Annotated in this window: 106 protein-coding genes, 1 other RNA gene, 7 pseudogenes and 1 other annotated feature (2 of these 115 running past the window's edge); of the genes and pseudogenes, 77 read left to right on the forward strand and 37 right to left on the reverse strand. The window is 54.8% G+C overall.

The genetic code is table 11. From position 1 onward, the window contains the following. The 7 genes from infC to ihfA all read left to right on the forward strand — a co-directional run. Nucleotides 1-37: the 3' end of a translation initiation factor IF-3 gene (infC, locus tag ACSEMK_RS17695; protein WP_004189469.1), read on the forward strand. Its footprint begins 506 nt before the window's first position; the window shows 37 of its 543 coding nt (coding positions 507-543); its start codon lies off the left edge, out of view; the stop codon is at nt 35-37. 90 nt (nt 38-127) lie between these two features. Beyond that, a complete protein-coding gene (rpmI, locus tag ACSEMK_RS17700; RefSeq protein ID WP_001124225.1) occupies nt 128-325 on the forward strand; it encodes a 50S ribosomal protein L35 in 198 nt (65 codons plus the stop codon). A 50-nt stretch (nt 326-375) separates the two neighbouring features. Beyond that, nucleotides 376-732: a 50S ribosomal protein L20 gene (gene rplT / locus ACSEMK_RS17705; RefSeq protein ID WP_004102963.1), complete on the forward strand. Its 357-nt coding sequence runs from the start codon at nt 376-378 to the stop codon at nt 730-732. 118 nt (nt 733-850) lie between these two features. Then, nucleotides 851-975, forward strand: a sequence feature (Phe leader region). Continuing rightward, nucleotides 856-900 carry a pheST operon leader peptide PheM gene (pheM, locus tag ACSEMK_RS17710; RefSeq protein WP_001386830.1) on the forward strand — a complete coding sequence of 15 codons (45 nt, stop codon included), beginning with the start codon at nt 856-858 and terminating at the stop codon, nt 898-900. It overlaps the preceding feature by 45 nt. A gap of 63 nt (nt 976-1,038) precedes the next feature. Then, nucleotides 1,039-2,022 (forward strand): phenylalanine--tRNA ligase subunit alpha, encoded by a 984-nt coding sequence (gene pheS / locus ACSEMK_RS17715; RefSeq protein ID WP_015367044.1) that lies wholly within the window; start codon nt 1,039-1,041, stop codon nt 2,020-2,022. Nucleotides 2,023-2,037: 15 nt separating this feature from the next. After that, the gene (pheT, locus tag ACSEMK_RS17720; RefSeq protein WP_430915271.1) at nt 2,038-4,425 is read left to right on the forward strand and encodes a phenylalanine--tRNA ligase subunit beta; all 2,388 of its coding nucleotides are present in this window, start codon (nt 2,038-2,040) and stop codon (nt 4,423-4,425) included. 4 nt (nt 4,426-4,429) lie between these two features. After that, nucleotides 4,430-4,729 carry an integration host factor subunit alpha gene (ihfA, locus tag ACSEMK_RS17725; protein WP_015367042.1) on the forward strand — a complete coding sequence of 100 codons (300 nt, stop codon included), beginning with the start codon at nt 4,430-4,432 and terminating at the stop codon, nt 4,727-4,729. 57 nt (nt 4,730-4,786) lie between these two features. On the opposite strand, the gene ACSEMK_RS17730 is transcribed toward ihfA, so the two are convergent. Genes ACSEMK_RS17730 through ACSEMK_RS17740 form a run of 3 tightly spaced genes read right to left on the reverse strand, consistent with a single transcriptional unit; the run spans nt 4,787 to nt 7,355 of the window. Beyond that, nucleotides 4,787-5,140, reverse strand: a complete 354-nt coding sequence (locus ACSEMK_RS17730) for a RidA family protein (protein ID WP_081044938.1) — start codon at nt 5,138-5,140, stop codon at nt 4,787-4,789. Next, on the reverse strand, nt 5,137-6,402 hold the full coding sequence (locus ACSEMK_RS17735) for a D-amino acid dehydrogenase (RefSeq protein WP_435336620.1): 1,266 nt from the start codon (nt 6,400-6,402) through the stop codon (nt 5,137-5,139). The genes ACSEMK_RS17730 and ACSEMK_RS17735 overlap by 4 nt, the downstream gene beginning before the upstream one ends. Nucleotides 6,403-6,440: 38 nt before the next feature. Next, nucleotides 6,441-7,355 carry a LysR family transcriptional regulator gene (locus tag ACSEMK_RS17740; protein ID WP_015705115.1) on the reverse strand — a complete coding sequence of 305 codons (915 nt, stop codon included), beginning with the start codon at nt 7,353-7,355 and terminating at the stop codon, nt 6,441-6,443. A gap of 277 nt (nt 7,356-7,632) precedes the next feature. Between ACSEMK_RS17740 and ACSEMK_RS17745 the strand changes: the two genes are divergently transcribed. Further along, complete coding sequence (locus ACSEMK_RS17745) at nt 7,633-9,066, forward strand: gluconate:proton symporter (protein ID WP_430915270.1); 1,434 nt, start codon at nt 7,633-7,635, stop codon at nt 9,064-9,066. Between the two features lie 127 nt (nt 9,067-9,193). Beyond that, nucleotides 9,194-10,180, forward strand: a complete 987-nt coding sequence (btuC, locus tag ACSEMK_RS17750; protein ID WP_430915269.1) for a vitamin B12 ABC transporter permease BtuC — start codon at nt 9,194-9,196, stop codon at nt 10,178-10,180. A 36-nt stretch (nt 10,181-10,216) separates the two neighbouring features. Here the strand turns inward: btuC and ACSEMK_RS17755 are convergent, their stop codons facing one another. Then, nucleotides 10,217-11,017, reverse strand: a complete 801-nt coding sequence (locus tag ACSEMK_RS17755) for a MetQ/NlpA family ABC transporter substrate-binding protein (RefSeq protein ID WP_087857930.1) — start codon at nt 11,015-11,017, stop codon at nt 10,217-10,219. Nucleotides 11,018-11,248: 231 nt separating this feature from the next. Here ACSEMK_RS17755 and ACSEMK_RS17760 point away from each other — a divergent pair, with 231 nt between their 5' ends. The 4 genes from ACSEMK_RS17760 (at nt 11,249) to selO (ending at nt 14,651) form a co-directional block, all read left to right on the forward strand. Further along, nucleotides 11,249-11,800 (forward strand): glutathione peroxidase, encoded by a 552-nt coding sequence (locus tag ACSEMK_RS17760; RefSeq protein ID WP_087857929.1) that lies wholly within the window; start codon nt 11,249-11,251, stop codon nt 11,798-11,800. Beyond that, nucleotides 11,800-12,549, forward strand: a complete 750-nt coding sequence (btuD, locus tag ACSEMK_RS17765) for a vitamin B12 ABC transporter ATP-binding protein BtuD (RefSeq protein ID WP_435336614.1) — start codon at nt 11,800-11,802, stop codon at nt 12,547-12,549. Before ACSEMK_RS17760 ends, btuD begins: the two co-directional genes overlap by 1 nt. Nucleotides 12,550-12,630: 81 nt before the next feature. Then, nucleotides 12,631-13,095: an NlpC/P60 family protein gene (locus tag ACSEMK_RS17770; RefSeq protein WP_045374354.1), complete on the forward strand. Its 465-nt coding sequence runs from the start codon at nt 12,631-12,633 to the stop codon at nt 13,093-13,095. A gap of 113 nt (nt 13,096-13,208) precedes the next feature. Then, nucleotides 13,209-14,651 carry a protein adenylyltransferase SelO gene (selO, locus tag ACSEMK_RS17775; protein WP_430915268.1) on the forward strand — a complete coding sequence of 481 codons (1,443 nt, stop codon included), beginning with the start codon at nt 13,209-13,211 and terminating at the stop codon, nt 14,649-14,651. A gap of 28 nt (nt 14,652-14,679) precedes the next feature. Here selO and hemP read toward each other — a convergent pair whose 3' ends face one another. The 3 genes from hemP to ppsR form a co-directional block, all read right to left on the reverse strand. Continuing rightward, a complete protein-coding gene (gene hemP / locus ACSEMK_RS17780; RefSeq protein ID WP_162750204.1) occupies nt 14,680-14,859 on the reverse strand; it encodes a hemin uptake protein HemP in 180 nt (59 codons plus the stop codon). A 169-nt stretch (nt 14,860-15,028) separates the two neighbouring features. Beyond that, entirely contained in the window at nt 15,029-16,075 is a 1,047-nt protein-coding gene (aroH, locus tag ACSEMK_RS17785) for a 3-deoxy-7-phosphoheptulonate synthase AroH (RefSeq protein ID WP_430915267.1), read from the reverse strand. Nucleotides 16,076-16,229: 154 nt separating this feature from the next. Further along, the gene (gene ppsR / locus ACSEMK_RS17790; RefSeq protein WP_087857925.1) at nt 16,230-17,063 is read right to left on the reverse strand and encodes a posphoenolpyruvate synthetase regulatory kinase/phosphorylase PpsR; all 834 of its coding nucleotides are present in this window, start codon (nt 17,061-17,063) and stop codon (nt 16,230-16,232) included. A gap of 330 nt (nt 17,064-17,393) precedes the next feature. Between ppsR and ppsA the strand changes: the two genes are divergently transcribed. The 11 genes and pseudogenes from ppsA to ACSEMK_RS17845 all read left to right on the forward strand — a co-directional run. After that, nucleotides 17,394-19,772 (forward strand): phosphoenolpyruvate synthase, encoded by a 2,379-nt coding sequence (gene ppsA / locus ACSEMK_RS17795; RefSeq protein ID WP_015367026.1) that lies wholly within the window; start codon nt 17,394-17,396, stop codon nt 19,770-19,772. A gap of 211 nt (nt 19,773-19,983) precedes the next feature. Next, nucleotides 19,984-20,328: a helix-turn-helix domain-containing protein gene (locus ACSEMK_RS17800; protein ID WP_430915266.1), complete on the forward strand. Its 345-nt coding sequence runs from the start codon at nt 19,984-19,986 to the stop codon at nt 20,326-20,328. A gap of 66 nt (nt 20,329-20,394) precedes the next feature. Beyond that, nucleotides 20,395-20,553: a hypothetical protein gene (locus ACSEMK_RS17805; protein WP_430915265.1), complete on the forward strand. Its 159-nt coding sequence runs from the start codon at nt 20,395-20,397 to the stop codon at nt 20,551-20,553. A gap of 464 nt (nt 20,554-21,017) precedes the next feature. Next, nucleotides 21,018-21,776 carry a hypothetical protein gene (locus ACSEMK_RS17810; RefSeq protein WP_430915264.1) on the forward strand — a complete coding sequence of 253 codons (759 nt, stop codon included), beginning with the start codon at nt 21,018-21,020 and terminating at the stop codon, nt 21,774-21,776. Nucleotides 21,777-21,823: 47 nt separating this feature from the next. Continuing rightward, nucleotides 21,824-22,018, forward strand: a complete 195-nt coding sequence (locus ACSEMK_RS17815; protein WP_213316741.1) for a hypothetical protein — start codon at nt 21,824-21,826, stop codon at nt 22,016-22,018. 19 nt (nt 22,019-22,037) lie between these two features. After that, the gene (locus ACSEMK_RS17820) at nt 22,038-22,796 is read left to right on the forward strand and encodes a hypothetical protein (RefSeq protein ID WP_430915263.1); all 759 of its coding nucleotides are present in this window, start codon (nt 22,038-22,040) and stop codon (nt 22,794-22,796) included. Nucleotides 22,797-22,875: 79 nt separating this feature from the next. Beyond that, nucleotides 22,876-23,289 carry a hypothetical protein gene (locus ACSEMK_RS17825; protein WP_430915262.1) on the forward strand — a complete coding sequence of 138 codons (414 nt, stop codon included), beginning with the start codon at nt 22,876-22,878 and terminating at the stop codon, nt 23,287-23,289. Then, the gene (locus ACSEMK_RS17830) at nt 23,273-23,668 is read left to right on the forward strand and encodes a hypothetical protein (RefSeq protein ID WP_430915261.1); all 396 of its coding nucleotides are present in this window, start codon (nt 23,273-23,275) and stop codon (nt 23,666-23,668) included. The genes ACSEMK_RS17825 and ACSEMK_RS17830 overlap by 17 nt, the downstream gene beginning before the upstream one ends. After that, nucleotides 23,668-23,877 carry a hypothetical protein gene (locus ACSEMK_RS17835; protein WP_430915260.1) on the forward strand — a complete coding sequence of 70 codons (210 nt, stop codon included), beginning with the start codon at nt 23,668-23,670 and terminating at the stop codon, nt 23,875-23,877. The genes ACSEMK_RS17830 and ACSEMK_RS17835 overlap by 1 nt, the downstream gene beginning before the upstream one ends. A 534-nt stretch (nt 23,878-24,411) precedes the next feature. Continuing rightward, nucleotides 24,412-24,794, forward strand: a pseudogene (locus ACSEMK_RS17840) (transposase); the annotation flags it as partial. Nucleotides 24,795-24,808: 14 nt separating this feature from the next. Next, nucleotides 24,809-24,910: pseudogene (locus ACSEMK_RS17845) on the forward strand (integrase); the annotation flags it as partial. A 29-nt stretch (nt 24,911-24,939) separates the two neighbouring features. On the opposite strand, the gene rprA reads toward ACSEMK_RS17845, so the two are convergent. Together rprA and ydiK are read right to left on the reverse strand one after the other, a co-directional pair. After that, nucleotides 24,940-25,047, reverse strand: an RNA gene (rprA, locus tag ACSEMK_RS17850) — antisense sRNA RprA. A 170-nt stretch (nt 25,048-25,217) separates the two neighbouring features. Next, complete coding sequence (gene ydiK / locus ACSEMK_RS17855) at nt 25,218-26,342, reverse strand: AI-2E family transporter YdiK (protein ID WP_430915259.1); 1,125 nt, start codon at nt 26,340-26,342, stop codon at nt 25,218-25,220. A gap of 218 nt (nt 26,343-26,560) precedes the next feature. On the opposite strand from ydiK, the gene ydiJ reads away from it, so the two are divergent. Together ydiJ and menI are read left to right on the forward strand one after the other, a co-directional pair. Beyond that, nucleotides 26,561-29,617: a D-2-hydroxyglutarate dehydrogenase YdiJ gene (gene ydiJ / locus ACSEMK_RS17860; protein ID WP_430915258.1), complete on the forward strand. Its 3,057-nt coding sequence runs from the start codon at nt 26,561-26,563 to the stop codon at nt 29,615-29,617. Beyond that, entirely contained in the window at nt 29,614-30,024 is a 411-nt protein-coding gene (gene menI / locus ACSEMK_RS17865; protein ID WP_430915257.1) for a 1,4-dihydroxy-2-naphthoyl-CoA hydrolase, read from the forward strand. Before ydiJ ends, menI begins: the two co-directional genes overlap by 4 nt. 37 nt (nt 30,025-30,061) lie before the next feature. Here menI and ACSEMK_RS17870 read toward each other — a convergent pair whose 3' ends face one another. Beyond that, nucleotides 30,062-30,250, reverse strand: a complete 189-nt coding sequence (locus ACSEMK_RS17870; protein ID WP_087857922.1) for a YegP family protein — start codon at nt 30,248-30,250, stop codon at nt 30,062-30,064. Nucleotides 30,251-30,417: 167 nt separating this feature from the next. Between ACSEMK_RS17870 and ACSEMK_RS17875 the strand changes: the two genes are divergently transcribed. Further along, the gene (locus ACSEMK_RS17875) at nt 30,418-30,666 is read left to right on the forward strand and encodes a GlsB/YeaQ/YmgE family stress response membrane protein (RefSeq protein WP_087857921.1); all 249 of its coding nucleotides are present in this window, start codon (nt 30,418-30,420) and stop codon (nt 30,664-30,666) included. Between the two features lie 487 nt (nt 30,667-31,153). On the opposite strand, the gene ACSEMK_RS17880 is transcribed toward ACSEMK_RS17875, so the two are convergent. Further along, nucleotides 31,154-31,768 (reverse strand): hypothetical protein, encoded by a 615-nt coding sequence (locus ACSEMK_RS17880; RefSeq protein WP_430915256.1) that lies wholly within the window; start codon nt 31,766-31,768, stop codon nt 31,154-31,156. 160 nt (nt 31,769-31,928) lie between these two features. Between ACSEMK_RS17880 and ACSEMK_RS17885 the strand changes: the two genes are divergently transcribed. Continuing rightward, nucleotides 31,929-32,735, forward strand: coding sequence for an MBL fold metallo-hydrolase (locus ACSEMK_RS17885; protein ID WP_430915255.1), 807 nt, complete (start codon nt 31,929-31,931; stop codon nt 32,733-32,735). 401 nt (nt 32,736-33,136) lie between these two features. Here ACSEMK_RS17885 and ACSEMK_RS17890 read toward each other — a convergent pair whose 3' ends face one another. Further along, a complete protein-coding gene (locus ACSEMK_RS17890; RefSeq protein ID WP_411325710.1) occupies nt 33,137-33,256 on the reverse strand; it encodes a small membrane protein in 120 nt (39 codons plus the stop codon). 554 nt (nt 33,257-33,810) lie between these two features. Between ACSEMK_RS17890 and sufA the strand changes: the two genes are divergently transcribed. The 7 genes from sufA to ldtE all read left to right on the forward strand — a co-directional run bounded on the left by sufA (nt 33,811) and on the right by ldtE (nt 40,419). Then, a complete protein-coding gene (gene sufA, locus ACSEMK_RS17895) occupies nt 33,811-34,188 on the forward strand; it encodes a Fe-S cluster assembly scaffold SufA (RefSeq protein WP_063443660.1) in 378 nt (125 codons plus the stop codon). 2 nt (nt 34,189-34,190) lie between these two features. Next, the gene (sufB, locus tag ACSEMK_RS17900; protein WP_113374145.1) at nt 34,191-35,678 is read left to right on the forward strand and encodes a Fe-S cluster assembly protein SufB; all 1,488 of its coding nucleotides are present in this window, start codon (nt 34,191-34,193) and stop codon (nt 35,676-35,678) included. A gap of 16 nt (nt 35,679-35,694) precedes the next feature. After that, nucleotides 35,695-36,441: a Fe-S cluster assembly ATPase SufC gene (gene sufC / locus ACSEMK_RS17905; RefSeq protein WP_430915254.1), complete on the forward strand. Its 747-nt coding sequence runs from the start codon at nt 35,695-35,697 to the stop codon at nt 36,439-36,441. Further along, on the forward strand, nt 36,416-37,687 hold the full coding sequence (gene sufD, locus ACSEMK_RS17910) for a Fe-S cluster assembly protein SufD (RefSeq protein WP_430915253.1): 1,272 nt from the start codon (nt 36,416-36,418) through the stop codon (nt 37,685-37,687). Before sufC ends, sufD begins: the two co-directional genes overlap by 26 nt. Continuing rightward, nucleotides 37,684-38,904, forward strand: a complete 1,221-nt coding sequence (gene sufS / locus ACSEMK_RS17915; RefSeq protein ID WP_113374143.1) for a cysteine desulfurase SufS — start codon at nt 37,684-37,686, stop codon at nt 38,902-38,904. Before sufD ends, sufS begins: the two co-directional genes overlap by 4 nt. Before the next feature lie 11 nt (nt 38,905-38,915). Continuing rightward, on the forward strand, nt 38,916-39,332 hold the full coding sequence (sufE, locus tag ACSEMK_RS17920) for a cysteine desulfuration protein SufE (protein WP_348854578.1): 417 nt from the start codon (nt 38,916-38,918) through the stop codon (nt 39,330-39,332). Between the two features lie 100 nt (nt 39,333-39,432). Next, nucleotides 39,433-40,419 carry a L,D-transpeptidase LdtE gene (gene ldtE, locus ACSEMK_RS17925; RefSeq protein ID WP_087857911.1) on the forward strand — a complete coding sequence of 329 codons (987 nt, stop codon included), beginning with the start codon at nt 39,433-39,435 and terminating at the stop codon, nt 40,417-40,419. A gap of 59 nt (nt 40,420-40,478) precedes the next feature. Here the strand turns inward: ldtE and ACSEMK_RS17930 are convergent, their stop codons facing one another. The 3 genes and pseudogenes from ACSEMK_RS17930 to ynhH form a co-directional block, all read right to left on the reverse strand. After that, nucleotides 40,479-40,715 carry a major outer membrane lipoprotein gene (locus ACSEMK_RS17930; RefSeq protein WP_002908860.1) on the reverse strand — a complete coding sequence of 79 codons (237 nt, stop codon included), beginning with the start codon at nt 40,713-40,715 and terminating at the stop codon, nt 40,479-40,481. A gap of 311 nt (nt 40,716-41,026) precedes the next feature. Continuing rightward, nucleotides 41,027-42,439: a pyruvate kinase PykF gene (gene pykF, locus ACSEMK_RS17935; RefSeq protein ID WP_047056319.1), complete on the reverse strand. Its 1,413-nt coding sequence runs from the start codon at nt 42,437-42,439 to the stop codon at nt 41,027-41,029. Between the two features lie 7 nt (nt 42,440-42,446). Beyond that, nucleotides 42,447-42,581, reverse strand: a pseudogene (ynhH, locus tag ACSEMK_RS17940) (protein YnhH); the annotation flags it as partial. On the opposite strand from ynhH, the gene ACSEMK_RS17945 reads away from it, so the two are divergent. Continuing rightward, nucleotides 42,577-42,708, forward strand: coding sequence for a hypothetical protein (locus ACSEMK_RS17945; RefSeq protein ID WP_161799851.1), 132 nt, complete (start codon nt 42,577-42,579; stop codon nt 42,706-42,708). The pseudogene ynhH and the gene ACSEMK_RS17945 overlap by 5 nt on opposite strands. A 235-nt stretch (nt 42,709-42,943) precedes the next feature. Then, nucleotides 42,944-43,156 (forward strand): fumarate hydratase FumD, encoded by a 213-nt coding sequence (gene fumD / locus ACSEMK_RS17950; protein WP_087857910.1) that lies wholly within the window; start codon nt 42,944-42,946, stop codon nt 43,154-43,156. Between the two features lie 26 nt (nt 43,157-43,182). Here the strand turns inward: fumD and ACSEMK_RS17955 are convergent, their stop codons facing one another. Then, the gene (locus ACSEMK_RS17955; RefSeq protein ID WP_087857909.1) at nt 43,183-43,821 is read right to left on the reverse strand and encodes a TetR family transcriptional regulator; all 639 of its coding nucleotides are present in this window, start codon (nt 43,819-43,821) and stop codon (nt 43,183-43,185) included. A gap of 127 nt (nt 43,822-43,948) precedes the next feature. Between ACSEMK_RS17955 and ACSEMK_RS17960 the strand changes: the two genes are divergently transcribed. The 4 genes from ACSEMK_RS17960 to ACSEMK_RS17975 all read left to right on the forward strand — a co-directional run bounded on the left by ACSEMK_RS17960 (nt 43,949) and on the right by ACSEMK_RS17975 (nt 48,846). Then, nucleotides 43,949-45,799: a bifunctional sugar phosphate isomerase/epimerase/4-hydroxyphenylpyruvate dioxygenase family protein gene (locus tag ACSEMK_RS17960; protein WP_430915252.1), complete on the forward strand. Its 1,851-nt coding sequence runs from the start codon at nt 43,949-43,951 to the stop codon at nt 45,797-45,799. A 76-nt stretch (nt 45,800-45,875) separates the two neighbouring features. Continuing rightward, nucleotides 45,876-47,198 (forward strand): MFS transporter, encoded by a 1,323-nt coding sequence (locus ACSEMK_RS17965; RefSeq protein WP_430915251.1) that lies wholly within the window; start codon nt 45,876-45,878, stop codon nt 47,196-47,198. A gap of 15 nt (nt 47,199-47,213) precedes the next feature. After that, on the forward strand, nt 47,214-48,050 hold the full coding sequence (locus ACSEMK_RS17970; RefSeq protein WP_411325705.1) for a shikimate dehydrogenase family protein: 837 nt from the start codon (nt 47,214-47,216) through the stop codon (nt 48,048-48,050). 58 nt (nt 48,051-48,108) lie between these two features. Then, nucleotides 48,109-48,846 carry a substrate-binding domain-containing protein gene (locus ACSEMK_RS17975; protein WP_430915250.1) on the forward strand — a complete coding sequence of 246 codons (738 nt, stop codon included), beginning with the start codon at nt 48,109-48,111 and terminating at the stop codon, nt 48,844-48,846. Here the strand turns inward: ACSEMK_RS17975 and ACSEMK_RS17980 are convergent. The 3 genes from ACSEMK_RS17980 to ACSEMK_RS17990 are packed head-to-tail and all read right to left on the reverse strand — an operon-like array spanning nt 48,833 to nt 51,634. Further along, nucleotides 48,833-49,582: an ABC transporter ATP-binding protein gene (locus ACSEMK_RS17980; protein WP_411325703.1), complete on the reverse strand. Its 750-nt coding sequence runs from the start codon at nt 49,580-49,582 to the stop codon at nt 48,833-48,835. The two genes, ACSEMK_RS17975 and ACSEMK_RS17980, sit on opposite strands and share 14 nt — an antisense overlap. Next, nucleotides 49,579-50,586: a FecCD family ABC transporter permease gene (locus ACSEMK_RS17985; protein WP_411325702.1), complete on the reverse strand. Its 1,008-nt coding sequence runs from the start codon at nt 50,584-50,586 to the stop codon at nt 49,579-49,581. The genes ACSEMK_RS17980 and ACSEMK_RS17985 overlap by 4 nt, the downstream gene beginning before the upstream one ends. Further along, a complete protein-coding gene (locus tag ACSEMK_RS17990) occupies nt 50,576-51,634 on the reverse strand; it encodes an ABC transporter substrate-binding protein (protein ID WP_113374135.1) in 1,059 nt (352 codons plus the stop codon). Before ACSEMK_RS17990 ends, ACSEMK_RS17985 begins: the two co-directional genes overlap by 11 nt. Before the next feature lie 136 nt (nt 51,635-51,770). On the opposite strand from ACSEMK_RS17990, the gene ACSEMK_RS17995 reads away from it, so the two are divergent. After that, nucleotides 51,771-52,490, forward strand: a complete 720-nt coding sequence (locus tag ACSEMK_RS17995) for a polyphenol oxidase family protein (RefSeq protein ID WP_113374134.1) — start codon at nt 51,771-51,773, stop codon at nt 52,488-52,490. 80 nt (nt 52,491-52,570) lie between these two features. Continuing rightward, nucleotides 52,571-53,974, forward strand: coding sequence for a CBM96 family carbohydrate-binding protein (locus ACSEMK_RS18000; RefSeq protein WP_430915249.1), 1,404 nt, complete (start codon nt 52,571-52,573; stop codon nt 53,972-53,974). 54 nt (nt 53,975-54,028) lie between these two features. Here ACSEMK_RS18000 and ACSEMK_RS18005 read toward each other — a convergent pair whose 3' ends face one another. Then, nucleotides 54,029-55,609, reverse strand: a complete 1,581-nt coding sequence (locus ACSEMK_RS18005) for a rhodanese homology domain-containing protein (RefSeq protein ID WP_430915248.1) — start codon at nt 55,607-55,609, stop codon at nt 54,029-54,031. After that, complete coding sequence (locus tag ACSEMK_RS18010; protein ID WP_113374131.1) at nt 55,602-56,207, reverse strand: cysteine dioxygenase; 606 nt, start codon at nt 56,205-56,207, stop codon at nt 55,602-55,604. The genes ACSEMK_RS18005 and ACSEMK_RS18010 overlap by 8 nt, the downstream gene beginning before the upstream one ends. Nucleotides 56,208-56,314: 107 nt before the next feature. On the opposite strand from ACSEMK_RS18010, the gene ACSEMK_RS18015 reads away from it, so the two are divergent. The 7 genes and pseudogenes from ACSEMK_RS18015 to ACSEMK_RS18045 all read left to right on the forward strand — a co-directional run bounded on the left by ACSEMK_RS18015 (nt 56,315) and on the right by ACSEMK_RS18045 (nt 63,347). Beyond that, nucleotides 56,315-57,208: a LysR family transcriptional regulator gene (locus ACSEMK_RS18015; protein ID WP_430915247.1), complete on the forward strand. Its 894-nt coding sequence runs from the start codon at nt 56,315-56,317 to the stop codon at nt 57,206-57,208. Nucleotides 57,209-57,353: 145 nt separating this feature from the next. Then, nucleotides 57,354-58,458: pseudogene (locus tag ACSEMK_RS18020) on the forward strand (LLM class flavin-dependent oxidoreductase). A 34-nt stretch (nt 58,459-58,492) separates the two neighbouring features. Continuing rightward, the gene (locus tag ACSEMK_RS18025; RefSeq protein ID WP_430915296.1) at nt 58,493-59,587 is read left to right on the forward strand and encodes an acyl-CoA dehydrogenase family protein; all 1,095 of its coding nucleotides are present in this window, start codon (nt 58,493-58,495) and stop codon (nt 59,585-59,587) included. Nucleotides 59,588-59,592: 5 nt separating this feature from the next. Beyond that, nucleotides 59,593-60,567 carry an ABC transporter substrate-binding protein gene (locus ACSEMK_RS18030; protein ID WP_213316767.1) on the forward strand — a complete coding sequence of 325 codons (975 nt, stop codon included), beginning with the start codon at nt 59,593-59,595 and terminating at the stop codon, nt 60,565-60,567. Beyond that, nucleotides 60,564-61,601 carry an ABC transporter substrate-binding protein gene (locus ACSEMK_RS18035; RefSeq protein ID WP_430915246.1) on the forward strand — a complete coding sequence of 346 codons (1,038 nt, stop codon included), beginning with the start codon at nt 60,564-60,566 and terminating at the stop codon, nt 61,599-61,601. Before ACSEMK_RS18030 ends, ACSEMK_RS18035 begins: the two co-directional genes overlap by 4 nt. Then, nucleotides 61,582-62,577 carry an ABC transporter permease gene (locus ACSEMK_RS18040; protein WP_087857892.1) on the forward strand — a complete coding sequence of 332 codons (996 nt, stop codon included), beginning with the start codon at nt 61,582-61,584 and terminating at the stop codon, nt 62,575-62,577. Before ACSEMK_RS18035 ends, ACSEMK_RS18040 begins: the two co-directional genes overlap by 20 nt. Then, nucleotides 62,571-63,347, forward strand: coding sequence for an ABC transporter ATP-binding protein (locus ACSEMK_RS18045; RefSeq protein ID WP_430915245.1), 777 nt, complete (start codon nt 62,571-62,573; stop codon nt 63,345-63,347). Before ACSEMK_RS18040 ends, ACSEMK_RS18045 begins: the two co-directional genes overlap by 7 nt. A gap of 95 nt (nt 63,348-63,442) precedes the next feature. On the opposite strand, the gene ACSEMK_RS18050 is transcribed toward ACSEMK_RS18045, so the two are convergent. Continuing rightward, the gene (locus ACSEMK_RS18050; protein ID WP_430915295.1) at nt 63,443-65,515 is read right to left on the reverse strand and encodes a TonB-dependent siderophore receptor; all 2,073 of its coding nucleotides are present in this window, start codon (nt 65,513-65,515) and stop codon (nt 63,443-63,445) included. A gap of 505 nt (nt 65,516-66,020) precedes the next feature. Between ACSEMK_RS18050 and ACSEMK_RS18055 the strand changes: the two genes are divergently transcribed. The 8 genes and pseudogenes from ACSEMK_RS18055 to ACSEMK_RS18090 all read left to right on the forward strand — a co-directional run bounded on the left by ACSEMK_RS18055 (nt 66,021) and on the right by ACSEMK_RS18090 (nt 73,173). Next, nucleotides 66,021-66,842, forward strand: a complete 822-nt coding sequence (locus ACSEMK_RS18055) for an ABC transporter ATP-binding protein (protein ID WP_430915244.1) — start codon at nt 66,021-66,023, stop codon at nt 66,840-66,842. After that, a complete protein-coding gene (locus ACSEMK_RS18060; RefSeq protein ID WP_435336615.1) occupies nt 66,839-67,864 on the forward strand; it encodes a FecCD family ABC transporter permease in 1,026 nt (341 codons plus the stop codon). Before ACSEMK_RS18055 ends, ACSEMK_RS18060 begins: the two co-directional genes overlap by 4 nt. Then, nucleotides 67,861-68,913, forward strand: coding sequence for a FecCD family ABC transporter permease (locus ACSEMK_RS18065; protein ID WP_430915243.1), 1,053 nt, complete (start codon nt 67,861-67,863; stop codon nt 68,911-68,913). The genes ACSEMK_RS18060 and ACSEMK_RS18065 overlap by 4 nt, the downstream gene beginning before the upstream one ends. Before the next feature lie 11 nt (nt 68,914-68,924). Further along, a pseudogene (locus tag ACSEMK_RS18070) lies at nt 68,925-69,877 on the forward strand (iron-siderophore ABC transporter substrate-binding protein). Next, nucleotides 69,846-70,773 (forward strand): annotated as a pseudogene (locus ACSEMK_RS18075) (MurR/RpiR family transcriptional regulator); the annotation flags it as partial. The pseudogenes ACSEMK_RS18070 and ACSEMK_RS18075, both read left to right, overlap by 32 nt. A gap of 95 nt (nt 70,774-70,868) precedes the next feature. Beyond that, nucleotides 70,869-71,636: a basic amino acid ABC transporter substrate-binding protein gene (locus tag ACSEMK_RS18080; protein WP_020079063.1), complete on the forward strand. Its 768-nt coding sequence runs from the start codon at nt 70,869-70,871 to the stop codon at nt 71,634-71,636. Between the two features lie 63 nt (nt 71,637-71,699). Continuing rightward, a complete protein-coding gene (locus tag ACSEMK_RS18085; RefSeq protein ID WP_020079062.1) occupies nt 71,700-72,464 on the forward strand; it encodes an amino acid ABC transporter permease in 765 nt (254 codons plus the stop codon). Then, on the forward strand, nt 72,451-73,173 hold the full coding sequence (locus ACSEMK_RS18090; RefSeq protein ID WP_015366982.1) for an amino acid ABC transporter ATP-binding protein: 723 nt from the start codon (nt 72,451-72,453) through the stop codon (nt 73,171-73,173). The genes ACSEMK_RS18085 and ACSEMK_RS18090 overlap by 14 nt, the downstream gene beginning before the upstream one ends. 53 nt (nt 73,174-73,226) lie before the next feature. Here ACSEMK_RS18090 and ACSEMK_RS18095 read toward each other — a convergent pair whose 3' ends face one another. Then, a complete protein-coding gene (locus ACSEMK_RS18095) occupies nt 73,227-74,426 on the reverse strand; it encodes an MFS transporter (protein WP_026612337.1) in 1,200 nt (399 codons plus the stop codon). A 257-nt stretch (nt 74,427-74,683) separates the two neighbouring features. Here ACSEMK_RS18095 and ACSEMK_RS18100 point away from each other — a divergent pair, with 257 nt between their 5' ends. Next, nucleotides 74,684-75,847: a M20 aminoacylase family protein gene (locus ACSEMK_RS18100; protein WP_430915242.1), complete on the forward strand. Its 1,164-nt coding sequence runs from the start codon at nt 74,684-74,686 to the stop codon at nt 75,845-75,847. A 78-nt stretch (nt 75,848-75,925) separates the two neighbouring features. Here ACSEMK_RS18100 and ACSEMK_RS18105 read toward each other — a convergent pair whose 3' ends face one another. The 3 genes from ACSEMK_RS18105 to ACSEMK_RS18115 all read right to left on the reverse strand — a co-directional run bounded on the left by ACSEMK_RS18105 (nt 75,926) and on the right by ACSEMK_RS18115 (nt 78,372). Beyond that, on the reverse strand, nt 75,926-76,672 hold the full coding sequence (locus ACSEMK_RS18105) for an SDR family NAD(P)-dependent oxidoreductase (protein ID WP_430915294.1): 747 nt from the start codon (nt 76,670-76,672) through the stop codon (nt 75,926-75,928). Nucleotides 76,673-76,742: 70 nt separating this feature from the next. Then, a complete protein-coding gene (locus ACSEMK_RS18110; protein WP_113374119.1) occupies nt 76,743-77,432 on the reverse strand; it encodes a helix-turn-helix transcriptional regulator in 690 nt (229 codons plus the stop codon). Nucleotides 77,433-77,472: 40 nt separating this feature from the next. Then, complete coding sequence (locus ACSEMK_RS18115; RefSeq protein ID WP_271031858.1) at nt 77,473-78,372, reverse strand: LysR family transcriptional regulator; 900 nt, start codon at nt 78,370-78,372, stop codon at nt 77,473-77,475. Between the two features lie 295 nt (nt 78,373-78,667). On the opposite strand from ACSEMK_RS18115, the gene ACSEMK_RS18120 reads away from it, so the two are divergent. From ACSEMK_RS18120 to ACSEMK_RS18135, 4 genes are all read left to right on the forward strand, one after another. Then, nucleotides 78,668-79,897 (forward strand): MFS transporter, encoded by a 1,230-nt coding sequence (locus tag ACSEMK_RS18120; RefSeq protein WP_430915241.1) that lies wholly within the window; start codon nt 78,668-78,670, stop codon nt 79,895-79,897. A 13-nt stretch (nt 79,898-79,910) separates the two neighbouring features. Further along, a complete protein-coding gene (locus ACSEMK_RS18125; protein WP_430915240.1) occupies nt 79,911-80,939 on the forward strand; it encodes an alpha/beta hydrolase in 1,029 nt (342 codons plus the stop codon). Nucleotides 80,940-81,410: 471 nt separating this feature from the next. Further along, nucleotides 81,411-82,055 (forward strand): leucine efflux protein LeuE, encoded by a 645-nt coding sequence (gene leuE / locus ACSEMK_RS18130; RefSeq protein ID WP_430915239.1) that lies wholly within the window; start codon nt 81,411-81,413, stop codon nt 82,053-82,055. A 225-nt stretch (nt 82,056-82,280) separates the two neighbouring features. Further along, nucleotides 82,281-82,997, forward strand: a complete 717-nt coding sequence (locus ACSEMK_RS18135) for an HNH endonuclease (protein WP_087857880.1) — start codon at nt 82,281-82,283, stop codon at nt 82,995-82,997. A 131-nt stretch (nt 82,998-83,128) separates the two neighbouring features. On the opposite strand, the gene ACSEMK_RS18140 is transcribed toward ACSEMK_RS18135, so the two are convergent. Further along, nucleotides 83,129-83,485, reverse strand: coding sequence for an ASCH domain-containing protein (locus tag ACSEMK_RS18140; protein WP_161798772.1), 357 nt, complete (start codon nt 83,483-83,485; stop codon nt 83,129-83,131). A gap of 339 nt (nt 83,486-83,824) precedes the next feature. Here ACSEMK_RS18140 and ACSEMK_RS18145 point away from each other — a divergent pair, with 339 nt between their 5' ends. The 3 genes from ACSEMK_RS18145 to ACSEMK_RS18155 all read left to right on the forward strand — a co-directional run bounded on the left by ACSEMK_RS18145 (nt 83,825) and on the right by ACSEMK_RS18155 (nt 86,101). Next, the gene (locus tag ACSEMK_RS18145; protein WP_015705173.1) at nt 83,825-84,373 is read left to right on the forward strand and encodes a GNAT family N-acetyltransferase; all 549 of its coding nucleotides are present in this window, start codon (nt 83,825-83,827) and stop codon (nt 84,371-84,373) included. 252 nt (nt 84,374-84,625) lie between these two features. Then, on the forward strand, nt 84,626-85,246 hold the full coding sequence (locus tag ACSEMK_RS18150) for a histidine phosphatase family protein (RefSeq protein ID WP_113375037.1): 621 nt from the start codon (nt 84,626-84,628) through the stop codon (nt 85,244-85,246). Nucleotides 85,247-85,516: 270 nt separating this feature from the next. After that, nucleotides 85,517-86,101 carry a helix-turn-helix domain-containing protein gene (locus tag ACSEMK_RS18155; protein WP_316424616.1) on the forward strand — a complete coding sequence of 195 codons (585 nt, stop codon included), beginning with the start codon at nt 85,517-85,519 and terminating at the stop codon, nt 86,099-86,101. Between the two features lie 19 nt (nt 86,102-86,120). Here ACSEMK_RS18155 and ACSEMK_RS18160 read toward each other — a convergent pair whose 3' ends face one another. Both ACSEMK_RS18160 and ACSEMK_RS18165 read right to left on the reverse strand, forming a co-directional pair. Next, nucleotides 86,121-86,564 (reverse strand): acetyltransferase, encoded by a 444-nt coding sequence (locus tag ACSEMK_RS18160; protein WP_430915238.1) that lies wholly within the window; start codon nt 86,562-86,564, stop codon nt 86,121-86,123. 369 nt (nt 86,565-86,933) lie between these two features. Then, nucleotides 86,934-88,535 (reverse strand): aldehyde dehydrogenase family protein, encoded by a 1,602-nt coding sequence (locus ACSEMK_RS18165; protein ID WP_430915237.1) that lies wholly within the window; start codon nt 88,533-88,535, stop codon nt 86,934-86,936. A 278-nt stretch (nt 88,536-88,813) separates the two neighbouring features. On the opposite strand from ACSEMK_RS18165, the gene ACSEMK_RS18170 reads away from it, so the two are divergent. Then, on the forward strand, nt 88,814-89,824 hold the full coding sequence (locus tag ACSEMK_RS18170) for an AraC family transcriptional regulator ligand-binding domain-containing protein (RefSeq protein WP_430915236.1): 1,011 nt from the start codon (nt 88,814-88,816) through the stop codon (nt 89,822-89,824). A 59-nt stretch (nt 89,825-89,883) separates the two neighbouring features. Here ACSEMK_RS18170 and fdhF read toward each other — a convergent pair whose 3' ends face one another. Then, on the reverse strand, nt 89,884-92,034 hold the full coding sequence (gene fdhF / locus ACSEMK_RS18175) for a formate dehydrogenase subunit alpha (RefSeq protein ID WP_430915235.1): 2,151 nt from the start codon (nt 92,032-92,034) through the stop codon (nt 89,884-89,886). 244 nt (nt 92,035-92,278) lie between these two features. Beyond that, the gene (locus tag ACSEMK_RS18180; protein WP_430915234.1) at nt 92,279-93,370 is read right to left on the reverse strand and encodes a malate/lactate/ureidoglycolate dehydrogenase; all 1,092 of its coding nucleotides are present in this window, start codon (nt 93,368-93,370) and stop codon (nt 92,279-92,281) included. A gap of 372 nt (nt 93,371-93,742) precedes the next feature. On the opposite strand from ACSEMK_RS18180, the gene ACSEMK_RS18185 reads away from it, so the two are divergent. After that, entirely contained in the window at nt 93,743-94,366 is a 624-nt protein-coding gene (locus ACSEMK_RS18185; RefSeq protein ID WP_213316786.1) for a DUF2272 domain-containing protein, read from the forward strand. A gap of 54 nt (nt 94,367-94,420) precedes the next feature. On the opposite strand, the gene ACSEMK_RS18190 is transcribed toward ACSEMK_RS18185, so the two are convergent. Both ACSEMK_RS18190 and ACSEMK_RS18195 read right to left on the reverse strand, forming a co-directional pair. Next, the gene (locus tag ACSEMK_RS18190) at nt 94,421-95,113 is read right to left on the reverse strand and encodes a hypothetical protein (RefSeq protein ID WP_213316787.1); all 693 of its coding nucleotides are present in this window, start codon (nt 95,111-95,113) and stop codon (nt 94,421-94,423) included. 2 nt (nt 95,114-95,115) lie between these two features. Continuing rightward, nucleotides 95,116-95,790: a hypothetical protein gene (locus ACSEMK_RS18195; RefSeq protein ID WP_348854598.1), complete on the reverse strand. Its 675-nt coding sequence runs from the start codon at nt 95,788-95,790 to the stop codon at nt 95,116-95,118. Nucleotides 95,791-96,312: 522 nt separating this feature from the next. On the opposite strand from ACSEMK_RS18195, the gene ACSEMK_RS18200 reads away from it, so the two are divergent. The 3 genes from ACSEMK_RS18200 (at nt 96,313) to ACSEMK_RS18210 (ending at nt 100,359) form a co-directional block, all read left to right on the forward strand. Further along, nucleotides 96,313-97,401, forward strand: a complete 1,089-nt coding sequence (locus tag ACSEMK_RS18200; RefSeq protein ID WP_047066592.1) for an ABC transporter substrate-binding protein — start codon at nt 96,313-96,315, stop codon at nt 97,399-97,401. 125 nt (nt 97,402-97,526) lie between these two features. Next, on the forward strand, nt 97,527-99,296 hold the full coding sequence (locus ACSEMK_RS18205) for an ABC transporter permease (protein ID WP_087857872.1): 1,770 nt from the start codon (nt 97,527-97,529) through the stop codon (nt 99,294-99,296). Continuing rightward, on the forward strand, nt 99,289-100,359 hold the full coding sequence (locus ACSEMK_RS18210; RefSeq protein WP_213793728.1) for an ABC transporter ATP-binding protein: 1,071 nt from the start codon (nt 99,289-99,291) through the stop codon (nt 100,357-100,359). The genes ACSEMK_RS18205 and ACSEMK_RS18210 overlap by 8 nt, the downstream gene beginning before the upstream one ends. Before the next feature lie 7 nt (nt 100,360-100,366). Here the strand turns inward: ACSEMK_RS18210 and ACSEMK_RS18215 are convergent, their stop codons facing one another. Further along, the gene (locus ACSEMK_RS18215; protein WP_430915233.1) at nt 100,367-100,738 is read right to left on the reverse strand and encodes a VOC family protein; all 372 of its coding nucleotides are present in this window, start codon (nt 100,736-100,738) and stop codon (nt 100,367-100,369) included. A gap of 510 nt (nt 100,739-101,248) precedes the next feature. Here ACSEMK_RS18215 and ACSEMK_RS18220 point away from each other — a divergent pair. The 5 genes and pseudogenes from ACSEMK_RS18220 (at nt 101,249) to ACSEMK_RS18240 (ending at nt 107,924) form a co-directional block, all read left to right on the forward strand. Then, nucleotides 101,249-101,998 carry a gluconate 2-dehydrogenase subunit 3 family protein gene (locus ACSEMK_RS18220; protein WP_183269031.1) on the forward strand — a complete coding sequence of 250 codons (750 nt, stop codon included), beginning with the start codon at nt 101,249-101,251 and terminating at the stop codon, nt 101,996-101,998. Nucleotides 101,999-102,000: 2 nt separating this feature from the next. Further along, complete coding sequence (locus tag ACSEMK_RS18225; RefSeq protein ID WP_015366945.1) at nt 102,001-103,785, forward strand: GMC family oxidoreductase; 1,785 nt, start codon at nt 102,001-102,003, stop codon at nt 103,783-103,785. Between the two features lie 10 nt (nt 103,786-103,795). Continuing rightward, nucleotides 103,796-105,139: a c-type cytochrome gene (locus tag ACSEMK_RS18230; RefSeq protein ID WP_161799854.1), complete on the forward strand. Its 1,344-nt coding sequence runs from the start codon at nt 103,796-103,798 to the stop codon at nt 105,137-105,139. Between the two features lie 79 nt (nt 105,140-105,218). After that, nucleotides 105,219-107,378, forward strand: a pseudogene (ccmI, locus tag ACSEMK_RS18235) (c-type cytochrome biogenesis protein CcmI); the annotation flags it as partial. Between the two features lie 27 nt (nt 107,379-107,405). Then, nucleotides 107,406-107,924: a tetratricopeptide repeat protein gene (locus ACSEMK_RS18240; RefSeq protein ID WP_435336621.1), complete on the forward strand. Its 519-nt coding sequence runs from the start codon at nt 107,406-107,408 to the stop codon at nt 107,922-107,924. 184 nt (nt 107,925-108,108) lie between these two features. Here the strand turns inward: ACSEMK_RS18240 and ACSEMK_RS18245 are convergent, their stop codons facing one another. From ACSEMK_RS18245 to budA, 3 genes are read right to left on the reverse strand one after another with little or no spacing between them, the layout of a single operon-like run. After that, entirely contained in the window at nt 108,109-108,879 is a 771-nt protein-coding gene (locus tag ACSEMK_RS18245) for a (S)-acetoin forming diacetyl reductase (RefSeq protein WP_087857867.1), read from the reverse strand. Nucleotides 108,880-108,901: 22 nt separating this feature from the next. Continuing rightward, on the reverse strand, nt 108,902-110,581 hold the full coding sequence (alsS, locus tag ACSEMK_RS18250; RefSeq protein WP_047046546.1) for an acetolactate synthase AlsS: 1,680 nt from the start codon (nt 110,579-110,581) through the stop codon (nt 108,902-108,904). A gap of 9 nt (nt 110,582-110,590) precedes the next feature. After that, nucleotides 110,591-111,370, reverse strand: coding sequence for an acetolactate decarboxylase (budA, locus tag ACSEMK_RS18255; RefSeq protein WP_435336616.1), 780 nt, complete (start codon nt 111,368-111,370; stop codon nt 110,591-110,593). 106 nt (nt 111,371-111,476) lie between these two features. Here budA and ACSEMK_RS18260 point away from each other — a divergent pair, with 106 nt between their 5' ends. Beyond that, a protein-coding gene (locus ACSEMK_RS18260; RefSeq protein ID WP_430915231.1) for a LysR family transcriptional regulator crosses the window boundary here: on the forward strand, nt 111,477-112,125 show its 5' portion. The gene runs 224 nt beyond the window's last position; only the first 649 of its 873 coding nucleotides appear in the window; it begins with the start codon at nt 111,477-111,479; the stop codon falls past the right edge of the window.

Here is a 112,125-nt window from a genome sequence, read left to right on the forward strand (position 1 = left end):
GATGATCATGGTGCTCGCTCCGAAGAAGAAACAGTAAGGCCATCAAGTAACATTCCGGTGGGCTTCGGCTCACTGGCTTGTTCGCCTTTGTTTCGTTTATTAACAATGCGAAGTGGAAGTTATTAAAATGCCAAAAATTAAGACCGTACGCGGTGCTGCAAAGCGCTTCAAAAAAACCGGTAAAGGTGGTTTTAAGCACAAGCACGCTAACCTGCGTCACATTCTGACCAAAAAAGCTACCAAGCGTAAACGTCACCTGCGTCCGAAAGCCATGGTTTCCAAAGGCGATCTGGGCCTGGTAATCGCGTGCCTGCCGTACGCATAAGTCGTTAACCCTTTTAACTTTTTAATTAGAATAGATACAGGAGAGCACATATGGCTCGCGTAAAACGTGGTGTAGTTGCCCGTGCACGTCACAAGAAAATTTTGAAACAAGCTAAAGGTTACTACGGTGCGCGTTCTCGCGTATACCGCGTTGCCTTCCAGGCTGTTATCAAAGCTGGTCAGTACGCTTATCGTGACCGTCGTCAGAAAAAGCGTCAGTTCCGCCAACTGTGGATTGCGCGTATCAACGCAGCAGCACGTCAGAACGGTATTTCTTACAGCAAATTCATCAACGGCCTGAAAAAAGCCTCTGTTGAAATCGACCGTAAGATCCTGGCTGACATCGCCGTATTCGACAAATTAGCGTTCACCGCTCTGGTCGAAAAAGCGAAAGCAGCTCTGGCATAAGCCAGTTGAAAGAGGGAGCTTGTCTCCCTCTTTTCGTTTCAACACTATCAATACATTGACTTTTATCCGTGCAGGCTTTTCAATACAGGTCTGACATTTCTTACCAGACAAGGTAATGCAAGCATGAATGCTGCTATTTTCCGCTTCTTTTTTTACTTTAGCACCTGAACTCAGGAGGCTAGCGCGTGAAAGAAGAAACGGAAAACAGCGCCAGAAAGCCTCCCCTGTGGAGGCTTTTTTCGTATATAGATTCGGGATATTTATTTCACTAAAACCGGTGTCTGCACCGACATAATGAGGAAAACCATGTCACATCTCGCAGAGCTGGTTGCCAGTGCCAAGGCAGCCATTAACGAGGCATCAGATGTTGCCGCGCTGGACAACGTCCGCGTTGAATATCTGGGTAAAAAAGGGCATCTGACCCTGCAAATGACCACCCTGCGTGAGTTGCCGCCGGAAGAGCGTCCGGCAGCGGGTGCGGTCATTAACGAAGCGAAAGAGCAGGTGCAGCAGGCGCTGAACGCGCGTAAGGCTGAACTGGAAGGCGCCGCGCTCAATGCCCGTCTGGCCGCAGAGACCATCGACGTCTCGCTGCCGGGTCGCCGCATCGAAAACGGCGGTTTACATCCGGTTACCCGCACCATCGATCGTATCGAAAACTTCTTCGGCGAACTCGGCTTCACCGTGGCGACAGGCCCGGAAATCGAAGATGATTATCATAACTTCGATGCGCTGAACATTCCGGGTCACCATCCGGCGCGCGCTGACCACGATACCTTCTGGTTCGATGCGACCCGTCTGCTGCGTACTCAGACCTCTGGCGTGCAGATCCGCACCATGGAAAACCAGCAGCCGCCAATTCGTATTATCGCGCCGGGCCGCGTCTATCGTAACGATTACGATCAGACCCACACCCCGATGTTCCATCAGATGGAAGGTCTGATTGTCGATAAGAACATCAGCTTCACCAATCTGAAGGGTACCCTGCACGATTTCCTGAATAACTTCTTCGAAGAAGATCTGCAGGTACGATTCCGTCCGTCCTACTTCCCGTTCACCGAACCGTCTGCAGAAGTTGACGTTATGGGTAAAAACGGTAAATGGCTGGAAGTACTGGGCTGCGGCATGGTGCACCCGAACGTTCTGCGTAACGTCGGCATCGATCCGGAAGTTTACTCCGGCTTCGCCTTCGGCATGGGCATGGAGCGTCTGACCATGCTGCGTTATGGCGTGACCGATTTGCGCGCATTTTTCGAAAACGATCTGCGTTTCCTCAAACAGTTTAAATAAGGGCAGGACAGAACAATGAAATTCAGTGAACTGTGGTTACGCGAATGGGTTAACCCGGCGATCGACAGCGAAGCGCTGTCCGATCAGATTACCATGGCGGGTCTGGAAGTTGACGGCGTTGAGCCGGTTGCCGGTAGCTTCAACGGCGTGGTCGTCGGTGAAGTGGTCGAGTGCGGCCAGCATCCGAATGCTGACAAACTGCGCGTTACTAAAGTCAATGTCGGCGGCGAGCGTCTGCTGGACATCGTCTGCGGCGCGCCAAACTGCCGTCAGGGGCTGAAGGTGGCCGTCGCGACTATTGGCGCCGTACTGCCGGGCGATTTTAAAATTAAAGCGGCGAAACTGCGCGGCGAACCGTCGGAAGGGATGCTGTGCTCTTTCTCCGAGCTGGGTATTTCCGACGACCATAGCGGTATCATCGAACTGCCGGCCGATGCGCCGATCGGTACCGATATTCGCGAATACCTCAAGCTTGACGATAACACCATTGAAATCAGCGTTACGCCAAACCGCGCCGACTGCCTGGGTATCATCGGCGTGGCGCGCGATGTCGCTGTGCTGAACAAAGCGCCGCTGAACGCGCCGGAAATCACTCCGGTTGCCGCCACCATCGATGACGTGCTGCCGATTCAGGTTGACGCGCCGCAGGCGTGCCCGCGCTATCTGGGCCGCGTGGTGAAAGGCATCAACGTCAAAGCGCCAACCCCGCTGTGGATGAAAGAGAAACTGCGTCGCTGCGGTATCCGCTCCATCGATGCGGTGGTTGACGTGACCAACTACGTGCTGCTTGAGCTGGGCCAGCCGATGCACGCCTTTGACCGCGACCGTATTGACGGCGGTATCGTGGTGCGGATGGCGAAAGAGGGCGAAACGCTGGTGCTGCTGGACGGCTCTGAAGCTAAGCTCGACAGCGATACGCTGGTCATTGCTGACCATAATAAAGCGCTGGCGATGGGCGGTATCTTCGGCGGCGAACATTCCGGCGTTAACGACGAAACCCAGAACGTGCTGCTGGAATGCGCGTTCTTCAGCCCGCTGTCTATCACCGGCCGCGCGCGCCGTCATGGCCTGCACACCGATGCATCCCACCGCTACGAGCGCGGCGTCGATCCGGCCCTGCAGTATAAAGCGCTGGAGCGTGCGACCTGTCTGCTGATCGACCTGTGCGGCGGTGAAGCCGGTCCGATTATCGATGTGACCAACGAAGAGACGCTGCCAAAACGCGCCACCATCACCCTGCGCCGCAGCAAGCTGGATCGCCTGATTGGCCATCATATTGATGACGCGCAGGTGAGCGATATTCTGCAGCGCCTGGGTTGCGAAGTGACCGTTGGTCAGGACGAGTGGCAGGCCGTTGCGCCAAGCTGGCGTTTCGATATGGAGATCGAAGAAGACCTGGTTGAAGAAGTGGCCCGTGTCTACGGCTACAACAACATTCCTGACGAGCCGGTACAGGCGGGTCTGATCATGGGTACTCACCGTGAAGCGGACCTGTCGCTGAAGCGCGTGAAAACGCTGCTGAACGACAAAGGTTATCAGGAAGTCATTACCTACAGCTTTGTTGACCCGAAAGTACAGCAGCTAATCCATGCCGGTGAAGAAGCGCTGATTCTGCCAAGCCCGATCTCCAGTGAAATGTCGGCGATGCGCCTGTCGCTGTGGACCGGTCTGTTGGGCACCGTCGTCTACAACCAGAACCGCCAACAGAGCCGCGTACGCATCTTTGAGAGCGGTCTGCGCTTCGTGCCGGATACGCAGGCGCCGCTGGGCATTCGTCAGGATGTGATGCTGGCCGGGGTGATTAGCGGTAACCGCTACGAAGAGCACTGGAACCTGGCAAAAGAAACCGTCGATTTCTATGATTTGAAAGGCGATCTGGAATCCGTTCTTGACCTGACCGGTAAATTAGCCGATATCGAATTCCGCGCAGAAGCGGCTACCGCACTGCATCCGGGACAATCCGCGGCGATTTATCTGAAAGGTGAACGCATTGGTTTCATTGGGGTTGTTCATCCGGAACTGGAACGTAAACTGGATCTCAACGGCCGCACTCTGGTGTTTGAAATTGAGTGGAACAAGCTTGCAGACCGCGTGGTGCCTCAGGCGCGCGAAATTTCCCGCTTCCCGGCGAACCGTCGCGATATCGCGGTACTGGTCGCGGAAAACGTCCCTGCAGCCGATGTTTTGGCCGAATGTAAGAAAGTTGGCGTAAATCAGGTAGTTGGCGTAAACTTATTTGACGTGTACCGTGGTAAGGGTGTGGCGGAAGGCTTTAAGAGCCTTGCGATTAGCCTGATCCTTCAGGATACCAGCCGTACACTCGAAGAAGAGGAGATTGCCGCTACCGTTGCCAAATGTGTAGAGGCATTAAGAGAGCGATTCCAGGCATCATTGAGGGATTGAACCTATGGCGCTTACAAAAGCTGAAATGTCAGAATATCTGTTTGATAAGCTTGGGCTTAGCAAGCGGGATGCCAAAGAACTGGTAGAGTTGTTTTTCGAAGAGATCCGTCGTGCTCTGGAAAACGGAGAACAGGTAAAACTCTCCGGGTTTGGCAACTTCGATTTGCGTGATAAGAACCAACGCCCGGGACGTAACCCGAAAACGGGGGAAGATATTCCCATTACAGCCCGGCGTGTGGTGACCTTCAGACCCGGACAGAAGTTAAAAAGCCGTGTCGAAAACGCTTCACCCAGAGAGAAATAATCTGGACTGACTAATTAAAAAGGCCGCTATGCGGCCTTTTTTCTTACCTAATTTATCTTACGCTTTTACGGCGGTGACCATGATCTCCACCAGAATATCTGGCCGCGCCATCTCGGCCTGAACGGCTGCCCGCGCCGGGCTATGACCTTCCGGCATCCACGCTACCCAGACCTCATTGAACGCGGCAAAATCGCGTGAGATATCTTTAAGCCAGATCTGTGCGGAAAGGATGTGCTGCTTGTCGCTACCGGCGGTAGCCAGCAGGGCGTCGATCTTCTCCAGAACTTCACGGGTTTGCAGCGCAATATCATCAGTACTGCTTTTCGGCGTTTGTCCGGAGAGAAACACCAGGTTGCCGTACTCGACGCTGGCGGAAAGTCGGGGTTGCGGATTATTACGAATAATTGTCATGCGGATTGTTTCCATGTCAGACCATCTAAAGAAATTGCCGGCGCTTCGCCATCGAGGAGCGCTCCCAGTACCACGGCGCTGCCGGCCGCGAGGGTAAAACCGAGGCTGCCCTGGCCGAGATTCATCCACAGATTCTGGTATCCGGCACGCCCCAGCATCGGTGGGCCCGCGGGCGTCGACGGGCGCATACCGGTCCAGGCTTCAGCCTCATCCAGTCCCTGCAGTTCGGGAAAGCTGCTAGCGACGATTTTCTTCAGCGCCTGAACGCGGCTATCACGTAGTTCATCGCCGTCGTAACCGATATCCACCATCGCCGCGATGCGTAACCGATCGCCCAGGCGGGCGTAAACGATTTTGTGTCCGTAGTCGGTCACGCTGATATCCGGCGCGATCCCGGATTGGTTAGGGTAGGGAAGGGTCAGGCTGTATCCCTTCAGCGCGCACAGCGGCACGCGCACGCCCAGATGACCCAGCAGCGGGCCGCTGCCGTTGCCGGCGGCGACGACATAATCATCGCCGGTTATCGTACCGCGGCTGGTCTCAAGTGAACTGATGCGCCCGTCGCGCTTATTGAGCCGCAGCACCTCGCAGTGGGTGAGCAGGCTGAAATTGCTGCTGGCATTGAGTTTGTCGAGCAGCGCGAGACAGAATTTATGGCAGTCTGCCGTTTCATCTCCTGGCGAATAAATCCCGCCCTGTAGCGAATGGCTGATGTGTTCCAGCGCCGGTTCAAGCTGCAGGCAGGCTTCGGCGCTCAGCGCATGCTGGTATTGGGGGTTAATCCCTTTTGCCGCTTTATGAAAATCATATTCCCGGCGATGGATGATGAGTTTGCCGCTACGCCGCCAGTGAAAATCAGCAAGATTATCTTCATCAAGCCACGACTGCATGACCTGACGGCTGAGCAGTGATAAACGTAAAATATGATCGCCGTTAATTTTGTTGCTTTGGCTATTGCAGGCGCGCAGAAACTGCAACAGCCAGCGCCACTGCTGGAAAGACATTTGCAGGCGCATATTCAGCGGTGAATCGGCTTTGCCCATCCATTTAATTCCCTGCAGGGGAACGCCGCGGTCGGCAAGCGGCGCCACGTAGCGGTAGCTTAATTGCCCGCCGTTGGCGAAACTGGTGGCGCTGCCCGGCTCGGCGTTGCGCTCCAGTAGCTGCACCTGGTGTCCGCTCTTAATTAATACCCAGGCGGTGGCCAGCCCCACCACGCCGCCGCCGATAATCACAATGCGTTTTTTCATAACCTGATATATCCACCGCTGATAAATATCTTGCGGTTATGTCAAAGCATTTACCCCAGCGGCGCAATTGACTTTTTATGGTCAGGGTATAACTGCAGGTTAATTTCTTTGAGCTGTTGGCGCAGCTGTTTACACAGAAAATCGACAAATTTCTGCGTGATTGGGCTGAGTGAAACATCGGCGCGACGCAGCAGGCAAAGGTTGATTTTCATCGGCGGCGTAATCGGGTGAATCATCTCCGGCGACAAATTATGCCGCGCCGAGAAGATATCGGTGATACTGCAGCCGATGCCGCGCTTCACGAACTCGGTGGCCATGTAGTAGGTCTGCACATTAAGCCGGGTAGTGGAAAAATCACGGCGGGTGGCGATGGCGGCAGAGAGCGAATGCGGCCCCGGCGAGATCCAGCGCTGCTGATCGATCTCTTTGATGTCCACCGCGCCTTGTCGGTAGTCGCGGTCGATATAGACCAGCGGCACTTCGGCAATCAGGGTGGTGATGATCTCCCCCTGCTGGACCGGCTGCAGCGTCAGCGCTAAATCTATTTCGCGCAGATCCAATTTCTTGACCAACGTCTCAGTATGCTCGGTGGTTAAGGTCATCACCAGATTACTGTTTTGCTGATAAAAATCGGTCACCAGCTCCGGCACCAGGCTTAATCCGAGGCTTGGTAAACAGCCTAAGGTGATTTTGGCGCGCGGATCGCGGGCCAGATTATCCGCCAGCAGGCGCAGGTTATCGAGATCCTGATAAATGCTCTGCGCTTTTTCAAAAAGTGTGAGCGCTTCGCTACTTGGCAGCAGCTTGCCCCGTACCCGCTGAAACAGCTTAAAACCGAGCTTAAGCTCGGCGTTTTTTAACGCTTTACTGGCGGCTGGCTGGGAGATATTCAGCGATTCCGCCGCACGTGAAAGAGAGCCGCAAGTCATCACGGCGTAGAAGATTTCCAGATGGCGCAGTTTCATGAACAGTTAACTCAGGGTTATAGCTTGCCGATAAAAAGTCATTTTCTACTAACACTAAATTAACATAAATTTAATCGCCAATCAGCGCTCCGGTTACATATTGTGCTGCTGGTACCGTCTTCAGACGGACTTTTACGTTCTCAGAACCATTCCCTTTGTTCCCTACAAACCCTCAGGCCATCGAGCCAATAATGATAACGAGGGGGGATATTTTCTGAGCAGGCCCGAATACGCCAACCTGCAAGTGCGGTCGGTTTTAATGGCTTTAAGGAGTTATATGAGTGACTCAACGCTCGCTGGCAATACCCTCGCCAGACGAAATATCACAAGAAAAAACGTTATTATTGGCCTGTTATTGGTGATTTTTGTGTTGACCGCGTGGTGGTGCCATGGCCGGCCGAGTAATGAACTCGGCCTGTTGGGTTTTACGCCATTAGTGGCGTTAGCGGTGCTGTCGCTGGTCGGCGTCGACATTGTTCTGGCGGTGATTTCTTCGATTATTATCGCCATGATTATGACCTCCACCGGATTGCCGGAAATGGGCACCATGCTGGCGAAATCCACCGGTTCATTTATCGCCACCGTCGGGCTGATTATTATGCTCGGCGCCGGGGTGGGCGAAGTCGCCACCCGTACCGGCGCCGCGGTTGAGTTAGTGAAATTTGTCGTTCACCGCATCGGCCTGTCCAGCCAGACCCGAGTGAAGTTTGGCATTGTGGTGTCCTCGATTTTAATCTGCGGCTCGCTGGGGACGATGGCCGGTGGTAACGCGATTATTGTCGCGGTAATCATCCCGGTAGCGGCAGCGGTACGCCTGACTCCGCCAACGGTAGCCGCGCTGATGATGACCGCCGGCTCCGTGGGTTTGTTTACCGGGCCGTTTACCCCTAGCACCGTGACTATCCTGAGCCTTGGTGGATTAAGCTATCCGGATTATCTGCTGTACGTGGGGCTGCCGATGAGCGCGGTGACGTTGCTGGCCGGCTGGGTGATGGCGGGACGGATCCAGAAGATGACCGAAGGCAAACTACGCTATGAAGTCGATCTCACGGAGAAGCCAACAGAAGCACTGAGCGCCGCGCAGCTGCGTCGGCGTAAGCTCAGCGCGCTGGCCTTCGCGGCAACGATTATTGTGATGGCGGTAATTGGCGTGGTGATTAAAGCCGGATTCAGCTTTGCGATTATCGTGATGCTGCTGGTGGCCCTGATTACCGGGCTGGTGGGCGGCCTGCGCCCGACGCAGATCCTGCAGGCGCTGTACCACGGTTGTGGCCGTCTGGTGTGGATGTTTATCCTCTACTGGCTGTATAACCCGATCCTGGAGCTGATGGATGGTCTTCATGCCTACCAAGGGCTGCTCGACTATACCCAGCCGCTGCTGGAAGGCATTTCGCCTGCCTGGTTGTGCTTTTGCATCTTCGCTTTCAATATTATTGGCCACGTACCGGGGGCGGCGGTGGCGCAGATGACCTTCACCCACAAAATATTCGGCCCGATGCTGATGGCCGCTGGCGTACCGCCGCAGGGAACGACTGCGGTGCTGCTGGCCTCTTCGCAGGTCGACTGGTTTGGCCCATTCCCCTCTTCGGATATGTTTGGTCAGATGGGGCTGGCGCAATCTACCCATCTGAAATATATGCTTTATAACGGCTGGGCGATTGTGGTGGCGAATATCATTCTCTTCGCGCTACTGTTCCAGATACTGGTGTAACTTCCGTTTTCACGCAGGCGTCCTGGCGAGCACTGACGTCTGCGTGAAGATTGCTCTGCGTTTTTCCTTTTCTCCCCGCCATCGCCACCGTAAAATCAATCACCTCGCTCACTTGTCTCCGGGACTTATGCAGACCTTCGCCGATATTCAACAGCGCCATAACCGTCGTTGGCTAACCGCCTTAACGCTGATCCTACTTGTCACATTGACAATTAGCCTGTGCGCCGGTGACCAATGGATCGCGCCGCAGGAGTGGTTTAGCGCTAAAGGCGAGCTGTTTATCTGGCAAATCCGTCTGCCGCGCACGCTGGCGGTGCTGTTAGTGGGGGCGGCGCTGGCGCTTTCCGGGGCGATCATGCAGGCGCTATTTGAAAACCCGTTGGCGGAACCGGGTCTGCTTGGTGTTTCTAACGGCGCGGGCGTTGGGCTGATTGCCGCCGTGCTGTTAGGTCACGACGTGTTACCCATGTGGGCGCTGGGGCTGTGCGCCATCGCCGGCGCGCTGCTGATTACCTTTATTCTGCTCCGTTTCGCCCGACGTCACCTGTCCACCAGCCGTCTGCTGCTGGCAGGGGTGGCGCTCGGCATTATTTGTAGCGCGTTGATGACCTGGGCGGTCTATTTCTCAACGTCTTTTGATCTGCGCCAGCTGATGTACTGGATGATGGGCGGTTTTGGCGGCGTCGACTGGCAGCAGCTGTGGCTGATGCTGGCGCTGCTACCGGTGCTGCTGTGGGTATGCTGGCAGTCGCAGCCGCTGAACTTACTGGCGTTGGGCGAAATCTCGGCGCGTCAGCTCGGCCTGCCGCTGTGGCTATGGCGAAAACTACTGGTGGTGGCCACCGGCTGGCTGGTCGGCGTCAGCGTGGCGCTGGCGGGAGCGATTGGCTTTATTGGTCTGGTGATCCCGCATATTTTACGTCTGTGCGGCCTGAGCGATCATCGGGTGCTGCTTCCCGCCTGCCTGTTAGCTGGCGCCAGCGCGCTGCTCGGCGCCGATATCATTGCCCGTCTGGCGTTATCGGCAGCGGAATTACCGATCGGCGTGGTGACGGCGACGCTGGGGGCGCCGGTATTCATCTGGTTGCTGCTGCGTTCGGGGCGGCGGGGGTAGGGAGACGCCGTCGTAATGGACGGCGTCGGGTGACGATTACCAGCCTTTGATGGCATCGCCTTTATAGACTTCCTGCGCTTTATCGGCGACTTCCTTGGTCTGGAAGGCCTCTTTCAGCTCCTGGATTTTCTTGCTGTCTTTATTGTCTTCGCGAGAGACAATCGCATTGACATAAGGTGAATCCGGGCCTTCCATAAACAGGCCATCGCGGGCGGCAGATAAACCGACCTGCGCCGAGAAATTTGTGTTGATGATGGCAAGCGTTACGTTCGGATCGTCGAGCGTACGGGTCAGCTGCGGAGTATCGACTTCAACAATCTTCAGGTGTTTTGGGTTATCAATGATATCCAGCGTAGTGGGCAGATAGCCTACGCCATCTTTCAACTTGATTAATCCTTGCGCCTGTAACAGCAGCAGGCTGCGGCCAAGCGTGGTGGTTTCGTTAGAGATAGAGACGGTCGCGCCGTCAGGCAGTTCGCTGATATTTTTGATTTTGCGCGAATAGGCGGCAATCGGGAAGACGAATGTTTTACCGACGATGGCGAATTTATAGCCGCGCTCTTTCGACTGCGCTTCGAGATAGGGCAGCGTCTGGAAGGCGTTGGCGTCGACATCTTTATTATTTAACGCTTCATTCGGCAGGACGTAATCATTGAAAGAGATAACCTCAACGTCGAGGTTATATTTGTCTTTTGCTACCTGCTCCACGACTTTCCAGATAGCTTCATCCGGGCCGGTATTGATCGCGACTTTAACCTTATCGTTATCGTCCGGAGAGCAGGCGGATAACAGCGCCACCGATGTGGCGATTAACACCGAGCTTAATAACTTCTTCATCTCTAAAAACTCTCATAAATTAACAAGTAACGAAACACTATTACATACTTTTCACACTGTACACTGATTTGTCCGCTGCGGATATTGAGAGGAATTCATGTTGCCGTCGACAAGCGCAGCGCTGTCACATCAAGCGACATTTGCCCGCGAATCAAAGTAGAATCAAGCGCGTTGAATCCGCTACAGTAGATAGGGATCTCCTTAACCTGCATTATTGACTGAGGGAAGGCTATGCAACACGACATTCTTAATACCGAAGTGACGACCATCGATGGCGAAAAAACCACCCTGGCGGCGTATGCCGGAAAGGTGCTGCTGATCGTCAACGTGGCCTCAAAATGCGGCCTCACGCCGCAGTATGAGCAACTGGAAGCGCTGCAAGAAGAGTTTGCCCCGCAGGGATTTAGCGTCCTTGGCTTCCCTTGTAATCAGTTTCTCGGCCAGGAGCCGGGCAGCGAAGAAGAGATTAAAACGTTCTGCAGCGTGACCTACGGCGTCACTTTCCCACTGTTCAGTAAAATTGACGTTAACGGCGAACATCGCGCGCCGCTGTATCAAAAACTGATTGCCGCCGCCCCGAAAGCCGTTGCGCCGGAAGGGAGCGGTTTTTATGAGCGGATGGCCAGTAAAGGCCGAGCGCCGCTGTACGTTGACGACATCCTGTGGAACTTTGAAAAATTCCTCGTGGGCCGCGATGGCCAGGTCATTCAGCGTTTCTCTCCGGACATGACGCCGGACGACCCGCAGCTACTGGCTGCGCTAAAAGGAGCATTAGCGCAATAATGCCGTTTTTGATGCAGCTACAGGATGTAGCGGAAGCGGGGCGGCTGTCGCCGTTTACCGCTGACGTTCGGCCCGGAGAGATAGTCCATCTGGTGGGGCCGAACGGCGCGGGCAAAAGTACCCTGCTGGCGCGGATGGCCGGGCTGACCACCGGACCCGGCCTGATTACGCTTAACCAGCGGGCGCTGGATAAGTGGCCCGCGGCGGAGCTTGCCCGCCATCGCGCCTATCTGAGCCAGCAGCAGCTCCCGCCCTTCGCAATGCCGGTGTGGCACTATCTGTCGTTACATATGCAGGATAGCGCCCCGCAGGGGTTGCTCAACGAGATCGCCGGGCAACTGGGGTTAAGCGATAAGCTGGGGCGCCAGGTCAACCAGATCTCCGGCGGCGAGTGGCAGCGGGTGCGTCTGGCGGCGGTGATCCTGCAGATTCACCGCCGCGCGAATCCAGCCGGCCAGCTGTTATTATTGGATGAACCGATGAACAGCCTTGATGTCGCGCAACAGGCGGCGCTGGATAGCGTGTTGGCGTCGCTATGCGGGCTGGGGATCGCTATCGTGATGAGCAGCCACGATCTCAACCATACGTTGCGACATGCGCAGAGGGTGTGGCTCATTTGTGGTGGGCAGATGATTGCCAGCGGGGAAACGTATGAGGTGCTGAGTGAGGAAAATTTGACCGCCGCTTATCATATCGCTTTCCAGCGTGTGGAAGTCGCGGGTCATCTTATGCTCGTGGCGTCACAGTAGCAGGTAAGGATCTTGCCTGTACGCCGCTAAACAGGCTAAATTATTGCAATAACAGGACAGGGAACAGAGGAATCGTCTGAGATGCGTTTGTGGTTCATTTTTATTGCGGCGATGGTGCTGGCTGGCTGTAGCAGCCACCGGGCGCCGCCGCCAAATCCGCGGCTGGCTGATTCCATTACCGTGGTGGCGAATCTGAATGAGCAATTGCGCAACTGGCGTGGTGCGCCGTACCGTTATGGCGGCATGACGCCGCGCGGCGTTGACTGTTCGGGCTTTGTGGTACGCACGTTCCGCGACAAATTCGCCATGCAGTTGCCGCGGGAAACTCGCGAGCAGGCGGAAATCGGCACCCGCATTGATAAAAGCGATCTGTTGCCCGGCGACCTGGTATTCTTCAAAACCGGATCCGGCGAAAGCGGCCTGCACGTCGGTATCTATGATACCGACAATCAATTTATTCACGCCTCTACCAGCCAGGGCGTTACCCGCTCGTCGCTGGACAACGTCTACTGGAACAAAAAATTCTGGCAGGCGAGGCGCATTTAACCCGCATTCGGTGAGAAAGGGGAGCGATGGCTCCCTTTTTTAATTGTCATAACCCTGCAGTTCGCCCGTGTTAATACCCTGCTGAAGGCACTACACTGGCGGCAGGAGGAACCATGACCCTGTCTTTTACTACTCACTGGCGCGATCGGCTGCCGGGTTTTTACACTTCTCTGGCGCCCACGCCGTTGGAGAACGCGCGTCTCATCTGGCGCAACACCGCTCTCGCGCAAACGTTGGGCGTCCCGGAAACGTTATTCGAACCCGAGCGCAGAGCGGGCGTCTGGGGTGGCGAAGCGTTGCTGCCGGGGATGTCGCCGCTGGCGCAGGTCTATAGTGGCCATCAATTTGGCGCCTGGGCCGGTCAGCTTGGCGATGGGCGCGGCATTTTGCTTGGCGAGCAGCAGTTGCCGGATGGTCAACGTTTTGACTGGCATCTTAAAGGCGCTGGTCTGACGCCCTATTCGAGAATGGGCGATGGCCGGGCGGTACTGCGTTCAACTATCCGCGAAAGCCTTGCCAGCGAAGCAATGCATGCGCTTGGGATCCCAACCACCCGCGCGCTGGCGATGGTGACCAGCGACACGCCAGTTTACCGCGAACGCGAAGAACGCGGCACCATGCTGATGCGCATCGCCGAAAGTCACGTACGCTTTGGCCATTTCGAACATTTTTACTATCGTCGCGAAGCGGGAAAAGTGCAGCAGCTGGCCGATTATGTGATTGAACACCACTGGCCGCAGCTGCAGCAGGAGGCGGATAAGTATATTCTCTGGTTCCGTGACGTTGTCACGCGTACCGCGGAAATGATCGCCAGCTGGCAGACCGTTGGCTTTGCCCACGGGGTGATGAATACCGACAATATGTCGATTCTTGGCCTGACCATGGATTATGGTCCGTATGGCTTCCTCGATGATTTCCAGCCCGGTTTTATCTGTAACCACTCTGATTACCAGGGGCGCTACAGCTTTGATAACCAACCGGCTGTAGGGTTGTGGAACCTGCAGCGTCTGGCCCAGTCGCTCTCGCCGTTTATCAGCGCCGACGCGCTGAACGCGGCGCTGGATGACTATCAGCATGCCTTGTTGACCGCCTACGGCCGCCGCATGCGCGACAAACTCGGCTTCTATACTCAGCAAACCGGTGATAACACTCTGCTTGATGGACTGTTCAGCCTGATGGAGCGTGAAGGGAGTGACTACACTCGTACCTTCCGGATGCTGAGCCAAAGCGAGCAGCATAGCGCGGCATCGCCGCTGCGCGATGAGTTTATCGACCGCGCGGCGTTTGATAGCTGGTTTGTCGACTACCGGGCGCGGCTGCGCGATGAACAGATCGACGATAGCGAACGCCAGCAGCGGATGCAGGGCGTCAACCCGGCGGTGGTGCTACGCAACTGGCTGGCGCAGCGGGCAATAGAAAAAGCCGAAGATGGCGACATGCGCGAGCTGGAACGTCTGCATGAGACCCTCGCGCAGCCGTTTGCCGATCGAACAGATGATTATGGCAGCCGCCCGCCTGACTGGGGTAAACATCTGGAAGTCAGCTGCTCCAGCTAACCGTAAAGCCTTGCCATCGCGCGAGGTTTTATTTGGTCAAAATTAGCTTACCGGCGTGGGTCTGGCGCAGCAGATAGCGCTGGCCGTCATGTTCGATCACCACGCGGCCTTCCGCGCCCAACAGCGTCCGGCTGCTGATTTGGCGATCGCTGGCAATAGGATAGGGAGCATTGTCTTTCGTTTTCTCAGCTGTGGCAGTGTTATCCATACGCGTCATAGCACCAAAGTAAAAATAAAAGCAACAATGATAATCATTATCAGTAATGTTAATTTTCACGGCAAGCCTTTTTTGTCGTGGCTTACCATTTCAGGTAGCTATTGCGCAGAGGATGAACGGCGAGCGATGAATACCCGCCGCGAGCGCGGCGGGGGAAGGGTTACAGCCGTGTAGCGGTGGCAGCAGCCAGTTCGGCGAGCATTTTTTCGCTATCTTCCCAGCTCAGGCACGGGTCGGTAATCGACTGGCCCCAGGTCAGCGGCTGACCGGGAATCACTTTTTGCGTCCCTTCGGCGAGGAAGCTCTCCGCCATAACCCCGGCAATGGCGGTAGAACCATCGCGGATCTGCTGGCAGATATTGGCGCACACTTCCAGTTGCCGGCGATGCTGCTTCTGACAGTTGCCGTGGCTGAAGTCGACGACCAGTTGCTCAGGGAGATCGAATTCCCGTAGCGCTTCACCGGCGGCGGCGATATCCGCTGCATGATAATTTGGCCGTTTACCGCCGCGCATAATGATATGGCCGTACGGGTTACCGCTGGTCTGGTAGATGGTCATCTGGCCCTGTTTATCCGGCGACAGGAACATATGGCTGGCGCGCGAAGCGCGTATCGCGTCGACCGCGATACGGGTGTTGCCGTCGGTACCGTTTTTAAAACCAACCGGGCAGGAGAGCGCCGAGGCCATCTCGCGGTGGATTTGACTTTCGGTGGTGCGCGCGCCGATGGCGCCCCAGCTAATCAGATCGGCAATAAACTGCCCGGTCACCATATCCAGGAATTCGGTGGCGGTGGGGATACCCAGCTCGTTGACCTGCAGCAGCAGACGACGCGCCAGTTCGATACCGTGGTTGACCCGGTAGCTGCCGTTGAGGTCAGGGTCGGAAATGAGTCCTTTCCAGCCCACGACGGTGCGCGGTTTTTCGAAATAGGTGCGCATGACAATTTCCAGCTGCGGCTGGTAACGTTCGCGCATGCCCTGCAGGCGGCGCGCATATTCCAGCGCCGCTTCGGGGTCGTGAATGGAGCAGGGGCCGATAATCACCAGCAGGCGGCGGTCTTCGCCGTTGAGGATTTTTTCAATCCGCCGGCGGGAGGCGGAGACGTGGGCGGCAACCTCGGCCGTCACGGGATGGCGCTGCGCCAGTTCCGCGGGCGTTACCAGGCTTTCAATGCGCGCGGTACGCAATTCGTCTGTTTTATTCATTGGGGTCTCAAAAATCTGTTTCTTCCGCGGCGAAAATGCCGGGAAGTGATGCGCATCACGATAAACCAATCCCTGCTTATTGCAAGAGCAGGGCATGATCCTGTATAGGCCACGAGCGATAGCATAAACAAATTTTCAATAATGTACTAGTGTGTTAGTACATTCTGCGATTAAGCCCCATGATATCCATGATTTTGGTAGCAATTTCCTCTACCGAATAGTTGGTACTGTTAAGGCAGGGGATCTTGTTTTTGCGATACAGCGCTTCGACTTCGGTTACTTCCATACGGCACTGGCGCAGCGAGGCGTAACGGCTGTTTTCCCGGCGCTCTTCGCGGATAGCCGCCAGTCGCTCCGGGTTAATCGTCAGGCCGAACATCTTGTGCTGCAGCGGCTTTAACGAGGCCGGGAGAACCAGATTGTCCATATCGTCGGCGATAAAGGGGTAGTTAGCGGCGCGAATGCCATACTGCATTGCCAGATACAGGCTGGTCGGCGTTTTGCCGCAGCGCGATACGCCGAGCAGGATCACCTGCGCCTGATCGAGATTACGCAGCGAAATGCCGTCGTCATGGGCGAGCGTGTAATCGATGGCGGCGATACGCGCATCGTATTTAATCAGGTTACCGGGGTTCAGGCCGTGGGTGCGGTGAGCCACCGGCGTGGGATCCAGATGTAACTCTTGCTGCAGCGGGGCCACCAGCGCCTGCACGATATCCTGACAAAAACCCTCGCTTTGCAAAATAATGTCGCGAATTTCGGGGATAACGATGGAATAGAAGACCAGCGGGCGGATGCCGGTTTGTTGATAAATGGCATCGATTTGTTCTTTTACCGCCCGGGCGCGGCTGACGTTTTCAACAAACGGCAACGTCACGCTACTGATGGCCACCGGGAATTGCGACATTACCGCATGGCCTAAAACTTCCGCCGTAATAGCGGTACCGTCAGAAATATAAAATACGTGGCGATCTACAGCACTGTCCATTTTGACCATCCGGTATAATTATCTAAAAGCAGAGTAAATTTAAGCACAGAGTTTTAACCTTTGTCTCACTTAAAAAAATGAAACGCTATTTTTGTTTTTAATGAAATGGCAGGTTCAGTTTCGGGTTTTGCACACTATTTGTATCAGATATCAATAGAATCCATTTTAATCATATAGTTAGGGAATTCCGGAAAACAATCCTAAAAACAGAAAATTAATTTGCTTGAACGATTCACCGTTTTTTTCAGCGGCATAAATATGTCAGGATGAATACCGTAGTCGATCGTGTGTTTTCTATAATTTGTATTAAATCACAAAAGGATTGTCTCGATGTCCAACAATGGCTCGTCACCGCTGGTGCTTTGGTATAACCAACTCGGCATGAATGATGTAGACAGAGTTGGGGGCAAAAATGCCTCCCTTGGTGAAATGATTACTAACCTGTCCGGTATGGGTGTCTCCGTACCAAACGGGTTCGCCACCACCGCTGATGCTTTCGATCAGTTCCTGGACCAAAGCGGCGTTAACCAGCGCATTTATGCACTGCTGGATGAAACCGACATTGACGACGTTTCCGCATTAGCGAAAGCGGGCGCGCAGATCCGTCAATGGATCATCGACACCCCCTTCCAGAGCGAACTGGAAAACGCGATTCGCGAAGCTTATGACCTGCTGTCCGCCGATGACGCCGAGGCCTCGTTCGCCGTTCGCTCTTCGGCGACGGCGGAAGATATGCCGGATGCTTCCTTCGCCGGCCAGCAAGAGACATTCCTCAACGTGCAGGGCTTTGACGCCGTGCTCGTTGCCGTGAAGCACGTCTTTGCTTCACTGTTTAACGATCGCGCGATCTCCTATCGCGTGCATCAGGGTTACGATCACCGCGGCGTGGCGCTATCCGCCGGGGTGCAGAGGATGGTGCGCTCCGATCTGGCCTCCTCCGGCGTGATGTTCTCAATCGATACCGAGTCCGGTTTCGACCAGGTGGTGTTTATCACCTCGGCGTGGGGGCTTGGAGAGATGGTGGTGCAGGGCGCGGTGAACCCCGACGAATTTTACGTCCATAAACCGACCCTGGCGGCTAATCGCCCGGCTATCGTGCGCCGTACCATGGGGTCGAAAAAAATCCGCATGGTTTACGCGCCGACTCAGGAACACGGCAAGCAGGTGCGCATCGAAGATGTGCCGCAGGCGCAGCGCGATGTTTTCTCGTTAACCAACGAGGAAGTGGAAGAGCTGGCGAAGCAGGCGGTGCAGATCGAGAAGCACTATGGTCGCCCGATGGATATCGAGTGGGCGAAAGATGGCCATACCGGTAAGCTGTTTATCGTCCAGGCGCGTCCGGAAACCGTCCGTTCGCGCGGTCAGGTGATGGAGCGTTATACCCTCCATGCCCAGGGGCAGATCATCGCCGAAGGGCGAGCCATCGGCCACCGTATCGGCGCCGGTCCGGTTAAAGTTATTCACGATATCAGTGAGATGAACCGCATTGAGCCCGGCGACGTGCTGGTCACCGACATGACCGACCCGGATTGGGAACCGATCATGAAGAAAGCCTCGGCGATCGTCACCAACCGCGGCGGACGTACCTGCCACGCGGCGATTATCGCCCGCGAGCTGGGGATCCCGGCTGTGGTCGGCTGCGGCGATGCAACCGATCGCATCCAGGAAAACCAGAACGTCACCGTCTCCTGCGCCGAAGGCGACACCGGCTACGTCTACGCAGAGCTACTGGACTTCAGCGTGAAGAGCTCCAGCGTCGGCGAGATGCCGAACCTGCCGCTGAAGGTGATGATGAACGTCGGCAACCCGGATCGCGCCTTTGACTTCGCCTGCCTGCCGAATGAAGGCGTGGGGCTGGCGCGGCTGGAATTTATCATTAACCGCATGATTGGCGTTCACCCGCGCGCGCTGCTGGAATTTGACGACCAGGAGCCGGGCCTGCAGAACGAAATCCGCGAGCTGATGAAAGGCTACGACTCACCGAGAGAGTTCTACGTTGGTCGCCTGACCGAAGGGATCGCTACCCTTGGCGCCGCCTTCTACCCGAAACGGGTGATCGTGCGTTTGTCCGACTTTAAATCTAACGAATACGCCAACCTGGTGGGCGGCGAACGTTACGAGCCGGAAGAAGAGAACCCGATGCTTGGCTTCCGCGGCGCCGGACGTTACGTTTCAGAAAGCTTCCGCGATTGCTTCGCGCTGGAGTGTGAAGCGATGAAACGCGTGCGTAACGACATGGGCCTGACCAACGTGGAGGTGATGGTGCCGTTCGTACGTACCGTCGCGCAGGCGAAAGCGGTGGTTGAAGAGCTGGAACGTCAAGGGCTCAAGCGCGGCGAGAACGGGCTGAAGATCATCATGATGTGCGAAATCCCGTCGAACGCGCTGCTGGCGGAGCAGTTCCTCGAGTACTTCGATGGCTTCTCGATTGGCTCGAACGACATGACGCAGCTGGCGCTGGGTCTCGATCGCGACTCCGGCGTTGTGTCTGAGCTGTTTGATGAACGCAACGACGCGGTGAAAGCGCTGCTGTCGATGGCCATCCGCGCGGCGAAAAAACAGGGCAAATACGTGGGCATCTGCGGCCAGGGGCCGTCCGACCACGAAGACTTTGCCGCCTGGCTGATGGAAGAGGGGATCGATAGCCTGTCCCTGAACCCGGATACCGTGGTGCAAACCTGGTTAGGTCTGGCTGAACTGAATAAATAAGTTCAACGCGGATAGCCCAATCCCTGGCAGAAATGCCGGGGATTTTTTTTGCCTTCAGCAACGTTTCGCTATTTGATTTTGACGTAAAAAAAAGCCCATCGTGGGAGATGGGTAAATTCTATGGTGATACATTTTCGGGTGTAGCACACACGCCTTAAAGCCACGTGGCACAAGGGATTTAGAATAATCCCAGATTTCATGAAGCTTTGCGATGAGTACACAAGTAACACACACATCATACACTTCAAAAGCTGGCTACAATCAAATGATCACACAATATGAACTAATTAGTAAGGTTGCTAAACATGGCAATAAGGCTTTTAATCTATCAGCGGCTAATCAACTTCTGTTGTTAACGCTTCTGTCTTACTACAGCTATCAAACAAAACAATGCTACCCATCAAACAAAAGCGTAAGTGATGGGTATGGGATAAGTGTTGATAACCTTTGCAAGAATAAGAAGGTGCTGCAAAACGCTGGGCTACTCACAACGTATAACAAAAATATGGGGGGGTTAATAAGCATGGCGGTTACATTCTCAATATTGATTTTATAGAGAGCAGGCTTGCGGAGGTAATAAACGAAGAGGCTGTGAGAGGCTGTAGAGGCTAGTGATAGTGAATTGCATGAAGAGGAAACGCCTTTTGTAAGTGAAGAGCAGGTGCATGAATCGCCATTTGATTTAGAGATAGAGATTGTGCTTGATGTGGCAATTGAAGCCATTGTTATCACACCTGAATTTGTAGAAGAAGATGAAAAGCTGTTTGCTACGACACAATGAAAGAGGCTTAATATTTCATCCTTGAAAGCGATAAGGAACAATTTTTTAAGGCGCATACATCATTAAGGAATGATGGTTATTTTGTTCTAAATGGAATTACATATACATTCAAAACTCACCGTCTCTAATGGGTATTCCTTGCACGTGTTAAGCATCTATCGCGCTTAAAGGCTGTGTTAATAAATATAGTATGCTTGATTAATGGAATAGATATTCTCTTGTTAAATACATGAAATAAATGCCACTTCATTCTTCAGGGTTTCCTTGATTAGCACTAATTTATTATTCCGTGTTATCCCGTCTAATATCCGTCTCTATTATGTAGCGCCACTACACTTATATTTAAGCATTACAGTCTATTTGATGTATTTGTGCTGATGATATTTAAAGGTAATTGCAGCTATTAAACATTGCTGGGATACTTCGAACCCCCAATAACGGGGCGTGAATAGAAGGGTGATAGAATGACTATTGAGCAAGTTGTGCAGGTATTAAAAAACGCTGGTGTTAATCTGGCTACTATTGGCAGTGAAACAGACCGTGAAGCACGTATTGAAGAAGTTAAGAAGGCTGAATCTGTACGTGTTCAGTATGGGTACACGAAAGGGCAGATATATGAAGCTGTAAAAAGTGTTAGTAATGATTCCACTATTTCTAATGTGACATATAACAAGCTTCTCAATACTAAGACGACAGCAAGCAATCTTACAGGCTCTACTGTAATGTCTCCTGTGGGTGTGCAGCATTCACACAATATTAGCCACGGAGATTATCTTCTCTTCACTGTGCTTAAAGATATGTGCTCTCCTGCTGATTTAGAGGAAGCAATGAAACAGGTTGATAAAAAGCTTGAAGAGGAATTTATGAAAACAATGAAAGCACAGCAAGAAGCTTACATTGCTTCACAACGCCCTCAAATCCTGAAGCCTGTAGAATCTAATGAAGACGCATTATTTAGAATTAAAGAATACGTTTCCAGTGATGAATATAAGGGTAATGGCATTCTTCCAGATGGTGATGAATTAACACTGAAAAGGCTTGTGGATGAGCACACGGCTGGCGCAAAAGAGTTTTGGGATAGTTTCCAGCTAGATAAGCAAAAAGCAATAGTAGCGTCTGACCCATTTGCAGCTAATGAACATTCACCAGAAGCACAGGAAGAAGAATCTGCTGAAGTTGAACAGAAAGCATCACAGAGTAAGAAGGTCTGTAGCCCTGAATGACTAGAAGACGCTCACAGGGCTTTACAGGCTGTTTAGAGGATGTGGCTATGAAGAAGGTTTTACAGTGGGTTCACTTTCAGGTGAACGGGGTTACAGGTTTTGTAGAAATTGAATCTGCTGGCTCTATGTGGGTGCATTTTGGTGGCTCACGTATGGCCTATAGCATGATGCAAGACAAGCTGAAGAATATTGTTCATAGCGTAATGGTTCAGCATTCAATTATTTCTAGCTGGCGTAATTAATTTATTTTTGAGGGTAAAAATGAAAGCTTTTCTTAAAGTGCTTGCGGTGCTTTTTGCTGCTGCTGTGGCTGCTATCGCCTGCGCTCTGATTACTCCTTATGATTCTCAAACGCCAATCGCTGATTTGTTAATGGGGCTTTCTGCTGTGTGGTGTGTTGGTGGTAGCATGTATCAACTTACTAAGAAGGTAAAAGATTTTGACGAATTCCCTTATGCAGCGGTTGATTCTTTTAAAGCAAAATTGAAAGTGTTTTCATTTATTGGCTTGTTTACTCCTGTTATCGGATATTCAATTTATTGCACCTTTGGCTTTTGGGTAAGCCTTGTATTAGCTTTGGTTGTCTACTGCGTGTCAACAATGGTTGTTCAAAAAAGCTGGATTAAAGGGATGGAAGCAGCAATAGAAAAGGAAGAAGAAGAGTATAAATTAAAGAACTTCCCTGAAACTGTATTCTTTGAGGGTGTGGATAGAATTGAATTTACAATTGTAGAAGGTGAAGGCTTATATTCAGGTGTAATTAACACTGGTGAGTACACTGATAAATTCAGTAAATACAATGAACGCCTTTCTTTTGAGGTTGATTACAGTAATAACCATTTAACATTAAAACCTTCCAGCGTTTATTACACTCCTTCAAGTGAATTTAAGGCTGCATCTCTAACTGCTAATTTTGAGGATGCAAAGGGCAAGCTTTTTAGATTTGTATTCGAGAATGGAAGGTTTAGCCTTTCTCATGCTGGTGTAAGTTGCATTGTTAATGAAGTAGAGGCTTATTAAAATGTGGTTTTTAATCGGTGTTATAAGTGCGGTAATCATTGTATGTGCTATCTGTGTTCATTCTTCACTGGATAAAAGAATGATTAAACTTGCACAGATTAATGCAGATGCTCTTGATAGGGTGATTCAGGGCGTTAATACGTCTAATCATAGGGCTGAACGCTTACGTGATGAAATGAACGAATTCAAAGAATTCATTACAGAGAAATTAGAAGGGCGTGATGATGTTCGCCGTATTGACAAAGAAATATTAGCTCACATAAAACTTATTGGACGCGCTCAATACAATATCTTTGAAGACACAAAAAACACATGGAACACTCTTCATACTCATTTATCAAATCTGGATTTTTATTTAGAAGGATACGAATATGAATGGGCTAAACAAGACCCGGAAAACTATTATAAAATTTTCCGAAAACAATCACGTGATAGTGCTAAGTATTTTCTAAATGGTGATAAGGGGTTTTATGAGAATGAAGATAGAAAATAGAGAAAAATTATTCATGAGAAACTTTATCGTTGCTTTAGCCTTTCTTTCTCCTGTGGCTGCTATGGCTAATCAGTGGGATTTAGTGTGTAGTGGTGTAAGCTTATCACTCACTGAATCAGCACGTCTTAATGTTGTCGTTAAGAATGATACTCAATATGCTTATTCAGGTGGCGTTAATGAAAATGATGGTGCTCAAGTGTCTGTATTTAATAAATACATGCCAGATGTGAAAGTGAATGATAACAATGTTATTCCTGTAGATGCAAATCAGAGAGTTATAATTGAACAATGGGGTGTTGATGGTAATACAGGCTTTCATCTAGTTGATGAACGTGGTGTGCATAATTGCTCTGTTAGCAGTTTCAAGGTTGGTGAATAATGAAAATATTTCTTTCTGTCTTAGCTGCATTAATCGTGTTTTCTGCACTGTGTGGAATTGGTTATGCAGTTTATGAAAATAATGCTGAGTATCAGGCTGTGCATACATGCCAAATTCAAATGTCAGTAATGAATAATTATGATTTAAAAGATAACGACGTTTATAAATACACTGAGATGATGTGTAAAAGCAGGTTGCATATTAATTGAGATTACTTTTGTTAATGGGGCGCATTTAGCGCCCTTTTTTATTGTCCGTACACAGGGTTAGTCACTAAAAAATATGTTTTTAAGGAATGTGGTTCTATAAAAAAGTATCTTTGTATTGTTAAATTTAACTGTATAAGGAATTAAAAATGAAGAGGGTTATTCAATATTACGACACTTACAAAGAAGACATACCTTGCACTGTGGATGGCATGAGGCTTGTTAGTGCAACACCAATTAACCACAAGCAAAAACAATATGAGTGTGTTTATCGCTCTATGTCTACATACGAACTTGCAGAATCAATTGCACAGAGACGTAATAAATAGGCGCTAGAGAGAATTAAACCTCTGACTATTGGCTATACTGGCAAAGTTATTAAAGGGAAGGCGTCATATTTCACAACTAACTCTCTATTAAAGTGGGGTTGTAAGTATCCCGGCAAAACGGCCCATTCACTTTTAGAGATCTTCCGACATACTGATTATGTCCCCTGAGGAGATCGCCATGCGTAAAGCCCGATTCTCCGAACACTAGATCATTGCCGTTCTGAAGTCCGTCGAAACCCGACGTACCGTCAAGGATGTGTGCCGTGCGGCCGGTATCTCTGAAGCCTCGTACTACAACTGGAAAGCAAAATATGGCGGTATGGAAGCCTCTGCTATCAAAAAGATGAAAGATCTGGAGGATGAAAACCGACGCCTCAAACAGATGTTTGCTGAGCTCAGCCTTGAGTGCCGGGCATTTAAAGATGTCATTGAAAAAAAGCTTTAAAACCAGCGATAAAGCGTGAACTCGTCAGCTATCTGACAGCGCAATTTGCCATGAGTTTACGCCAGGCCTGCAGGACGTTATCGCTGAGCAGGACAGTCTATTTTTATCAGCCCGATACCCGGCGTGATGAACCGGTGATCCATGCGGCTGGCTGATGGAATATAACAACGAGCGGCCTCATGAATCCCTGAACAACCTGACGCTGGAAGATTACCGGCTGATGGCTGAAAAAACGGAACTCTCAAAAAGTGCGTGGAACTAAAACAGGTGTTGCTTACAGTTGGTTTTAAGGCAAAAAAAAGCCCATCGTGGGAGATGGGCAAAGACTACACACAGCAATTCGTTGTTTCACTCAGGGGATTTCCATGCTTATAAATCAATATCTTGATCTATAACCGTGGGCTAATAGTAGGCATCAGGGCTGTTGACGTCGATCGGATTCTTCTCAATAGTTAAATCAGTGTGAAGAATATGAGAGGTAAATAGCGAGCTGGAACATGAATATGCCGGAAGTGGCGGGGGATTGATAAATTTAGCTTAAGTTTAAGGCGGGTTTCCCCGCCTTTCTGTTACTTTTCGCTTTTGTTATGGCTGGCATTAAGTTCGGCGAGCTCCGCCAGAACCAGATCCGGGTCCAGCGGCGGCGCTGGAACTTCCTGCACCCAGGCGTCGTAAAGGCGCCAGGAGACGGCCAGCAGCACCGGACCGATAAACAGGCCAATCATGCCGAAGGCGATCAGGCCGCCGATAACGCCGGAGAGGATCAGAATCATCGGCAGGTCGGCGCCCATGCGAATCAGCACCGGGCGAATCACGTTATCCATCGTACCCACCACGCAGCTCCATACCAGCAGCACCGTGCCCCAGGTCGTATCGCCGGTCCAGTACAGCCAGATAATCGACGGCACCAGCACGATAAGCGGCCCCAGCTGTACCAGACAGGTGAAAATCATCACCACGGTCAACAGCGCGGCGTAAGGTACGCCGCTTATCGCCAGCCCGATACCGCCAAGAACCGCCTGCGCCAGCGCGGTGACAACCACGCCCAGCGCCACGGCGCGTACCGCCTGTCCGGCTAGGACCACCGCAGCATCGCCACGCTTTGAGGCCAGACGGGTCGCGAAGTAGCGGAAACCATAGGCGACCCGCTCGCCGCGCCAGTAAAGCAGGGCGCTGAACAATAGCATCAGTCCGCAGTAAACCAGCAGTTTACCAATATGCGCAGCCTGGCCGACAAACCAGGTGGTGGTGGCGCCGATATAAGGGCGGACCTTGGCCATAATCGCCGCGCCGCCCATCTCCAGCAGGCTATGCCAGGCGGAATAGAGTTTATCGCCGATCAGCGGAATCGAGTTCAGCCAGGCGAAATCCGGCAGCGTTACCTGGCCGGTACTGACGATTTTAATCAGCGGGGCGCTATTATCGACCAGGCTATTCACCAGTAAGGCAATGGGAATGACGAATAGTAAAAACAGCAGTAGCGTCATCACCAGCACCGCCAGCGCGCGTTTGCCGAACAGCAGCTTTTGCAAACGAAGCAGCACCGGCCAGGTGGCGATGACCACGGTACCGGCCCAGGCGAAGGAGAGAATAAATGGTTGCACAATCCACAGGCAGGAAATAATTATCAGGGACAAAAACAGCACCGACAGCAGAATTTGCGGTATGTCCCGGGGCTGATGTTGGTTAATCATAGAGAAAATTTACCTTTCCAGTCGCGTCTCAATGCTGACGCAGCGTAATTCCATGTACAGATAATAATATCAATAATTTCGCGCGCCTGATTTTGCCCGTAAATCTCGTGGGCGGATATGAAAAAAATGTGATAAAAAGTTGAGTGCGCCACGCAAACGTTTAATTTGCGCATTATTACATCATCTAAACACAACATATTCAGGCAGGGTCAAGCGTCATGATCCCACAGATTTCTCAAGCGCCGGGCGTCGTTCAACTGGTGCTGAATTTTTTGCAGGTACTGGAGCAACAAGGTTTCACCGGCGATACCGCCACCAGCTATGCCGACCGGCTCACTATGGCGACCGATAACAGTGTCTATCAGCTGTTGCCGGACGCCATTCTGTTTCCCCGTTCCACCGCAGACGTCGCTTTACTGGCGCGACTGGCGGCGGAACCGCGCTTTAAATCGCTGATTTTTACCCCTCGCGGCGGTGGTACCGGCACCAATGGTCAAGCGCTGAATGCGGGGATCATCGTCGATATGTCGCGCTATATGAACCGTATTATCGAAATCAATCCTGAAGAGGGTTGGGTACGGGTCGAAGCCGGGGTAATCAAAGACCAGCTTAACCAGTTTCTTAAGCCCTACGGCTATTTCTTCGCCCCAGAGCTGTCGACCAGTAACCGCGCGACGCTCGGCGGAATGATCAATACCGATGCCTCCGGACAGGGGTCATTGGTTTACGGTAAAACCTCCGATCATGTGCTCGGGGTGCGATCGGTACTCATGGGCGGCGATATCCTTGATACTTTACCTATTCCCGCCGCGCTGGCGGAAACGCTGGGGCGCGAGCAGTCAGCGATTGGCCGCATCTACCGTACCGTCTATCAGCGCTGCAAAGCGCAGCGTCAGCTGATCCTCGATAAATTCCCGAAACTGAACCGCTTCCTGACCGGCTACGATTTGCGTCATGTGTTCAATGATGAGATGAGCGAGTTCGACCTGACGCGCATTCTGACCGGCTCCGAAGGCACGCTGGCATTTATCACCGAAGCGCGGCTCGATATTACGCGTCTGCCGAAGGTGCGCCGCTTGGTTAACGTCAAGTATGACTCCTTTGATTCGGCGCTACGTAACGCGCCTTTCATGGTTGAAGCGAAGGCGCTGTCGGTGGAGACCGTCGACTCGAAGGTGCTTAATCTGGCGCGAGAAGATATCGTCTGGCACTCGGTAAGCGAATTGATCGCCGATGTGCCGGATAAAGAGATGCTGGGACTCAATATCGTTGAGTTTGCCGGTGATGATGCTGAATTAATAGACGGTCAGGTTTCCACCCTGTGTCAGCGTCTTGATGAGCTCATGTCGCAGGGCGCCGCAGGAGTGATTGGCTGGCAGGTCTGTCATGAACTGGATGGCGTCGAGCGCATCTATGCCATGCGTAAAAAGGCGGTTGGTCTGCTGGGCAACGCCAAAGGCGCCGCTAAACCGATTCCTTTCGCTGAAGATACCTGCGTGCCGCCTGAGCATCTGGCGGATTACATCACCGAGTTTCGCGCTTTACTCGACGGACATGGCCTGAGCTACGGCATGTTTGGACACGTCGATGCCGGCGTGCTGCACGTTCGTCCGGCGTTGGACATGTGCGACCCGCAGCAGGAGGTGCTGATGAAGCAGATCTCCGATGAGGTGGTTGCGTTGACGGCCAAATATGGCGGCCTGCTGTGGGGCGAACACGGTAAAGGGTTCCGCGCCGAGTACAGTCCGGCCTTTTTTGGCGAGGAGTTATATAGCGAACTGCGTAAAGTGAAAGCGGCATTTGATCCGGATAACCGATTGAATCCGGGGAAAATTTGCCCACCGGAAGGCGTCGATGCGCCGATGATGAAAGTCGATGCGGTGAAACGCGGCACCTATGATCGCCAAATTCCCATCGCCGTGCGTAGCGCCTGGCGCGGCGCGATGGAGTGTAATGGTAACGGTCTGTGCTTTAACTTCGATGTAAAAAGCCCGATGTGTCCGTCAATGAAGGTCAGCAATCAGCGCATCCATTCGCCGAAAGGCCGCGCGACGCTGGTGCGTGAATGGTTACGCCTGCTGGCCGACCGTGGTATCGATCCGAACAAACTGGAGCAAGAGCTTCCGGAAAAAGGCGTGAGCCTGCGCGCCCTGATCGAGCGTACCCGCAACAGCTGGCATGCGCGTAAAGGCGAATATGATTTCTCGCATGAAGTGAAAGAGGCGATGTCCGGCTGCCTGGCCTGTAAGGCCTGTTCAACCCAGTGTCCGATTAAGATCGACGTGCCGGAATTCCGTTCTCGCTTCCTGCAGCTGTATCACAGCCGCTACCTACGACCGGTACGTGATCATCTGGTGGCGACGGTCGAGTCCTACGCGCCGCTGATGGCCCAGGCGCCGAAAACATTCAACTTCTTTATCAATCAGCCGTGGATGCGCAAGCTGTCGGAAAAACATATCGGCATGGTCGATCTGCCGCTGCTCTCCGTACCGTCGCTCAAGCAGCAGCTGGCAGGCCACCGCTCCGCCAATACCACGCTTGAGGATCTGGAAGCGATGAGCGTCGACCAGCGTGCGAAGAGGGTGCTGGTGGTACAGGATCCGTTTACCAGCTACTACGAAGCGCAGGTGGTAGCTGACTTTGTCCGCCTGATTGAAAAAGTCGGCTATCAGCCGGTGCTGTTGCCGTTCTCACCGAACGGTAAAGCGCAGCATATCAAAGGGTTCCTGACGCGCTTTGCGCGTACCGCGCAGAAAACCGCTGATTTTCTCAACCGCGTAGCGCGGCTGGATATACCGATGGTTGGCGTCGACCCGGCGCTGGTGCTTTGCTATCGCGATGAATATAACCAGACGCTGGGCGAGAAACGCGGCGATTTTCGCGTGATGGTGGTGCATGAATGGCTGACCCAGGCGATAGCGCCATCGGCCGGCCAGGACAACAGCGGCGAACCCTGGTATCTGTTTGGCCACTGTACGGAAGTGACGGCGCTACCGGCCGCGCCTAAACAGTGGGCAGAGATCTTTGCCCGTTGCGGGGCGAAAATGGAGTACATCAGTACGGGTTGCTGCGGCATGGCGGGTACCTACGGGCACGAAGTGAAAAACCATGCCAACTCGCTGGCGATTTACGCGCTTTCCTGGCAGCAGGCGATGGCGCGTTTACCGCGTCATCGCTGTCTGGCCACCGGCTATTCCTGCCGAAGCCAGGTGAAGCGTATCGAAGGTAGCGGGGTTCGCCACCCGCTGCAGGCACTGCTGGAGATTGTGGGATGATTTGGAAACGTCAGGCTTCGCTACCGCAGCTTAACGCGATGGGCGAGGGGAACATGGTGGGTCTGCTGGATATTCAGTTTGTAGCCATCAACGATAACGCCATTGAAGCAACAATGCCGGTTGATCACCGTACGCATCAGCCATTTGGCCTGCTCCACGGCGGCGCATCGGTGGTTCTTGCGGAAACGCTGGGTTCGGTTGCGGGCTATTTGTGTACCGAAGGGGAACAGAAAGTGGTCGGCCTGGAAGTGAATGCCAACCATATTCGTTCAGTGCGCAGTGGGCGGGTGCGTGGGGTTTGTACCGCGCTGCATGTAGGGTCGCGCCATCAGGTGTGGCAAATTGATATCACCGATGAGCAGGGGCGCCTGTGCTGCTCATCACGGCTGACCACCGCGGTGGTGTAACAGTATTTCAGGGGATGCATTAGCATCCCCTGATTGTTTATTGCGTGTCGTCCTTGATGACATCGCTGGCGCCGTTTTTCTGCACCGAGGCGATACCCTTTTTCGCCGCATCTTTCGATGAGTACATCTCACTGGTGGCGATGGTCTCGTGGTTATCGGCCTTCAGCAGAAAATACCACGGCTGCGAGACGTTCTTATCAGACTTTTTCAGTACGTAATATCCCATTTCTCACTCCTTCGGCGTTGACGAGCACTGAATAATCTGTAGACCATGGCTAACGCTACGGCAAGCAATCATCCAATAAATATATATTTGTTAAATCATTCGTTGTAATTATGCTACTATTTTAATTACGAATTACATTCACGGTAACAAAGAGGACGGAGTTAACCATGGGTATCATTTCCTGGATCATTTTTGGTTTGATCGCTGGTATTTTGGCTAAGTGGATTATGCCGGGCAAAGACGGCGGTGGATTTATTGTCACCGTGATCCTCGGTATTATCGGTGCGGTAGTTGGTGGCTGGATCAGTACCTTATTCGGCTTTGGCAAAGTTGACGGTTTTAACTTCGGTAGCTTTGTCGTGGCGGTAATTGGCGCACTTGTTGTGCTGTTTATCTACCGTAAAGTGAGGAGTTAATACGCCACGCGTACATTGACTCTGAGAAAGTAAGCCGCCGTGAACCACGGCGGTTTTTTTATGCCTGCGACACAAAAAAAGCCCGCAGGATACCCGCGGGCGAACCCATTTTGGCAAATTTTTTCGGCTGCCTCCTGACAAAGGGCGTATACACCGTTTTGCCGGATGGTAAGGCGCAGCCTGACCGCTTCCCGGCTGGAGAAGCAGTGAGGTAATTTTATGTCCAATTCAGGGGGAAAATAAGCTGACAAAAACAGTAGGGGCCGCGCTTATTCCAGCAACACGCTCATCACCAATAGCACAACCATGCACATCGACATAATACTGATATCAATCATCCTGTACGACACTCGCTCACGAAAACGATAGCCCGGCCTTGCACCGGTAAGTATTCACAAAGGAGAGGGATTGTACATGAGTAAACGCTGTATTAACCAACCCTGCTTTTAAGAATTAACCGATCACATCACAAAACGTGAACGTTCTATTACTCGTCAGCAGCACCGATTGGCACTTTGGCGAAAATCTGTAGTCGGGCTTCGGATGCGTAAAATGGAATCAGCAGAAAAGCGAAACCTGCGCCACCGGTTGCATACTGCACTGCCAGGTCGGCGCTGTGGGTGATAAATATTTGATGTCCACCCCAGCTACAGCCCACGCTCATATCCGGCGTACAGTTTTTCCATTTACTCAGTAACTCGCCACTTTTCGTCAGGTATAAGTACTTCGTGTCCGAACCCGATGGCGGCGTCGCGGATTCGGCTAACAAGATGAACGTTTGAGTGCTTACTACTTTCCCTTGCCCGTCTAACGATGAGGCTTGTAGCGTTGCGGTGGGGTAATTGAAGCGTAATTCAATGCTTGCGGCATTTTTGTCACTGACGTAAAAAACCTGCGTTAAATTATCCGCCCCCCAATATTTTCCACCGCTGGATTGCAGCGGTTTTATCTTAAATCGGTATACGTTCCGCTTGCGTATATCCTGGCGCTGGGAGTATTCGGCATTGTATTGCGCGCTTTGCGGCGCGTTAACCGAGCAGCCGGTAAGTAACCCTATTAATAGTAATGCTGAAAATTTGCGCATTCTTTTCCCGTCCATCATTCATATACTGCTGACGGTCGATTATGCCCGTTATGACAAACGATAAAAAATACAGAACGCTACCAAACCCGGTAGGTCGTTGCATCTCGCACTATCTGACATATGCTTAAAATAAGCATGTGCCATGCTTGTTATCAGATGCTGGGATAGAGGGGAAGATATGACGATTACGCTGTGCAAAGCTTGTGGTACCTCCTATGAATTTAGCGGAGGCCCTGCGCAACATTGCCCGATATGTGAAGACGAGCGTCAATTTGTTCCTGTGGGCGGGCAGCAGTGGATTGCGTTAAATAAGCTCACCGCATCGCATAACAATAAATGGCAGCAGCATAACAGTGGGCTTTTTAGCATTCGCACCATCCCCAGTTTTGCCATTAATCAGCGCGCATTTCTGTTGCGTACGCCGCAGGGCAATATTCTGTGGGACTGTATCGCCAATCTCGATGAGGCGACCAAAACGCTGGTTTCCGCGCTAGGTGGGCTGAAGGCTATCGCCATTTCGCATCCGCATTATTACAGCTGTATGCAGGATTGGGCGGCGGAATTCAAGGCGCCAATCTATCTGCATGGGGATGACCGGCAGTGGATCATGCGTGATAGCCCGTGGATCAGCTTATGGGAGGGAGAAACTCTACAACTGACCGCTGGCGTCAGCTTGATTCGTCTGGGCGGGCACTTCGCCGGCGGCAGTGTGCTTCACTGGGCACAGGATGACGGTCTGTTATTATCCGGCGATATAGTCCAGGTGGCGCCCGGAGCTAACGCCGTTTCTTTCATGTGGAGCTACCCCAATATGCTGCCGCTGCCGGCTGCTACCGTGAGTGATATCATTCGACGTCTCGACGAGCTGAAGTTTAGCCAAATCTACGGCGCGTTTGAAGGACGGGAGATTCTGGTTAATGCACAAGAAATCGTACGTCAATCGGGGAAAAAGTATGTGGCATGTTTGGCCAGACATAGCGTCTAGTCATGCCGGGCTAAATACTGAATTGAAAGTATTCTTGAACCCGTAATATGCCAGGCGAAAGATTATGAAGAATTGGTCATGCATATTTCTGGTTTTGAGCGACACATATTATTTCGTGTCAATGTTACTGGTTTTTTTACCACGAAAATGATAATGGATAGTCTGCTTTTGGCATTGCTTGTAGCGGTTTTTTACAATGGGGTTTATATCATTGTTTTCTTCGCCAGCGAGTCACTTACCGTGGTGCAATAAATAATCTATGGAAAGTCATTAAAGGTATGGCGAAGAGCGTCAGCGTGAGGGGAGGCTTCTTGTTGTGTCTGTATGCCCCTGCGATGGGGCATGATTGAAAATTATGATAGAAAGTCTTTTGATAGAAGTTGGTAATAATATTTTGGTTATTAATATTTCTTTTTGAATGTGTTTTTTTGTTTTTTTCGATCCTTGATATAGGAAATGAAAACAGCAATGGCAAGTAGAAAAAGAATTATCACAATAATAACGAAAAATAAATTTTCCATTTGAGATATCCTCAGGAATGAAGATCGGTAATTTTATTGTTATGAGGAAGAATCTACATCTACACCAGGAAAAATCCTAGTGAAAAACACACTTCAGATAACAAAAAGTATAACTGAATGATGGTTGTTAATTGAGGTGGCATATAATTCCGAAATCCAGCGGCAGAAGCGCTATTTTCTATAGCTAATTACTATTATTTTTCACTTTGATGACATCCTGATGGCGCAAGCGATGCTAATCCTGGCGCTGGCAAGGAAGCTGCCTGTTGCTACCACATAGACGGGTCATTTGCCTATCTAATAAATAGGTATTTTCGATACATCTTTTTTCATTGCCGCTTTGCCTAAGTCTTTTCCCTAATAATTTATTATTTATCACTGTGTTAGATGAAGAAAATGCTGCCTGATAACCCCTCTGCCAGGGTCTATGCTTATAGAAAAGCCCAGGAATGGGCGAAATGGACGAATACCCCTGCTATGGCAGGGTTGAAGTGATAATCATTATCACTAACATGAGGGTATGGCCCGATAGCGGCAATCGATGAGGTAGAGCGATGGAACTACAAACAAACACCTTTAATCCCGACGATTTCAACTGGCAGGGGCTCACGATGACCCCCGCTGCGGCGGCCCATATCCGCGAACTGATGCATAAACAGCCGGATAAGCAGGGGCTGCGTCTGGGAATCAAAACCAGCGGTTGCGCCGGTTTTGGCTACGTGCTGGAAATGATTGCCGAACCGGCGGACGACGACCTGCTGTTTGAGCGCGACGGCGCGAAGCTGTTTGCGCCGCTGCAGGCGATGCCGTTCATTGACGGTACCGAACTGGATTATGTTCGCGAAGGTTTAAATGAAATATTCAAATTTCATAACCCGAAAGCGCAGCACGAATGCGGCTGCGGCGAAAGCTTCGGGGTGCAGGCGGAGTAACTATGTCTCGAAATACTGAAGCAACTGACGATGTCAAAAGCTGGACCGGCGGCCCGCTCAACTATAAAGAAGGCTTTTTTACCCAGCTACAAACCGATGAGCTGGCCAAAGGCATCAACGAAGAGGTGGTGCGCGCGATCTCCGCTCGTCGTAATGAACCGGAGTGGATGCTCGAATTTCGTCTCAACGCCTTTAGGGCGTGGCAGGAGATGGAAGAACCGCACTGGCTGAAAGCGCATTACGATAAGCTCAATTATCAGGATTATAGCTACTACTCGGCGCCATCCTGCGGCAACTGCGACGATACCTGTGCCTCCGAACCCGGCGCGGTGCAGCAAACCGGGGCGAACACTTTCCTGACAAATGAAGTCGAGGAAGCCTTTAACCTGCTCGGCGTACCGGTACGCGAAGGCAAAGAAGTCGCGGTGGACGCTATTTTCGACTCGGTATCGGTGGCGACCACCTATCGCGAGAAGCTGGCGGAGCAGGGGATCATCTTCTGCTCCTTTGGCGAAGCGATTCACGATCATCCGGAACTGGTGAAAAAGTACCTCGGCACCGTAGTGCCGGGCAACGACAACTTTTTCGCCGCGCTGAACGCCGCGGTCGCTTCCGATGGCACCTTTATTTACGTGCCGAAAGGCGTGCGCTGTCCGATGGAGCTGTCGACCTATTTCCGCATCAACGCCGAGAAGACCGGCCAGTTTGAACGTACGATTCTGGTCGCCGACGAGGGTAGCTACGTGAGCTATATCGAAGGCTGCTCGGCGCCGGTACGCGACAGCTATCAGCTGCATGCGGCGGTGGTTGAAGTCATCATTCATAAAGATGCGGAAGTGAAGTACTCCACCGTGCAGAACTGGTTCCCCGGCGACAACAATACCGGCGGCATCCTTAACTTCGTCACCAAACGCGCGCTGTGCGAAGGCGAAAACAGCAAGATGTCGTGGACCCAATCGGAAACCGGCTCAGCCATTACCTGGAAATACCCGAGCTGTATTCTGCGCGGCGATAACTCGATCGGCGAATTCTTCTCGGTGGCGCTGACAAGCGGCCATCAGCAGGCGGATACCGGGACCAAAATGATTCATATCGGCAAGAACACCCGTTCGACCATTATCTCGAAAGGGATCTCCGCCGGCCACAGCCAGAATAGCTATCGCGGGCTGGTCAAAATTATGCCGACCGCGACGAACGCCCGGAACTTCACCCAGTGCGATTCGATGCTGATCGGCCCGGACTGCGGGGCGCATACCTTCCCGTACGTCGAATGCCGCAATAACAGCGCCCAGCTGGAACACGAAGCCACCACCTCGCGGATTGGTGAAGACCAGCTGTTCTACTGCCTGCAGCGGGGTATTAGCGAAGATGATGCGATCTCGATGATCGTCAATGGATTCTGTAAGGACGTGTTCTCAGAATTGCCGCTGGAGTTCGCCGTCGAAGCGCAAAAATTGCTGGCTATTAGCCTTGAACATAGCGTCGGCTGATAATTAAGGAAAAAAGATGTTAAGTATTAAAGATTTGCAAGTCGCCGTTGAAGACAAAGAGATCCTGCGCGGGCTGAACCTTGAGGTACGCCCCGGTGAAGTCCACGCGATCATGGGCCCTAACGGCTCAGGGAAAAGTACGCTCTCGGCGACGCTCGCCGGACGGGAGGATTACGAAGTAACCGGCGGCAGCGTCGAGTTTAAGGGAAAAGACCTGCTCGAACTCGCCCCGGAGGATCGCGCCGGGGAGGGCATTTTTATGGCTTTCCAGTATCCGGTGGAAATCCCCGGCGTCAGTAATCAGTTTTTCCTGCAAACTGCGCTCAACGCCGTACGCGGCTATCGCGGCCTGGAGGCGCTGGATCGTTTCGATTTCCAGGATTTAATGGAAGAGAAGATCAAACTGCTGAAGATGCCGGAAGATCTGCTGACCCGTTCGGTGAACGTTGGTTTCTCCGGCGGCGAGAAAAAACGCAACGATATTCTGCAAATGGCGGTGCTTGAGCCTGAGCTGTGTATTCTGGATGAATCGGATTCCGGACTGGATATTGATGCCCTGAAGATTGTTTCGGATGGGGTTAACTCGCTGCGTGACGGTAAACGCGCCTTTATTATCGTCACCCACTATCAGCGTATCCTTGATTACATCAAACCGGATTATGTCCACGTGCTGTATCAGGGGCGAATCGTCAAGTCGGGCGATTTCACTCTGGTTAAACAACTGGAGGAGCAGGGCTATGGCTGGCTTAGCGAACAGCAGTAACGCGCTGCAGCAGTGGCATCATCTGTTTGAAGCTCACGGCGAAGAACGCACGCCGCAGGCCAATCAGCATCTGCAACAGCTGTTGCGTCTGGGGTTGCCGACGCGCAAACATGAAAACTGGAAATACACCCCGCTGGAGACGCTGCTAAGCGGCACATTTGTTGCGAGTCCGGCGACGCTCAACGTGGCGCAGCGCGACGCGCTGGCGCTCAACCTCGATGCCTGGCGGATGGTGTTTATCGACGGCCGCTTCAGCCCGGCGCTCAGCGACGATCTCACCGCTAGCGGTTTTGACGTTAGCGTTGATAACCAGCGCCAGCATTTGCCGGATGCGGTACAGCCGGAAGTGTTTCTTCATCTCACGGAAAGCCTGGCGCAGACGGTGACCCGCATCGGCGTAAAGCGCATTCAGCGTCCGGAGAAACCGCTGTTGCTGATGCATATTACCAGCGGACTGGCAGGCGACGAGCTTAATACCGCTCACTATCGCCATCATCTGGCGTTGGAGAGCGGGGCGCAGGCGACCATCATCGAACACTATATTAGCCTTGACGAGCAGCGGCATTTCACCGGCGGACGCCTGACGATGTCTGTCGCCGACAACGCCCATCTGCAGCATATCAAGCTGGCGTTTGAAAATGGGCAAAGCTACCACTTTGCCCATAACGATCTGCTGCTTGGCCGCGATGCTTCGGCTTTCAGCAGCAGCTTCCTGCTGGGCGGCGCGGTGTTACGACACCATACCAGCACCCGTCTGGCTGGTGAAAACAGCAATCTGCGCATTAACTCGCTGGCGATGCCGGTGAAAAATGAGGTCTGCGACAGCCGTACCTGGCTCGATCATCGCGTTGGCTACTGCAACAGCCGTCAACTCCACAAAACCATCGTCAGCGATAAGGGGCGGGCGGTGTTTAATGGCCTGATTAACGTCGCTAAACACGCGCTGAAAACCGATGGTCAGATGACCAATAACAATCTGTTGTTGGGAAGGCTGGCGGAAGTCGATACCAAACCGCAGCTGGAAATTTACGCCGACGACGTCAAATGCAGCCACGGCGCCACCGTCGGACGTATTGATGACGAACAGCTGTTCTATCTGCGCTCGCGTGGTATCGATCAACAGGCGGCGCAGCAGATGATCCTTTACGCCTTCGCCGCCGAGCTTACTGAAGCCATTAGCGATGATGCGCTGAAACAACAGGTGCTGGCGCGTATTGGCAAGCGCCTGCCGGGAGGAGATGCATGACATTTTCAGTGGAACGCCTGCGCGCCGATTTCCCGGTGCTGAGCCGTGAGGTTAATGGTCAGCCGCTGGTCTATCTCGATAGCGCCGCCAGCGCGCAGAAACCGGAAGCGGTGATTAACGCCGAAGCCGAGTTTTACCGCCACGGTTACGCTGCCGTCCATCGTGGTATCCACACGCTGAGCGCCGAAGCGACGGCGCGGATGGAGCAGGTACGCCAGCAGGCGGCCGTTTTCCTTAATGCCCGTTCGCCGGAAGAGCTGGTGTTCGTACGGGGTACCACCGAAGGCATCAATCTGGTAGCCAATAGCTGGGGCGGGGCTAACGTCGGGGCCGGCGATAATATTATCGTCAGCGAAATGGAACACCACGCCAATATCGTGCCGTGGCAGATGCTCTGCGCCCGCGTCGGCGCCGAGCTACGAGTGATCCCGCTCAACCAGGACGGAACTCTACAGCTCGATGTTATCCCCGGCCTGTTTGACGACCGCACCCGGCTGCTGGCGATAACCCAGGTGTCGAACGTGCTGGGGACGGAAAACCCGCTATCGGCGCTGATCCCGCTGGCGCATCAGCATGGCGCGAAGGTGCTGGTGGATGGCGCGCAGGCGGTGATGCATCACCCGGTGGATGTGCAGGCGCTGGATTGTGATTTTTACGTCTTCTCGGCGCATAAGCTGTACGGGCCGACCGGTATTGGCGTGCTATATGCCAAAGAAGCGTTGCTGCAGGAGATGCCGCCGTGGGAAGGGGGCGGGTCGATGATTGCTACCGTCAGCCTGAAGGAGGGCACCACCTGGGCGAAGGCGCCGTGGCGCTTTGAAGCCGGTACGCCGAATACCGGGGGAATTATCGGCCTCGGCGCCGCGCTGGACTATGTTAGCCAGATTGGGCTTGAGCAGATTGGCGAATATGAGCAGACATTAATGCGTTATGCCCTGCAGGAGCTGAAAAAGGTGCCGGATTTGACGCTTTACGGCCCGCAACATCGGTTGGGCGTCATCGCTTTTAATCTCGGGAAACATCATGCCTACGATGTCGGCAGTTTTCTTGATAACTACGGCATAGCGGTGCGCACCGGTCACCACTGCGCGATGCCGCTGATGGCGTTTTATCAGGTGCCGGCGATGTGCCGGGCGTCGCTGGCGATGTACAATACGATGGAAGAGGTGGATCGGCTTGTGGCCGGGCTGCAGCGGATCCACAAATTACTGGGTTAAAGGACGCGAATATGGCGGCATTACCAGACAAAGACAAATTGCTGCGCAACTTTTCTCGCTGCGCTAACTGGGAAGAGAAGTATCTCTACATCATTGAACTCGGCCAGCGCCTGGCGCCGCTCAACGCGGAAGAACACATCGTGCAGAACATTATTCAGGGCTGCCAAAGCCAGGTGTGGATTGTGATGGAGCAGGAGCCATCCGGCGTGATTACCCTACGCGGCGATAGCGATGCGGCGATCGTCAAAGGGCTGATTGCGGTGGTATTTATCCTTTACGACCGCATGACCGCGCAGGATATTAGCGAATTCGATGTGCGCCCGTGGTTTGAAAAAATGGCGTTGACCCAGCATCTTACCCCCTCCCGCTCGCAGGGCCTTGAAGCGATGATCCGCGCAATTCGCGCGAAAGCCGCAAATCTTAGCTAGAATAAATAGGTAGATTTCATTCTGTTACGTGCGACGAAGGCGAACGCTTTCGTCGCCGCGCAGATCCTGGCGTTTTATCAGCGAAAGAAGGAATCTCAGTATGAAACGCGCGTCTCTCATCACGATGACCCTTCTCGCAGCTCTGAGCGCGCAGCACGGCGCCTGGGCTGTCGATTATCCACTTCCCCCTGCCAACAGCCGTTTGATTGGCCAAAACCAATACTGGACGGTACAGGAAGGGGATCGCAACCTGCAGGCTATCGCCCGCCACTTCGACACGGCGGCGATGCTGATTCTTGAAGCCAACGATACGATTGCGCCGGTGCAGCCGAAGCCGGGCACACGGGTCTTAATCCCATCGCAGATGCTGCTGCCGGATGTCCCGCGTGAAGGCATTGTCGTCAACCTGGCCGAGCTCCGGCTGTACTATTTCCCGCCGGGGCAAAATCAGGTGCAGGTTTATCCGCTCGGCATTGGCCAGTTAGGGCTGGAAACGCCGGAGATGACCACCCGCGTCGGGCAGAAAATCCCTAACCCGACCTGGACGCCGACTGCCGGTATTCGCGCGCGCTCGCTGGAGAAGGGTATTAAGCTGCCGCCGGTGATCCCCGCCGGGCCCAATAACCCATTAGGCCGCTACGCGCTGCGACTGGCCTACGGTAACGGCGAGTATCTGATCCACGGTACCAACGCGCCTGATAGCGTCGGGCTACGGGTGAGTTCCGGCTGTATGCGAATGAACGCTGACGACATTAAGGCGCTGTTCAGCCAGGTCCGCGCGGGCACGCCGGTACGGATTATCAATCAGCCGGTGAAGTTTGCGGTAGAACCCGATGGTAAACGCTATGTAGAGGTCCACAGGCCGCTTTCGCAAACTGAAGGGGAAAATACCCGGACAATCTCTTACACGCTTCCTGCCGCGTTTCAGGCCTTTTCTGACGATAAAGCGGTGGATGACCTGCAGCTGAAAAAAGCGCTGTCGCGAAGAGCGGGATATCCGGTGGTGGTTTCTGAAGGGGCGGGCAGCGCGACGACCGAGCTGTCAGCGCAGAATAGCCAGCAGAATGACACTAAACTGACGCAGTAGGGTAAAACAACAGGCAAAAAAATGGCGCACAATGTGCGCCATTTTTATTACCAGAACTCTTACTTACGGTAAGAGTGAGCCTGGTTGTCCAGACGCTGGTTAGCGCGAGCTGCGTCGTCTTTAGCAGCCTGAACGTCAGAACGCATTGCGTTCACGTCGTTGCTCAGCTGGTCAACTTTAGCGTTCAGAGTCTGAACGTCAGAAGACAGCTGATCGATTTTAGCATTGCTGGAGCAACCAGCCAGCAGAGTAGAACCCAGGATTACCGCGCCCAGTACCAGTTTAGTACGATTCATTATTAATACCCTCTAGATTGAGTTAATCTCCATGTAGCGTTACAAGTATTACACAAACTTTTTTGGGATGAGAATATTTTTTTTATCCGAATGCACTTATTTTTGATCGTTCGCTCAAAGAAGCATCGAATTCGTCGATTTGGTTTAAAAAGCGCTGTGAAAACAGAAGGCTTCCATCGGATTCATCTTAGATAATCTCTTATTAAATAGTAAAATCCGATTTGCATTTTTATTAAGAACAGCTAGGGAATGAATAAAAAAAAGCGCCCCAGAGGAGCGCTTTAAAAAAAGATAAAATAACCTGTAAATTATTACAGCACGTGCACGGAGGCTGTGTTGGTGGTGCCGCTTGGAACCAGCGCGCCAGAAACCATCACAACCACGTCGCCTTTACGCGCCAGGCCGCTCTGCAGCGCCAGCTCTTTACCCAGGTGGTAGAAATCATCAGTAGAGGCGATCTCTTTCACCAGCTGCGGTACCACGCCTTTGCTCAGGACTAACTGACGAGCGGTGGTTTCGTTGGTGGTCAACGCAAGGATAGTGGCGTCCGGGAAGTATTTACGCACGGCGCGTGCGGATTTACCGCCCTGGGTGGCGACGACAATCAGCGGCGCTTCCAGTTTCTCAGCGGTTTCAACTGCGCCGCGGCAAACCGCTTCGGTAATGCGCAGTTTGCGGTTGTCGTTGTTGTAATCCAGGCGGCTGGTCATCACGCGGTCGGTACGCTCGCAGATGGTCGCCATAATGGTAACGGCTTCCAGCGGGTATTTACCTTTCGCGGATTCGCCGGACAGCATTACGGCGTCGGTGCCGTCGAGGATGGCGTTAGCGACGTCGCCTGCTTCAGCGCGGGTCGGACGCGGGTTTTTGATCATGGAATCCAGCATCTGGGTCGCGGTAATAACGACTTTGCGCGCGCGGATACATTTTTCGATGATCATCTTCTGCGCGAAGATAACTTCTTCTACCGGGATTTCAACGCCCATATCGCCACGAGCAACCATGATGCCGTCAGACGCTTCGAGGATTTCGTCGAAGTTGTTCAGGCCTTCCTGGTTTTCGATTTTGGAGATGATCTGGATGTTTTCGCCGCCGTGCGCCTTCAGGTGCTCGCGGATTTCAACCACGTCAGAACGTTTACGGATAAAGGAAGCGGCTACGAAATCAACGCCTTGTTCACAACCGAAGATCAGGTCCTGCTTGTCTTTTTCAGCCAGCGCCGGCAGAGCGATAGAAACGCCCGGCAGGTTAACGCCTTTGTTCTCGCCGAGGTCGCCGTTGTTCAGCACTTTACAGATAACTTTGTTACCTTCGATCGCGGTCACTTCCATACCGATCAGACCATCGTCGACCAGCACGGTGTTGCCGACGCTCAGGTCGGTGGTGAAGCCTTCGTAGGTCACCGCAACGATTTCATTGTTGCCGATTACGGATTTATCAGTGGTGAAGGTAAAGGTCTGACCCGCTTTCAGGGAGACGTCGTTGCCGCCTTCCAGCTTGATGGTGCGGATTTCCGGCCCTTTGGTGTCCAGCAGGATTGCGGCTTTCTTACCGGTTTTGTTCATCACATTGCGCAGGTTCTGGATGCGCTGACCGTGTTCCGCATAGTCGCCGTGAGAGAAGTTCAGACGCATGACGTTCATGCCCGCGTCCAGCATTTTGGTCAACATCTCTTCGGATTCGGTTTTCGGACCGATGGTGCAAACAATTTTGGTCTTTTTCATGACAGTCTTAGTCTTTAAGTTGTGAAGGATATGGAAATCTCGCTCCGAGGGCGCACTGCCGCGGAGTCAAACCTGTGTTACGAAAGTTGCAATGCCACGCTCTAAGGATAGGTGACAACAAAAGAGCGTGCAGAAGAATGTGTGCTGGCGGTTCAGCCCATGAAAAGTGGCAATGTTTTGTACGTTTTTTTGTGCAGTCCAATGCGCTGAAACCATTCAAGAAAGAATCGAGGCGCATTATACGCTGCCGAAACGAAAAAGGAAAATAAAAACGGCGTTTCATTTTTAGTGTGATTAATGTAACAAAATTCACACGATTCGCTCGCGAAGCTGCAACACACTTTTGCCGCAGCGGATCAGATTAAACGGTGTTTTATCATATTTACAAACCTATTAAAGGCAGTAAAACGCTTCATTGAGTGGAAAAAAATAGCGCAGTTTGCTTTATTATAAAATCGTATCAATAATGAATTGATTGATAATGATAATTTACGAGTCTTGATAATGGGAAATAAAGCGAAAGACGACGAGCTCTATCAGGAAATGTGCCGCGTAGTGGGTAAGGTGGTATTGGAAATGCGCGATCTTGGCCAACAGCCAAAACATATTGTTATCGCCGGTGTCGTACGCACCGCGCTGGCAAATAACAAAATTGAACGTTCAGCGCTGACCCGCGAGGCGATGGAAAGGGTGATTCACGCGTTATCGGGGCACTAAACGTCGCGCCCCAACATAAGCCGCGCTTAAGAGATTACGAACCTAATCACCGCTTTTACCGCGATTTCGCAGTGGTGCGAGACCATCTCTTCGTCGTCGATTTCTGGCAGTGGATCGTCGAGATACAGGCTGCTGAAAGTATAAAAATTCGATACCTGATAGAAGCTAAAACTACTGATCAGCCTATGCACGTCGCGCGCTTGCAGACCAGCCTGGAAAATCCCCTGTTGCTGGCCGCGTTGCAGAATATCTTCGATAATCGACAGCGCGGTACGGTTAAGCGGCTTCAGCTCTTCTGAACCTTTCAACCACTTGCCGCGCTGCATGTTTTCCATGCAGATAACCCGCATGTAGTCGGCGTGAGTGGCGTGATAGCGCACGCTCCATTTCACCAATTGCACCAGCGCCTCAACCGGCGGCAGGTGCTCCAACCCCAGCTGTTGCTCCGTTTCACGGATCCGTGCATAGACATGTTGCAGTACCGCCTGGTACAGCTGCTCTTTGCTCTTGAAGTAGTAGACCACCATGCGTTTGGTGGTTTGCGCCTCGATGGCGATCTGCTCCATACGCGCGCCGGGAAGGCCATATTCGGCAAACACGGTAATGGCGGCGGCGAAGATGCGCTCCTTCAGGGATTGTGCTTCATCATGAGCAATGAGGGACATAACGACTCCTTTTTCTGTGGAGACAAAAAATACACATATTGATCACAATTCAGCAACCAAATCTGGCGCCTGTGAACCAAATGATACATAGTCAGTGCTCATGTCGATTGATGACCCGAGGACTCTTATGTTGCGTTCCATCGCTACCGTTTCGATATCCGGTACTTTAACCGAAAAGCTGCATGCTATTGCCGCGGCCGGTTATCAGGGCGTTGAAATCTTTGAAAACGATCTGCTCTATTATACGGGCACGCCGCGCGATATTCGCAACCTTGCCGCTGAATTAGGGCTAAAAATCACGCTTTTTCAGCCCTTTCGAGATTTCGAGGGCGCCAGCCGCGCGCAGTTTGCCGCTAACCTGCAGCGGGCTAAGCGGAAATTCGCTCTGATGCATGAATTAGGCTGCAATACCATGCTGCTCTGTAGCAATGTCCAGCCGGACTGTTCTGGCGATATCGAACTACAGGTCGCCGACCTGCGCATGCTGGCCGATCTTGCCGAGCAGGAAGGGATCGTCATTGGCTACGAAGCGCTGGCGTGGGGAACCCACGTTAACCGCTGGCGTCAGGCATGGGAACGGGTGCAGCGGGTGAACAGCCCGGCGATGGGCATCGTCCTTGATAGCTTCCATATTCTGTCGCTCGGGGATGATCTACAAGGACTTGCCGAGGTGCCGGTTGAGAAAATCACCTTCCTGCAGCTGGCTGACGCGCCGTTGATGAAGATGGATGTTCTCGAATGGAGCCGTCATTTCCGCTGCTTCCCGGGCCAGGGGCAACTGCCGCTGGTGGATTTCGCCCGTGAACTGACCCTCTGCGGCTATCGCGGACCCTGGTCGCTGGAGATATTCAATGACGGCTTTCGCGCCTCACCCAACGGCGCCACGGCAAAAGATGGCTACCGGTCGTTGCTGTGGCTCGAGGAGCAGACCCATCGGCAGCTTGCGGATTGCGATGCGGCGTTATTTTCACCACCTGCGCTACCGCGCTATGACGGTCTGGAATTTATTGAGTTCGCCGCCAGTCCGGCGGAGTCTATCGCGCTTGGCCAGCGCCTGACGCAGTTGGGTTTTAAGCTCCAGGGCAAGCATCGGTCTAAGCAGGTTGCGCTCTGGCGCAATGGTGAAGCGCGGGTGATTGTTAACGCGCAGTCGCACAGCTGGGCCGACCATTTTCATCAGCGCCACGGCATCTCGTTGTGCGCAATGGCGCTGCGGGTAAACCGCAGCGCGCCGGTTGTGGAGCGCGCCCGCGCCTACGGTTATGCCACCTGGCAGGGGGATGCCGGGCCTAATGAGAGTTCGATCCCGGCGGTTTGCGCCCCGGATGGCAGCCTGATATACCTGGTTGAAACCGGTGACGACATCTACGCCCGCGATTTTCATTTACAGGCAGCAGCGCCGCGCGACGATTACAGCGGTATTGACCATCTGGCGTTAGGCATGGAGGCCGACAGCCGCGACAACTGGATTATCTTTTTCCGTACGGTTTTCGGCTTCAGTCTCGAACATGAACAGACGCTGCCCGATCCATACGGCCTGGTACGCAGCCTGGCGGTTCATAGTCCGCAGGGCGATATCCGTCTGGCGCTGAATATTTCACAAAGTCGAGCCACGCAGATTGCGCGGTCGGTCGCCTGTTATCAGGGCGCCGGGCTACAGCACGCCGCTTTCGCCTGTCGCGATTTACCCGCAACGCTCGAAAGTCTGCCGCAGGCCGCGCTGAACGCGCTGCCTATCCCGGCGAATTACTATGAGGATCTGCTGGCGCGCTTTGGCGAAGAGCCGCAGGTAGAGGCATTGCAGCGCCTGCAAATTCTCTACGACCGTGATGCCCGCGGCGGCGAATTCCTCCATCTTTATACTCGTCCATTCGTGGCGGGGCGCTTCTTCTTCGAATTGACCGAACGGCGCGACGGTTACGCCCAGTACGGCGCGGTAAATGCCGCCGTCCGCCTTTCGGCCATGCAGTACAGTTAAACGTAGCAAATGGTTCACAACACAACATCGCAAACACAATAACAACATTCATCTGTACTCAAGACAGGAAACGACTATGAATTCTTATAGCCATAACCAGGCGACGGCGGTGGATACCGCGACCACCGCGCCACGCTCCCGGCGGCGTATCGGGATCCTGGCGCTGCTGGCCGTCGGCACGATGATTAACTATCTCGACCGCACGGTGCTCGGTATCGCCGCGCCGAGACTGACCGCCGAGCTCGGCATTGATGCCGCCATCATGGGAATTGTCTTTTCGGCCTTTGCCTGGACCTATGCGCTGGCGCAAATTCCCGGCGGTATTTTCCTCGATCGCTTCGGCAATAAGGTGACCTATTTTCTCTCCCTGGCGCTGTGGTCGCTGTTCACTTTATTTCACGGTATGGCAATTGGCTTGAAAACGCTGTTGCTGTGTCGTTTTGGGCTTGGCGTCAGTGAAGCGCCCTGTTTTCCGGTCAACAGCAGGGTAGTGAGTACCTGGTTTCCACAGCAGGAGCGCGCGAAGGCCACGGCGGTCTACACCGTCGGCGAATATCTCGGGCTGGCCTGTTTCTCGCCGCTGCTGTTCTGGATTATGGGCAGCTTCGGCTGGCGCGCGCTGTTTATCAGCGTCGGGGTTGTTGGCATCCTGTTCGCGCTGGTCTGGTGGCGTTGCTACCGCGAACCCCATCAGGATAGCCGCCTGAGCGACAGTGAACGCGAACATATTCTTCGCGGCGGCGGACTGGCTACCGCGCAGCAGCAGCAAAACGCTTTTAGCTGGCCGCTGGTGCGCCAGCTGGTGGCAAAACGACAGGTGATTGGCGCCAGCGTCGGTCAGTTTGCCGGTAACACCGTGCTGGTCTTCTTCCTGACCTGGTTTCCAACGTATCTGGCGACCGAACGCCACATGGCGTGGTTGAAAGTGGGCTTCTTCGCCATCCTGCCGTTTCTCGCCGCAGCGGGAGGCGTGTTGTTTGGCGGCTGGCTCTCCGACAAGCTGCTGAAAGCCACCGGTTCGGCCAATCTGGCGCGTAAGCTGCCTATCGTCGTCGGGCTGATGATGGCCAGTAGCATTATTTCCGCCAACTGGCTGCCGAGCGACCTGGCGGTGATCCTGATGATGTCATTTGCCTTCTTCGGCCAGGGAATGGTTGGCCTCGGCTGGACGCTAATCTCCGATATCGCGCCGCAGGGGCTTGGCGGGATAACCGCCGGCATCTTTAATTTCTGTACCAATCTGGCGGGGATCCTCACGCCGCTGATTATCGGTTTTATCGTTGCCGCTTCCGGTAGTTTCTTCTACGCGCTGGTCTATATCGGCGGCGCGGCGCTGCTTGGCGTAGTGGCCTATCTGTTTATTCTTGGCGATGTCAAACGCATCGAACTTTCGCAGTAACGACAGGAGTAGGGCATGATCATTAGTGGTCATACGCGGCTGATAGCGCATCTTGGTTATCCGACCGCCAGTTTTAAAGCGCCGATGATTTATAACCCATGGCTGTCCCATTGTGAGGCGGACGTCAAAGTGGTGCCGATGGGGGTGAAACCAGCGGATTACGCGGCGCTGGTGCCAGCGCTGTTTTCCATGACGAATATCGTCGGCGCGCTGGTCACCATGCCGCATAAAATGGCTACCTGCGGGCTGGTAGACCAGCTGAGCCCGACGGCGGCAATCGCTGGTGCCTGTAATGCCATCCGTCGCGAAGTCGATGGCAGCCTGCGCGGCGATATGTTCGATGGCGAAGGTTTTGTTCTGGGGATTAAGCGCAAGGGCTTTCAACCACAAGGGGCGAGAGCGCTGGTGATCGGCTGCGGCGGCGTCGGCTCGGCGATTGCCGCGTCGCTGGCGGCCGCAGGGGTCAGTACCTTGACGCTGTTCGACACCTGTGAAGCCGCCGCCGAGGCGCTGGCGGAGCGGCTGCATCAGCACTATCCACGTCTGGAGCTCGTCCTGATGCAGCGCGATCCCATCGCGCAGGATCTGGTGGTCAACGCCACGCCGCTGGGTATGAAAGCGGATGATCCGCTACCGCTGGACGTTTCGCGCCTGTCGCCGCGCACCTGGGTTGGCGAGGTGGTGATGAGCGTTGAATACACTCCGCTACTGCGGGCGGCGCAGACGTTGGGGTGCCCGATTCAGCGCGGTACCGATATGCTATTCGAGATGATCCCGGCCTATCTCGAGTTCTTCCTGCTCCCGGTGGCGACGCCGGAACAACTGCGCGAACGGGCCGAAATTCGCTACTGAATCAGCAAAAAAGGCGTTACCCTAGCGTTATGTTTTTGTCTTTATAGCGATTCGTGTAATGACCACTTCATTGACGCTGCTGGCGGCGGGGAGCCTGAAAAGCGCTTTCCTCCCGCTGCTGGCGCGATTTCAGCAGCTTAGCGGCATTCTGGTCGAGGCGCAGTTCGGCCCGGCCGGTCTGCTGCGCGAACGCATTGAAGGCGGTGAACGCTGCTCGCTGTTCGCCAGTGCGAATACCGAACACCCTCAGGCGCTGCTGCAGGCCGGGCTTGCGAAAAATTGCTGTTCGTTTGCCGCCAACCGGCTGATGCTGACCGCGCGCCGCACGCCTGACACCGATCGCGCTGACTGGCTGGCGTTGCTTCGCGACGGGCGACTGCGGCTGGCGACCTCCACGCCGGGCTGCGATCCCTCCGGTGATTACACATGGCAGCTTTTCGCTCGCCTTGAGGCCAGCTTTCCGGGGCTCGGACGGGCGTTGATGGCCCGGGCGCAGCAGCTGGTCGGCGGCCGGGCGTCGCTGACTGTGCCGTCGGGCATTACCGCTGGGGCGTGGCTGATTGGCGAAGACTTTGCCGATCTGTTTATCGGTTACGCCCACTATGCGGTTCAGATGACGGAGAGCGCGCAGTTTCGCACGTTACTCATTCCCGAGCCGTGGAATATACGCTGCGAATATCAACTGGCGGAAATTGAGGAAAGCGCCGCCGCGCGGCAGCTACGGCGCTTTATCACCGCGGAAGAAGGGCAGAACTTTCTGCGCGCGGCAGGTTTTTTGGCCGTTAACGATGGATAGTAAACTGCGGCGCCAGTAACGGCACCGCGCTACCGGGATGATGGATTTTGTGGACCGGCAGGCCGTAGGCGCGGCGCAGGTTTGTCTCGCTGAGCACTGCGAATGACTCTCCCGCCAGCCATTCGCCGCCGGGCAACAGCAGCAGGGTATGGCTGGCGACCTGCAGGGCGTGAGTCGGATCATGGGTGGTGAACATCACCGTGCGTTTCTGCCGATGAGCAAGGTCGCTAATCAGCTGTAACACAATCTGTTGATTGGCCAGATCCAGCGCTGAGCAAGGTTCATCTAACAGGATGTTCTGGCTGGCGCTGACCAGCGCGCGGGCTATGAGCGCCAACTGCTGCTGACCGCCGGACAGGGCGCGAAAAAGCTGATTGGCCAGCGCGGCGATCCCCAACTGCGCCAGCGCCTGTTGAACCTCCCGTTCATCTTCCGGCCCCGGCTGCGCTAACAGATCGACGTGGCGGGCGCGCCCCATCAGCACCACATCGCGCACTTGCCAGCCAAACGCCGGACGAAATGACTGCGGCACGATGGCGACGCCGCCTTCCACGCTAAATTTCCCGCCGAGCGGCGGCAGAACGCCGGTCAGGGTATCCAGTAGCGTGCTTTTACCACGACCGTTGGCGCCCAGAATTGCCCAGATTTGCCCGTGACGGCACTGCATTGATAGTGGGGCGAAGAGCGGCTGACGATGACCATAGCGCAGGGCGTCCAGTGATAAGGAAATGTTCATTGGGCCACTCCGCGGCGTTGAGACTGAATCAGTAAAAGGGTAAACAGCGGCGCGCCGAGCAGGGCGGTAATAATGCCAATTGGAATCTCCGCCTGGGTTAAGGTGCGCGCCAGGTCGTCCACCACCACCATAAACGCGCCGCCGAGCCAGAATGCCGTTGGCAGCAGGCGGCGGTGATCGGCGCCGACCAGCAGTCGCGCCAGATGCGGAATCACCAGCCCGACCCAGGCGATGCTGCCGCTAACCGCGACCTGGGCGGCGACCAGCACCGCGCAGCAAACCAACACTCCGCGGCGCAATTTGGCCACCGAAACGCCAAGACCGTGCGCATCTTTATCCTCCAGCGCCAGTAGGTTGATACGCCAGCGCAGCTTTAGCAGGATAACGGCGGCGACGGCGACCGGCAGCGCCATGGACAGCACTTTGTGCCAGTTGGCGGTGGCAAAGCTGCCGAGCAGCCAGAAAACGATATTCGGCAGGGTTTCTTCCGTATCGGCAAGGTACTGCATCAGGCTGACCAGCGCGGCAAAGAAACCGCTGAGAATAATGCCGGAAAGGATCAGCGCCAGCGTGTTTTCACGCCCTTGTAGCCTGGCAATCAGATAAACCAACATCAGCGCGGCGAGGCCGAAGAAGAAGGTGCAACCCATCATCGATATGATGTCAAAACCTAGCAGGATCGCCAGCGTGCCGCCGAAGGCGGAGCCGGAGGTCACACCGATGATATGCGGGTCGACCAGCGGGTTGTGGAATACGCCCTGTAAAGTCGCGCCGCATAGCCCCAGCGAGCCGCCGGCCAGCAGCGCCATCGCTACCCTGGGAAGTCTGACTGACCAGACTATCTGCCCGGCGACGGCGCTGGCGGACGCGCTATGCGTAAGCTCATGAAAGACCTCATTCAGGCTGAGGGGGTACTGCCCCAGGCATAGCGAAGCGATAGCGATAAATAACGTTGCCGCCGCCAGCCCGCCGTGCAGCAGGGTCCAGTGAAGGTTACTGCGCATTCGGCGTCCATTTCACGCGGTAGAAGCGTTGATAGTAATCCTGCGCTTTGGCATCGACATCGACGTTCCGGTAGCGGGAAGGATAGAGCTTTTTCGCCATCCACAGTTCGCCTATCGCCAATGCCTCTGGCATTGGATAGCCCCAGGCCTTGGCGTATTCCGGCATCAGCCATACGCGGTGGTTTTTCACCGCGTCTATCGTCTGCCATTGCGGGTCGTTTTCAATCTGTTTGACCACCTGCGGATAGCGGTCCTGGACGAAGATCACCTCGGGGTTCCACTGCAGAACCTGTTCCAGCGAGACCTGACGCGCCCCCTTAACCGTCGCGGCCGCAACGTTCAGCGCCCCGGCATGCTTCATCATCAGACCGGTATATTTGCCGGAGCCGTAGGTGTTGAGATCCGGGTTGGCCATGTACACGCGCACCCGCTGATTCTCAGGGATACCGGCGACCGGGGCGTTAGCTTCTGCCCGTGCCGCGAAGGTGTAATCAATCAGCGCTTCGGCCTGGCTTTGGCGTTCGACGACTTCGCCAATCAGGCGGATCCCTTGTTTGAGCCCGTTGTTATAGGCCTGCTCTTCATTGGCCATCGTCGGATTCATTTTGCTTTTCTCTCCCGCCGCGTCCTGGCGCAGAGAGATGGCGATAACCGGAATACCGGCATTTTGGATCTGCTGGATCATCGCCTGCGGCGCGTAATTGGCGACGAACACCACCTGCGGATGCAGCGCCAGCAGGCTTTCGATATTGACCTGCGTTAAATCACCCGGCGTCGGCAGATTTTCAATAGCGGGCATAAAGCGGACAAACTGCGGCCCGAGCTGTTTTTTCCAGCTGCTTAACACGCCAACGATATCGTCGCCGGCATTCAACTGGACCAGGAGATTAAGCGTCTGGTGCTGCAGGACGACCGCGCGGGTGATGTGATCCGGAAGCGTAACCTGGCGGCCCAGCTGATCGGTAACGGTGCGGTCGGCAAAGGCCTGGCTGGTGAACAGGCTGGCGCTACACAGCGCCAGGCCTAAAAGTAAACGGTGTGGTGACATGGATTAACCCGGTTGGAGAAGAATAATCGATATATACTAAATTATATAGCGATGCCAAAAACAAAGCATCAACATCTTGCGTAGCGAGCGGCCTTGGCCTACGGTAAATCCACCACCAATCCATTCATGCGACGTTATGTCTTATCCATCCCGCTTGTTAAGTGATATTCCCGGTATTCGTTACGCTTTTCTTGATGTGCACGAAACCGCCGCCTTTCCGTACAGCGAAATGGCGCCGGTTAAGCTGGTGCACGGCAATGTTGTTCATCACTATCAGGAGCCGCAGGCAGAGCGGCCGCATGCCGATGCGGTGTTTACGGCGCTGCGTGGGCAAAAGGTCGGCGTCGTCACCGCCGACTGTTTACCGCTGTTAATGGCTTCGCGGGATGGGCGCTATGTTTGCAGCGTGCATGCCGGCTGGCGCGGAGCGGCGAGCGGCATTATTGAAAACAGCCTGGCGCTGTTTCACCAGCATCAGGTGGCGACAGAAGAGATTGTGGTGGTCTGCGGGCCGCATATTCACGCCTGCTGCTATGAGGTTTCGGCCGATTTTTATCGAACGCTGTTGACCATGCCGGCGGGCAAGCTGGCAAAACGGTACAGCGACGAGCTCTTTCATCAGCGCCTCGCCCCACCAGGAACCGGGCAAGCGCAGGCGACCGGTAGCGATAATCTGTGGTTCGATCTCCGCGCGCTGGCGCAACGGGTGCTGCAACAGGCCGGGGTGGCGGCGGAAAATACCGAATGGCTGGGAAGCTGTACCTACTGTACGCCGCAGGCGCTCGGCTCCTACCGTCGGCGTACCCATTTTCCGGCGGCGAAAACCTTCCAGTATTCATGGATTATGCGTGAATGAGATAAAATGATGTTTGCTGATGTGTAACATCGGCGCACGCTTGCTATCTCTACGGTCCTTCAAACAAGGAGGATCGTAAAATGAAAGCTAACTCAGTTGTACTGGCCCTGACGCCGCTGCTGGCCGCCAGCGCTTTTTCCGCCCATGCAGGACCGCAAGCCCAGGCGGTATGCGGCTACAGTCACACCCTTGGCGACGACGCGATTATGATGTTCGGCATGCCCAACCAGGCGATGTGGCATGATTTCTTCGGCAATAGCCACACCGACGCGGTCTCAACCTATCAAACCCTGCGCGCACAGCCGGAAACCACCTGTGATAACAAGGCCGACAGTTCTGCATACTGGGCGCCGTCAATGAAGTTGCCGGATGGACAAATTGTCACTCCGGCTTATCAGAAAACCTATTATCAGGCGACCAAAGTCGAACAGTATCCGCTGCATCCTTTCCCGTCGGGGTTAGAGCTGCTGGCTGGCGACCACCACGGCTCCGCGCCGAGCTCGCGGATAACCTTCCTGTGCGCCAACGGTAAAGGCTATAGCAACAAAGCCGGTGAGGTTTGCGGCCTGCGTAAAGCGGGCGATGCCGTACAGTTTAATATCGGTATTCAGTTCCCCAACTGCTGGGATGGCGTCAACCTCAAACCGAGCCACGGTCACAGCAATGCCGCCTATGATGTCAACGGCGCCTGCCCGGCCGACTATCCGGTAAAAATCCCGACGGTTAATATGAATATCGCCTACGTGCTGCCGCAGATTAAATCACTGGACACGGCGAAAATTGAGCTGTCGATGGACCCGGTTATGAAGGGCGATAAACGTGAAGAGAAGTGGGGCAGCATCTATACTGCCCATGCGGATTTCATGAACGGCTGGACGGTCGAGGGCGCGCACTTCATGACCGAACACTGTATGAATGACGGTATGGATTGTGGGACCAACGTGCCTTATAGCTTCTCGCTGGCGGAAGAAAACGCGGTGGTCGAGAGCGCGCAGCCGAATGTTAACTTCGGGGCGCCTGAAGCGCTGCAGATTTCCGATAACTGGAAGAACGGCGGCCGTACCAGCAACCCGGAAACCCTGACCCTGGTGAAGTTTAAAATCCCGGCGCTGCCGAAAGATCAGGATGCGTCGCTGTTTAAGTATCGTCTGCGTCTGTACGGCGGCAAGGTTGAAACCAACGGCGCGGATCAGATTTTCTTCTATCCGGCCAGCAATAGCTGGAGTGCGTCAAGCGTGACCTGGAAGCATCGCCCGACCTGCAGCTACAATTCAGATGCTCAACTGTATCTCAATTCATCTCGTGAGTATCGGATGGTGGATATCGATAAAGCGGTGCGTAAGGCGCTGGCGGAAGGGAAAACCGAAATCTCCTGGTACATCGGCGGCGACCGTCAGGGCAACCACTATCAGTTTGACGCCGCAGCGGCGCAGAAGCAGCCGATCCTGATGCTGGTTGGTTTTAAAACCACCCCGGAAATTTAATTCGCAATAAAGGTAAGCTATTCCCGGTGGCCGTGTCGCCACCGGTTTTTTGACTTACAACACCTTAAAGCCGTGGGTACCATCGCGGGCTAACTGTTCCACCAGACCAAACTCCCAGTCGAGATAAGCCTGCATCGCCTCAGCGGAGTTATCGGTTCCTTCATAAGGCCGTCGATAGCGATCGCTGCGCGCTGTTGCCAGATGCGTCTCGCCCTGTTCCAGCGCCAGCCCGGCATCAATCCACGCCAGCGTCCCGCCGCTTAACAGTTGCACCGGCTTACCGGTCAATGCCGCGACTTCAGGCACGGCGTAGCGGGCCAGCAGGCTGCTGCCACAGGTGACAACGTAACGTTTTGCGGGAGGGATGAGCTCAAGCGCCTGGCGCAGCTGTGAACGCACCAGCCACCAGGCGCCGGGGATATGCCGTGCGACATAGTTCGCGCTGGTGGTGAAATCCAGTACCACGGTGCCGGGTTCGCGCAATTGTTCCGCTAACTGCGCTGGGGTTATCTCCTCAGCCTGCGGCGCCGGCGGTACGCTGACGGGCGGAACGCCGCGTTCGCTCAATTGCTCAACGCGGACATCGCGTAAAACCGCCACTTCCCAGCCCATCTGCGCCAGCCAGGACGCCGCGATCGGCGCGCGGATCTCATCATCGGCGACCAGCACAATCCGCGCTCCGCGTACGCTGGCGTAATGATCGGTTTCCTGCACCAGCTGGCCGCCAGGGGCATTCACGCTGTGCGGCAGATGGCCTGCGGCATACTCCTCGGGGCTGCGAACATCAAAGAGATAGGTGGTGCGGCTCGGCTGCTGTTGCCAGCGGGCTAAAGTCGGGGCATCAATGAAGGCCACGCCAGCGCGCTCGGCCAACTGCGTCACCGCAGCCACGCGTTGCGCTGAGGCGCGGAAATCGGCGTCGTAGCGCCGCTGTTGGCCGTGCTCGAGTTCCAGTCCGGCTAAGGTCCAGCCGATGGTACCGTTGCGCAGTGCGTATACCGGATTGGCTAAGCCGGCATTGCGCAGCGATTGGGTACCGACAATGCTGCGGGTACGGCCGGCGCAGTTAACGATCACTGTCGTTTGCGCCGACGGCAGCAGGCCTTCAATGCGTAACGCCAGCTCCCCGCCGGGCACGCTGATGCTGCCGGGAATATTCATCGTTTGATATTCATCGAAACGACGCGCGTCGACCACCACGACCGGCTGTGGCCCCTCGATCAGCGCCTTCACTTCCTCAGCGCTCAACGACGGCGTCTGGCGTTCGCTCTCTACCAGCTCGCCGAACGCTTTGCTCGGTGAGTTAACGTCCTGAAAGAGCTCGCCGCCGCTACGCTGCCAGCCCGTCAGTCCGCCTGCCAGTAGCGCGACATCCTGATAGCCCCAGCGTTGCAGCCGTTCAAGGGCCTGCTCCGCGAGACCTTCGCCGTTATCGTAGAGGGTAATCGGCGTCGTCAGGCGCGGCACGCGGCGAAAAATCTCCAGCTCCAGCTTGCTGAGCGGCAAATTAGCGGCAAACAGCGGATGGTTAGTGGCAAATGCGGCCTCTTCGCGAACATCGATGAGCGCCACTTCCGCGCCATCGATTAGCGCCTGGCGCACCTCGGCTGGCTGGCGGTAATTGTAGTCAGGCATATTCATTATCCTTTGAGAGATCCCAGATATTGGGCAAGTGGCGGTTGGAGTAACCGGAGACGAAAGGTTTGGCGATCCCATCCGCGGTATAAACAGCACGCCGGACGCCGCCGATGTTAGCGCCGTAGACGTGAATACTGATTGAGACGTGGTCCGCTAGCGCATTACTCACCCGATGAATATCGCCATCGCGGGAAGAGACTTTTTCCACCTTGCCGGGTGAAAGCCGTTCAGCAGGACCAGTGGCGATCGGTAAACCGCGTTCGTCGAGTCGGTAGCGCTGGTTCTCCTCCGCGCCGCGCAACATACCGATGGCTCCCCAGACCCGATGGTCGTGGATCGGCGTCGATTGCCCCGGCCCCCAGACGAAGCTGACAATCGAAAAACGTTGGCCGGAATCGGCATGCAGCAAATACTGCTGATAGTGGTGGGGATGCGGTAGGGTGTACTCTTCCGGTAACCAGTCATCTTTTTGCACAAGCGAAGCCAGGCGCACGGCGACGGCGTCGAGCAGGGGGGCCTCATCGGTAAACTGGCGATGCAGGGCATCAAGGTCTTGAATGAACTGGCGTAATTTTTCCACTCGCGGTGCGGTCATGGTGGTTTCCTGTTGTCGGGACTGGTCATTACGCTAGCAAAGGCGTTAATATAATTAAAATGCAATTTCCGCATATATTAATATGCAAAAATCACATTAAGGATTGTATGCGTATCGACGACATTGATGCTCTGCTGGCTACCGTGCAGTTTTCCTCCCTAAACCAGGCTGCGGAATATCTTGGCATTACCCAATCGGCCATTACCCGTCGGCTTCAGCGCCTTGAGCAAACCCTCAATGTGACGCTGCTGGAGCGCCAGACCAGGCCCCTGACGCTCACCGCCGCCGGGCACCGGGTGTATGAACAATGTCTGAGCATCAAGCGGGAAACTAAAAAGCTGTACGGTCTGCTTGACCCGGAGGCGGAGCCGCAGGGCGTTCTGCGTCTTGGCGTGCCGCAGAGCGTGGCGGAAATCGCCCTCCAGCCGGCGCTGAGCGCGCTACGCCAGCAGTTCCCGGCTCTGGAGCCGCAGGTGACCTGCGGCTGGAGCGGGCTGTTGCAAAAACGGCTGGAGAGCGTCGAACTGGATGGTGTTCTGGCGATGGGACCGCAACAGCAGCGCTTTGTTGATGGTTACAGCGGGAGGCTGCTGTGTCCGCTGGATATCGTGGTCATCGCGGCGAAAAGCTGGCGACTGCACGCCGGAGCGCTGCGCGACTGTGCGCAGCGAGGCTGGATACTGAATCCCGACGGCTGTGGTCTGCGGGCCGGGCTAATCCGCGAACTACAATCGCAGGGGCTGCGGCTGGCGCTGAACGTCGAGACCGCCGGCGCCCAGTTGCAAATCAGCCTGGTGGCGCAGGGGCTGGGGCTTGGCCTGGTGCCTCGCGCCGCGCTGGCGGCCAGCCCGTGGCGCGACGAAGTAGCCACGCTTACGCTCGCGGATTTTCAGCCGCAAGTGCATCTGTGGCTGGTACATGCGCAGAATCTGGCTAACCTCAGCCAGCCGCTGACTTTTTTCGCCGGAAAAGTGGTCCAGCAACTTAACGCATCTTTCTGATACGTATATGTTATTTTAAGAAATGCTTATCTTGCATATTAAGTTATGATAAAAATGCATTTTGTTCATTAAGTGCCTGTGTATAGGGTAATGAAAACGCGCCGCCGCCGCGGCCCATTCATTACCTTGCTACCAGGAGTTCTGTATGAGCATTCAGTTTCTCGGCATGATCGGCCACCGCCTGTCGTCAGAAACCATCGCCCCGGTAGGGCCGATTTTTGACCGTGATTATATTGTGCGCTTCGCGCAAACACATGAAGCCGCGGGGTTTGACCGTCTGCTGGTGGGGCATTGGTCCGATCAACCCGATGGCTTTTTGGTGACCGCGCTGGCGGGGTTGTCGACGCAAAAGATAGCTTTCCTGCTGGCGCATCGCCCCGGTTTTGTCTCGCCAACTCTCGCCGCGCGTAAATTCGCCACTCTTGAACATCTGCTTGGCGGCCGGCTGGCGGTACATATTATCAGCGGCGGCAATGATGCCGAGCAGCGCCGTGACGGCGATTATCTCGACCACGACCAGCGCTATGCGCGCACCGACGCCTTCCTCGATACCATCCGCAAAGTCTGGACCGCCGAACAGCCAGTGGACATCGATAATGATTTTTATCAGGCGCAACAGGCCTGGTCAGCCATTCGCCCGCTGCAGAAACCGCATATTCCCCTCTATTTCGGTGGCTCGTCGGAGGCGGCAATTACGGTTGCCGGTAAACACGCTAACGTCTTCGCGCTATGGGGGGAGTCGCTGGCGCAGACTGCGGAAACTATCCAGCGGGTACGTGCCGAAGCGGCAAAACATCAGCGCGAGATCGGTTTCAGCGTGTCGTTCCGGCCGATAATCGCCGATAGCGAAGCGGAAGCCTGGGAGAAGGCCGAGCATATTCTGCATGTCGCCACCGAGCGGGCGGCGCAGAGTGAAGGGGGCTTTAAAGCCAAGCCCGATAGCGTTGGCGCGCAGCGTCTGCGGGCTACGGCGGCGCAGGGCAAGGTGGTGGATAAACGCCTGTGGACCGGCATCGCGCAGCTGGTGGGCGGTGGCCACAACTCCACCGCGCTGGTCGGCACGCCGGAACAGGTTGCCGATGCGCTGCTCGACTACTACGACCTCGGCGTACGTAACTTCCTGATCCGCGGATTCGACCCCCTGAACGATGCGCAGGAGTATGGCAAAGCGCTACTGCCGATTACCCGCGAAAAAGCCGCGCTGCGCGCCGTGGCGGAGCGTGCATCGTGAGGCAACACCCTATTGCTGATTGGCCGCGGCAGCTTGCCGAGATCCGCCAACTGATGGCGGAGGAGGCTGCCAGCCTTGATGCCAGCGGCGATTTTCCCCATCGCAATATTGACGTTCTGCGTCGACGCGGGTTTTTAAGCCTTGCCGTACCGTCGCAGTATGGTGGTGCAGGCGCCAGTTTAGCCGAACTGCAACAGGCTATCGCCGCCATCGCCTGGGGCGAACCGGCGACCGCGCTGATTGTCTGCATGCAGTACCTACATCATCTGCGGCTGGCGGAAAATACGCATTGGGCTGAGCCGCTACGCCAGCGCGTGTTTGATGATGCGCTCACAAACGGCGGGTTGATCAATAGCCTGCGCGTCGAGCCGGATCTGGGCTCTCCGGCGCGCGGCGGCCTGCCGCAAACGATAGCCAGCCGTAACGGCCGGGGCTGGCTGATTAACGGTCACAAAATTTATACCACCGGTATCGAAGGGTTGAGCTGGCTGGCGCTGTGGGCGCGCAGCGACGACAACCCGCCGCTGGTCGGTAGCTGGCTGGTCCCTGCCGACAGCGAGGGCATCAGCGTAGTGAAAAGCTGGGATCACGTAGGCATGCGGGCCACCGGCAGTCACGAGGTGGTGCTGAAAAACGTGCAGGTATCCGCCGGGCACGCGGTAGACGTTTGGCCTGCCGACGAGCCGCCCGCGCCGGACGCCGAACAATTTCGTCTGTTTGCTAACCGTCATACGGCGTTGCTGGCGACGATTTACGACAGCGTGGCCCGCGCGGCGCGCGACTGGCTTGTCGCGTGGCTTGGTGCGCGGGTTCCCGGCAATCTTGGACAACCGCTTTCCAGTCTGCCGCGGGTACAGGAAAAAGTGGGGCAGATAGAGGGGCTACTGCTGGTTAACCGCGCTCTGCTGGAGAATGCCGCGGAGCTGGGCTTTTCCGCTATTGAGGCCAATCTGGCGAAAGTCACTATCACCGATAACGCCATTCTGGCGGTCAATCTGGCGCTTGAACTCACCGGCAATCATGGTTTAAGCCGGCAAAATCCTCTGGAACGCCACTATCGCAACGTCCTGTGCGGGCGGGTACATACGCCGCAGAACGACAGCGCGTGGCAGGCGGCGGGTAAACACGCTTTTCAACAACAAGGATAATTAAGATGCGCATACCTCATTTTACCCGCATAGCCGGGGCGCTAATGCTATTGACGCTGAGCGGCTATGTTGCGGCTCAGGAAAGAATCACGCTGCGAATTGCCGATCAAAAAGGCGGCATGCGGTCGCAACTGGAGGCTGCTAACGCCTTGCAAAACCTCGCTTACGATATTAAATGGGCGGAGTTTCCTGCCGCCGCGCCGCTGGCTGAAGCACTCAACGCCGGCGCGGTTGACGTGGGGATTATCGGCGATGCGCCGCTGCTGTTCGCGCTGGCGAACGGCGCGCCGGTAAAAGCTATTGCCGTCGATAAGAGCAACCCGGCGGGGACCGCCGTGCTGGTGCCGCCCGGCAGCGCGTTAAAAAGCGCGGCGGATCTGAAAGGTAAACGCATTGCCACCGGTAAAGGATCAATTGGCCATTTTGTGGCGCTGAAAGCGCTGGAGCAGGCGGGGGTCTCGCCGAAGGATGTCCAGTGGGTATTCCTTGGCCCGGTGGATGCGAAAGTCGCGCTGCTTAACGGTTCGGTAGATGCCTGGGCGACCTGGGAGCCCTATACCACGCAACTGGTGAAAACCGCCGAAGGGCAGATTCTGGTGAGCGGTAAAGGGCTGTTGCCGGGTAATACCTTCCTGGCCGCCACCGATAATGCGCTGAAGGATCCACAAAAGCGCGCGGCGCTTCAGGATTATCTCACCCGACTGGCCGGCGCCGAGCGTTGGGCATACGCCAATCTCGATAGCTATGGCAAAACGCTGGGGGAGATCATTCGCTTCCCGGCGGAGATCGCCCGCGCGCAGTTTGCCAACCGCCAGTCGCAGTGGCAGCGGCTGGACGCGCCGACGGTCGCCCAGCAGCAGTCGACGGCGGACTTTTATCTTGCCAACGGCCTCATTCGCGCAAAGCTCGATGTAACGCCGACATTTGATAACGGCTTTAACGTGCCGGTCGCGCCGGTTCATGCGGAGGCGGCGCCATGATGACCACACGTTTTACCCGTCGTCGTTTCTTACAATTTACCGGCGGTCTGGCGCTGGCCGGGGCGTCTGTGCCGCTATGGGCTCACGATATGGCGGAGATGGCGAGCGGCGATGAACATCCGGCGCTGCGTCTGGCGCAGCCTTACAAAATCAAGCTGGCGATCAACAAAAGCGCGGTGTGCCTGGCGCCGGTCGCCGTCGCGGAGCAACAGAAGATTTTTAGTAAATATAATCTCGACGTTGAGTTTGTTAACTTTGGTAACTCGACGGATGTCCTGCTGGAAGCGATTGCCACCGGCAAGGCCGACGCCGGGGTAGGCATGGCGTTACGCTGGCTGAAGGCGCTGGAGCAGGGGTTTGACGTCAAACTTACTGCCGGAACGCACGGCGGCTGCCTGAATTTGTTGACGGCCAAAAACTCGCCTTTTAGCGGTCTGGAGAGCCTGAAAGGGCAAACCATTGGCGTCACCGATATGGCCGGGCCGGATAAAAACTTCTTCGCCATCTTGCTGAAACGCCACGGTATCGACCCGATTAGCGATGTGCAGTGGAAAGTCTATCCGGCCGACCTGCTCAGCGTGGCGCTGGATAAACGCGAAATCGCCGCCATTAGCGGCAGCGAACCCTTTAGCTATCGCCTGCTGGAAACCGGCAAATATCAGCTAATCGCCAGCAATATGACCGGCGATTACGCCAATCTGAGCTGCTGCGTGCTGGGCGTCAGCGGTTCCCTTGCGCGCGCTCATAAACCGGCGGCGGCCGCGCTTACCCAGGCGATTCTGGAAGCGCACAGCTATGCCGCCGCGCACCCGGAAAGCGTGGCGCAATCTTTTCTCGCCCATGCGCTAAACACTAACGAAGCGGAGGTGAGCGGCATTCTTCACGGCCAGGGGCACGGCCATCATGCGGTGGGCGAGGCTTTTGTTAAAGAGCTGACGCAGTATGCCGTGGATCTGCAGCGGGTACAGGTCATCAAACCGGGAACCGATCCTCATCAGTTTGCGGAGAGTATTTATGTCAACGTTTTCGCCTGATCGCGCGCTCGCCCGACCGGGGCTCGGCGCTCTGCTCTGGACGGAGGGCGGGCTTGCCGCCGCGCTATGGCTACTGGGCGGCCTGTTCACACAGGCCTGGCCCGATGCCGGTCGGCGCTGGCCGTTTAGCGAGGAGTGGGCGCTGGCGCAGTTCACTCTCGGCGGCGGACTGCTGTTACTGACGCTGAGTTACCGTTACTGGCGCCAGCGGGGCGCTCGTTTGCAGCGTGCCGGAAAATGGCTGGCGCTGCTGCCGGTGCTCTTCGCGCTATGGGAAGGGCTGACGGCTAAGACGGCGTTTTTGCCGGTGCCGTTTTTCGCTCCGCCGCAGGCGCTGATTGAAGTGCTGCACGATGACTGGCCGCGGCTGCTTGATAGCCTGCTGCATTCGCTGGGGCTGCTTGGTCTCGGAGTGCTGCTTGGCACCAGTTGCGGGTTTATCAGCGGGCTGGCGATTGGCTGGTCTCAGCGTATTGGCTATTGGGTGCATCCGGTATTACGCCTGCTGGGGCCGGTGCCTTCCACCGCGCTGCTGCCGCTATGCCTGTTTATCTTTCCTTCAAGCTTCGGCGCCAGCGTTTTTTTAATCGCGCTCAGCACCTGGTTCCCGGTCACGGTATTAACCTGGTCCGGGGTCATCGGTATCGATAAAGCGTGGTATGACGTGGCGCGAACGCTGGGAGCCAGCCAACGGTTCCTGATCCTGCGCGTGGCGATCCCCGCCGCGCTGCCGAACGTGTTTGTCGGCTTATTTATGGGGCTTGGCGCGTCGTTTTCAGTGCTGATTGTCGCCGAAATGGTCGGCGTCAAATCCGGGATCGGTTTTTATCTGCAGTGGGCGCAGGGCTGGGCAGCCTATCCGAATATGTACGCGGCGCTATTCGTGATGGCGTTGTTATGTTCCGGCCTGATTAGCGGGCTATTTATGATTCGCGATCGGCTCCTGAGCTGGCAGCGCGGAGGAATGCAATGGTAAGTGCCCAGACAGTTTCGACCGGTGCGGCGGTGGCGGTACGTCATCTTCATCATGCTTTTACATTGGGCAAACAGACGGTGCCGGTGCTGGAAAATATCAGCCTGCAACTGCGCCCAGGGGAGAGCGTTGCGCTGCTTGGCCCCTCAGGATGCGGTAAATCGACGCTGCTGCGTCTGCTGGCGGGGCTGGAGCCACAGCAAAGCGGGCATATTGAGATTGACGATGCGGCGATAGGCGGGCCGGGGCCGGAACGGATCCTGGTTTTCCAGGACCCAACGCTTTATCCGTGGCTGACGGTGCGGCAAAACGTGCTGCTGGGGCCGCAGGCGCAGGGGAAAAAGGGGCAGGAGCCGAAGGCCGACGCGCTGATTTCACGCATCGGGCTGCAGGCGTTTAGCGAGGCGTGGCCGCGGCAGCTTTCCGGCGGGATGGCGCAGCGTGCGGCGCTGGCGCGCGCGTTGCTCAATGAACCGCGTCTACTGCTGCTTGATGAGCCGCTGGGTAAGCTGGATTCGCTTACCCGTATCAGCATGCAGCGCGAACTGATTGCGCTGTGGCAGCGGCAGGGTTATACCAGCCTGCTGGTGACCCACGATATTGAAGAAGCGCTGCTGCTCTGCGAGCGGATGCTGGTGATGTCGCCGCGGCCGGGGCGCATTATCGCTGAGTTTACGCTTCCGCTGGCGTTTCCCCGCCATCGCGACAATCCACTGCTATTGCAGCATCGGCAGGATATTTTGCGTATCCTCGGCCAGGAAGAGGATTGGTAAGCCAAATGCATCATCCGGTATTTCCCCGCAGCAGGGGCTGAGGGGAGGTAGCCCGGATAAGGCGCAGCGCGCCGCTATCCGGGGCAGGGTAAGGCTTAAAAATCCATTTTCACCGTAAACTGCACTTCACGCGGGTCGCCAATCTGGTTGCCGAGATTATTGGTGCCGATTGACGAGGTATAATAGGTCTTATCGAACAAGTTCTTCACATTCACCTGTAGCGTTACCGGATACTGCAGCTTCATTTTATAGGCCGCGAAGACGTCGGCCACCGCATAGCCCTGTAGATAATAATCCGCGCCGTTGGTGCCGGACCGTTTGCTGACCGCGTGGCCGCCGCCGCCAACGGTCAGGGTGTTGCTGTTATAGACGTTATGAATGTCATAGGTCAGGAACAGCGAACCGGTATGTTTTGGCACGTTCGGTAGCGGTTTACCGGCATAATCGGGATCTTCCAGCACTTTGGCATCGGTATAGCCGTAGCTGGCGATGATGCTGAGGTTATCGGTGAGCGAGCCCGCCAGATCCACCTCCACGCCGCGCGAGCGAACCTTACCCGCGGTCTTCGCCACCGTCTCGTCGCCGATGCTTTCGGTATACAGCACGTTACGTTTATGAATATCAAATAACGCGATATTGGCGGTGATACCCTCTAACAGGTCGAATTTCGCGCCGACTTCGTAAGAGGTGGACTCTTCCGGCGGCAGTTCGCCGATGTAGCTGGCAATTGACGACTGCGGCATAAACGACTGGGCGACGTTAGCAAACAGCGACACGTTTGGCGTTACCTTGTAGACCAGGCCAGCCTTCGGCGTCCATTTCTCATCGCGGCTATCGGTATTGACGTTAAACGGACGGCCTTTACCGGCATACTGGGTGTAATACTGGTAGCGTACGCCGGCCACGGCAATCCAGTTATCGGTCAGGTACAGGGCGTCCTGCAGATAGGTCGCATAGCTCTCCTGCTTGATGCGCTGATCGCTATCGGCAGCGGAAACGGTATTACAGGTATCGAGAGTGCCGTAAACCGGATGATAAATATTAAAGCCTTTCACGTTCTTACAACGCAGCATATCGGTACGCTGCAGATCGTAATTCTCATAGGCGACGCCGGTCAGCAGTTCATTATAAAAGCCGCCGATCACCACGTTGCCTTGTAGATCGGCGCGGGTGGAATGCATCTTTTGCGTTGAGCCATGCGTGCCGTCGACCCGGCGGGTCAGGTTGCCGGTCGCAGAATCATAGGCCATTACCCTGGCCTGGTTGTCGTTGTAGTGATCCTGGCTGTAGCTGTAATCAAAGCGCGCGGTCCAGGCGCTGTTAAGACGATACTCGGCGTTCAGTTGGGCAATATCGGAATAACCATCGGTGATATTAAAGGCTTCATCGAAACGGGTTTTACGGTCGACGTTGACCGCGTGGCCGGTATTGAGATCGAAAATCGTGCCGCGGTCAAAGGGGGCGCTGTAATCGCGATGTGAATACGAAGCGGTAATGGTTGCGCTATCGCCAAACCAGGTCAGGGAAGGGGCGATAAAGCTGCTTTTGTTCTTGCCGAAATTACGCCAGTAATCTTCATTTTGATATTCGCCGATCAGTCGATAGGCCAGATTTGTGCCTTCGATTGGCCCGGTCACGTCGAAGCTACCCGTGCCGCCGCCAAAACTGCTGGAGGTGGCGGAAACCGAACCAGAGAACTGGCGCTCGGGGCGTTTGGTGACCACGTTTATCAGCCCGCCGGGGTCGAGAATGCCGTACAGCGTCGAGGCCGGGCCCTTCAGAACTTCAACCCGCTCGGTAGCGGCGTTAAAGCTGCGCGGTAGAACGGTACGCAGGCCGTTGGTCATGATAGAACCGTCGCGATTGGCGCCGAAGCCGCGGCGGGTAAAGGCATCCTGGGTACCGCCGAGGGTATTGGTCTGCACCACGTTGGCGACGTTATACAATGCTTCATCCAGCGAGGTAGCGTGCTGATCTTCCAGCACCCGGTCGCTGACGGTATTCACCACCTGCGGAATATCCAGCAGCGGCATTGAAGTCAATGTCGCCGTGGACGAACTCAGCGGCTGATAACCGCTGGTGGCGTTCTGCTGGCGGCCGTCAGCCACTACGGTAATGGTGTCCTCCGCGTCCTTGGTATTCTTTGCCGCGTTATTTTCTGCGGCTATTAATCCCGGTGAGGCTAAAAAAAGAAGCGAAAAAAGCGCGCGCCCTTGCAACGTCCTGCAGGCGACATAGGGTTGAGTCATTATCTGTTTCTCGTGAACGAATCTGCCTTTGCGGTCAGATAAAGCCAATTAAATCATTGCCCTGAAAATAAAACCTATCCGTTAAGCGTCTGAATGCGCCTTCAGATATGTAATTGAGAATTATTCAAACACGAAGAAATGTAGTAGTAAATGTTATGTAAGATAAAAAAGCTGCGCTGAAGAAAAGCGCAATTTAGCAGCCTGTACCAGGTGATGTGATGATCTTATTTTATTGATTATAAATAGTATTTATAAAATTCATTTTGTCTCCCTATGATGTGCTGAACGTGAAGGAAGTAACATGCAGCACAGTATTGACTACTACATTCATCCCCTTCATGATCAAAAGAGAATGAGATTTATTTTGATTTGACTGCAGAACGTTGAAGGCGGACGCCGGAACGCTGCGGCGCAGGAGCGAGTTATGCCACAGCGGGTAAACCCTGCAGAGAAGGGGATCGTCCTGGAATCCCTGTCGGCCGGCTATGGCCAGACGCTTATCGTCGATGACATTAATCTGACGATCCCCAGCGGTAAAATGACGGTGCTTGCCGGGGCTAACGGGTCCGGCAAATCAACGCTGTTATCGACCATCGCCCGGATGCTAAAACCGCTTGGCGGCTGCGTCCGTCTGGATGGAAAGGCCATCCACGACATGCCGACCAAAACGGTTTCCCGCCAGTTGGGGATCCTGCCGCAATCGCCGCTGACGCCGGAAGGGCTCACGGTGTTCGAACTGGTATCGCGCGGGCGCTACCCGTGGCAGGGGCTGATGCGCCAGTGGTCTGAAGCCGATGAACAGGCGGTGGAAGAGGCGCTGCAATTAACCGGCACCGCCGAATTCGCCCATCTGGCGGTGGATAGCCTTTCCGGCGGTCAGCGTCAGCGCTGCTGGATAGCGATGGCGCTGGCCCAGCAGACGAAAACCATTTTACTGGATGAGCCCACCACCTGGCTCGACCTGCGCTATCAGGTCGATATTCTTGAACTTCTGCAGAGCCTGACCCGCCAGCATGGCCGCACGGTGGTAACGGTCCTTCACGACCTGAACTTTGCGGTGAACTACGCCGACCTGCTGGTATTTCTCAAAAAAGGGCGGATAGCCGGGACCATTTCAGAACACGAAATCTGCAGCCCTGAACTGATTAAAAACGTCTTTGATGTTGATGTGCAGATGTCAATCAATCCGCAAACCGGCAAACCTTTCTTTATGCCGTTTCGCGCAAGCCAGACCGTTGCCCTATGAGCGCCGCCGTGCTGTACGCCACACGGCGTCGTACTCGTCCGCGGCTGGCGATGCTGCTGTTAGCTCTGCTACTTATCATCGGTTCGCTGATTCATCTTGGCTTAGGCGCCCGCTGGATCGCGCCGCAGACGGTCCTGCAGGCGCTGCTCGAGTACGACCCGCGAAACTTCGATCACCGTATTATTGTTGATTTACGTCTGGTTCGGCTGGCAGCGGCGCTGTTGACCGGCGCGGCGCTTGGCGTTGCCGGGGTGCTGCTGCAGACGGTGATCCGCAACCCGCTTGGCGAGCCGCATATTCTTGGGCTCAACGCCGGCGCCTCGCTGGCGATGGTTGCGACCTCGGCGCTGGGCCTCTCTCTCGGCGATTTTCCAGCGGCACGCCCGCTAACCGCCGCCTGTGGCGCGGCGCTGCTGTTCGGCGGGGTAATGGCCCTGGCTTCTGCCGGGCGCGGCGGGGCGACGCCGCTGCGCATCACGCTATGCGGCGTGGCGATCTCGGCGTTTGCCTCGGCGGTGACGGCGGCGATTTTAATTCTTGATGAACAAACGCTGCTGGCGATGCGCACATGGCTTGCCGGCGATCTGGCCGGATTGAACTGGGCTACCCTACAGGCGGCGCTGGTGCCGGCGCTTTCTGGCATGGGACTGGCGCTGCTCCTCGCGCCACGTCTGAACGTGCTGGCGCTGGGCGATAAAGCGGCGCTGGGGCTGGGGGTGAATCTGGTGCAGACCCGGCTGCTGGGGCTGGCCGCTATTGCGCTGCTGTGCGGCGCGGCGGTGGCGGTGGCCGGGCCTGTTGGGTTTGTCGGGCTGGTGGTGCCGCACGTGGTGCGCCGTCTGATAACGCAAGATATTCGCCTGGCGTTACCGCTGGCGGTGCCGGTAGGGGCGCTGGTGCTGGTGCTGGCGGATATCGCCGCCCGTACCCTCGTCGCCCCGCAGGAACTGGCGACCGGCGCGATGACCGCGCTGGTGGGGGCGCCGCTATTTATTTTTATCGCCGCGAGGTTTTTTAAATGATACGCGCCGTTCATCGCGCTGGATTTCGGCCTCTGGGGCTCGCTTCAAGGCATCTGTTGCTGCGTCCGGCAGCATTGAAAATTGCCGCCTTCATGCTGCTCTTTTTGCTGGCGCTGGGGCTCTACAGCCTCAGCCGCGGCAGCTTTCCGCTGCCATCTTCGACATTGGCGCGTGCGCTGCTGGCGCCGGAGAAGCTTGGCGAGCAGCAACGTTTCATCCTGTTTGACATCCGCCTACCGCGAATTTTGATGGCGCTGCTCTGCGGCGCCATGCTTGGCCTGGCGGGAGCGGCAATGCAGAGCATTACCCGTAACGGCCTGGCGGACCCCGGCCTTATTGGCGTCAAAGAAGGGGCCAGCATTGTGGTGCTGGCGCTAATTCTGTTTTTTCCGGCCGTAGGGCTGGCGTGGCGACCGCTGGCGGGAATGCTCGGCGGCGTGCTGGTGGCGCTGTTGGTGCTGGCGCTGGCGCGCGATTGTTCACGCCCGCGCTTTATTTTGATTGGCATCGGCGTGTCGTGGACGCTGGCGGCGGCGGTTGGCATTTTTATGACCACCGCCGACGTACGCGACGTACAGACGGCGATGATCTGGCTCTCCGGTAGCCTGCACGCGGCGACCTGGCCGCTGCTGGCGGTCGCGTTTTGCTGGGCGCTACCTGGCGCACTGATTCTGTTCTGCACCGCCCGCGCGGCGGATGCGGCGCTGCTGGGCGACCGTACCGCTATCGGTCTTGGCGTACGTTTGCCGCAGCTCACGCTGCTACGTTTCTTCGCCCCCGTCCTGCTGACCTCTGCCAGCGTTTCCTGCGTTGGCAGTCTGGGTTTTGTCGGTCTGATGGCGCCGCATATGGCGCGCTTCGTCCTGCGCGGCGGCCAGGTGGCGCTGCTCTGCGGCAGCGCGCTGATTGGCGCGTTGCTGGTGCTGGCAACCGATACGCTGGGGCGGCTGGCGTTTGCGCCGCTGCAGATCCCGGCGGGGATTGTCATTGCGCTGGTAGGGTGCCCATTTTTTATTGCTCTGCTTTGGCGTCGCCGTGACGCCCTGTAAATCAAAAAGGATTGTTATGCGTTGGTTCGTTTCTCTGCTGATGCTGTTCGCGGGCGCCGTCTCGGCTGCCGATTCGCAAACCTTCACCGACGATTTAGGTCGTACGGTGAGCGTACCGCTGCATCCGCAGCGAATCGTTTCGATGCACGATCTCGATATCACCATCCCGCTAATTGAGCTCGGAGTGCCGCCGGTGGCCAGCCATGGCCGCACGCGCCCGGACGGCAGCCACTACCTGCGTTCCAGCGCCCAGTTGACCGGCGTCGATTTCGACAATAGCGAGATCCGCTTTATTGGCACCGCCGATATCGACCTTGAGGCCGTGGCTGCGGCGAAGCCGGATCTGATTATTACCGAGCCCAGCCGCCATGTCTCGGTGGAGCAACTGGCGAAAATCGCGCCGACGGTCAGTATCGATCACCTGCAGGGCAGCGCGCCGCGGATTTACCGCAAACTGGCGCAGCTCACCGGCAGCCAGGCGCGGCTCGCGGTGCTTGAACGTCGTTATCAGGAACAAATTAAACAGCTAAAGGCCACGGTCGACCCGCAGCAGTACCGCGTTTCGGTGATACAGGCGAATAACGGCAAGGTGACGGTACACCACTCCTATCACGCGCTGGGGCGAGTTCTGCGTGACGCCGGGTTCCGCTTCCCCCCATTGATCGACAAGATCCCCGATGGCCAGCGGATCGACGTCAGCGCCGAACAGCTACCGGAGCTGGATGCCGATTTTGTCTTCGCGACCTGGCGTTCGGACACCGGCGGTAAGCCGCAGGATGAGCTAAAGGCCATGGAGGCGGTAATGCCCGGCTGGTGTGACTTTATGCGCGCCTGCCGCACCGGCCGCTATATTTTGTTGCCGCGCGAAGAGGTTATTTCTAATTCGTATGCCGCATTGACGCTGATGGTGGCTCAGGTGCAGTCGCACATCGCCGGGCGGCCGATTCCGGCGGGGGCGAAATGAAAACGGGAGTGAAAAAAGAGAAGGGCAGAGTCGATCTGTTTGGCGAGCGTTTTCGCGCCCGCGCGCATCAACTTTCGCCCCGTTTACGCGAAGTGGCAAACTACATCAATGATAATCGCGAGGTGGTACTGGAACGCACGGCGATGGAGATCGCCACCGCTACTCACACCTCCGATGCCACCGTGGTGAGGGCAATTCAGGCATTGGGTTTTGCCGGGCTACGCGAGTTAAAAGAGACCATGGCGCGCTGGTTCGGGCCGTCAGCGACCTCGTCGGAAAAGATGCGCTCGACGGTGGGGGCACTCTCCTGTGATGTCAATTCCAGCATCGATTTTGTGCTCGATGGGCATCAGCGCGCCTGTGAGGTGCTATCGCGTGCGGATAATCGCGCGGCGGTAGCCCAGGCGGTGGCGCTGCTGGGCGATGCGCGTCAGGTGGCGATATTTGGCATCGGGGCGTCGGGGATCCTCGCCGAGTACACCGCGCGTCTGTTTAATCGTATTGGCTTACCTGCCTGTACCCTCAACCGTACCGGCTTCAGTCTTGCTGAGCAGTTGATTAGCCTGCAGCGCGGCGACGTGCTGATTATGATGGGGCAAAAATCACCGCACCGGGAGGGCATGACCACATTGCGTGAGGCGCAGCGGCTGGGGATCCCAACGATATTACTCACCCAGGCGCTGGATTCGCGCTTCAGTCAACTGGCACAGGTGGTGATTGATGTTCCGCGGGGCGGCGATAACGGGCGGGTGCCGCTGCATGGCACGGTGCTGATTTGCCTTGAGATGATCGTGCTGTCCGTCGCCTCGACCGCGCCGCAAAAGACGGTCAAATCAATGAAGCGAATCAATGAATTGCATCGAGCCATCGGCAAATCAGGTGGTCAACGCGGTTGAACAAAAGATAATTCACTCACCAGACGCTTTCCGGTTGCATGCTATGCTAAGTATGTGTATTTTTATGCAAAATAAATGCATAAAAAGGATGTCTCATGGTCAAGAATTTGCTCAAAGCGTGTTTCATGATGGCCGCGCTGGCGGCAGCCGGACAGGCGGCTGCGGAAACCTATACCGTCGGTTCCGGCGGCACCTACCGTCCCTTTGAATTCGAAAATAGCCAAAAGCAGCTGGAAGGCTTTGATATCGATATCATTAAAGCCATCGCCAGGGCCGAAGGTTTTGACGTGAAGCTGGTCAACACCCCTTGGGAGGGCATTTTCGCCACCCTGGGCACCGGCGATCGCGACATTATCATCTCGGGTATTACTATCACCGATAAACGCAAACAGATGGTGGATTTCTCCGCGCCGTACTTCCCGGCCGAACAGTCGATTGTGGTGCCGGAAGGTTCAAAAGTGAACTCGCTGGCGGCGTTAAAAAACGAAAAAGTCGGCGTGGTGAACTCCAGCACCGGCGATATTGTGGTTTCGCAGGAACTGGGTAAAAACAGTACCTCCATTAAGCGTTTTGACAATACGCCGCTGATGCTGCAGGAGCTGTTTGAGGACGGCGTCAGCGCCGCGGTAGGCGACGTCGGTGTGGTTAAATACTACATCAAGCAGCACCCGGAAAAGCAATTCAAGCTGGTGCCTGACGCCAAATTTGAGCGCCAGTATTTCGGCATCGCCGTCGCTAAAGGTAACAGTGAACTGCTGGGCAAAATCAACGCCGGTTTGCAGAAAATCGTTGCCGACGGCACCTACGCCAAAATCTATAAAACCTGGTTCGATGACAACGTGCCGACGCTGCCTGCGCAATAACACCAATTTTCAGTGACCGCGGCTGTCGCTCAGGCGATGGCCGTATTTTTTTAGGGAAGGACTATGACGGGATTCCGTTGGGAGATCATCGAGGAGTATGGCCCGCTGTTTATGGACGGCGCCTTGATGACGATTAAATGTACCATTATCTGCGTGATCCTCGGGACGTTGTGGGGGTTAACGCTTGGACTGGGGCGGATGGCGAAGGCCGAGCACGGGCCATGGAAATATATTCTGCGTTATCTGGTGCAGTTTCCGGTGCGCTTCTACGTCAGCGCCTTCCGCGGTACGCCGCTGTTTGTGCAGATCATGGTGGTCCACTTTGCGCTGGTGCCGCTGTTTATTAACCCGCGCGACGGCCTGCTGGTCACCAGCGGAATAATGAGCGCCGATTTCGCCCGCGAACTGCGTTCTAACTACGGCGCGTTCCTCTCCTGTATCGTGGCGATTACCCTCAACGCCGGGGCCTACGTGTCGGAGATCTTCCGCGCCGGGATCCAGTCTATCGACAAAGGGCAGATGGAAGCCTCGCGCGCGCTGGGTATGCCGTGGTGGAAAACCATGCGTAAAGTGATCCTGCCGCAGGCATTTCGCCGCATTCTGCCGCCGCTTGGCAACAACGCTATCGCTATTGTTAAAGACTCATCGCTGGCCTCGGCTATCGGGCTTGCCGATCTGGCCTACGCGGCGCGAACCGTCTCCGGCGCGTACGCCACCTACTGGGAGCCCTACCTGACGATCTCGCTGGTTTATTGGGTGATTACCTTCCTGCTGGCGCAGCTGGTTAACCGTCTGGAAAAGAGGTTTGGCAAAAGTGATTCACATTAATAATTTACATAAGCGCTTTGGCGATAGCCACGTGCTGCGCGGCATCAGTTGCGATATTAAACCGCAGGAAGTGGTGTGCATTATCGGGCCCTCCGGCTCCGGCAAAAGCACTTTTCTGCGCTGCATGAATGCGCTGGAAACCGTGAGCGAAGGCGAAGTGGTGGTCAACGGCTTTGCCGCCCATGACCGGACGACCGACCTCAACAAGATGCGCGAGAGCGTTGGCATGGTGTTCCAGCGCTTTAACCTGTTTCCGCATATGACGGTGCTGGAAAACCTGCTGATGGCGCCGATGAATTTGCGCAACATGCCGCGTCAACAGGCGGTCGACCTGGCGGAAGGCTTGCTGGCGAAGGTGGGACTCAGCGATAAGCGTGACGCCTGGCCTTCCAGCCTCTCCGGCGGTCAGCAGCAGCGGGTAGCGATTGCCCGTGCGCTGGCAATGAAGCCGTCGATCATGCTCTTTGATGAGCCCACGTCAGCGCTGGATCCAGAACTGGTAGGGGATGTGCTGGAAGTGATGAAAAATCTCGCCAGCGAAGGGATGACGATGGTGATCGTGACCCACGAAATGGGCTTTGCCCGTGAAGTGGCCGACCGGGTGATTTTCATCGATCAGGGCGTGATTCAGGAAGAGGGCAAACCGGCGCAGATCTTTAGCGCGCCGACCAATCCGCGCACCGCCGCCTTCCTCAGTAAGGTGCTGTAGCCATCAGCAAAACGGGCAGGTGGAGTCCTGCCTGCCCGTTATCAACAACTCCGCTATTGCGCGGTCTCGGTAGCCTCTTCCATGTCCTCTTCCTGCTCATTGGCGAGCAGCGTTTTTTCATTCTTGCTAAGGCACTGGATTAACAGGAACAGCACGCCGCTGGCGAACAGGGTGATGATCAAGCCGTCATAGCCGGAGACGCCAATCAGCATGCCGCTGACAATCGGCCCGGCCACGCTACCCGCTGACCAGAAAAAGCCAAATAGGGCGTTGATCATGATGAGCTTTTGCCCGCTAAAGGTTTTGCCTGCCCGCACCAGCGACAGGGTATAAAGCGCGCCCGCCGCGGCGCCGAGCAGCAGGCAGATAGCCATCAGCTGTACGCGCGAGGCGAGCATAAACGGCAGCGCCAGTAGCGACAGGCTAAAGACAACCGCGCAGATAAGATGCACGCGACGGATGCCGAAGCGGTCGGCAACCCAGCCCAGCGGCGCCTGGAACATAGCGTCGCCGGTGAGGACGACGGTGACCAGCAGTACCGCCATCGTTTCATTTAAACCTTTATCGATGCCGTACAGCGGCAGTAGCGCGAGAATACTGGCGTCGAAGAAGGCAAAGCAGAATACCCCAGAGGCCAGAACTGGCAAGAACGCCCCCAGGCTACGCCAGCTGGCGCGCTCGGCAAGGCTTTCGCGACTGCCGCGCGGCAGATGACGCAGCATCAGCAGGCAAACGGCGGTAATGGCGACAATTGCCATCAGCGCCGCGTGTTGCCAGGCGGGGCCGACGGAGATAAGCAGCGGGCCGGCGAGCTGGCAGCCAGTAAAGGCCGAGGCATAGATGCCGGTGAGAGTGGCGCGATTACTGCCCGCCGCGCCGCCGGTTATCCAACTTTCCCCCAATACGATAATGACGCCGGAGGCGAGTCCGGTCAGCAGGCGCGGCACCAGCAATAGCGTCATGTCGGTGGTCATGCAGGAGGCGATGGTCGCCAACGCCAGCAGGATCAGGCTAACGCTGAGCAACGCGCCCATTTCAAAACGACGGCACAGCGCGGGAGAAAGGAAAGAAGAGAGCATCATTCCAGCGGGCGGCAGCGCGGCCAGCAGGCCGACATAAAGCGGAGCAACTTGCTGCTGCGCCAGCTCAAGGCTGATTAATGGCACCGTATAGCCGGTGATAAATCCCACAAGTGAAGCGGCCATGATCATCGCCAGCGTGGGGGCCAGGCGATTCTGGTCTGGGTTAAACATTGTATTCCCGATAACGGAAGGTTGCAGGTGGATAATCCGGCAAGACGCCGACCAGTCTGCATGATAATTAATCAGCTGACGGAAGTCACCGCTGAAATAGCTACTATTTTTGATATCGATAAAACGATCCGCTGGTGAATAGACAAAAATCATCATCGCTGAAGTTGTCAGCCGCGGGGGCGAAAGGATATAACGAAGGGTGCCGCCTGGAAGCAGCAGGACGGGGACCACTCATTCAGTAATGGAAGGAACAGGACATGGCGGTATCGTCTTCACTGATTGCCGAAGCTATCGGCTGGCGTCGCGATTTTCATGCTCATCCGGAGCTCGGGTACCAGGAGCAGGAGACCTCGCGTCGGGTTGCCGGGCTACTGGCTTCGTTCGGCCTGCAGGTACATGTCGGGCTGGCAGGTACCGGGGTGGTCGCGACGCTTGAGAACGGCCCGGGGCCGGTGATTGGCCTGCGCGCCGATATGGATGCGCTGCCGATCGCTGAACAGGGGACGGTGGAATATCGTTCGCGTCGTGCTGGCGTGATGCATGCCTGCGGTCATGACGGCCACACCGCCATGCTGTTGGCTGCCGCCGCGCACCTTGCCCAGACCCGCAACTTTGGCGGCACCGTGCATTTTGTCTTTCAACCCGCGGAGGAGAACCTCGGCGGCGCGCGCAAAATGGTGGAAGAGGGGTTGTTCGAGCGCTTCCCGATGGACGCCATTTACGCATTGCACAACTGGCCAGGCTTGCCGCTGGGGCATGTGGCGGTGAATCCCGGGGCAATGATGGCCTCGCTTGACGCCTTTGAGATAACGCTCACCGGTAAAAGCTGCCATGCGGCGATGCCGGAGAGCGGCGCCGACCCTATCGTCGCCGCCGCACAGCTGATTATGGCGCTGCAGACGATTCCGTCGCGCCGCCTGTCGCCGCAGGATTCCGCGGTGGTCAGCATTACCCAGATCAACGGCGGCGAGGCGATCAACGTGCTGCCGGACCGCGTGGTGCTGCGCGGGACTTTTCGCTGCCTGAGCAATACGGTGCGCGAGCGGGTAAAAAACCTGATTGAGCAATACGTGCATACGCAGCCGCAGGTTTCCGACGTTGACGGTCAGATTACGTGGTATCCAGGCTATCCGGTGACCAAAAATGATGAACAAGAGGCGCTGAAGGTGCGAGAAGTGGCGCAGGCCGAGCTCGGGGAAGCCGCGGTGCGCTGGCAGATCAATCCTTCCATGGCGTCGGAGGATTTTGCCTGCATGCTGGAAGTGTGTCCCGGCGCCTATTTCTGGATAGGCACAGATGGCGAGACGCCCTCGAGGCCGCTGCATAATGCCAGCTACGATTTTAACGACGATCTGCTGGCGCCCGGCGTGGCGCTGTGGACGGCGCTGGTGGAAAAGCTGCTGCCTGCCGGGAAGGGCTAAGTTTTCGTGCGCAGCGGAAAGCGGGTCAAGGGTCTCCGGGCGCCAACATCTTGCAGTTAAAAAAGCCTCGATGGGAGTTCACTCAGCTAAATAACCCCCATCGATGGGATAAACGCCGCCGGTACAGAACGCCGCATTTTCTGACAGCAAAAACAGTATGAAGTCTGCTATTTCTTGCATTTTTGCCATCCTCTTCATTGGGTGGCTATTGGCGAAACTACGTACGATATTGTCAGGGAATTCACTCATTCGTGGCGTTTGGACGTAGCCCGGAGCGACGGCATTGATTCGAATACCTTGCGTTGCAAACTCTAATGCTGCGGTTTGGGTCAAACCGATGATACCGTGTTTAGCCACGGTGTAAGGCGCTAATCCTGGAATGCCAACCAGACCATTGACTGCAGATAAATTAACGATAGAACCGCCAGATTTTATCATCTCAGGTATTTCGTATTTTAGGCAGTAAAAAACGCCGCTCAATGAAGTGGCAATAACTTTTTCCCAGTTTTCAACCGTCTGCTCTGTTATATTTTTACCATGCTCACCTGTTATGCCCGCATTATTTACAGCATAATCAAGTCTGCCGAAATGTTTGATAACATCAGCAATCATTTTCTCTACTTGTTCAGGTTGCGACACATCGCATCCGATCCCCAGCGCCTGTTGCCCCTGTGAAGATAATTGTTTCGCTTTTTGGATGGCCTGCTCTGGCGAGCGGGAGACAATAACGACCTTAGCACCATATTGGTGTAATTGCTCTGCGACTGCCTCACCTATCCCTGTAGTACTTCCTGTGATGACAGCAACTTTATTCTGGAAATTCATCATTCCCCCTATGACGTAGAATTGAGTCTTTCATCTGGGGGAGTATACAAAATCGCTGTGACAGTTTTTGTCAGTACTCTTTCTCCTCGTCGATCCCTTCTTTTATTCTCCATTTTTTCAATAAAGCCATCCGGCTTTCCCTGTACATAGAGTCCAGTTGTGCCATCTCTGAAATTTTGTCAGTTCTAAAGTGACGAAAATCATTTCTCATTTCACACCATGCAACCAAAAGCCAACATGACTGCATATATGCCAATCCAATGGGCCATATCACGCGAGAAGAGTAAGCGCCTTTCTTGTCACAATATTTTATTTGGACCCTCCTTTGCTTTTTAATAGCATCGCGAATGTTTTTGAAAAATACCTCATTGCTCTCGGAAGGACCGATCACATAGGATTGGCTTTCAATAAGATTTTTTAATTCGTCAGGAATGACGGCGTGTATTTTGGCAAGCGCATTCCTTGCTACGTTTTTGAAATCATCATCCGTGCTATGAGATACCCAGTTTAGCCCAAGGGTAATGGCATTGATTTCTTCATGAGAAAGATTTAAGGGCGGCAAATGAAAATCGGACTTAACGATATAACCCATTCCGGCCCCACCTTCAATGCGAACCCCTTGATGCTGTAGCGTTTTTATATCTCTATAAAGCGAGCGCACGCTTATTCCTAATCTTTCTGAGAGCGTGGATGCCGTGATGGGATATCTTTGCGCCCTTAATATCTGTAGTAACTCGAGAAGCCTCTCTGTTCTGGTCATATTGATAAATCCATCCTGATACTGCGAAAAAATCTTAAACCTAAAGTTTCCCGTTCATGCGCAGCGCATCAACAACGAGTGAGAAGGCAGGGGAAGGCTGTTTGCGGCTGGGATAATAAAGATAGTAGCCCGGAAAAGGATGACACCAGGACTCAAGCACCCGCACGAGACGACCTTCTCTGATGTGTGAGCCGAACTCCTCTTCAGGTAAAAAGGCGATGCCTAACCCGGCCAGGGCGGCGTCGACAACATGATCCGACGTGTTAAACGTCAACTGTCCATTAACCCGGACCTTCAACTCTCCTCCCTCGCGATCGAATTCCCAGACATAAATCCCGCCGGAGCGGACCATGCGCATATTAATACACTGATGCTGCGTCAGATCATGAGGCGTTTTCGGCACCGGGTATCGTGCGAAATAATCTGGCGAGGCGGCTGCTGCCATGCGCAGTTTCGGGCCGATTGGCATCGCTATCATATCTTTATCAATCGTATCGCCAAGCCGCACGCCCGCATCAAACCGATCCGCCACGATATCCCGGAATCCGTGATTAGCATCGAACTCAATATGAATATCCGGATATTCGCGGAGCAGCGGCGCAAGCTTGGGCAGCAGGGTCGTTTTCAGCACGTTCGGCCCGCAGGTGATGCGGACGGTGCCTGCAGGTTTGTCCCGCAGTTCAGTCAGCAAGTCCAGCTCAGCCTCTATCTCGTCAATACGATGGCCCACCGATTGCAACAGCCGCTCGCCGGCGGCCGTCGGGGATACACTGCGGGTGGTCCGCGTCAGCAGGCGGATTTGCATCCGCTCTTCCAGCCCGGAAATCGCCTGGCTCAGCGCAGGCTGGGTCACGCCAAGCTGCGCGGCGGCACGCGTGAAGCTGCCTTCCCGCGCCACGGTGACGAAAGAGAGTAAATCGTTGAGGTTGCGTCTTGCCATGTTGGTTTCCAGGCTATTTATAAATTTTACTTATAAAGCTATTAAGCATTCATTAGCTAGTTTCACCGCTGCCTATTGGTAACAATAATGCGATGAAAAAGTCAACGCTAAACGAGATGGAAAATGCTCACCGTAAAACGACACGGCTGATGCTCCTCCTTGCCGGATTCAGGAGCGTGGATTGAGCCATCGAGCCTTCCATATCCATCGTTCTCTTTAACTCACGCGCTTATCCCCCACGTCGCCGTTTCAGGAGGGGGAGGGCATCGCATTATCAACAGAAAAGAAAGGCTAAATGCGTAATCAGAAAACTGAAACCAGAAATCAGAACGGAATCAGTGAAAAACAACAGGCTCACTGGGGCGGCGTGTTTGCTATGACGCTGTGCGTCTTCGCCCTGATCGCCTCCGAGTTTATGCCGGTCAGCCTCCTGACATCGATGGCGCAGTCCCTGAAAGTCACCGAAGGCATGGCCGGGCAGGGGATCGCCATTTCCGGCGCGTTTGCGGTGGTGACCAGCCTGTTTATTTCCCGACTGGCAGGCACGCTTAACCGGAAAAAACTGCTGCTTGGCCTGACGTGCATCATGGCACTTTCCGGAGCCGTCATTGCGATGGCACCTAATTACCTGACCTATATGACCGGCCGGGCCCTGATTGGCATCGTAGTCGGCGGGTTCTGGTCGATGTCGGCGGCGACAGCGATGCGTCTGGTGCCGGTGCACCGTGTTCCGCTGGCGCTGGCCATTTTTAACAGCGGCAACGCGCTGGCAACCGTTGTGGCCGCGCCTCTGGGCAGCTGGCTGGGTTCCGTCATCGGCTGGCGGGGAGCCTTCTTCTGCCTGTTACCCGTCGCCATCGTCGCGTTTATCTGGCAACTACTCAGCCTGCCCTCGATGCCGGTTACCCGCCAGCCAGCGGGGGCCGGCAACGTCTTCATGCTGTTTCGCCGCCGGGTGGTCACGCTGGGCATGCTGGGTGTGGGGATCTTCTTTATGGGACAGTTCACGCTTTTTACCTATATCCGGCCTTTCCTTGAGACGGTCACAAAGGTGGACGCCTCAGCGGTGACCCTCATCCTGCTGGTCATCGGGATGGCGGGTTTCATCGGCACCACGCTGATTGGCCGGGTATTGAAGCGCGGATTCTACCCGACGCTAATGGCCATTCCCGTGCTGATGGCGACCGTCGCGCTGGCCCTGATCGCGTTTGGCAGCCAGGCGGCCATCGTGACGGCCTTGCTCGGGCTGTGGGGGTTTATTTCAACTGCCGCGCCCGTGGGATGGTGGGCATGGGTTCCACGCACGTTCCCCCAGAATGCCGAAGCGGGCGGCGGGCTGATGGTGGCGATGGTGCAATTGTCCATTGCGCTGGGATCCACCGTGGGGGGCGTACTGTTCGACCATCATGGCTACCAGAGCACCTTCCTGGCCAGCGCCGCGATGTTGATTATCGCAACCGTACTGATTTTCCTGACCTCACGTGCAGACGCGTCTGCCGAGGGTTTTTCATCACACTCGTCCTGACAAGGAAACTATCATGAATAAATTTGCGTTAGCCCTGGGAATGTTCATCAGCGCATTTGCCGCCTCGGCGGCGGATATGTCCAGAGGCGCTGATAACTTTTATAAAAGCGAAAAAGTGACGCAGCAGAAAGTCACCTTTAAAAATCAGTATCAAATGAACGTGGTCGGCAATCTGTTTATGCCGAAAACGATGAATCAGAACGCCAAAAACCCGGCGATCGTCGTTGGCCATCCAATGGGCGCGGTCAAGGAACAAAGCGCAAACCTATACGCGCAGAAGCTGGCGGAGCAGGGGTTTGTTACGCTGGCGATCGATCTCTCGTTCTGGGGAGAAAGCGAAGGCAAGCCGGGGCACCTGATTTCACCGGAAATCTACGCGGATGATTTCAGCGCGGCGGTGGATTACCTCAGTACACAATCGTTTATTGATCCAGAAAATATCGGCGTGCTGGGCATCTGCGGCAGCGGAAGTTTTGTCATCAGCGCCGCGAAAATTGACCCGCGTATGAAAGCTATCGCCACCGTCAGCATGTATGACATGGGTGCCGCCTTCCGTAATGGCCTTAACCACTCCCAGACGCTGGAACAGCGTAAGGCCTTTATCCAGTCGGCCATTGAGCAGCGGTTTGCCGAGTTCAAAGGAGGAGAGAAAGCATACATTCCGGGCACTGTGAATAAGCTGGACGCTTCCACGCCGGAAATTCAGCGCGAGTTCTTTGATTTCTATCGCACCGAACGCGGCGGTTATACCCCGCAGGGCGAGAAAGAGGAACTGACGACAAAACCGATGCTGAGCAGTATCGGTAAGTTTATGAACTTCTATCCGTTCAATGATATCGAAACCATTTCGCCGCGTCCGGTGCTCTTTATTACCGGTGACCAGGCCCATTCAAAAGAGTTCAGCGAGGACGCTTTTAAGCGCGCCGGTCAACCTAAAGAGCTGTATGTCGTTCCGGGGGCTGGGCACGTCGATCTGTATGACCGCACGGACGTGATCCCCTTCGACAAGCTGATGGACTTTTTCCGCAACAACCTGAAGTAACGCGTTCAGTAAAGGAGTACGTGATGTGAACGACCAACATCTGAGCCGAACTTACGCGTGGTAATGCGTTGTATTAACAGCTACCGGCCTTCGGGTCGGTAGTGGGGCGTAATTTGATCAAAAGGGCAAAATGCTGCCGCATCACTGAGAGTTGAAATGTCTGTGTAGGCCAAAGGCGAACAGTTTGGTTTTTGAGCATCCAGTATGCTGCATTATTGCGCAAGAAAATAAGCGCTCAAATTATTTAGCTGAGCGATTTGGTTTTCAGTTCCAGAGGCTTGTTAAATATTGCGATAAAAATGTACGCCTGCTAATTCGTCCGAAATTCGCTATTCAGTTTTAATAAACGTTTGCTCGTCCGCTCTATGCCAGGAGTGGAAATTGGCTGAGTAGAAAGCAGCCGTGATGTGTTTTCATTAACGCTGGTTACGTTAGAATAGCCTCAATAAAAACGAGAGAGCTGGAGTAAAAATGTTTGCTGATTTTGGTATCGTGAATTTCTGGACGTATCTGCTTGGTGCGACACTGATAGTGCTTGCTCCTGGCCCTGAGACCATGTTCGTGATCAAAACAAGCATTACGAGCGGCGTCAAACGAGGCTTTGCTGCAATATTTTCCATTCTGATGAGTGACGTACTTCTGGTTCTGCTGGCATGGTGTGGGCTGGCTGCAGTCATAAGCTCAACTCCAGCCTTATTTAACGCCATCAAATACGCAGGTGCTGCCTATCTTTTCTATCTCGGTGTCCAGACGATACGCGCTATCTTTAAGCCCACTGTCGAAACGTATGAGGAAAAGAAATCTTCAGCTGATGCTAAGGGGATCATCGGGCGTGGAATGCTGGTTACGCTACTGAATCCAAAGACACTGCTGTTCTATATCTCTTTCTTCGCCCAGTTCATCAATGTTCAGGCTGAACATTCCTGGATGGCGTTTATCATTCTTGCTGCGGTGATGTTCGCGATTACTCTCGTCTATTTCGGTTTCCTTGTTTTCTGCGGCTCTTATCTGCTAAGCCGTTTGAAAGGCAACCGTAGATTATCAACCATTGGAAACGCGCTGGTGGGTATGTTCTTCATCGGATTTGCCGCACGACTCGCAAGCGCAACTTCCTAACTAGACAGCTAAACCGCCTCACCGCGGTTTTTTTACGTTCTTACGCCGGATGGGACGACCGCTGTTCGCTCACAGCAAACCTCGCAATGCTTCAGGCGGTCCGCTTAGTGCCAAAAGCGGAACTTGCTTACATCATGCTATGTTAGTTTGCTAGGAGCAGGTCAAAGATGTTCACCGCGCCTATGCTTCAGCAACACCTTCCAGAACTTTTCAAGGAATAGAGAAATGGCTCGTAAGTATGTTTATGGTGATAAACCAATCCGCACAACAACCGCTGAGATAGTTGAAAACGAGTTTGCTGGAAAGGCTACGGCTGCTCAGGTCGATGCAATTTTAAAGAAAAGATTTCCACATTACAAAGACAATACTTATTTGAATCTGATAGTTAACGCAGTTAACTGCAATCGTGGTCACTGGAGTTTTAACAGGACAGCCAGACGAACAGATGATGCCACCCATCGCCACCATGAATATGATCGACTTTTCAAGCGCGGAAACGTTTTCGAGGTCTATGATTCCGCACTTCATGGTGTGTTTGAAATCTATGAAGCTTCAGACGGCAAATGGCTAACACGTCCGGTTAAAAGTGAGTTTGAAAAGGCCATAGAAATAGCGTCTCAACTTACCTCAGAAGAACGTAGAGAGAAGCTGGCTACAACCAACACCACGCCAGAAAGGGTCATTATAAAGAGCTATACCTTCAAGCGTAATCCCCTCGTTGTAGCAGAGGTATTATCCTTAGCTGGAGGTAAGTGTCAAAGCTGCCTACGTGACGCACCATTCAAGCGGGAAGACGGTAGACCGTATCTTGAAGTGCATCATGTGGAGTGGCTTGCTAACGGTGGAGAGGACTCTGTTGAAAATGCTATTGCACTCTGTCCGAACTGTCACCGCGAAGCACACTACGGCACGCTTGTGTTGAAGCCGACTAACATTAAGTAGTCTTCTTATAGCCCTCAACGTCCGCTCCTCGCTCCCAGCGGACCTTCAGCTTCGTTAACACGTCCGCTTAGTGCCAGGAACGGACGTTTATGAAAAGGGTGATAGATAAACATCAGCAATTTTCTCTCCGATTACAGCACCTCAACCACTTCGAATTCTTCTGCGATCAACTCCATATCCTCAGAAAAATGACCTTCACGGATGAAAAATCGCTGATGCTCTTTCTTCCAGTATTCAAGACTTAAATCGCCTTCACCCTCTTTGCGAGCGAACTCCTCATTAATATCGCAAAAACGCACCAATTGTAGCGAAACCAGCCGGATCACGCATACCGGGACATTCTGTCCATCAAGAATTATGTTATAGCTGCCAATCCTCGGAGCAGATTCTTCCTGTTGGTAAGAGGCAAAAGATCCACAAGAGGCCGTTTTGATTCCTTTTTTAATAAGGTTAGCAAGCTCGCTTGCCAGTTCTGGACTGTCTCCCATTTGCCAGGCCCCTGCGCCTGGATATTTCATTTCTATTTCCTTAAGCTTAACCATTAATGCATCTGCCTAAACGTTGATGAAAAAAAGTAATAATAGTATTAGCGTTAATGGGTTCACCATTAACAGTAATACGTTACCTCAGATAGTGTGGTTTGCTCTTCGCTCAGACTGGAGCTTAAACTCAGTTGGTTCATCCGCGCAGTGCCAAAAACTGCCCCTGACTGCTTGTTAACCGCGCCTCCTATTGTATGGATATTTTCTGTACATCAAGATACATTGAGATAGCTATTTAATGGCTTAAACAGTAATAGACACTAAGTTCAGGAAGGAAAAGTGCTGATGCCAATACCTATACTCTATACAGAACGCTTACTGTTAAAACCATTATCCTCAGAAGATGCCTCACAAATTCAGATACTTTATCCTCGCTGGGAGATTGTTCGGTACATGGTCTCATCAGTACCGTGGCCCTATCCGGATAATGGCGCCGAGAATTATGTCAATAACGTTGCCTTGCCTGATATAGCAAATGGAATCGCTTGGATCTGGACTATTAGGCATCGTGAAACACCTGACAACATGGTAGGTTTAATCTGTCTTTATGATGTTGAGGATAACAACCGAGGATTTTGGTTAGCACCGGAGCATCAGGGCAAAGGTTTTATGCGTGAGGCCTGTAACGCAGCTACAGATTATTGGTTCAATTCCTTAAATAAGACTATATTGCGTGCGCCGAAAGCGGCTCTCAATAACCGCTCCAAACGTATCTCACAAAGCAGTGGCATGCGGCTCATTAGGACTGAAAAGAAAGCATATGTCAGCGGTCTGCTAGATTCCGAGCTATGGGAAATCACACGTGATGAATGGAATGCTCGTAAAGGTGGCTGATAAGCTGATGGCATGTCCGCTAAGCGCTCCCAGCGGACCTTCAGCTTCGTTAACACGTCCGCTCCGTGCCAAAAGCGGAAGTTAACTACGGATAAAATTCAGCGCCCCACACCCAGAGCCGCTGCATAACGGCAATAAGCGACACTTGTACATTATTTCCAAAACAGGAAAGCCTTCCGCTGCTTCAACGGTGTGTGTTTGACATCGCGCTGTTGGGGCATTTTGATCAACAACGAGCATGGCCCGCTAACGATGAAATTGCTACTTGTTCGACACGCAGAAACAGAGTGGAATTTGGAAGGAATTATTCAGGGGCACAGCGATAGCTCCTTGACCTGTCGGGGCTTGCGTGAAACATCCGTCCTACTAGCAGCGTTTAGTGCAAGTGAGTATCAAATAGAGCGTGTTTACGCTTCTCCGCTTGGGCGTGCCTGGCAAATGGGGCAAAGCCTGGCTGAACACTTTCACTGTTCACTGACGGCTGAACCGGCCCTTAAAGAGCAGGCCTTTGGTCAGTTTGAAGGTATGCCGTTAGAACTACTCAGACAAAAACATCCAAACTATGCAAATGCATTATTCAGGCTTGATGCAGAGTATTGTCCACCAGGGGGGGAGTCACTGGCGCATGCTTCTCAGCGAGTTATGCGTTTTTTACAAAACCTGGAAGATACCTCATCACATCAACAAACAATATGTATTGTGTCTCACGGGCATGTCAGTCAGGGCACTCTCGCAATTCTTAAAGAAGGGACTGTCAATAGTTTCCCTCGCTATGCTCATCCCAATGCAAGTTATTCTGTTATCGACCTGATTAATGGAAAATGTATTGGCCTAAAGTGGGGGATTGCTACACATTTACGTCACCTGAATTAGTGGCTACCTTCCAGATATTGAAAACCCATCCTGCCAGAGTCATCATTATTTAAGCACAATGTCCGCTCCTCGCTCATAGCGGACCTCCAGCTCATTAACTTACCCGCGTTGTGCCGGGAGTGCGCATCGCAAACTCATGCTCTTCTGATGACGTAGGTACTTAAAATGATTGTCCAGCTATTGAAACCTGACTTTTTCACACTGACACAATCAATGATTCCAGCCTAATTTAGCTAATGGCATAATCAGGCTGGCGAAAGTGAGGGTGAAATGGATAAAAAAGATAAAAATCAGATAGTAGATAGCGACATTGCACAGTTATTACTAAAGCACAGGAAAGCTCGTAACTGGACGGTAACGGAGCTTGCTCAACGCTCAGGCGTGAGCCAGGCGATGATTAGTAAGATTGAACGAGGCGTCTCCAGTCCCAGCGCGACTATCCTTAGTCGTTTAGCGAACGCCATGAATATTACGCTATCAAAACTTTTCGCCGAGCTTGAGGAACATCAGAATTCGCTGGTTCGTTTCGCTCACCAGCAGCAGCATTGGACTGATGAACAATCAGGCATTATCCGTTGGACATTGTCCCCGGCGGGCGCCAGTCCGGAACTGATAAAAGTTGAAATCCCTGCAATGGGTCAACTGACGATCCCCGCCTCGGCTATTGAGCATCTTTGCGGGCAAACACTTTGGATGCTGAGCGGCAACCTTGATTTTAGGGTCAATCATCAGACCCATCACTTACAAGCGGGTGACTGTCTTGCTCTTACCTTTGCAGGCGAGTGCCAAATGACTAACCCGGATAGCGAACAGAGCTGTACATACATCGTTGCGTTTAGCCAAAAAAACAGATGATATTTTCCCTGGCAAACGGTTAGACGCCATTCCTTTTACTAAGGTGCAGCAGGGGATAAGGTCTTCCCTGACTATCCTGCCCGGAGCGCCCTGAAACCTGAAAGCCCATATGTTGATAAAACCCGACGGCCTGTTGGTTTTGTTCATTGACGTCGACGCTTAAATCAGGATGAAGAGCAAGGGCATGGGATATCAACTGTTTTCCGACGCCAAGCCCGCGAGCAGAGGCATCTACGAACAGCGCCTCCAGATGGCCATCATGTAAAAACATAAATCCGAGCGGAAGGTCTTCATCATTTGTCGCTACCCATACAGGGGTTTCTGAAAAAAAGCCGACCACCTCTTTTTCGATCTCTTGCCGGTCATGGGCTGTCAGAAAATCGTGCGTAGCATCTACAGAACTTTTCCAAATTTGGATGATGTCTTCCGCTTCAGAAGGTCGTGACATTCTGATTTTTATCATCTTTTTTTCCTTAAAATGGACATGTTTTTGGGTAATAACCTACAAAATGAATCCACGTAATTTACTATGGTGTAATTAAATTCACAATAGTGATGATGTCGCTATGTCTATCATTGCTAGCCTCACTTTCAGGTGCAGAATGCCACGACCGGCTCTGGCCTGATAGCGCTCGAACTGGCGTACAAGCCGTTCGAGCACCACGATTTATTGTGGAAAGCCGCGATGAGTTCCGATTTATTGTTGTGGAGCTCACCCTATGCATGTCCTCAAGGTCACATTCACTGCCCCGGCTATGAAGCAGACTCGCTACAACTTAGTCGAGTAAGGGGCAGTTAGATAAGGCCTTTCAGGCCGATGTGTTGTACTGACTCAGAAATCTTTTTTACGGAAGCTATCGCGGATGGCGTCCCCCATCAGACAGGTCAGGTTCATCCAGGTAGGCTCGACTGCGAAATTCGCCATGTTTCCAGCCATATTGTCGAACGCTCGCTTGTTGGTGTAGAGCATGTGCCCTGGTGACATAAACTTTGCCTCCATGATCGATTTCTCAACGTTCTCGTAATTGAGTAGGTTGCCAAAGTTGCCGCGACCAGAAACGAACGTCTTGCCTGCCTCATTTCCACCCCAGGTAAGATAGGGGTTGAGAAAAATGAAGGACGGCATGCTGTTGATGGCGACCGCACCATATTCCAGGTCAGACACCGCCTGCTCGAGTAATTTCTGATGGGCCTTTCTGGTGTCCTCATCGATAAGTATCGCGCTGGCGAGCGTGCCCAGGAGCTGGGTGTTGGCGAACTTGACGGCGCCGGGGAGAAAGTGCGCGGCATTGGCTGGCAGGTCAAGCGGCACCTCAGCGAGCACCAGGCTGAACGCTTCATGTGAAGTGGCGTAGCCACCGGGCTCAACGCCTGTTAGTAATATGACATCGGAATGCGGATACTTGCCGCCCTCGGGGCTCAGTACTTCCGCATCGGGATAGGCCTGGCGAAAACCATCCACGACCTTGTCGGCACCGGGGTAGTACATACCCATGGCCGGAGTAGTCTCCGAGATAGCGACCCGCAGCGCGTCGAGGAATTCCATGCGCTGCGGCCAGTGCTTGCTTGTCACCAGAGTCTGGGGACGACCGCAGTTCGCGCCACCATTGAACTTTGCCATGGTGGCTATCTGCACTGCCTGATGCTCAATTTCCTTCTTTGTCCATGGCCGGTCGCCCGGCACGATGATGCATGGGTTATTGCCGCCGCATTCGGAGATAAGCGGCGTCTCTGTCGCTGACATAATAGCCTCGGCCGTTGCGGTTCCACCTGTAAAGTAAATCCGGGAGAGGCGGGGGTCTACTGTCAGGTCTTGTCCCCGATCGGCATCGCAGAAGCTCAGAACGCGCCGATCAATCAGCGGCTGCATGATCTTCGCCCAAATCCTGTCGGTTTCTTCGTTCAGGTGATGCGGTTTGTGTACGACCGCACAGTTCTCGAAGAAGATTGCTTTCAACACCTCGAGCGCTGAGCTGTAGTTACCGGCACCCAGCACGGCAATAATACCCGCGGGCTTTTCCATCGGATTGATTTGTTTCGGCGTGCCTTTCACACGGATGCGACTCTTCTGATCCGCGTACATCAACTTGTCCTTCCGCTCCTGCGGAAAGACATAAATGTCGTAGAGATCCTCACTCACTTTTTCCACGCTCAGCGGCTGTGGCATCTTGCCGTCGAGAATGGATTCATAAAGGATGATGGCTGCCGAGACGGTACTCGCCATAGGAACGACGGTAGCAACCTTAGACATTGGGTATGAAAAAAGAGGCGCACCGAGGATGCCATTCTTCATTTTGCTGTCGGCGAAGGCGAGGTCATCACCGTACTTCTTCAGGTTTGCACGGACTTCCTCCAGCAGACGCAAACGTTCTGCGGGAGATGTTGTGGTCCATTTTTGGGGATCCAGTTGGTCGATAGCTTCGGTAGCATTCATTGGAATTTCTCTATTGCTCAGATTGGACCGCCAGGACAGGTGGAACGTGTCCTGGCTGGTGCGATGTTTACATCTCACTATAGGAAGCAAGCCGCGACAACGCTCTGGCAATCCGCGCCAATTTTAATGCGAGAGATGCCAGCACAGGGAGTGAGTCGCGAATGTTACAGGTTGGCGCAACGTGCAGTCATTGTGGCGCGGTTTGAAGGGGGTTAAGCGCACGACTGCTCTATACTCTGAGCGTCGGTTGAATGAGCAATAGTGACGGAGTTCTGAAGGTGCAAAACAAAACTTTTCCCATGGATATTGGCTGGCTGGCAATACTGAAGGACTTAGGTGTTCAGCCTGGCCATGTATTGCGTCGGGCCGGCCTTCCAGACGATTTACTCTCCCGTACAAGACACGGGCTTTCTGGCGAAGACTATTTTTGTTTCTGGCGCGCTTTAGAGGCTGAGGCAAGTGATGCCATGTTTCCCTTACGCATTGTCGAGACTCTCTCGGCTGATTCTTTCAACCCACCACTGTTCGCTGCCCTGTGCAGCGCGAATCTGGTACAGGCTATGCATCGCCTCGCCAAATACAAGCAACTTGTGGCGCCCATGAGCCTGGAAGTCAATACGGGTGACGCAGGCGAACTGGTCGTGACGCCTCGCTGGTTGTCGATACAAACCGAGGTACCTTACTCGCTGCAAGTGGCCGAGATTGCGTTTTTCGTGCGACTAGCCAGACTGGCTACCCGTGAGCACATTAAGGCGTATCGCGTTATCCTGCCGCAACTTCCATCCAGTCATTATCTCCGGCGTTACGAGAATTTCTTCGGCGTACCTGTGCAAAAGGGAGAGTATCCAGCAATCGCTTTCGCCGCTGTGGATGCTTTGCGTCCATTCCTGACGGTCAACGAAAGCATGTTTCACGCGTTCGAACCCGATCTTCGTCGACGGCTCAGTGAACTTGATTCGACGGCGTCGACGGCGGAACGCGTGCGTGCTGTCTTACTGGAGCTGTTGCCTGGTAACGCGGCTACCATTGAGAAGGCCGCGGAACGACTGGGTTTGAGCAAGCGTACGCTTCAACGTCGGCTTGAGGAGGAGGGTGAAAACTTTCGCGCCCTGGTCAATATGGTGCGGGAGAGCCTTGCCCGACACTATCTGGCAAATACCACGATGTCCGGCGCAGAGATCGCTTTCCTCCTGGGATTCGAAGATCCCAATTCCTTTTATCGCGCATTCCAGGGGTGGACTGGGAAAACACCTGACAGCGTCCGTCATGCCAAAGAAGGCCTATTTTGATGTCAATCCAGACAACGTCAGATTCCAGGGAGAAGCTAAGCTTCTCCCTGAATTTACCCTCAGGCGTTTGCCGCCGCCTTTAACCGCGCCTTCATCAGGCTATAGGTCGTCCAGGCGTACCGTTCCGCCCAGTCCTGGTCGGCAATAGCCTCTACCTTCACCGCGCAGTACTTGGTTTCCGGCGTTTTCGAGATAGGATCCAGATTATCCTGGGTCAGCTCATTACAGGCGCCGACCCACCACTGGTAGGTCATATACACCGCGCCGGGGTTGATCCGCTCGCTGAGATCGGCGCGAGTCATCACTTTGCCGCGCCGCGAACTCACCCATACCAGCTGACGATCGGCGATATCCGCCCGCTCGGCATCAGCAGGGTGCATTTGGATCCGGCCCGGTTCGTCCGCCAGCGACTGCAGCGCCGCGCAGTTGCCGGTCATTGAACGGCAGGAGTAATGGCCGACTTCGCGCACCGTGCAGAGCACCAGCGGGAAATCATCGTCCGGCGTTTCCGCCGGCGCGCGCCATGGCGCGGCGAACAGTTGCCCTTTGCCCGATGGGGTATCAAAGTGATTATCCTGATACAACCACGGCGTGCCGGGGTGATCGAGCGTCGGGCACGGCCACTGCACGTGGCCCATATCGCCCATTTTCTCCCAGGTTACGCCGTAGAACAGCGGGCAGAGTTCGCGCATTTCATCCCAGATTTGCTGGTTACTGGTGTAATGCATTGGATAGCCCATCTCGCTGGCCAGTAGGCTGATAATTTCCCAATCGCGTTTCACGTTACCTGTGGGCGGAATAGCCTGTTCAAAACGCTGGAAGCCGCGGTCGGCGCAGGTAAAGACGCCGCCGTGCTCGCCCCAGGATGTCGCCGGCAGCAGAACGTCAGCCACTTCCGCCGTTTTAGTCATAAAGATATCCTGCACCACCACGAAATCCAGCGCTTCCATCCCTTTGCGTACCAGACCCAGATCGGCCTCGGTTTGCAGAGGATCCTCGCCCATGATGTAGTAGGCTTTGATTTCTCCCGCCAGCGCTTTATGCGGGACTTCAGTGATACGGGTGCCGATTTGCGTATCCATTAGCGCCGGATCGATGCCCCAGGCATTGGCGAATTTGGCGCGCACCGCGGCGTCGGTGACGTCCTGATAGCCCGGGAACTGGTTGGGTAGCACCCCCATGTCGCAGGCGCCCTGGACGTTATTCTGTCCGCGCACCGGGCCGACGCCGACGTTGGCCCGTCCGAGGTTGCCGGTCAGCAGCGCGAGGCTGGCGAGACCGCGGACGACATCAACCGCCTGGCCGAACTGGGTTACGCCCATTCCCCACATAATGGTGGCGGAAGGGGCGGCGGCGAAGGTGCGCATCGCCCGCCGGATGGCCAGCGCGGGGACGCCGACCAGCGCTTCCACAGCTTCGGGAGAGTAGTCTTTCACCGCCTCGCGGTAGGTCTCCAGCCCTTCGGTATAACGCTCAACGTAATCGTGATTGTAGAGATCTTCTTCCAGCAGGACATAGGCGAAGGCGTTGACCAGCGCCATATTGCTGCCATTGTTGAGTTGCAGATGCTGGTCGGCGATGCGGGCGGTTTCAATGCGCCGCGGATCGCAGACGATGATTTTCGCGCCGTTGTCGCGGGCTCTCAGTACCCGTCTCGCCACGATAGGGTGAGAATCGGCGCAGTTATAGCCAAAGACCAGCAGACATTTTGAGTTCTCAATATCGCTTATCGAGTTGCTCATCGCGCCATTGCCGAGAGAAGCCTGTAGGCCGGCGACCGACGGCCCGTGGCAAACGCGGGCGCAGCAGTCGACGTTATTGGTATTGAGTACCGCACGGGCGAATTTCTGCATCACGTAATTGGTTTCATTACCGGTGCCGCGGGACGATCCGGTAGTCATAATGGCGCGCGGGCCATATTTGGCCTTGATCTCGCGGAGCTTAGCGGCGGTGTAGCGAATCGCTTCTTCCCAGCTGACCGGGGTGAACGGGCCGCCTTTCTGATAACGAATCATCGGCTGCTTGAGGCGAGGCGTGAGAAGCTGCGTGTCGTTGAGGAAATCCCAGCCGTAGTAGCCTTTCAGGCATAGCTGGTTTTGATTGGTGACGCCGTCAGCGGCCTCGGCGCGAATGATTTTATCATTTTCGACAACCAATTTGAGTTTACAACCCGCCCCGCAATAGGGGCACACGCTGGTAATTTTATTCATCAGTAACAGACCTGTTAACAGTGAAGATAGGGCGATAGCGCGCCGGGCCCGGCAGGCTACCGTCAGCAAACGCGCGACGTCGAACGTCGTGCGATGCACTTCGATTGCATAATGCGTGCCAAAGTGAAAATAGCGCTGATGACGCGGGATGAAGGTGATGAAGACGCGGGAAAATCACTGACGTCGTCACAAGTGACGATGACGCGGGACGCCGTGGCTGACGATCGCCCCGCGGGGGCTGAGGTTAAGCGTTGACTTCCATGTTCTGCTGCAATTGGTTCAACGTCTCCTGCGACATCCCGGCCTGCCGCGCGGCGACGCAGATCGCCTGCCAGCTACTGGCATCGAGCGGAATACCGTTTGCCAGCCGCTGCTGACGATTGGCCGCTTCCCACTCACCCGGCGCCAGAATAGGCGTATCGGCATCGTGCGGCGACCGTTTACACCAGTCGATAAAGGCCTCGGTTTCGCGCTGCATCTGCGGCGCATCGAAGGCTTCAGGGCTGAGAATAATGGTAGTCATGCAGTTGAAGATGGCGTCGACGCAGCCCTGCAGGCTATCCTGGTGGGTCGTTTGTCCGCCCGAGACCGCGCCGCCGAGCACCTCGCACAGCGTCGCCAGGGCATAGCCTTTGTGTTGGGCAAAGGTGAGCAGGGCGCCAAGCGGCGAGGTCTGCATCACCGCCGGATCGGTGGTCGGTTCGCCGCGAGAATCAATCAATGAGCCGGCAGGCACCGCTTCGCCTTTATGCCATGCGACGCGGGTTTTGCCAAAAGCGATGGCGCTGGTGGCGTAATCGAGCAGCAGCGGCGGGTGGCCTTCACGCGGGAAGACGACGCAGAGCGGGTTAGTGCCGAAGCGGCTATCTTTGCCGCGAAATGGCGCCACCATCGGGTCGCCGACGACGCTGACGAAATGAATGGATATTAACCCCTGCGCGGCGCACTGTTCCGCCCAGTAACCGATGCGCCCGATATGGTGAGCATTGCGCAGCGCCACGGCGGCCAGGCCGTGCTGTTTGGCTTTTTCAATCCCCAACTGCATGGCTTCATGGGCAACGACCTGGCCGAAACCGGCGTTGCCGTCGAGGGTGACGACGGCGCCGGCGTCTTTCATCACGCTGGCGTGACGGTTAAGTTGCAGAAACCCTTCGCTATGGGATTTTACGTAACTCGGGATCATGCCGACGCCGTGGGAATCGTGTCCGGCAAGGTTGGCTGCGATCAGGTGGTCTGCGACCAGCGCGGCTTCGGTTGGCGAACTGCCCAGCTGCGTGAACAGGGTGGTGACGAAGTGGTGTAGCTCCGTGGGGCGAAATCGATGTCCTGTAGGCACGGATAGTCTCCTCGATGTATGTTGTTGTTTTGTTGCGTTTGCCGTTCCATGCTGCGCCGCAAGGCGCAGAAGATCAAGGAGCTAGCCGTAGAATTTAGGTTTAGAGATAATAAATCGGTATACTTATTAGTGTGAAAAAATAACCGATATATCATATGGATACGATCTTCTTAGCAAAGTGTTGTTTATAGAAGAAAGTAAATAGCGATACCGCCTTTATTTATTGAGGCTTTATATCTAGAGTTATATTTGTGACGCATTAAATGCGCACCAGACATTCGCCTGTATACCAATAAATATGCTCAGAGTATTTTCTTAAAGCATGGAAAACTCACACTAATGATATTCTACCTTATCATATAGAGGTTTATTATGCCGATTTCTGCACAGCAATTATCTCAGGTTGTTATTAATGAGTGGGACAAATGGGGAACCTATCCAGGAACGCCGAATTTAAAATCGCAACATTTGGAGTCACAGGCTAAGTTCTCTCCTATTGTTCATCAATACTGGCAATCTATAGGTGCTGATTTGGACGGAACGAGCCCTTATGCATGGTCGGCTGCTTTTATTTGTTTTTGTATAAAACAGATAGGCTATACTGGCCATGATTTTCCACTAAAATCGTATCATTCCGAATATTGCGCCTATATCTATGCGGGGAAATATCCAAAATTTTCATTGTTAGATCCAGAACTTACCCCGGTGCAAGTAGGCGATATCATTTGTAAAAGACGGCCTGATGCAAATGGCAACTATCATGAGCCATTAACCTACTATAGTGCAATTTCTTTTTATAATAACATTCTTGTTGACGATAATAATAATTTTGATTCTCACAGTGATATTGTTATTGAGGTTAACAATGGTACGATTTTAGCCGTAGGGGGAAACGTTAGCGATGCAGTTGCTTCATCAACCTATGATCTGACAAGTAATGGCGGACTGAACATGAATGATGCTCCTTTTTTAGCTATTATTAGAATAAACTCATAATAGAGCTAAGATAAATGACAGGAGAACATCAATGATGTTCTCCTGGTTTATATCCTAGTTCAGTTTGGTTTCGCATTTTTTCATTTCGTTGAATAGCTCGTTGGTTTCCGCTTGGGACATATCAGAAACAGTATTTGCATTATTTCCTGTAATCACTGGAGTTGGCATTTTATATGGGTTGTTAATAATGGCGATTAATCCAGAAATATCGGGGGTGCCGAGTACCATCGAATATTGCAACTGTCTTAACTTCCCTCTGACATTAGTTAATGAGTCCAGCGCGGCGTTACGAATGGCATGATTATCAGGAAACTTACGGTCTTTGAAAGGAAATGTTGCCATATACAGACACTGCATCGCCTGAGAAGCCAAATCGTAATTATGCGATTGCACTTCAAGGCGGTATCGCTTGCTGTATAGGGTACCTGCCGCACCCACTGACGCGCCGGCAATCACCGTCTCAGGGGATTTAGTGGCTAGTCCGACAGCACTGGCCAGTAATCCGTAAAAGGTTATTTCATCTGCTGTTTGCGACTCCAGCTTTTTGGTATCGGCAACGTGTTCCCATTTTATGGCGAAGGCTTTGTATGCACCAACTACCTTTTTAAAAGAATCCAGACCATCGGCATAATTATGACATGTACGAGCGTTCTGAATACACTCTTTATCGGCATCAATAACCGGAACCGGGAGTGGTGAGCTGCAGGAGATAAGCATTGATAACCCGGACAACAGCCAGTATTTCATAGTTAATGATGCTTGGTGGGGAGTAACGGGAATCCCGGAGTGGCTTTACCGGGCCAAATTTCATACCTGACGGCGATTTCATCAATACCTCCGTGTCGCGGATTTCCGCTTACCCCTAGCGCCTCTGCTGCAGCAATACTTAATTCACCAATACCATTGCCGCTACTATCTGCAACCACGCAATTTATAGATTTATCTTTCCATGTTACTCTCGCCTGGCATCCAATCACTGTGCCTTTTGTTTGCGCGATCACTATCTTTGGTACGGCAATGTAAAGAACTGTCGCTGCATCGATATAAGCTTTGGGGTCATCTAATGAAATATGTTGATAATGTAATGATGTTTTAGATGCAATAATTCCTTGCGGAAATATTTTTGGTTGACCATTGCTTTCTAAGATGGCATTAACTCCACTTGTAGGGTTTATTTTGTGGAATACACCATTGGAATCTATTTTTAAATTAAGGCTAACTAAACGATCGCTGCCGATTTCCTTAAAATGGTCATTTATTTGGTAAGCAGCGGGAGAGCCGTTTTGCCCATTGGCGCCATCCGCATCAATACTGGCATCCGCCGTATAATAGACATATTCGCCTTCCTCAGTATTTTCAAGGTGTATATCAACCGGGGTTTTGTGTTCTTTTTGGACGACATAAAGTGTACCAATAATAGGCATAAGATTTGCTCCAGCTTAAATGGGAATAGATGACTTGTTAAAAATAAACGGAATTGCACTCGCTTAAAACATTCAACATCAACAGACTGATAGCCGCAAATTGCTATCAGGTGATTTATGAAAAACGGTCAACGAAAAATACGGCAGATAAAAATGTTATTGTCGATTAAAATGAGTCTGGCACAAAAGCAAGAAAATACAATGCTGGCCGTTAAAAATAATTTCGCATAGTAACTTTATGTATTTATAAGAAATTACCATGATGACTGTATAGGCTCGTTACTGAGACCCGCAGTTAGTGGCCGACTATAGGCGCTGGATAAACAGGCTTCAATACGCAGCATTAATCTGTGACCTCGCTCGCTGTTTTCACTATTCGCTGAATAAACTCCATAAACACTACTTTTTAAACTACACCATTGTCACAAAAGCCATAAAAACCCCAACCGCAGCGTTGCAGAGGGTGTTGTAGCACTATATGTTAAATTTGTGTTTAATTATTGATGCTTAAGGGTTGATTTTATGTATAAGAAAATCGGTGGTTTAGTGGTTTCACTGACGACAGTCTTCTCGTACTCCGCGCTGGCGGAGGTGCCGCAGGGCTACCCGGCAGATTATCAAAAAGTCGTTGATGCCGGGGTGAAAGAAGGTAAAGTCGTGGTTTATTCCACAACGGACACCAAAGCGGCAGGGCCGTTAATTAAAGGCTTTGAAGCGCAATATCCTGGGATTAAAGTTGAATATAACGATATGAACAGCACCGAGCTGTACAACCGTTATATTAGTGAACAAGCCGCCGGCGGCGGGAGCGGCGACGTGGTGTGGAGCTCTTCCATGGACACGGCGCTGAAATTAGCCACCGATTATGCGCAAGAGTATGCCTCGCCGGAAGTCGGCAAGCTGCCGAAATGGGCGGTCTGGCAGCAAAAAGCCTACGGCACAACCTATGAGCCGGTGGTCTTTATCTATAACAAACGGCTGATCCCACAAAATGAAGTGCCGGATTCACATACCGCATTGGCCAAACTTATCGCCGGGCAGGCTGATAAATTTAAAGGCAAAGTCACCACCTACGATATCGAGAAATCGGGGCTTGGTTTTATGCTGGCGGTGCAGGATAGCAAAGCTGACGCCAACTACTTCGCCGACCTGGCGAATATCGCCAAAGGCGGCCTGACGGTGCAATCTTCTACCGGCACCATGATGGAGCGCGTCTCCTCCGGTGAAAACCTGATCGGCTATAACATCCTGGGATCCTATGCCGAAGCGCGCGCTAAAACCGACCCGTCATTAGGCATCGCCTATCCGAAAGACTACGTGCTGGTGCTGTCCCGAGTCTCATTTATTACTGCGGAAGCAGGACACCCAAATGCGGCGAAACTGTGGTTCGACTACGTACTGTCGGAAAAAGGGCAAACAATTCTTGCCTCTCAGGGCGATATCCCGTCAATTCGCAACGACATTGAAGGTAAAAATGATATCGACGGGATGACCAAATTACTGGGCAATGCGCTGAAGCCGATTCCGGTGGATGAAAGCCTGCTGCAATATCTGCAACCCAAACAGCGTCTGGAATTTATTAAGCAATGGCGTGCCGCTGCTGCGAAATAAAGTAATTACCTATGAAACTTCCCCTGGAACGTATCCGGGGGAATGATCGTATCAGTATTCAGTAAATAAGTACTCATTATCTCTTCTTGATAATTTATCTCTGCACTTTGCCAGGGGAATTAAAGATGAACATTTTACGCAGAAAGTGGCAAGGGCTACCGCGTGGCATAGTGGTATTGATAGCGGCACTGGTAATTTACGTTCCGCTATTATTTATTGTGGCGCAAAGTTTTCTTTCCGCACCATTTTTTGCCCGCTCTAAAGAGTGGAGCCTCGAAGCCTTCGGTTTTATTTTTACCGACCCGGATTTTTACCTGGCCTTACGCTCTGGATTTATCCTCGCTTTTGGTCTTGTCATTATCGCGATTCCGCTGGGCGGAATTCTGGCCTTTTTAATGGTACGTACCGATTTACCCGGCAGGCGTTTTATTGAGCCGCTGATCCTGGTGCCGATTTTCGTCTCGCCGATGGTGTTGGGCTTTGGTTATGTGGTGGCCGCCGGGCCGGTCGGTTTCCTGTCGCAGTGGGCGCAGGCGTGGCTGGGTTTTGTGCCCTGGAATATCTACTCGATGTTCAGCATCGTGGTAATAGCCGGTTTAACGCACGTCCCGCATGCCTATCTTTATATCTCCTCGGCGCTACGTAGCGTCGGTTCGGATGTGGAAGAGGCGGCGCGTACCGTCGGCGCCACGCCGCTGCAGGTGATGACCTCGGTGAGCCTGCCGATGGTACGGCCATCCATTCTTTACGCCTGCGTGCTGCTGTTCTTCCTCGGCCTGGAGGTCTTCGGCCTGATGCTGGTGCTCGGCGATCCGGAAGGCAACATGGTGCTGGCGACCTATCTCTATAAGTTGACCAATAAACTGGGAACGCCCTCTTACCATCTGATGGCGGCGGTCGCGGTGGTGTTAATCTGCATTACCATTCCGCTGGTGATGTTGCAGCGCCGGTTGATGCGTACCGCCAACCGCTTCGTGACCATGAAAGGTAAAGCGTCGCAGTCGCGCGCCTTGCCGCTGGGGAAATGGCGTTGGGTCGCGGGCGCGGTCGTGGTGGCGTGGTTAACCGTGACCATCGGCGTTCCGCTGCTGGGTGTGGCGCTACGGGCCTTTATTTCCAATTGGGGCGTTGGCGTTTCGCTATGGGATGAGCTGTCGCTGGCGACTTTCCGCAACATCTGGCAGCAGCCGAATCTGCTGCGGGCGATCGTCAACTCGATGGCGATCGGGATTATCGGCGGTGCGTTGGCGGTGGTGTGCTATCTGTTTGTCGGTATCGCCATGCACCGTAAACCGGATAACGTGACGCGCTTTCTCGACTACAGCGTGCTGGTACCTCGTGCGGTGCCGGGCCTGTTGGCCGGTTTGGCGTTTCTGTGGGTGTTTCTGTTTGTGCCGATGTGGCTCGATCAGTCATTGAAAAATGGCTGGCTCTCGGCGCTGCCGGTCGCCGACTGGCTGCGCGAACACCTTATCGTGCAACTGCGCGCGCTGCGCAACACCATTTTCAGCGTCTGGTTGGCCTATACGGTGGTGTGGATGGCCTACGGCCTGCGCCTTATCTCATCAACGCTGCTGCAGGTGGCGCCGGAGCTGGAGGAGGCCGCGCGCAGTACCGGCGCTTCTCGCGGACAAATCACCCGCCACGTCACCATTCCGCTGGCGCGCTACGGGCTTATCGGTTCCTGGCTGCTGATGTTCCTGATCTTTGAACGCGAGTATTCAACCGGCGTTTATTTGTTGTCGCCAGGCACCGAAACGATCGGGTCGATGCTGGTTTCGTTGTGGGCGGCGGGCGCCATTGATATCGTCGCGGCGCTATCGTTTATCAATATTCTGCTGGTGGTAGTCGGTCTGGGTATCGCCCTGCGCTTTGGAGTGAAATTACATGATTGAGTTATCGGTAGACAATTTGCATCTGACCTATGGCGACAACCCGGTGCTGAAAGGGGTGTCGATGGAGCTCAAACGCGGGGAAGTGGTGTCGCTGCTTGGCCCTTCAGGTAGCGGGAAAACCACGCTGCTACGTGCGGTCGCCGGGCTGGAGAAACCGACCGCCGGGCGGATCACCATCGGCAATAGCGTGGTTTATGACGGTAGTCCGCGTAGCGAAATCCCGGCGGAAGAGCGTAATCTCGGGCTGGTGTTCCAGTCCTACGCCCTGTGGCCGCATAAAACGGTATTCGACAACGTGGCCTATCCGCTGAAACTGCGTAAAGTGGCCAGCGGCGAGATTAAACAGCGGGTGCAGAGCGTACTTGATCAGTTAGGTCTGGGACATCTGGGCAACCGGCACCCGCATCAGCTTTCCGGCGGCCAGCAGCAGCGTGTGGCGATAGGACGGGCGCTGGTCTATAACCCGCCGGTTATTCTGCTGGATGAGCCGCTATCCAACCTCGACGCCAAGCTGCGTGAAGAGGCGCGGGTATTCCTGCGCGAGCTCATTATCAAGCTGGGCCTGTCGGCGCTGATGGTCACCCACGATCAGAATGAAGCGATGGCGATCTCCGATCGCATTTTGCTGCTTAACAACGGCGTGATTGAACAGCAGGGGACGCCGCAGGAGATGTACGGTAACCCAGCCACCCTGTTCGCCGCCGAGTTTATGGGCAGCAATAACCGCCTGCACGGTAAGGTGACGGCGCTGGAGAATGGGCGAGCGCGGGTTGAAGGCGCCAGTTGGGCGCTATGGGGGCGCGCGGGCGAGGGGGTCAGCGTCGGTCAGCCGGCGACGGCGGTGATCCGCGTCGAACGGCTGCGCCTTGACTGCTCGCCGCAGGACAATAGCCTGGAACTTCCGCTGCTGACCAGCATGTACCTCGGCGATCGGTGGGAATATCTGTTCCGCACCGAGGGCGATGACTTTGCGATTCGCGCCTACGGCACGGCCCTGCGTGACGCCGAACATTGTCACCTGACGCTGCCCGCGGATGATGTGTGGATTTTCCCGCAGCGATAAACTTTGCTTAGGGCGCCAGATGACACACCGCTTCGATATTGTGTCCATCTGGCGCAATGACAAAGGCGGCGTAGTAATTGGCGTGGTAATTAGGCCGTAATCCCGGCGAGCCGTTATCCTTGCCTCCGGCGGCCAGCGCCGCGTGCCAGAAGGCGTCAACCTGCTCGCGGCTGTCGGCGCAAAAGGCGATATGCAGCGGCGCGGGTTTATCTTCGCTTTGATAGAGGCATAAAGAGGCGTCGTTCGCTCCGGCTAACTCCGCGCCGTAAGCCGGCTCGCCTTCGCCCGCCAGCGTCACGCCGAGCGGCGCCAGCGCCTGTAAAAAGAATGCCTTGCTCGCGGCATAATCACTGACGCCAAATTTGACATGATCGAACATAAATTCTCCTTGTGGTTGGGAATATCTGTACGACATCACCGGGTCGTTAAATTGATAAGGGAACCAGTATCGATTTAATTAACAACGGTGATTAACTAATTTAACAGCTCGAATTGTTTAATTATTCATTAAGCGAGTATTTACAGGTGCTTAATCTGCCATGTACCATAAACAAAAAATAACAAATGTGATACATATCACCCTTTATTGGCGCTTTGGTAAAACCAAAGGCGCGTAATTTCCGCATGACTTACCGCACTCAGGTTATTAAATGCCCGATCTTATCGTGACAACCCGGTGAATATTTGCGCCATTTTCCCGCGTTGCGTTGAGAATCGTCTAATATCCAAACGATAACCCTATAAATCTTATCGCTATTGGCGATTTATTGTACGTCTTATTGGCCAGAGCCAGAGGGTCTGTTGCGTAATCGCTGAATGGTATCGGTACCAGAGCGAGGTTTGCTGGGCTTGTAAGCGTCAAAACAGTAATTTAATTGACAGGAATGTGATTATGTCGAGCGAGAAAACCAACAATTCGAGGCGTGATTTTTTAGTAAAATCAATGGCCTTGATTCCAACGGTCGTCATCGGCGGCGGTAGCGTGGGCGCCATTGGCGTGGCGACGAGCGCCACGGCGCAGGCGGCTTCCGCACCCTCTGCCGGTGGCAACGCCGCATCCAGCGACTGGAAGCCGCAATTCTTCAACGATCGTGAGTGGCTGTTTATCAACGCCGCCGTCGCTCGCTTAATCCCAGCCGATGAACTCGGTCCAGGTGCTAAAGAGGCCGGTGTGCCGGAGTTTATCGACCGTCAGCTCAACACCCCTTATGCCACCGGTTCCATCTGGTATATGCAGGGGCCATTTAACCCCGACGTGCCGAAAGAGATGGGCTACCAGCTGCCGCTGGTACCAAAGCAGATTTATAACCTCGGTATCGCCGATGCCGAAGAGTGGTGTCAAAACCAGTATCACAAGAGCTTTGCTGAACTGAGCGGCGAACAGCAGGATGAGGCGCTCGGTCTGTGGGAATCCGGCAAGGCGCAGTTCAAACAGCTGCCGGCCTCGCTGTTTTTCTCCTATCTGTTGCAAAACACCCGCGAAGGCTTCTTCAGCGACCCTATCCATGGCGGCAATAAAGGCATGGTCGGCTGGACGCTGATTAATTTTCCCGGCGCGCGCGCCGACTTTATGGACTGGGTTGAACGAGGCGAACGCTATCCCTTCCCGCCGGTATCAATTAATGGGGAGAGGGCGTAATCATGGCGACCGTATTGAAAAAAACCGATGTAGCGATCGTTGGCTTCGGCTGGGTTGGCGCGATTATGGCCAAAGAGCTGACGGAAGCGGGGCTCAACGTCGTCGCGCTGGAGCGCGGCCCGATGCGCGATACCTGGCCGGACGGCGCTTATCCGCAGGTTATCGATGAGCTGACCTATAACATCCGCCGCAAGCTGTTCCAGGATCTCTCTAAAAGCACGGTGACGATTCGTCACAACACCAGCCAGCAGGCGGTACCCTATCGCCAACTGGCCGCCTTCCTGCCGGGGACCGGCGTTGGCGGCGCGGGTTTGCACTGGTCCGGCGTGCATTTCCGCGTCGATCCGATCGAACTGCGTATGCGCAGCCACTATGAAGAGCGCTACGGCAAAAACTTCATTCCCCAGGATATGATCATCCAGGATTTCGGCGTCACCTACGACGAACTGGAACCGTTCTTCGATAAAGCGGAAAAAGTCTTTGGCACCTCCGGTACCGCCTGGTCGGTTAAAGGGAAGGTTGTCGGTAAAGGCCGCGGCGGTAACGCCTTCGCGCCGGATCGCTCGGACGATTTCCCGCTGCCGGCGCAGAAAAATACCTGGTCGGCGCAGCTGTTTGAAAAAGCGGCGCTGGAAGTGGGCTATCATCCCTATAACCTGCCTTCCGCAAACACCTCCGACTCCTATACCAACCCGTATGGCGCGCAGATGGGGCCGTGTAACTTCTGCGGTTTCTGCAGCGGCTACGCCTGCTACATGTATTCGAAAGCCTCGCCGAACGTGAACATTCTGCCGGCGCTGCGCCAGGAAAAACGCTTTGAACTGCGTACCAACGCCAACGTGCTGAAGGTCAATCTGACCGACGATAAATCCCGCGCCACCGGTGTGACCTATGTCGACGGTCAGGGCCGTGAAATGGAACAGCCGGCGGATCTGGTGATTATCGGCGCCTTCCAGTTCCATAACGTGCATCTGATGCTGCTTTCCGGGATCGGTAAACCGTACAATCCTGAGACGGGCGAAGGGGTCGTCGGGCGTAACTTCGCCTATCAGAACATGACCACTATCAAGGCCATTTTCGATAAAGATACTTTCACCAACCCGTTCATTGGCGCGGGCGGCAACGGCGTCGGCGTCGATGACTTCAACGCCGATAACTTCGATCACGGCGCGGCGGGCTTCGTCGGCGGTTCGCCGTTTTGGGTCAACCAGGCGGGGACCAAGCCTATCTCCGGCGTGCCGGTGCCCCCGGGTACCCCGGCGTGGGGCAGTAAATGGAAATCGGCGGTGGCCGACACCTACACGCACCACCTGTCGATGGATGCCCACGGCGCGCATCAGTCCTATCGCCAGAACTATCTCGATCTCGATCCGAACTACAAAAACGTCTTTGGTCAGCCGCTGCTGCGCATGACCTTCGACTGGCAGGAAAACGACATCAAGATGGCGCAGTTTATGTTCGATAAGATGGCGCCGATCGCCAAAGCGATGAAGCCGAAATATATGCTCGGCAGCCCGAAAAACGCCAATAGCCACTTTGACACCACCAGCTACCAGACCACCCATATGAACGGCGGCGCGGTGATGGGCGAAGATCCGAAAACCAGCGCGGTGAACCGTTATCTGCAGAGCTGGGACGTGCATAACGTCTTCGTCATCGGCGCTTCCGCTTTCCCGCAGGGGCTGGGCTACAACCCGACGGGGACCGTTGCCGCGCTGGCCTACTGGTCGGCGAAGGCTATCCGCGAACAGTACCTGAGAAATCCGGGTCCATTGGTGCAGGCATAAGGGAAAGCAAATCATGAAAATGCAATGGTTATCGGCACTGGTTCTCGGTGCGTTAAGCTGCGCGGCGTTCGCCGAAGAGGCGCCTGCGGACAGCAATCTGATTAAGCAGGGCGAATATCTGGCGCGCGCCGGCGACTGCGTGGCCTGCCACACCAACGGTAAAGAGGGCAAACCTTTTGCCGGCGGTCTGCCAATGGAAACACCGATCGGCACCATTTATTCCACCAACATCACGCCGGACAAAGCGCATGGTATTGGCGGTTATACCTTTGAAGAGTTTGACGATGCGGTGCGTAAAGGCGTGCGTAAAGACGGCTCAACGCTCTATCCGGCAATGCCATATCCTTCCTTCGCCCGTATCAATGAAGCGGATATGCGCGCCATGTACGCCTACTTTATGCACGGCGTGGAGCCGGTAAATGTCGCTAACAAAGACACGGACATTCCGTGGCCGCTGTCGATGCGCTGGCCGTTGGCGTTCTGGCGCGGCATCTTCGCCCCGACGCCGAGCGACTTTGTCGCCAATCCGCAGGTGGACCCGGTACTGGAGCGCGGCCGTTACCTGGTGGAAGGGCTTGGCCACTGCGGCGCCTGCCACACCCCACGTAGCCTGACGATGCAGGAAAAAGCGCTTAGCGAAAGCGAAGGCGATGATTACCTGGCGGGTAGCAATGCGCCGATTGACGGTTGGGTGGCTTCCAGCCTGCGCGGTGAAAATCGCGACGGGCTGGGGAGCTGGAGCGAAGCTGAACTGGCGGAGTTCCTGAAAACCGGGCGCAATGATAAATCCGTGGTCTTCGGCGGCATGAGCGACGTGGTTGAGCACAGCCTGCAGTATCTCTCGAATGACGATATCACCGCTATTGCCCGCTATCTGAAGTCGCTACCGCCGCGCGGCGGTAAACAGACGCCAGCTCCGGTGGAAGATAGCGTGGCGAAAGATCTGTGGAAAGGCGATGACAGCAAAACCGGCGCGGCGCTGTACGTCGATAACTGCGCTGCCTGCCACCGTACCGACGGCGTCGGTTATAAACGCGCGTTCCCGTCGTTGAAAGGCAACCCGGTGGTACAGACCGAAGATGCGACCTCGCTGATTCACATCATTCTGACCGGCAACACCACGCCGGCGGTGAAGGATGCGGTCTCGAACCTGACTATGCCGTCATTCGGCTGGCGTCTTGACGATCAACAGGTTGCGGATGTGGTCAACTTCATCCGCACCAGTTGGGGCAACAACGCGCCGCCGGTGAGCGCCAGCGATGTGGCGAAAGTACGAAAAGATAAGTCGATGATTCGCGATGAGAAGGCGTTAGGTAACGCCGACGTCTCGAAACTGCCGGCTGCTGCAGAGTAACTGAGCCGGGGCGGGGCACTGGATTCGCCCCGCCTGAGGTAAAAAACGTGATGACACCTGAACAACAGGGGACACAGCCATGATGCCGGAACTGGGCAACTACCTGCTGTGTCTGGCGGCAGGGCTGGCGCTGCTGCTAAGTATCTTTCCGCTATGGGGCGCGGCGCGTCAGGAACGATGGCTGATGGCATTAGCCCGGCCGCTGGCCTGTGCGCTGTTTATCTGCATCATCGGCGCGTTTGCGCTGCTGGTGCATGCCTTTGTAATCAATGACTTCACCATCCGCTACGTGGCGGAAAACTCCAACAGCGCGCTGCCGGTGTGGTACCGGGTGGCGGCTACCTGGGGAGCGCACGAAGGCTCTTTGCTGCTGTGGGTGCTGCTGCTCAGCGTGTGGACGTTCGCCGTCGCGCTCTTCAGTCGTCAGATGCCGCCCGACGCGGTAGCGCGGGTGCTGGCGGTGATGGGGATGATCGCCTTCGGTTTCTTGCTATTTATCCTGTTCACCTCCAATCCGTTCAGCCGCAGCCTGCCGCTGTATCCCGTAGATGGCCGCGATCTCAATCCTATGCTGCAGGATATCGGGATGATTTTTCATCCCCCAATCCTTTACATGGGCTACGTTGGCTTCTCGGTGGCCTTCGCCTTTGCGATTGCGTCGCTGCTGGCGGGGCGGCTGGATACCGCGTGGGCGCGATGGTCGCGCCCGTGGACGCAGGCGGCGTGGATGTTCCTGACACTTGGGATCGTGCTGGGCTCGGCGTGGGCCTATTACGAACTGGGCTGGGGCGGCTGGTGGTTCTGGGATCCGGTGGAAAATGCCTCGTTTATGCCGTGGCTGGTTGGCACCGCGTTGCTGCATTCACTGGCGGTAACCGAAAAGCGCGGCAGCTTCCGCGCCTGGACCGTGCTGCTGGCGCTGGCTGCGTTTTCGCTATGCCTGTTGGGGACTTTCCTTGTGCGATCTGGCGTGCTGGTATCGGTGCACTCCTTTGCCTCCGATCCGGCGCGCGGGATGTTTATACTGGCTTTGTTGACCCTCGCGATTGGCGGCTCGCTGCTGCTGTATGCGGTGAAAGGCGGGCGAGTGCGGGCGCGAGTGGAACATACGCTCTGGTCGCGCGAGTCGTTCCTGCTTGGCAACAATATTCTGCTGATGGCTGCGATGCTGGTGGTGCTGTTAGGCACGCTGCTGCCGTTGGTGCATAAAGCGTTGGGGCTGGGGACGATATCGATCGGCGAACCGTTCTTCAATACCATGTTCACCGCGCTGATGGCGCCGTTTGCGCTGCTGCTGGGGCTAGGGCCGCTGATTCGTTGGCGCCGCGATGAGCCACGTAAACAGCTTAAACGACTGGCGATATCGCTTCTTGTGACGTTGTCACTTTCTCTGGTCTTGCCATGGCTTCTTCAGGACCGCATCACCGCGATGGCGGTTATCGGCCTGATGATGGCGCTGTGGGTGCTTATCTTCGCGCTGATTGAAGTCCATGAACGGGCCACGCATCGCCACGGCTTCTGGCGCGGTCTGCGTACCTTAACGCGTAGCCAGTGGGGCATGGCGCTCGGCCATGTTGGCGTGGCGGTAACCGTCATTGGCATCACCTTCAGCCAGAACTATAGCATCGAGCGCGATGTCCGCATGCGGGCTGGCGACAGCCTCGATATTCATCGTTATCACTTCGTCTTCAAGGGCGTGCGTAATATCGTCGGGCCGAACTGGAGCGGCGGCGAGGGGGTGATTGCCGTCAGCCGGAACGGTCGCCCGGAAGCCACGCTGTATGCCGAAAAACGCTTTTACACCGCCAGCCGGATGATGATGACCGAAGCGGCCATCAGCGGCGGGTTTACCCGCGATCTTTACGCCGCGCTGGGAGAAGAGCTGGATGATGGCAGTTGGGCGGTGCGTCTGTACTACAAACCGTTCGTGCGCTGGATCTGGTACGGCGGCGTACTGATGGCGCTGGGAGGGCTCTGCTGCATGCTCGATCCGCGTTACCGCCGGTCGCGGCAACAGAAAACAGCAGCGGATCGCAATGACATAAACCGCTCGCTGTACCAGTCCCGACTGCGCGAACTTGAGCAGGAGCGTACTGACGGTAATGAGGCGATGATCGTCGAGCTGCAACGTACGCTGCTGGCGGATATCTCGCCGCAGGAACCAACGCGCGTTCGGCCGCTTAGCCGCTGGTTGCTGCTACCGGGGGCGCTATTGTTGGTCTTCGTCAGCGGCGGGCTCTATCTGAAAACCAGCGATGTGGGTCAGGTGCTGCTGTGGCGACAAAGCGAGCGTCATTATCCCGCGCTGCTGGCGCAGGCGAAGGATCCGACCGCTGCGCCGCTGCGGATGGATGAGTTGGCTCAACTGAGGCTTGGGCTGCGCAGCCATCTGCAGGATAGCCCTGACGATCTCGCCGGCTGGCAACTGCTTGGGCGGCTCGGCCTGCTGCTAAACGATGGCGAGACGGCGATCGGCGCTTTTGGACGGGCGCATAAGCTGGCCCCGGCTGACCCGGCGGCAGGCTTTGATTATGCCAGCGCGCTGGTGCGGGCGGGTGATAACGCGCAGATGCGGATGGGCGAGCTGTTGCTGCGCGAGCTGCATCAGCGGCAGCCGAAAAACCTGCCGGTGCTGGAGATGCTGGCGCTCAGCGCGGTCCGCAATGAAGACTATCCGCAGGCGGTAGCGGCGCTACAGCAACTGCTGATGTTGTTGCCGGAGGGCGATGCCCGCCGTGAGGCGATTGCCCGCCAGCTGGCGCAGGCGCAGCAGCAGGCGCGGTAAATATTTGCTTTTTCTGCACTGCTCCCCGGTCGCGCTGTCGCTTACCGGGGCTACAAATGGCAGTGACCGCGCGAACGGTAGGCCGGGTAAGGCGCAGCCGCCATCCGGCAAAATAACGCCGTAACAGACGAAAAAAAGCCCCTGCGAACAGGCAGGGGCAAACCATGTCAGAGCTTATTTTTTATTAATTGAACACCATGCCGCCATCGATCAGCAGCGATTGACCGGTCATATAATCGGAATCCGGGCTGGCAAGGTAAGAGACGCAGGCGGCGACATCTTCTGGTTCCGACAGGCGGCCGAGGGTGATGCGTTTGGCGAATTCGGCGGTGCCATAGCCCAGAGGTTTTCCGGCCGCTTCGGAGACCTGACGATCGATCTCGGCCCACATCGGCGTTTTCACAATCCCCGGGCAGTAGCCGTTGACGGTAATACCCAGCGGCGCCAGGTCGCGGGCGGCGGTTTGCGTTAAACCGCGTACGGCGAATTTGCTCGAGCTGTAGACCGCCAGTTCCGGGTTGCCGACGTGACCGGCCTGGGAACAGGCGTTGATGATTTTGCCGCCGTGACCCTCTTTTTTAAAGGCATCGACTGCCGCCTGAATCCCCCAGATCACCCCTTTAACGTTGATGTTGTAGACCTTGTCGACAATCTCCGGCGTAATGGATTCGATAGGCGTTGATGGCGCAACCCCGGCGTTGTTGACGATGACGTTGAATCCGCCCAGCGTTTTCCGCGCCTGTTCGACGGCGGCAAACACCTGCTCGCGGTCGGAAACATCGACTTTGACCGCGATTGCTCGCCCACCGTGCTGATTGATTTCATCCGCCACGGCTTTTGCCGTAACGTCATTGTAATCGGCGATCGCCACGGCAAAACCGTCCTTCACGAGGCGTAACGCGATAGCTTTACCAATGCCCTGACCGGCGCCGGTGACAAGTGCGACTTTTTTCATTTCCATTTCCTTTTGTGATGACTTAAAGAATCTGACTCAGATGTAGCTGGCCCATCAGCAGCGGGTTATCGCGGTAATCTACGGGGATGGCGACCACCGCCGGGCCGTCGACATCCATCGCCGCGCGTAGCGTTGGCTCCAGCGCATCAGCGCTTTCCACCGCAAACCCTTTCGCGCCGAAGGATTCGGCATAGGCTTTAAAATCCATTGGTCCGAACTCGACGCCGGACAGGCGTTGATATTTTTTCTCTTCCTGGATAGCGACCATGTTGTAGCCGTTATCGACCCAGATAAGATGCAGGATGTTGGCTTTCAGGCGGACCGCCGTTTCCAGCTCCATACTGGATTGCAGAAAACCGCCATCGCCGGAGACCGAGACCACTTTGCGCTGCGGATTGACCAGCCAGGCCCCGATGGCCCACGGCAGGGCGACGCCCATGGTCTGCTGACCGTTGGAGATCATCACCTGACGGGCTCGGAAGCTGTAGAGATAGCGGGCGATCCAAATATGAAAGCTCCCCATATCGACCGTCAGCGTGACGTCGCTATTCACGATATCCTGCATGGCGCGGACGATGCGCAGCGGGTGCAGAGCAAACTGATTCAACTGCGCCCCGCGGCGATCGAGCAGTTCGCGCTGATGCTGGCGGTCGTGGAGGATTTCAGCGGCCTGCGGCGAGAGCACCAGCCGATGATCGATATTTTGCGCCAGCTTATTCAGCGTGCCGGCGATATCGCCCACCAGCTCGACATCCGGCGTGTAGTTACGCTCTTCATAGGCGGGCAGTACGTCGATGTGTACCAGCGTCGCGTTGCCGCTGTTCCACATCGCCGGTTCGTATTCCACCGGGCTATAGCCGATGCAGATAACCAGGTCGGCCAGTTGCAATAAGCGGTCACCGGCCTGATTGTTAAACAACCCGACGCGTCCGGCGAAGCGCGAAAAGTTATCCTGATTGACCGCCCCGGCGGCCTGATAGGTGCTGGTGACCGGAATATGGCTGGTTTCCAGCAAACGATGCAGCGCGGCGCTGTTTTCCGTCTGGCTGGCCATCAATCCAAGCAGGAACACCGGATTCTTCGCCTGGGCAATCAACTTCGCGACCTGATTGATTGCCTCGTCAGGCGCGGCGCCCATCTGCGGCGCGCTGCTGGCGGGCAGCACTTTGCCGGTCGCCGGACCATCGACGACATCCTGCGGCAAGCTGACGAAGGCGCTGCCCGGGCGCCCCTGTTCGGCGGCGCGAAAGGCATTAGAAACCACTTCCGCCAGCGCATCCGGCGAGGTCACTTCCACGGCGTATTTGGTGACCGGGCTGAACATCGCCACCGTGTCCATACTCTGATGCACCTGTTTGGCTTTATCGGCGCGTTTGACCGCGCCGCCCAACGCCACCACCGGGTCGCCTTCGCTATTAGCGGTGGCCATGCCGGTTATCAGGTTGGAACAGCCCGGACCGGAGGTTACCAGCGCGACGCCCGCTTTGCCGGTAATACGCCCGACCGCGGCGGCCATAAAGGCGGCATTGGCCTCGTGGCGCACTGGAATAATGCGAATTGAGGAGTCCAGTAATGAGTCGAAAACCTTATCGATTTTAGCGCCGGGGATCCCGAAGACCTGGCGTACGCCTTGCGCTTCCAGTTGGCTGACGACCAGATCGGCGCCGTGCGCCCACTGGCGCAGCGGATACTGTTTGTCCATGTGAACCTCCTAACTTTCTACTGAACGGATGGCGGCATCGAGATTGTCGGGATGCAAATTGGCCTGCAGGAACGCGCTGTCGGCGGGAAGGTCGATCATCAGCTTATGAATTTCGCCGAAGGTCAACACCCCATGGTCGAGCTGGTAGTCCAGCAGGTGGCCGCCGCCCTGGCGGTCATCGGTGATAAAGTGCTCGTGATAGCCGGCGACGTTAATCCCCTGCATATGCTGCGGGGTACGAAAGCCGACCAGTACGCCGTCGCGCTGGTTAAAGCGGAAGATCGGCTGATCGTCGAGTACGTCGGTCATCGCCCGGTAGGGCGGCGTCTGACGCGGCACGGTGCGGGTATGGGCGTGGCGGAAATGACCATCGATTCGCAGCGCGCAGAACAGATTGTCGGAAGGGATTTGCTGGTCAATAACCTCATGCAGCTGCTGGCGGCTGACCGGATGGTCAAAGGTTTTACGGTACTGCGGCTGAAACCAGGTCATCACCGCAAACGGGGTTTTCTGTTCCGGACGCGCTTTACGCGCGCTGCCGTCGGCACGCAGTTGATAAACCTGGCTGCTAAACGCGATCAGCTCGCCGTCGAGTTCATTAAATGTGCCGAGGCCGAAATCGCCGTGCTTCAGCAGGTCCGCAATGGTGGTGGTACCTTCGTAGACGCCGCTGAGCAGGGCGCTCATCAGCGAAGTTTGATATAGCACGCTATCGGGATGCTGGGCGGAAAACGCGCGTAGCGTTTCACACAGACTCTCTTCGCAGGTGCAATCTGAAGCATGATTCATGAGCCACTTCCTCGTTCAACAAATATAAGAAAGGTTAAATAAAGGTTGACCCGATTCAGCTCACAGTTCCAATATAGAAACCATGCTGGTTTGAGACGTTTTCGATATGGAACTTCGTTATCTACGCTATTTTGTCGCCGTCGCCCGGACGCGGCACTTCACCCGGGCAGCGAAAGAACTGGGTATCTCACAGCCACCGTTAAGTCAGCAAATTCAGCGGCTTGAGCGTGAGGTTGGTACTCCGCTGTTGCGTCGGCTAACCCGCGGGGTGGAGCTGACCGAAGCCGGGGAGTCCTTTTATGAGGATGCCTGCCAAATCCTCGCGCTGAGCGATGCGGCGCTGGAAAAGACCAAGGGCATTGCTCGCGGAATGAACGGCAGCTTGTCATTAGGCATTACCAGTTCTGATGCTTTCCATCCGCAAATCTTCACCTTGCTGCACCGTTTTCAGCTCGATCACCCAGGCGTCGTCCTCCATCAACGGGAGGGCAACATGGCGAATTTGATGGCGGCGCTGAGCGAGGCGGAGATCGATATCGCCTTTGTCCGTTTGCCGTGTGAAAGCAGTAAGGCGTTTAACTTGCGTATCATTGATGAAGAGCCAATGGTCATTGCGCTCCCGCGCGATAATCCATTGTCAGCGGAACCGACGCTGGCGCTGGAACAGTTGCGGGACGTCGCGCCGATCCTCTTCCCGCGCGAAGTGGCGCCGGGCTTGTATGAGCTGGTGTTCAATAGCTGCCTGCGCGCCGGTA

It is taken from the genome of Klebsiella sp. K-3, from assembly GCF_051207495.1.
GTDB lineage: Bacteria > Pseudomonadota > Gammaproteobacteria > Enterobacterales > Enterobacteriaceae > Klebsiella > Klebsiella aerogenes.

What these genes read in the sequence shown, in the direction of transcription:
- ACSEMK_RS17815 (WP_213316741.1), top strand. Translation starts at nt 21,824, where the DNA reads ATGAAGAAGGTTTTACAGTGGGTTCACTTTCAGGTGAACGGGGTTACA.
- ACSEMK_RS17800 (WP_430915266.1), top strand. Translation starts at nt 19,984, where the DNA reads ATGAGTACACAAGTAACACACACATCATACACTTCAAAAGCTGGCTAC.
- pheT (WP_430915271.1), top strand. Translation starts at nt 2,038, where the DNA reads ATGAAATTCAGTGAACTGTGGTTACGCGAATGGGTTAACCCGGCGATC.
- ACSEMK_RS18105 (WP_430915294.1), bottom strand. Translation starts at nt 76,672, where the DNA reads ATGAATTTCCAGAATAAAGTTGCTGTCATCACAGGAAGTACTACAGGG.
- ACSEMK_RS17965 (WP_430915251.1), top strand. Translation starts at nt 45,876, where the DNA reads ATGAATTCTTATAGCCATAACCAGGCGACGGCGGTGGATACCGCGACC.
- ACSEMK_RS18145 (WP_015705173.1), top strand. Translation starts at nt 83,825, where the DNA reads ATGCCAATACCTATACTCTATACAGAACGCTTACTGTTAAAACCATTA.
- ACSEMK_RS18160 (WP_430915238.1), bottom strand. Translation starts at nt 86,564, where the DNA reads ATGATAAAAATCAGAATGTCACGACCTTCTGAAGCGGAAGACATCATC.
- ACSEMK_RS17770 (WP_045374354.1), top strand. Translation starts at nt 12,631, where the DNA reads ATGCGTTTGTGGTTCATTTTTATTGCGGCGATGGTGCTGGCTGGCTGT.
- ACSEMK_RS18210 (WP_213793728.1), top strand. Translation starts at nt 99,289, where the DNA reads ATGATTGAGTTATCGGTAGACAATTTGCATCTGACCTATGGCGACAAC.
- ACSEMK_RS18035 (WP_430915246.1), top strand. Translation starts at nt 60,564, where the DNA reads ATGATGACCACACGTTTTACCCGTCGTCGTTTCTTACAATTTACCGGC.
- ACSEMK_RS18060 (WP_435336615.1), top strand. Translation starts at nt 66,839, where the DNA reads ATGAGCGCCGCCGTGCTGTACGCCACACGGCGTCGTACTCGTCCGCGG.
- pykF (WP_047056319.1), bottom strand. Translation starts at nt 42,439, where the DNA reads ATGAAAAAGACCAAAATTGTTTGCACCATCGGTCCGAAAACCGAATCC.
- ACSEMK_RS18120 (WP_430915241.1), top strand. Translation starts at nt 78,668, where the DNA reads ATGCGTAATCAGAAAACTGAAACCAGAAATCAGAACGGAATCAGTGAA.
- ACSEMK_RS17875 (WP_087857921.1), top strand. Translation starts at nt 30,418, where the DNA reads ATGGGTATCATTTCCTGGATCATTTTTGGTTTGATCGCTGGTATTTTG.
- rplT (WP_004102963.1), top strand. Translation starts at nt 376, where the DNA reads ATGGCTCGCGTAAAACGTGGTGTAGTTGCCCGTGCACGTCACAAGAAA.
- sufA (WP_063443660.1), top strand. Translation starts at nt 33,811, where the DNA reads ATGGAACTACAAACAAACACCTTTAATCCCGACGATTTCAACTGGCAG.
- fdhF (WP_430915235.1), bottom strand. Translation starts at nt 92,034, where the DNA reads ATGAATAAAATTACCAGCGTGTGCCCCTATTGCGGGGCGGGTTGTAAA.
- aroH (WP_430915267.1), bottom strand. Translation starts at nt 16,075, where the DNA reads ATGAATAAAACAGACGAATTGCGTACCGCGCGCATTGAAAGCCTGGTA.
- ACSEMK_RS17760 (WP_087857929.1), top strand. Translation starts at nt 11,249, where the DNA reads ATGCAACACGACATTCTTAATACCGAAGTGACGACCATCGATGGCGAA.
- ACSEMK_RS18110 (WP_113374119.1), bottom strand. Translation starts at nt 77,432, where the DNA reads ATGACCAGAACAGAGAGGCTTCTCGAGTTACTACAGATATTAAGGGCG.
- budA (WP_435336616.1), bottom strand. Translation starts at nt 111,370, where the DNA reads ATGAATCATGCTTCAGATTGCACCTGCGAAGAGAGTCTGTGTGAAACG.
- ACSEMK_RS18245 (WP_087857867.1), bottom strand. Translation starts at nt 108,879, where the DNA reads ATGAAAAAAGTCGCACTTGTCACCGGCGCCGGTCAGGGCATTGGTAAA.
- ACSEMK_RS17930 (WP_002908860.1), bottom strand. Translation starts at nt 40,715, where the DNA reads ATGAATCGTACTAAACTGGTACTGGGCGCGGTAATCCTGGGTTCTACT.
- ydiK (WP_430915259.1), bottom strand. Translation starts at nt 26,342, where the DNA reads ATGATTAACCAACATCAGCCCCGGGACATACCGCAAATTCTGCTGTCG.
- sufC (WP_430915254.1), top strand. Translation starts at nt 35,695, where the DNA reads ATGTTAAGTATTAAAGATTTGCAAGTCGCCGTTGAAGACAAAGAGATC.
- ACSEMK_RS17885 (WP_430915255.1), top strand. Translation starts at nt 31,929, where the DNA reads ATGACGATTACGCTGTGCAAAGCTTGTGGTACCTCCTATGAATTTAGC.
- ACSEMK_RS18100 (WP_430915242.1), top strand. Translation starts at nt 74,684, where the DNA reads ATGGCGGTATCGTCTTCACTGATTGCCGAAGCTATCGGCTGGCGTCGC.
- fumD (WP_087857910.1), top strand. Translation starts at nt 42,944, where the DNA reads ATGGGAAATAAAGCGAAAGACGACGAGCTCTATCAGGAAATGTGCCGC.
- ACSEMK_RS18195 (WP_348854598.1), bottom strand. Translation starts at nt 95,790, where the DNA reads ATGCCTATTATTGGTACACTTTATGTCGTCCAAAAAGAACACAAAACC.
- ppsA (WP_015367026.1), top strand. Translation starts at nt 17,394, where the DNA reads ATGTCCAACAATGGCTCGTCACCGCTGGTGCTTTGGTATAACCAACTC.
- ACSEMK_RS18045 (WP_430915245.1), top strand. Translation starts at nt 62,571, where the DNA reads ATGGTAAGTGCCCAGACAGTTTCGACCGGTGCGGCGGTGGCGGTACGT.
- ACSEMK_RS18135 (WP_087857880.1), top strand. Translation starts at nt 82,281, where the DNA reads ATGGCTCGTAAGTATGTTTATGGTGATAAACCAATCCGCACAACAACC.
- ACSEMK_RS18205 (WP_087857872.1), top strand. Translation starts at nt 97,527, where the DNA reads ATGAACATTTTACGCAGAAAGTGGCAAGGGCTACCGCGTGGCATAGTG.
- ACSEMK_RS18140 (WP_161798772.1), bottom strand. Translation starts at nt 83,485, where the DNA reads ATGGGAGACAGTCCAGAACTGGCAAGCGAGCTTGCTAACCTTATTAAA.
- ACSEMK_RS18040 (WP_087857892.1), top strand. Translation starts at nt 61,582, where the DNA reads ATGTCAACGTTTTCGCCTGATCGCGCGCTCGCCCGACCGGGGCTCGGC.
- ACSEMK_RS17970 (WP_411325705.1), top strand. Translation starts at nt 47,214, where the DNA reads ATGATCATTAGTGGTCATACGCGGCTGATAGCGCATCTTGGTTATCCG.
- ACSEMK_RS18015 (WP_430915247.1), top strand. Translation starts at nt 56,315, where the DNA reads ATGCGTATCGACGACATTGATGCTCTGCTGGCTACCGTGCAGTTTTCC.
- ACSEMK_RS17980 (WP_411325703.1), bottom strand. Translation starts at nt 49,582, where the DNA reads ATGAACATTTCCTTATCACTGGACGCCCTGCGCTATGGTCATCGTCAG.
- ACSEMK_RS17820 (WP_430915263.1), top strand. Translation starts at nt 22,038, where the DNA reads ATGAAAGCTTTTCTTAAAGTGCTTGCGGTGCTTTTTGCTGCTGCTGTG.
- sufD (WP_430915253.1), top strand. Translation starts at nt 36,416, where the DNA reads ATGGCTGGCTTAGCGAACAGCAGTAACGCGCTGCAGCAGTGGCATCAT.
- ACSEMK_RS18065 (WP_430915243.1), top strand. Translation starts at nt 67,861, where the DNA reads ATGATACGCGCCGTTCATCGCGCTGGATTTCGGCCTCTGGGGCTCGCT.
- btuC (WP_430915269.1), top strand. Translation starts at nt 9,194, where the DNA reads ATGCAGACCTTCGCCGATATTCAACAGCGCCATAACCGTCGTTGGCTA.
- ldtE (WP_087857911.1), top strand. Translation starts at nt 39,433, where the DNA reads ATGAAACGCGCGTCTCTCATCACGATGACCCTTCTCGCAGCTCTGAGC.
- alsS (WP_047046546.1), bottom strand. Translation starts at nt 110,581, where the DNA reads ATGGACAAACAGTATCCGCTGCGCCAGTGGGCGCACGGCGCCGATCTG.
- ACSEMK_RS17825 (WP_430915262.1), top strand. Translation starts at nt 22,876, where the DNA reads ATGATTAAACTTGCACAGATTAATGCAGATGCTCTTGATAGGGTGATT.
- ACSEMK_RS17745 (WP_430915270.1), top strand. Translation starts at nt 7,633, where the DNA reads ATGAGTGACTCAACGCTCGCTGGCAATACCCTCGCCAGACGAAATATC.
- ACSEMK_RS18000 (WP_430915249.1), top strand. Translation starts at nt 52,571, where the DNA reads ATGAAAGCTAACTCAGTTGTACTGGCCCTGACGCCGCTGCTGGCCGCC.
- ACSEMK_RS18080 (WP_020079063.1), top strand. Translation starts at nt 70,869, where the DNA reads ATGGTCAAGAATTTGCTCAAAGCGTGTTTCATGATGGCCGCGCTGGCG.
- ACSEMK_RS18115 (WP_271031858.1), bottom strand. Translation starts at nt 78,372, where the DNA reads ATGGCAAGACGCAACCTCAACGATTTACTCTCTTTCGTCACCGTGGCG.
- pheS (WP_015367044.1), top strand. Translation starts at nt 1,039, where the DNA reads ATGTCACATCTCGCAGAGCTGGTTGCCAGTGCCAAGGCAGCCATTAAC.
- ACSEMK_RS17830 (WP_430915261.1), top strand. Translation starts at nt 23,273, where the DNA reads ATGAAGATAGAAAATAGAGAAAAATTATTCATGAGAAACTTTATCGTT.
- ACSEMK_RS17810 (WP_430915264.1), top strand. Translation starts at nt 21,018, where the DNA reads ATGACTATTGAGCAAGTTGTGCAGGTATTAAAAAACGCTGGTGTTAAT.
- ACSEMK_RS17835 (WP_430915260.1), top strand. Translation starts at nt 23,668, where the DNA reads ATGAAAATATTTCTTTCTGTCTTAGCTGCATTAATCGTGTTTTCTGCA.
- sufB (WP_113374145.1), top strand. Translation starts at nt 34,191, where the DNA reads ATGTCTCGAAATACTGAAGCAACTGACGATGTCAAAAGCTGGACCGGC.
- sufS (WP_113374143.1), top strand. Translation starts at nt 37,684, where the DNA reads ATGACATTTTCAGTGGAACGCCTGCGCGCCGATTTCCCGGTGCTGAGC.
- selO (WP_430915268.1), top strand. Translation starts at nt 13,209, where the DNA reads ATGACCCTGTCTTTTACTACTCACTGGCGCGATCGGCTGCCGGGTTTT.
- ihfA (WP_015367042.1), top strand. Translation starts at nt 4,430, where the DNA reads ATGGCGCTTACAAAAGCTGAAATGTCAGAATATCTGTTTGATAAGCTT.
- ACSEMK_RS17960 (WP_430915252.1), top strand. Translation starts at nt 43,949, where the DNA reads ATGTTGCGTTCCATCGCTACCGTTTCGATATCCGGTACTTTAACCGAA.
- ACSEMK_RS17990 (WP_113374135.1), bottom strand. Translation starts at nt 51,634, where the DNA reads ATGTCACCACACCGTTTACTTTTAGGCCTGGCGCTGTGTAGCGCCAGC.
- ACSEMK_RS18200 (WP_047066592.1), top strand. Translation starts at nt 96,313, where the DNA reads ATGTATAAGAAAATCGGTGGTTTAGTGGTTTCACTGACGACAGTCTTC.
- ACSEMK_RS18030 (WP_213316767.1), top strand. Translation starts at nt 59,593, where the DNA reads ATGCGCATACCTCATTTTACCCGCATAGCCGGGGCGCTAATGCTATTG.
- ACSEMK_RS17890 (WP_411325710.1), bottom strand. Translation starts at nt 33,256, where the DNA reads ATGGAAAATTTATTTTTCGTTATTATTGTGATAATTCTTTTTCTACTT.
- rpmI (WP_001124225.1), top strand. Translation starts at nt 128, where the DNA reads ATGCCAAAAATTAAGACCGTACGCGGTGCTGCAAAGCGCTTCAAAAAA.
- ACSEMK_RS18155 (WP_316424616.1), top strand. Translation starts at nt 85,517, where the DNA reads ATGGATAAAAAAGATAAAAATCAGATAGTAGATAGCGACATTGCACAG.
- ACSEMK_RS18150 (WP_113375037.1), top strand. Translation starts at nt 84,626, where the DNA reads ATGAAATTGCTACTTGTTCGACACGCAGAAACAGAGTGGAATTTGGAA.
- ACSEMK_RS17730 (WP_081044938.1), bottom strand. Translation starts at nt 5,140, where the DNA reads ATGACAATTATTCGTAATAATCCGCAACCCCGACTTTCCGCCAGCGTC.
- ACSEMK_RS17870 (WP_087857922.1), bottom strand. Translation starts at nt 30,250, where the DNA reads ATGGGATATTACGTACTGAAAAAGTCTGATAAGAACGTCTCGCAGCCG.
- ACSEMK_RS18125 (WP_430915240.1), top strand. Translation starts at nt 79,911, where the DNA reads ATGAATAAATTTGCGTTAGCCCTGGGAATGTTCATCAGCGCATTTGCC.
- menI (WP_430915257.1), top strand. Translation starts at nt 29,614, where the DNA reads ATGATTTGGAAACGTCAGGCTTCGCTACCGCAGCTTAACGCGATGGGC.
- ppsR (WP_087857925.1), bottom strand. Translation starts at nt 17,063, where the DNA reads ATGGACAGTGCTGTAGATCGCCACGTATTTTATATTTCTGACGGTACC.
- ACSEMK_RS17975 (WP_430915250.1), top strand. Translation starts at nt 48,109, where the DNA reads ATGACCACTTCATTGACGCTGCTGGCGGCGGGGAGCCTGAAAAGCGCT.
- ACSEMK_RS18055 (WP_430915244.1), top strand. Translation starts at nt 66,021, where the DNA reads ATGCCACAGCGGGTAAACCCTGCAGAGAAGGGGATCGTCCTGGAATCC.
- ACSEMK_RS17985 (WP_411325702.1), bottom strand. Translation starts at nt 50,586, where the DNA reads ATGCGCAGTAACCTTCACTGGACCCTGCTGCACGGCGGGCTGGCGGCG.
- btuD (WP_435336614.1), top strand. Translation starts at nt 11,800, where the DNA reads ATGCCGTTTTTGATGCAGCTACAGGATGTAGCGGAAGCGGGGCGGCTG.
- ACSEMK_RS18095 (WP_026612337.1), bottom strand. Translation starts at nt 74,426, where the DNA reads ATGTTTAACCCAGACCAGAATCGCCTGGCCCCCACGCTGGCGATGATC.
- ACSEMK_RS18185 (WP_213316786.1), top strand. Translation starts at nt 93,743, where the DNA reads ATGCCGATTTCTGCACAGCAATTATCTCAGGTTGTTATTAATGAGTGG.
- ACSEMK_RS17755 (WP_087857930.1), bottom strand. Translation starts at nt 11,017, where the DNA reads ATGAAGAAGTTATTAAGCTCGGTGTTAATCGCCACATCGGTGGCGCTG.
- ACSEMK_RS18225 (WP_015366945.1), top strand. Translation starts at nt 102,001, where the DNA reads ATGGCGACCGTATTGAAAAAAACCGATGTAGCGATCGTTGGCTTCGGC.
- ACSEMK_RS17955 (WP_087857909.1), bottom strand. Translation starts at nt 43,821, where the DNA reads ATGTCCCTCATTGCTCATGATGAAGCACAATCCCTGAAGGAGCGCATC.
- sufE (WP_348854578.1), top strand. Translation starts at nt 38,916, where the DNA reads ATGGCGGCATTACCAGACAAAGACAAATTGCTGCGCAACTTTTCTCGC.
- hemP (WP_162750204.1), bottom strand. Translation starts at nt 14,859, where the DNA reads ATGGATAACACTGCCACAGCTGAGAAAACGAAAGACAATGCTCCCTAT.
- ACSEMK_RS17945 (WP_161799851.1), top strand. Translation starts at nt 42,577, where the DNA reads ATGTGTGCTGGCGGTTCAGCCCATGAAAAGTGGCAATGTTTTGTACGT.
- ACSEMK_RS18215 (WP_430915233.1), bottom strand. Translation starts at nt 100,738, where the DNA reads ATGTTCGATCATGTCAAATTTGGCGTCAGTGATTATGCCGCGAGCAAG.
- ACSEMK_RS17995 (WP_113374134.1), top strand. Translation starts at nt 51,771, where the DNA reads ATGTCTTATCCATCCCGCTTGTTAAGTGATATTCCCGGTATTCGTTAC.
- ACSEMK_RS18165 (WP_430915237.1), bottom strand. Translation starts at nt 88,535, where the DNA reads ATGAATGCTACCGAAGCTATCGACCAACTGGATCCCCAAAAATGGACC.
- ACSEMK_RS18085 (WP_020079062.1), top strand. Translation starts at nt 71,700, where the DNA reads ATGACGGGATTCCGTTGGGAGATCATCGAGGAGTATGGCCCGCTGTTT.
- ACSEMK_RS18025 (WP_430915296.1), top strand. Translation starts at nt 58,493, where the DNA reads ATGGCGGAGGAGGCTGCCAGCCTTGATGCCAGCGGCGATTTTCCCCAT.
- ACSEMK_RS18010 (WP_113374131.1), bottom strand. Translation starts at nt 56,207, where the DNA reads ATGACCGCACCGCGAGTGGAAAAATTACGCCAGTTCATTCAAGACCTT.
- ACSEMK_RS17740 (WP_015705115.1), bottom strand. Translation starts at nt 7,355, where the DNA reads ATGAAACTGCGCCATCTGGAAATCTTCTACGCCGTGATGACTTGCGGC.
- ACSEMK_RS17880 (WP_430915256.1), bottom strand. Translation starts at nt 31,768, where the DNA reads ATGATGGACGGGAAAAGAATGCGCAAATTTTCAGCATTACTATTAATA.
- leuE (WP_430915239.1), top strand. Translation starts at nt 81,411, where the DNA reads ATGTTTGCTGATTTTGGTATCGTGAATTTCTGGACGTATCTGCTTGGT.
- ACSEMK_RS18005 (WP_430915248.1), bottom strand. Translation starts at nt 55,609, where the DNA reads ATGCCTGACTACAATTACCGCCAGCCAGCCGAGGTGCGCCAGGCGCTA.
- ACSEMK_RS18190 (WP_213316787.1), bottom strand. Translation starts at nt 95,113, where the DNA reads ATGAAATACTGGCTGTTGTCCGGGTTATCAATGCTTATCTCCTGCAGC.
- ydiJ (WP_430915258.1), top strand. Translation starts at nt 26,561, where the DNA reads ATGATCCCACAGATTTCTCAAGCGCCGGGCGTCGTTCAACTGGTGCTG.